The organism is Kribbella sp. NPDC049584, assembly GCF_040675555.1.
Taxonomy (GTDB): domain Bacteria; phylum Actinomycetota; class Actinomycetes; order Propionibacteriales; family Kribbellaceae; genus Kribbella.
In genome coordinates this window covers 795,231-907,094 of record NZ_JBFAPF010000003.1, presented here as the reverse complement: position 1 = coordinate 907,094, position 111,864 = coordinate 795,231, and the positions used below count along the sequence as shown (strand labels likewise).

The 111,864-nt window shown below is 68.3% G+C and carries 110 protein-coding genes (2 of these 110 running past the window's edge); 63 read left to right on the top strand and 47 right to left on the bottom strand.

Annotated features, from left to right (window positions below):
• From AB0J62_RS16045 to AB0J62_RS16035, 3 genes are all read left to right on the top strand, one after another.
• On the top strand, positions 1-282 hold the final stretch of the coding sequence (locus AB0J62_RS16045; protein ID WP_363870327.1) for an MFS transporter. 939 nt of this gene lie to the left of the window's left edge; only the last 282 of its 1,221 coding nucleotides appear in the window; its start codon lies beyond the left edge, outside the window; it ends in the stop codon at positions 280-282.
• 97 nt (positions 283-379) lie between these two features.
• Entirely contained in the window at positions 380-988 is a 609-nt protein-coding gene (locus tag AB0J62_RS16040; protein WP_363870324.1) for an HAD family phosphatase, read from the top strand.
• 18 nt (positions 989-1,006) lie between these two features.
• Positions 1,007-1,549 (top strand): DUF1707 domain-containing protein, encoded by a 543-nt coding sequence (locus AB0J62_RS16035; protein ID WP_363870321.1) that lies wholly within the window; start codon positions 1,007-1,009, stop codon positions 1,547-1,549.
• A 6-nt stretch (positions 1,550-1,555) separates the two neighbouring features.
• Here the strand turns inward: AB0J62_RS16035 and AB0J62_RS16030 are convergent, their stop codons facing one another.
• Together AB0J62_RS16030 and AB0J62_RS16025 are read right to left on the bottom strand one after the other, a co-directional pair.
• Positions 1,556-2,689 (bottom strand): hypothetical protein, encoded by a 1,134-nt coding sequence (locus AB0J62_RS16030; protein WP_363870463.1) that lies wholly within the window; start codon positions 2,687-2,689, stop codon positions 1,556-1,558.
• Entirely contained in the window at positions 2,689-3,882 is a 1,194-nt protein-coding gene (locus tag AB0J62_RS16025) for a C39 family peptidase (protein WP_363870318.1), read from the bottom strand. The genes AB0J62_RS16030 and AB0J62_RS16025 overlap by 1 nt, the downstream gene beginning before the upstream one ends.
• Positions 3,883-4,288: 406 nt before the next feature.
• Here AB0J62_RS16025 and def point away from each other — a divergent pair, with 406 nt between their 5' ends.
• From def to AB0J62_RS16005, 4 genes are read left to right on the top strand one after another with little or no spacing between them, the layout of a single operon-like run.
• Positions 4,289-4,837, top strand: a complete 549-nt coding sequence (def, locus tag AB0J62_RS16020) for a peptide deformylase (RefSeq protein ID WP_363870315.1) — start codon at positions 4,289-4,291, stop codon at positions 4,835-4,837.
• A complete protein-coding gene (gene fmt / locus AB0J62_RS16015) occupies positions 4,834-5,766 on the top strand; it encodes a methionyl-tRNA formyltransferase (RefSeq protein WP_363870312.1) in 933 nt (310 codons plus the stop codon). Before def ends, fmt begins: the two co-directional genes overlap by 4 nt.
• Positions 5,763-7,175, top strand: a complete 1,413-nt coding sequence (locus AB0J62_RS16010) for a transcription antitermination factor NusB (RefSeq protein ID WP_363870309.1) — start codon at positions 5,763-5,765, stop codon at positions 7,173-7,175. The genes fmt and AB0J62_RS16010 overlap by 4 nt, the downstream gene beginning before the upstream one ends.
• 48 nt (positions 7,176-7,223) lie before the next feature.
• Positions 7,224-8,219: a DMT family transporter gene (locus tag AB0J62_RS16005; protein WP_363870306.1), complete on the top strand. Its 996-nt coding sequence runs from the start codon at positions 7,224-7,226 to the stop codon at positions 8,217-8,219.
• On the opposite strand, the gene AB0J62_RS16000 is transcribed toward AB0J62_RS16005, so the two are convergent.
• Positions 8,220-9,176 carry a DMT family transporter gene (locus AB0J62_RS16000; RefSeq protein ID WP_363870303.1) on the bottom strand — a complete coding sequence of 319 codons (957 nt, stop codon included), beginning with the start codon at positions 9,174-9,176 and terminating at the stop codon, positions 8,220-8,222.
• 121 nt (positions 9,177-9,297) lie between these two features.
• On the opposite strand from AB0J62_RS16000, the gene AB0J62_RS15995 reads away from it, so the two are divergent.
• From AB0J62_RS15995 to AB0J62_RS15980, 4 genes are read left to right on the top strand one after another with little or no spacing between them, the layout of a single operon-like run.
• Positions 9,298-10,503, top strand: a complete 1,206-nt coding sequence (locus AB0J62_RS15995) for a cysteine desulfurase-like protein (RefSeq protein WP_363870300.1) — start codon at positions 9,298-9,300, stop codon at positions 10,501-10,503.
• 37 nt (positions 10,504-10,540) lie between these two features.
• Entirely contained in the window at positions 10,541-12,112 is a 1,572-nt protein-coding gene (locus tag AB0J62_RS15990) for a hypothetical protein (RefSeq protein ID WP_363870297.1), read from the top strand.
• A gap of 13 nt (positions 12,113-12,125) precedes the next feature.
• Positions 12,126-13,385 (top strand): ROK family transcriptional regulator, encoded by a 1,260-nt coding sequence (locus AB0J62_RS15985; protein WP_363870294.1) that lies wholly within the window; start codon positions 12,126-12,128, stop codon positions 13,383-13,385.
• A gap of 6 nt (positions 13,386-13,391) precedes the next feature.
• Entirely contained in the window at positions 13,392-14,663 is a 1,272-nt protein-coding gene (locus tag AB0J62_RS15980) for a glycoside hydrolase family 125 protein (protein ID WP_363870291.1), read from the top strand.
• A gap of 91 nt (positions 14,664-14,754) precedes the next feature.
• On the opposite strand, the gene AB0J62_RS15975 is transcribed toward AB0J62_RS15980, so the two are convergent.
• The 6 genes from AB0J62_RS15975 to AB0J62_RS15950 all read right to left on the bottom strand — a co-directional run bounded on the left by AB0J62_RS15975 (position 14,755) and on the right by AB0J62_RS15950 (position 19,502).
• On the bottom strand, positions 14,755-15,600 hold the full coding sequence (locus tag AB0J62_RS15975) for an ABC transporter permease (RefSeq protein WP_363870288.1): 846 nt from the start codon (positions 15,598-15,600) through the stop codon (positions 14,755-14,757).
• A complete protein-coding gene (locus AB0J62_RS15970; protein ID WP_363870284.1) occupies positions 15,590-16,486 on the bottom strand; it encodes an ABC transporter ATP-binding protein in 897 nt (298 codons plus the stop codon). Before AB0J62_RS15970 ends, AB0J62_RS15975 begins: the two co-directional genes overlap by 11 nt.
• A gap of 76 nt (positions 16,487-16,562) precedes the next feature.
• A complete protein-coding gene (locus AB0J62_RS15965) occupies positions 16,563-16,988 on the bottom strand; it encodes a hypothetical protein (RefSeq protein WP_363870281.1) in 426 nt (141 codons plus the stop codon).
• Between the two features lie 33 nt (positions 16,989-17,021).
• Positions 17,022-17,687, bottom strand: a complete 666-nt coding sequence (locus tag AB0J62_RS15960; RefSeq protein ID WP_363870278.1) for a response regulator transcription factor — start codon at positions 17,685-17,687, stop codon at positions 17,022-17,024.
• A gap of 10 nt (positions 17,688-17,697) precedes the next feature.
• Positions 17,698-18,363, bottom strand: coding sequence for a response regulator transcription factor (locus AB0J62_RS15955; RefSeq protein WP_363870275.1), 666 nt, complete (start codon positions 18,361-18,363; stop codon positions 17,698-17,700).
• Positions 18,360-19,502, bottom strand: a complete 1,143-nt coding sequence (locus AB0J62_RS15950; protein WP_363870272.1) for a histidine kinase — start codon at positions 19,500-19,502, stop codon at positions 18,360-18,362. The genes AB0J62_RS15955 and AB0J62_RS15950 overlap by 4 nt, the downstream gene beginning before the upstream one ends.
• A gap of 133 nt (positions 19,503-19,635) precedes the next feature.
• Between AB0J62_RS15950 and AB0J62_RS15945 the strand changes: the two genes are divergently transcribed.
• Positions 19,636-20,100 (top strand): DUF6069 family protein, encoded by a 465-nt coding sequence (locus AB0J62_RS15945; protein ID WP_363870270.1) that lies wholly within the window; start codon positions 19,636-19,638, stop codon positions 20,098-20,100.
• Here AB0J62_RS15945 and AB0J62_RS15940 read toward each other — a convergent pair.
• Positions 20,023-20,784: an FCD domain-containing protein gene (locus AB0J62_RS15940; RefSeq protein ID WP_363870267.1), complete on the bottom strand. Its 762-nt coding sequence runs from the start codon at positions 20,782-20,784 to the stop codon at positions 20,023-20,025. The two genes, AB0J62_RS15945 and AB0J62_RS15940, sit on opposite strands and share 78 nt — an antisense overlap.
• A 74-nt stretch (positions 20,785-20,858) precedes the next feature.
• Between AB0J62_RS15940 and AB0J62_RS15935 the strand changes: the two genes are divergently transcribed.
• A complete protein-coding gene (locus tag AB0J62_RS15935; protein ID WP_134102486.1) occupies positions 20,859-22,070 on the top strand; it encodes an alpha-hydroxy acid oxidase in 1,212 nt (403 codons plus the stop codon).
• Between the two features lie 91 nt (positions 22,071-22,161).
• On the opposite strand, the gene AB0J62_RS15930 is transcribed toward AB0J62_RS15935, so the two are convergent.
• From AB0J62_RS15930 to AB0J62_RS15920, 3 genes are all read right to left on the bottom strand, one after another.
• Positions 22,162-23,304, bottom strand: a complete 1,143-nt coding sequence (locus AB0J62_RS15930; RefSeq protein WP_363870263.1) for a sensor histidine kinase — start codon at positions 23,302-23,304, stop codon at positions 22,162-22,164.
• 78 nt (positions 23,305-23,382) lie between these two features.
• Complete coding sequence (locus AB0J62_RS15925; RefSeq protein ID WP_363870260.1) at positions 23,383-24,021, bottom strand: pyridoxamine 5'-phosphate oxidase family protein; 639 nt, start codon at positions 24,019-24,021, stop codon at positions 23,383-23,385.
• Positions 24,021-25,277 (bottom strand): MFS transporter, encoded by a 1,257-nt coding sequence (locus AB0J62_RS15920; protein WP_363870257.1) that lies wholly within the window; start codon positions 25,275-25,277, stop codon positions 24,021-24,023. Before AB0J62_RS15920 ends, AB0J62_RS15925 begins: the two co-directional genes overlap by 1 nt.
• 119 nt (positions 25,278-25,396) lie before the next feature.
• Here AB0J62_RS15920 and AB0J62_RS15915 point away from each other — a divergent pair, with 119 nt between their 5' ends.
• Positions 25,397-25,876 carry a hypothetical protein gene (locus tag AB0J62_RS15915; RefSeq protein ID WP_363870254.1) on the top strand — a complete coding sequence of 160 codons (480 nt, stop codon included), beginning with the start codon at positions 25,397-25,399 and terminating at the stop codon, positions 25,874-25,876.
• A gap of 936 nt (positions 25,877-26,812) precedes the next feature.
• Here the strand turns inward: AB0J62_RS15915 and AB0J62_RS15910 are convergent.
• The 3 genes from AB0J62_RS15910 to AB0J62_RS15900 all read right to left on the bottom strand — a co-directional run bounded on the left by AB0J62_RS15910 (position 26,813) and on the right by AB0J62_RS15900 (position 28,923).
• Positions 26,813-27,475, bottom strand: coding sequence for an alpha-ketoglutarate-dependent dioxygenase AlkB (locus AB0J62_RS15910; protein WP_363870251.1), 663 nt, complete (start codon positions 27,473-27,475; stop codon positions 26,813-26,815).
• Positions 27,476-27,683: 208 nt separating this feature from the next.
• Positions 27,684-28,478 (bottom strand): helix-turn-helix domain-containing protein, encoded by a 795-nt coding sequence (locus AB0J62_RS15905; protein WP_363870248.1) that lies wholly within the window; start codon positions 28,476-28,478, stop codon positions 27,684-27,686.
• 88 nt (positions 28,479-28,566) lie between these two features.
• Positions 28,567-28,923 (bottom strand): YciI family protein, encoded by a 357-nt coding sequence (locus AB0J62_RS15900; RefSeq protein ID WP_363870245.1) that lies wholly within the window; start codon positions 28,921-28,923, stop codon positions 28,567-28,569.
• 165 nt (positions 28,924-29,088) lie between these two features.
• Here AB0J62_RS15900 and AB0J62_RS15895 point away from each other — a divergent pair, with 165 nt between their 5' ends.
• The 12 genes from AB0J62_RS15895 to AB0J62_RS15840 all read left to right on the top strand — a co-directional run bounded on the left by AB0J62_RS15895 (position 29,089) and on the right by AB0J62_RS15840 (position 41,684).
• Entirely contained in the window at positions 29,089-29,493 is a 405-nt protein-coding gene (locus tag AB0J62_RS15895) for a VOC family protein (protein ID WP_363870242.1), read from the top strand.
• A 23-nt stretch (positions 29,494-29,516) separates the two neighbouring features.
• Complete coding sequence (locus AB0J62_RS15890) at positions 29,517-30,926, top strand: amidohydrolase (protein ID WP_363870239.1); 1,410 nt, start codon at positions 29,517-29,519, stop codon at positions 30,924-30,926.
• Between the two features lie 118 nt (positions 30,927-31,044).
• Positions 31,045-31,413 carry a YciI family protein gene (locus AB0J62_RS15885; protein WP_363870460.1) on the top strand — a complete coding sequence of 123 codons (369 nt, stop codon included), beginning with the start codon at positions 31,045-31,047 and terminating at the stop codon, positions 31,411-31,413.
• 9 nt (positions 31,414-31,422) lie between these two features.
• Positions 31,423-32,220, top strand: a complete 798-nt coding sequence (locus AB0J62_RS15880; protein WP_363870236.1) for a dienelactone hydrolase family protein — start codon at positions 31,423-31,425, stop codon at positions 32,218-32,220.
• A 253-nt stretch (positions 32,221-32,473) separates the two neighbouring features.
• Positions 32,474-33,241: a hypothetical protein gene (locus AB0J62_RS15875; protein ID WP_363870233.1), complete on the top strand. Its 768-nt coding sequence runs from the start codon at positions 32,474-32,476 to the stop codon at positions 33,239-33,241.
• Between the two features lie 201 nt (positions 33,242-33,442).
• Positions 33,443-34,705 carry an ROK family transcriptional regulator gene (locus tag AB0J62_RS15870; protein ID WP_363870230.1) on the top strand — a complete coding sequence of 421 codons (1,263 nt, stop codon included), beginning with the start codon at positions 33,443-33,445 and terminating at the stop codon, positions 34,703-34,705.
• On the top strand, positions 34,702-36,204 hold the full coding sequence (locus tag AB0J62_RS15865; protein WP_363870227.1) for a sugar ABC transporter ATP-binding protein: 1,503 nt from the start codon (positions 34,702-34,704) through the stop codon (positions 36,202-36,204). Before AB0J62_RS15870 ends, AB0J62_RS15865 begins: the two co-directional genes overlap by 4 nt.
• Entirely contained in the window at positions 36,204-37,268 is a 1,065-nt protein-coding gene (locus tag AB0J62_RS15860) for an ABC transporter permease (RefSeq protein ID WP_363870224.1), read from the top strand. The genes AB0J62_RS15865 and AB0J62_RS15860 overlap by 1 nt, the downstream gene beginning before the upstream one ends.
• Positions 37,269-37,278: 10 nt before the next feature.
• The gene (locus AB0J62_RS15855) at positions 37,279-38,319 is read left to right on the top strand and encodes a substrate-binding domain-containing protein (RefSeq protein WP_363870221.1); all 1,041 of its coding nucleotides are present in this window, start codon (positions 37,279-37,281) and stop codon (positions 38,317-38,319) included.
• A gap of 30 nt (positions 38,320-38,349) precedes the next feature.
• Positions 38,350-39,513: a Gfo/Idh/MocA family oxidoreductase gene (locus AB0J62_RS15850; RefSeq protein WP_363870218.1), complete on the top strand. Its 1,164-nt coding sequence runs from the start codon at positions 38,350-38,352 to the stop codon at positions 39,511-39,513.
• The gene (gene xylA / locus AB0J62_RS15845; protein ID WP_363870215.1) at positions 39,510-40,670 is read left to right on the top strand and encodes a xylose isomerase; all 1,161 of its coding nucleotides are present in this window, start codon (positions 39,510-39,512) and stop codon (positions 40,668-40,670) included. The genes AB0J62_RS15850 and xylA overlap by 4 nt, the downstream gene beginning before the upstream one ends.
• 12 nt (positions 40,671-40,682) lie before the next feature.
• A complete protein-coding gene (locus tag AB0J62_RS15840) occupies positions 40,683-41,684 on the top strand; it encodes a sugar phosphate isomerase/epimerase family protein (protein WP_363870212.1) in 1,002 nt (333 codons plus the stop codon).
• On the opposite strand, the gene AB0J62_RS15835 is transcribed toward AB0J62_RS15840, so the two are convergent.
• Positions 41,681-42,739, bottom strand: a complete 1,059-nt coding sequence (locus tag AB0J62_RS15835; protein ID WP_363870209.1) for an epoxide hydrolase family protein — start codon at positions 42,737-42,739, stop codon at positions 41,681-41,683. The two genes, AB0J62_RS15840 and AB0J62_RS15835, sit on opposite strands and share 4 nt — an antisense overlap.
• Positions 42,740-42,798: 59 nt before the next feature.
• On the opposite strand from AB0J62_RS15835, the gene AB0J62_RS15830 reads away from it, so the two are divergent.
• Both AB0J62_RS15830 and AB0J62_RS15825 read left to right on the top strand, forming a co-directional pair.
• Positions 42,799-43,119, top strand: coding sequence for a hypothetical protein (locus AB0J62_RS15830; protein WP_363870206.1), 321 nt, complete (start codon positions 42,799-42,801; stop codon positions 43,117-43,119).
• A gap of 10 nt (positions 43,120-43,129) precedes the next feature.
• Complete coding sequence (locus AB0J62_RS15825; protein WP_363870203.1) at positions 43,130-43,849, top strand: DUF2071 domain-containing protein; 720 nt, start codon at positions 43,130-43,132, stop codon at positions 43,847-43,849.
• Here the strand turns inward: AB0J62_RS15825 and AB0J62_RS15820 are convergent.
• On the bottom strand, positions 43,788-44,561 hold the full coding sequence (locus AB0J62_RS15820; RefSeq protein WP_363870200.1) for a hypothetical protein: 774 nt from the start codon (positions 44,559-44,561) through the stop codon (positions 43,788-43,790). The two genes, AB0J62_RS15825 and AB0J62_RS15820, sit on opposite strands and share 62 nt — an antisense overlap.
• A gap of 67 nt (positions 44,562-44,628) precedes the next feature.
• On the opposite strand from AB0J62_RS15820, the gene AB0J62_RS15815 reads away from it, so the two are divergent.
• From AB0J62_RS15815 to AB0J62_RS15805, 3 genes are all read left to right on the top strand, one after another.
• The gene (locus tag AB0J62_RS15815; RefSeq protein WP_363870197.1) at positions 44,629-45,123 is read left to right on the top strand and encodes a MarR family transcriptional regulator; all 495 of its coding nucleotides are present in this window, start codon (positions 44,629-44,631) and stop codon (positions 45,121-45,123) included.
• 74 nt (positions 45,124-45,197) lie between these two features.
• The gene (locus tag AB0J62_RS15810; RefSeq protein WP_363870194.1) at positions 45,198-45,371 is read left to right on the top strand and encodes a hypothetical protein; all 174 of its coding nucleotides are present in this window, start codon (positions 45,198-45,200) and stop codon (positions 45,369-45,371) included.
• Complete coding sequence (locus AB0J62_RS15805; RefSeq protein WP_363870191.1) at positions 45,368-46,156, top strand: GNAT family N-acetyltransferase; 789 nt, start codon at positions 45,368-45,370, stop codon at positions 46,154-46,156. The genes AB0J62_RS15810 and AB0J62_RS15805 overlap by 4 nt, the downstream gene beginning before the upstream one ends.
• Here the strand turns inward: AB0J62_RS15805 and AB0J62_RS15800 are convergent.
• On the bottom strand, positions 46,153-46,731 hold the full coding sequence (locus tag AB0J62_RS15800; protein ID WP_363870188.1) for a GNAT family N-acetyltransferase: 579 nt from the start codon (positions 46,729-46,731) through the stop codon (positions 46,153-46,155). The genes AB0J62_RS15805 and AB0J62_RS15800 overlap by 4 nt on opposite strands.
• Entirely contained in the window at positions 46,728-47,522 is a 795-nt protein-coding gene (locus AB0J62_RS15795) for an SGNH/GDSL hydrolase family protein (protein ID WP_363870185.1), read from the bottom strand. Before AB0J62_RS15795 ends, AB0J62_RS15800 begins: the two co-directional genes overlap by 4 nt.
• Positions 47,523-47,564: 42 nt before the next feature.
• On the opposite strand from AB0J62_RS15795, the gene AB0J62_RS15790 reads away from it, so the two are divergent.
• From AB0J62_RS15790 to AB0J62_RS15765, 6 genes are all read left to right on the top strand, one after another.
• Positions 47,565-50,564 (top strand): hypothetical protein, encoded by a 3,000-nt coding sequence (locus tag AB0J62_RS15790; RefSeq protein WP_363870182.1) that lies wholly within the window; start codon positions 47,565-47,567, stop codon positions 50,562-50,564.
• A 250-nt stretch (positions 50,565-50,814) separates the two neighbouring features.
• Positions 50,815-52,653, top strand: a complete 1,839-nt coding sequence (locus AB0J62_RS15785) for an ABC transporter substrate-binding protein (RefSeq protein ID WP_363870179.1) — start codon at positions 50,815-50,817, stop codon at positions 52,651-52,653.
• Positions 52,650-53,744, top strand: a complete 1,095-nt coding sequence (locus tag AB0J62_RS15780) for an ABC transporter permease (RefSeq protein WP_363870176.1) — start codon at positions 52,650-52,652, stop codon at positions 53,742-53,744. Before AB0J62_RS15785 ends, AB0J62_RS15780 begins: the two co-directional genes overlap by 4 nt.
• A 5-nt stretch (positions 53,745-53,749) precedes the next feature.
• Positions 53,750-54,625, top strand: a complete 876-nt coding sequence (locus AB0J62_RS15775) for an ABC transporter permease (RefSeq protein ID WP_363870173.1) — start codon at positions 53,750-53,752, stop codon at positions 54,623-54,625.
• Positions 54,618-55,427 (top strand): ABC transporter ATP-binding protein, encoded by an 810-nt coding sequence (locus tag AB0J62_RS15770; RefSeq protein WP_363870170.1) that lies wholly within the window; start codon positions 54,618-54,620, stop codon positions 55,425-55,427. Before AB0J62_RS15775 ends, AB0J62_RS15770 begins: the two co-directional genes overlap by 8 nt.
• The gene (locus AB0J62_RS15765; RefSeq protein ID WP_363870167.1) at positions 55,424-56,317 is read left to right on the top strand and encodes an ABC transporter ATP-binding protein; all 894 of its coding nucleotides are present in this window, start codon (positions 55,424-55,426) and stop codon (positions 56,315-56,317) included. The genes AB0J62_RS15770 and AB0J62_RS15765 overlap by 4 nt, the downstream gene beginning before the upstream one ends.
• Before the next feature lie 13 nt (positions 56,318-56,330).
• Here the strand turns inward: AB0J62_RS15765 and AB0J62_RS15760 are convergent, their stop codons facing one another.
• The 3 genes from AB0J62_RS15760 to AB0J62_RS15750 all read right to left on the bottom strand — a co-directional run bounded on the left by AB0J62_RS15760 (position 56,331) and on the right by AB0J62_RS15750 (position 59,846).
• Positions 56,331-57,227 (bottom strand): hypothetical protein, encoded by an 897-nt coding sequence (locus tag AB0J62_RS15760; RefSeq protein ID WP_363870164.1) that lies wholly within the window; start codon positions 57,225-57,227, stop codon positions 56,331-56,333.
• The gene (locus AB0J62_RS15755; protein ID WP_363870161.1) at positions 57,224-57,718 is read right to left on the bottom strand and encodes a SigE family RNA polymerase sigma factor; all 495 of its coding nucleotides are present in this window, start codon (positions 57,716-57,718) and stop codon (positions 57,224-57,226) included. Before AB0J62_RS15755 ends, AB0J62_RS15760 begins: the two co-directional genes overlap by 4 nt.
• Positions 57,719-57,812: 94 nt before the next feature.
• Positions 57,813-59,846 carry a phosphocholine-specific phospholipase C gene (locus AB0J62_RS15750; RefSeq protein WP_363870157.1) on the bottom strand — a complete coding sequence of 678 codons (2,034 nt, stop codon included), beginning with the start codon at positions 59,844-59,846 and terminating at the stop codon, positions 57,813-57,815.
• A 213-nt stretch (positions 59,847-60,059) separates the two neighbouring features.
• Between AB0J62_RS15750 and AB0J62_RS15745 the strand changes: the two genes are divergently transcribed.
• The 5 genes from AB0J62_RS15745 to AB0J62_RS15725 are packed head-to-tail and all read left to right on the top strand — an operon-like array spanning position 60,060 to position 65,999.
• The gene (locus tag AB0J62_RS15745) at positions 60,060-62,255 is read left to right on the top strand and encodes a GAF domain-containing protein (protein WP_363870154.1); all 2,196 of its coding nucleotides are present in this window, start codon (positions 60,060-60,062) and stop codon (positions 62,253-62,255) included.
• Positions 62,252-62,638 carry a response regulator gene (locus AB0J62_RS15740; RefSeq protein WP_363870151.1) on the top strand — a complete coding sequence of 129 codons (387 nt, stop codon included), beginning with the start codon at positions 62,252-62,254 and terminating at the stop codon, positions 62,636-62,638. The genes AB0J62_RS15745 and AB0J62_RS15740 overlap by 4 nt, the downstream gene beginning before the upstream one ends.
• A complete protein-coding gene (locus AB0J62_RS15735) occupies positions 62,635-63,765 on the top strand; it encodes a response regulator (RefSeq protein WP_363870148.1) in 1,131 nt (376 codons plus the stop codon). The genes AB0J62_RS15740 and AB0J62_RS15735 overlap by 4 nt, the downstream gene beginning before the upstream one ends.
• Positions 63,762-65,351 carry a peptide ligase PGM1-related protein gene (locus AB0J62_RS15730; protein ID WP_363870144.1) on the top strand — a complete coding sequence of 530 codons (1,590 nt, stop codon included), beginning with the start codon at positions 63,762-63,764 and terminating at the stop codon, positions 65,349-65,351. The genes AB0J62_RS15735 and AB0J62_RS15730 overlap by 4 nt, the downstream gene beginning before the upstream one ends.
• A gap of 9 nt (positions 65,352-65,360) precedes the next feature.
• Complete coding sequence (locus AB0J62_RS15725) at positions 65,361-65,999, top strand: histone deacetylase (protein WP_363870141.1); 639 nt, start codon at positions 65,361-65,363, stop codon at positions 65,997-65,999.
• Here the strand turns inward: AB0J62_RS15725 and AB0J62_RS15720 are convergent.
• Positions 65,967-68,099 carry a M6 family metalloprotease domain-containing protein gene (locus AB0J62_RS15720; RefSeq protein ID WP_363870138.1) on the bottom strand — a complete coding sequence of 711 codons (2,133 nt, stop codon included), beginning with the start codon at positions 68,097-68,099 and terminating at the stop codon, positions 65,967-65,969. The genes AB0J62_RS15725 and AB0J62_RS15720 overlap by 33 nt on opposite strands.
• Before the next feature lie 144 nt (positions 68,100-68,243).
• Between AB0J62_RS15720 and AB0J62_RS15715 the strand changes: the two genes are divergently transcribed.
• A complete protein-coding gene (locus tag AB0J62_RS15715; protein WP_363870134.1) occupies positions 68,244-69,602 on the top strand; it encodes an NAD-dependent succinate-semialdehyde dehydrogenase in 1,359 nt (452 codons plus the stop codon).
• A 90-nt stretch (positions 69,603-69,692) separates the two neighbouring features.
• Complete coding sequence (locus AB0J62_RS15710; RefSeq protein ID WP_363870131.1) at positions 69,693-70,592, top strand: hypothetical protein; 900 nt, start codon at positions 69,693-69,695, stop codon at positions 70,590-70,592.
• Here the strand turns inward: AB0J62_RS15710 and AB0J62_RS15705 are convergent.
• Positions 70,532-71,008 (bottom strand): excalibur calcium-binding domain-containing protein, encoded by a 477-nt coding sequence (locus AB0J62_RS15705; RefSeq protein ID WP_363870128.1) that lies wholly within the window; start codon positions 71,006-71,008, stop codon positions 70,532-70,534. The two genes, AB0J62_RS15710 and AB0J62_RS15705, sit on opposite strands and share 61 nt — an antisense overlap.
• A gap of 75 nt (positions 71,009-71,083) precedes the next feature.
• Positions 71,084-71,575 (bottom strand): helix-turn-helix domain-containing protein, encoded by a 492-nt coding sequence (locus AB0J62_RS15700; protein WP_363870125.1) that lies wholly within the window; start codon positions 71,573-71,575, stop codon positions 71,084-71,086.
• Between the two features lie 65 nt (positions 71,576-71,640).
• On the opposite strand from AB0J62_RS15700, the gene AB0J62_RS15695 reads away from it, so the two are divergent.
• A complete protein-coding gene (locus tag AB0J62_RS15695) occupies positions 71,641-72,177 on the top strand; it encodes a PaaI family thioesterase (protein ID WP_363870122.1) in 537 nt (178 codons plus the stop codon).
• Here AB0J62_RS15695 and AB0J62_RS15690 read toward each other — a convergent pair.
• Positions 72,167-72,880, bottom strand: a complete 714-nt coding sequence (locus AB0J62_RS15690) for a hypothetical protein (RefSeq protein WP_363870120.1) — start codon at positions 72,878-72,880, stop codon at positions 72,167-72,169. The genes AB0J62_RS15695 and AB0J62_RS15690 overlap by 11 nt on opposite strands.
• Before the next feature lie 153 nt (positions 72,881-73,033).
• Here AB0J62_RS15690 and AB0J62_RS15685 point away from each other — a divergent pair, with 153 nt between their 5' ends.
• Together AB0J62_RS15685 and AB0J62_RS15680 are read left to right on the top strand one after the other, a co-directional pair.
• Complete coding sequence (locus tag AB0J62_RS15685; RefSeq protein WP_363870117.1) at positions 73,034-74,965, top strand: sensor histidine kinase; 1,932 nt, start codon at positions 73,034-73,036, stop codon at positions 74,963-74,965.
• Positions 74,962-75,597, top strand: a complete 636-nt coding sequence (locus AB0J62_RS15680; protein WP_363870114.1) for a response regulator transcription factor — start codon at positions 74,962-74,964, stop codon at positions 75,595-75,597. Before AB0J62_RS15685 ends, AB0J62_RS15680 begins: the two co-directional genes overlap by 4 nt.
• A 4-nt stretch (positions 75,598-75,601) precedes the next feature.
• On the opposite strand, the gene AB0J62_RS15675 is transcribed toward AB0J62_RS15680, so the two are convergent.
• The 3 genes from AB0J62_RS15675 to AB0J62_RS15665 all read right to left on the bottom strand — a co-directional run bounded on the left by AB0J62_RS15675 (position 75,602) and on the right by AB0J62_RS15665 (position 80,527).
• Positions 75,602-76,867, bottom strand: coding sequence for an aminotransferase class I/II-fold pyridoxal phosphate-dependent enzyme (locus AB0J62_RS15675; protein ID WP_363870111.1), 1,266 nt, complete (start codon positions 76,865-76,867; stop codon positions 75,602-75,604).
• Between the two features lie 84 nt (positions 76,868-76,951).
• A complete protein-coding gene (locus AB0J62_RS15670; protein WP_363870108.1) occupies positions 76,952-79,360 on the bottom strand; it encodes a transglycosylase domain-containing protein in 2,409 nt (802 codons plus the stop codon).
• Between the two features lie 129 nt (positions 79,361-79,489).
• Positions 79,490-80,527, bottom strand: coding sequence for an alcohol dehydrogenase catalytic domain-containing protein (locus tag AB0J62_RS15665; protein WP_363870105.1), 1,038 nt, complete (start codon positions 80,525-80,527; stop codon positions 79,490-79,492).
• Between the two features lie 101 nt (positions 80,528-80,628).
• On the opposite strand from AB0J62_RS15665, the gene AB0J62_RS15660 reads away from it, so the two are divergent.
• The 4 genes from AB0J62_RS15660 (at position 80,629) to AB0J62_RS15645 (ending at position 84,213) form a co-directional block, all read left to right on the top strand.
• Entirely contained in the window at positions 80,629-81,492 is an 864-nt protein-coding gene (locus AB0J62_RS15660; RefSeq protein WP_363870101.1) for a helix-turn-helix transcriptional regulator, read from the top strand.
• A 118-nt stretch (positions 81,493-81,610) separates the two neighbouring features.
• A complete protein-coding gene (locus AB0J62_RS15655; RefSeq protein WP_363870098.1) occupies positions 81,611-82,993 on the top strand; it encodes a ferredoxin reductase family protein in 1,383 nt (460 codons plus the stop codon).
• Positions 82,994-82,996: 3 nt separating this feature from the next.
• Positions 82,997-83,419 carry an FMN-binding protein gene (locus AB0J62_RS15650; protein WP_363870095.1) on the top strand — a complete coding sequence of 141 codons (423 nt, stop codon included), beginning with the start codon at positions 82,997-82,999 and terminating at the stop codon, positions 83,417-83,419.
• The gene (locus AB0J62_RS15645; protein WP_363870092.1) at positions 83,416-84,213 is read left to right on the top strand and encodes an FAD:protein FMN transferase; all 798 of its coding nucleotides are present in this window, start codon (positions 83,416-83,418) and stop codon (positions 84,211-84,213) included. The genes AB0J62_RS15650 and AB0J62_RS15645 overlap by 4 nt, the downstream gene beginning before the upstream one ends.
• Here the strand turns inward: AB0J62_RS15645 and AB0J62_RS15640 are convergent.
• Entirely contained in the window at positions 84,135-84,707 is a 573-nt protein-coding gene (locus tag AB0J62_RS15640) for a TetR/AcrR family transcriptional regulator (RefSeq protein ID WP_363870089.1), read from the bottom strand. The two genes, AB0J62_RS15645 and AB0J62_RS15640, sit on opposite strands and share 79 nt — an antisense overlap.
• A 73-nt stretch (positions 84,708-84,780) precedes the next feature.
• On the opposite strand from AB0J62_RS15640, the gene AB0J62_RS15635 reads away from it, so the two are divergent.
• Positions 84,781-85,137, top strand: coding sequence for a DoxX family protein (locus tag AB0J62_RS15635; RefSeq protein WP_363870086.1), 357 nt, complete (start codon positions 84,781-84,783; stop codon positions 85,135-85,137).
• Between the two features lie 46 nt (positions 85,138-85,183).
• Here AB0J62_RS15635 and AB0J62_RS15630 read toward each other — a convergent pair whose 3' ends face one another.
• The 4 genes from AB0J62_RS15630 to AB0J62_RS15615 form a co-directional block, all read right to left on the bottom strand.
• Positions 85,184-86,401, bottom strand: a complete 1,218-nt coding sequence (locus AB0J62_RS15630) for a sialidase family protein (RefSeq protein ID WP_363870083.1) — start codon at positions 86,399-86,401, stop codon at positions 85,184-85,186.
• A gap of 200 nt (positions 86,402-86,601) precedes the next feature.
• Complete coding sequence (locus AB0J62_RS15625; protein WP_363870080.1) at positions 86,602-87,489, bottom strand: carbohydrate ABC transporter permease; 888 nt, start codon at positions 87,487-87,489, stop codon at positions 86,602-86,604.
• Position 87,490: 1 nt separating this feature from the next.
• Positions 87,491-88,432 carry a sugar ABC transporter permease gene (locus tag AB0J62_RS15620; RefSeq protein ID WP_363870077.1) on the bottom strand — a complete coding sequence of 314 codons (942 nt, stop codon included), beginning with the start codon at positions 88,430-88,432 and terminating at the stop codon, positions 87,491-87,493.
• A 31-nt stretch (positions 88,433-88,463) separates the two neighbouring features.
• Positions 88,464-89,810: an extracellular solute-binding protein gene (locus AB0J62_RS15615; protein WP_363870074.1), complete on the bottom strand. Its 1,347-nt coding sequence runs from the start codon at positions 89,808-89,810 to the stop codon at positions 88,464-88,466.
• A gap of 267 nt (positions 89,811-90,077) precedes the next feature.
• Here AB0J62_RS15615 and AB0J62_RS15610 point away from each other — a divergent pair, with 267 nt between their 5' ends.
• Together AB0J62_RS15610 and AB0J62_RS15605 are read left to right on the top strand one after the other, a co-directional pair.
• Positions 90,078-92,438 (top strand): glycoside hydrolase family 3 N-terminal domain-containing protein, encoded by a 2,361-nt coding sequence (locus AB0J62_RS15610; RefSeq protein ID WP_363870071.1) that lies wholly within the window; start codon positions 90,078-90,080, stop codon positions 92,436-92,438.
• Positions 92,439-92,442: 4 nt separating this feature from the next.
• Positions 92,443-93,489, top strand: a complete 1,047-nt coding sequence (locus tag AB0J62_RS15605; protein WP_363870068.1) for a LacI family DNA-binding transcriptional regulator — start codon at positions 92,443-92,445, stop codon at positions 93,487-93,489.
• On the opposite strand, the gene AB0J62_RS15600 is transcribed toward AB0J62_RS15605, so the two are convergent.
• The 4 genes from AB0J62_RS15600 to AB0J62_RS15585 form a co-directional block, all read right to left on the bottom strand.
• Positions 93,490-94,146 carry a hypothetical protein gene (locus AB0J62_RS15600; RefSeq protein WP_363870065.1) on the bottom strand — a complete coding sequence of 219 codons (657 nt, stop codon included), beginning with the start codon at positions 94,144-94,146 and terminating at the stop codon, positions 93,490-93,492.
• Positions 94,143-94,958, bottom strand: coding sequence for an ABC transporter ATP-binding protein (locus AB0J62_RS15595; RefSeq protein ID WP_363870060.1), 816 nt, complete (start codon positions 94,956-94,958; stop codon positions 94,143-94,145). Before AB0J62_RS15595 ends, AB0J62_RS15600 begins: the two co-directional genes overlap by 4 nt.
• Entirely contained in the window at positions 94,897-95,250 is a 354-nt protein-coding gene (locus AB0J62_RS15590; protein WP_363870057.1) for a hypothetical protein, read from the bottom strand. The genes AB0J62_RS15595 and AB0J62_RS15590 overlap by 62 nt, the downstream gene beginning before the upstream one ends.
• Positions 95,251-95,521: 271 nt before the next feature.
• Positions 95,522-96,145 (bottom strand): TetR/AcrR family transcriptional regulator, encoded by a 624-nt coding sequence (locus AB0J62_RS15585; protein WP_363870054.1) that lies wholly within the window; start codon positions 96,143-96,145, stop codon positions 95,522-95,524.
• Positions 96,146-96,283: 138 nt separating this feature from the next.
• On the opposite strand from AB0J62_RS15585, the gene AB0J62_RS15580 reads away from it, so the two are divergent.
• From AB0J62_RS15580 to AB0J62_RS15565, 4 genes are all read left to right on the top strand, one after another.
• Positions 96,284-97,312, top strand: a complete 1,029-nt coding sequence (locus tag AB0J62_RS15580; protein WP_363870050.1) for an NAD(P)/FAD-dependent oxidoreductase — start codon at positions 96,284-96,286, stop codon at positions 97,310-97,312.
• Positions 97,313-97,562: 250 nt separating this feature from the next.
• Positions 97,563-97,820: a hypothetical protein gene (locus AB0J62_RS15575; RefSeq protein WP_363870047.1), complete on the top strand. Its 258-nt coding sequence runs from the start codon at positions 97,563-97,565 to the stop codon at positions 97,818-97,820.
• Between the two features lie 229 nt (positions 97,821-98,049).
• Complete coding sequence (locus AB0J62_RS15570; protein WP_363870044.1) at positions 98,050-98,865, top strand: oxidoreductase; 816 nt, start codon at positions 98,050-98,052, stop codon at positions 98,863-98,865.
• 401 nt (positions 98,866-99,266) lie between these two features.
• Complete coding sequence (locus AB0J62_RS15565; protein ID WP_363870041.1) at positions 99,267-99,647, top strand: VOC family protein; 381 nt, start codon at positions 99,267-99,269, stop codon at positions 99,645-99,647.
• Between the two features lie 10 nt (positions 99,648-99,657).
• On the opposite strand, the gene AB0J62_RS15560 is transcribed toward AB0J62_RS15565, so the two are convergent.
• On the bottom strand, positions 99,658-100,116 hold the full coding sequence (locus AB0J62_RS15560; RefSeq protein WP_363870038.1) for a site-specific integrase: 459 nt from the start codon (positions 100,114-100,116) through the stop codon (positions 99,658-99,660).
• Here AB0J62_RS15560 and AB0J62_RS15555 point away from each other — a divergent pair.
• Positions 100,115-100,237: a hypothetical protein gene (locus AB0J62_RS15555; RefSeq protein ID WP_363870035.1), complete on the top strand. Its 123-nt coding sequence runs from the start codon at positions 100,115-100,117 to the stop codon at positions 100,235-100,237. The genes AB0J62_RS15560 and AB0J62_RS15555 overlap by 2 nt on opposite strands.
• 43 nt (positions 100,238-100,280) lie before the next feature.
• Here AB0J62_RS15555 and AB0J62_RS15550 read toward each other — a convergent pair whose 3' ends face one another.
• Positions 100,281-102,698 (bottom strand): glycoside hydrolase family 3 C-terminal domain-containing protein, encoded by a 2,418-nt coding sequence (locus AB0J62_RS15550; RefSeq protein ID WP_363870030.1) that lies wholly within the window; start codon positions 102,696-102,698, stop codon positions 100,281-100,283.
• Between the two features lie 46 nt (positions 102,699-102,744).
• Between AB0J62_RS15550 and AB0J62_RS15545 the strand changes: the two genes are divergently transcribed.
• The 4 genes from AB0J62_RS15545 (at position 102,745) to AB0J62_RS15530 (ending at position 105,181) form a co-directional block, all read left to right on the top strand.
• Complete coding sequence (locus AB0J62_RS15545) at positions 102,745-103,329, top strand: TetR/AcrR family transcriptional regulator (protein ID WP_363870027.1); 585 nt, start codon at positions 102,745-102,747, stop codon at positions 103,327-103,329.
• Between the two features lie 237 nt (positions 103,330-103,566).
• Positions 103,567-104,223: a type II CAAX endopeptidase family protein gene (locus AB0J62_RS15540; RefSeq protein ID WP_363870024.1), complete on the top strand. Its 657-nt coding sequence runs from the start codon at positions 103,567-103,569 to the stop codon at positions 104,221-104,223.
• A 55-nt stretch (positions 104,224-104,278) separates the two neighbouring features.
• Positions 104,279-104,596 (top strand): hypothetical protein, encoded by a 318-nt coding sequence (locus tag AB0J62_RS15535; RefSeq protein ID WP_363870021.1) that lies wholly within the window; start codon positions 104,279-104,281, stop codon positions 104,594-104,596.
• Positions 104,597-104,656: 60 nt separating this feature from the next.
• Positions 104,657-105,181, top strand: coding sequence for a GNAT family N-acetyltransferase (locus AB0J62_RS15530; RefSeq protein ID WP_363870018.1), 525 nt, complete (start codon positions 104,657-104,659; stop codon positions 105,179-105,181).
• On the opposite strand, the gene AB0J62_RS15525 is transcribed toward AB0J62_RS15530, so the two are convergent.
• The 6 genes from AB0J62_RS15525 to AB0J62_RS15500 form a co-directional block, all read right to left on the bottom strand.
• Positions 105,178-105,909, bottom strand: a complete 732-nt coding sequence (locus AB0J62_RS15525) for an amidohydrolase family protein (protein WP_363870015.1) — start codon at positions 105,907-105,909, stop codon at positions 105,178-105,180. The two genes, AB0J62_RS15530 and AB0J62_RS15525, sit on opposite strands and share 4 nt — an antisense overlap.
• Positions 105,903-106,631, bottom strand: coding sequence for a hypothetical protein (locus AB0J62_RS15520; RefSeq protein WP_363870012.1), 729 nt, complete (start codon positions 106,629-106,631; stop codon positions 105,903-105,905). Before AB0J62_RS15520 ends, AB0J62_RS15525 begins: the two co-directional genes overlap by 7 nt.
• A complete protein-coding gene (locus tag AB0J62_RS15515) occupies positions 106,628-107,860 on the bottom strand; it encodes a DegT/DnrJ/EryC1/StrS family aminotransferase (RefSeq protein WP_363870009.1) in 1,233 nt (410 codons plus the stop codon). Before AB0J62_RS15515 ends, AB0J62_RS15520 begins: the two co-directional genes overlap by 4 nt.
• A gap of 17 nt (positions 107,861-107,877) precedes the next feature.
• The gene (locus AB0J62_RS15510; RefSeq protein ID WP_363870005.1) at positions 107,878-109,806 is read right to left on the bottom strand and encodes a hypothetical protein; all 1,929 of its coding nucleotides are present in this window, start codon (positions 109,804-109,806) and stop codon (positions 107,878-107,880) included.
• A complete protein-coding gene (locus AB0J62_RS15505) occupies positions 109,803-111,632 on the bottom strand; it encodes a PQQ-binding-like beta-propeller repeat protein (protein WP_363870001.1) in 1,830 nt (609 codons plus the stop codon). Before AB0J62_RS15505 ends, AB0J62_RS15510 begins: the two co-directional genes overlap by 4 nt.
• 184 nt (positions 111,633-111,816) lie before the next feature.
• Positions 111,817-111,864: the 3' end of a hypothetical protein gene (locus AB0J62_RS15500; protein ID WP_363869998.1), read on the bottom strand. 1,167 nt of this gene lie beyond the right edge of the window; only the last 48 of its 1,215 coding nucleotides appear in the window; the start codon falls outside the window, past its right edge; the stop codon is at positions 111,817-111,819.

The window sequence follows — 111,864 nt, the reverse complement described above, 5'->3', positions numbered from 1 at the left end:
ATCGGGGAGATCGGGTTCGCCGCCGTGATCGGCGCAGTGTTCGCCGACCTCGCGCCGATCGACCTGCGCGGCCGCTATATGGGTCTGTCCGGGATGGCGTTCGGCGTCGGCACCGTGATCGGTCCGTTGGCAGGCACGAATGCCCTCGAGTACCTGGGCCCCACCGTCACCTGGCTCGGCTGCGCCGTACTCGGTGTGCTGATCTTCATCGGCCAGTACTGGCTGGCGCCGGCGCTTCACGCCCGCGCCGACCAGAACGCAGCAACTGAGGCGACCGCATGAGGTGAGCGGTCGCGACCGTCACGACGACGACCGCGACCCACAAAGGACGGCCGCGCCATTCTCGTCTGGTCTCGTCCGGTCTCGTAGGGTTGAGGACATGACGATCGACGCGGTGGTGTTCGACATCGGTGGGGTGCTGCTGGACTGGAGCCCCAACTACCTCTACGCCGACCTGATTCCCGACGAGGAACAGCGGTCGCACTTCCTGACCAACGTGGCCACGCCGGCCTGGAACCACAAGCAGGACGAGGGCCGCACGTGGGCCGAGGCCGTTGCGGAGCTGACGAGTCTGCACCCGGAGCACGCCGAGTGGATCGAGGCGTACGACACCGGCTGGCTGAAGATGGTCAGGGGCGTGTTCGAGGACACCGCCGCGGTGCTCACCGAGATCAGGGCGCTGGGCCTGCCGACGTACGCGCTGACGAACTTCTCCGGTGAGAAGTGGGAGATCGCGAAGGACGCGTTCCCGATCCTCACGCAGTTCGACGGGGAGGTCGTCTCGGGCATCGAGCAGACCGTGAAGCCCGACGAGAAGATCTACCGGATCCTCATCGACCGCTTCGATCTGGACCCGGCGCGCACCTTCTACACCGACGATATGGCGTACAACGTCGACGGTGCTCGCGCGGTCGGTCTCGACGCCGAAGTCTTCACCGGTGCCGCCGACCTCCGCGCGCAACTCCGGGCCCGCGGTCTGGCCGTGTAGCGGTACTACAGTGGTTTGGTGACGTCCGTACCTGGAGACCGCTCGCCCGCGATCGGGGACGTGGATCGCGACACCGCCGTGCGACGTGTGCAGGAGGCTTACACGGCCGGGATCCTCACGCATGAGGAGATGGACGCGCGGCTCGACCAGGTGCTCAGTGCCAGGACCCGGCAGGACATCCAGCGGGCTCTGGCATCGCTGCCGGCACCGGACCCGGGCCGCTCGGCGACCATCGGCGCGGCGTCCGGGCGGATCGTGCGCGCCGGCGTCTGGCGGGTGCCGCGGACGCTGAAGGTGCATTCCGCGTTCGGCCGTGTCCGGCTCGATCTGACCCGGGCGATCTTTGAGCACCCCGAGGTCGACATCGAGCTCAAGCTCGGCACCGGCGGCGCGAAGATCCGGGTGCCGCGCAATGCGATCGTCGAGCTCGAGGGTCTGCACACCACCTGGAAGGACTCGCAGTACAAGCCGCCGCGCGGGTCGACCGGCACCGGGCCACGGATCCGGATCACCGGTGCGGTCGGGTTCGGCAGGGTGCGGATCTGGCACGCGCGCTGGTAGCCGCGTTCAGACTGCTGCCGAGATTGTTTCGGTGTACGTCGGCGTGCTCGCGAGGTACGCCGCTTCGACGTACACCGTGTCGTCCTGACACGTCATCGGGGTGAGCGCGACGCCGGGTCTGGCGGCGTACATCCGTTGCGGGGTGGTGAGATCGGGACGCCAGCGGTTGATCTGGTAGGTCTCCTCGCCGGCCGGGCTGACGGTGCGGACCTCCCAGAGAATCCAGTTGCCGCAGGCAATGATCGTGTCGGTGACGACGGTGCCGAGCGAGCGGGCCGGGGAGTCGCCGGACTCGCGGACGTACGCCTTGCTCTGGTACTGGTCGGGGTCCGCGGCGGCGACCTCGGACCACACCGTTGCGCCGCCGATGGTCGCGCCGCTCCACTGGATGCAGTTGGTTGCTGCGGGCACCGGTTTCGCCAGGCCGCTGGTCAGGGGAGCGGAGAGGATGCGTTTGCAGCGGCGGGCGGTCTCCGGGGCGATGATCTCGCTGAACGTGACAGTGTCGGCGGAGACGACCGGATCGGCGACGTACCCGGGGGCGTCGACGCAGGTCACTGCGCGCGTCTTCAGGGTGGCAAGCTCGGCGACGATCAGGCAGGAGCGGTTCTTCGCGTCGGTAGAGCTGAAGGCGAACGTGCCGTTGTACGCGCCGATCTCGGGTTCGGAGACCGGTGGGAGTCCGGCGGGTGTGGTGGCCTTGCCGGTCGTGAGGTCGTAGCGGACGACTTTGATCTGCGGGTCCGGGCCGTCCGAGCGGATGTCCTCGATCAGGGCCCAGCGGTCGTCGATGACAACGGGGGACTGGGCAACGAAACCGGTCGCCGGGACGTGGCGGACGACGACCTTTCTGCTGCTGCGGTCGGTGATCGTCGTCGTACCGGCCTCGTCGCTTCCGCGTGTGACGACGTACTTGTGCTGCTGGGTGACGAGGTGCTGGCCGTCGACCGGTTGCCGCAGGACCTTCGCCCAGACCGGGATCGCCGTACCGCTGTCCGTCGGCCGGGTCGGGGTGACCGACGGCTTCGGCGTTGGGGTGGGAGCTGGCGTTTGTGTAGGCGCGGTGGTCGGCGTGGTTGACGAGCAGCCGGCCAGAGCCAGGACGAGAAGGGTGCCTGCGGCAACCGTACGGCGACGCATCACAGCCCGATGTTCTGGAAGGAGTTGGCCAGGGTGGCGTTGAACAGTGCGCTCGCCGGGATGTTCCGCGGGCCGTCGGTGACGTTGCCGCGGCTGTTGAACCGGCGCTCGTTGAACACCTCGAAGATCGCGATCGTGCCGTTCGCCTTGTCGTAGCCGCGGCCGACCTGGTAGTGCCCGCTGTGGTTGAAGGCGAGGTACGGGAAGTACCGCTTCAGCAGCTGCACGTGCTCGATCACCGGGGCCTTGTACACGCCGAGGTGCTTCTGGTGGACGGTGAAGAACGTCTGCGCGTTCCAGTCCGAGACGTTCTGCACGACGTACGTGCCCGCGGACTTCGGCCAGGCGGTCTTCACGTTGGTCTGCTTCACCATCGCGGAGATCGCCGTACCGCCCGTGGTCGACCCGAGATCCTTCGCCCAGGACGCCTGGGTGTCCTTCTGGTTGTCGTCGGCCCAGTCGATCGACTGGAACGTCGCCGGTCCACACCAGTACCCCTTCTCCTGCGAGGTCTGGAAACCCTTCATGATGTACGCCGAAGCCGGCGTCTTCACCGGAGCAGCCGGCGTCTGCGGCGGCACCGGCTTGGACGGCGCGACCGTCGGAGCAGTCCGAGTAGGAACAACAGTCGGCGTGACAGTCGGCGTCGCCGTAGGTGTCGCCGTAGGTCTCGGGGCAGTCGTCACCCCGTCCGCCGTGGGTGCTGCCTCGCGGCTCGGCCCACCGGCCGCCTCACCCACGCCTTCCTCGCTCGCCGCAGGCGAGCCGCCCGAGCCCTGGGGTGTTTGGGCGGCGACCAGTTCGCGGAGTTCGCGGGCTTTTTCGCGGCCGTTCCAGGCCGCTTGCATCTCGTCCAGCTCGGCGGCGACCCGGGTGCTCTTGGGCATCGCGGCGCGCTGGGCGACGAAATCGGCTGGGGTGAGGTCACCGGTCGGGATGTCCTGCTCGACTCCGGCCGCGTCCGCCGCGCGCAGGGTCGGCGGGCTCACGAGCGACTGCAGCTGTGCACCCGTCGGGAGTTTGTCGACGAAGCCGAGGCCGAGGCAGTAGTTCTCGGTGTCGAGCTTGAAGCACCTGAGCATGGACTCGGCCTGCTCGGTCTTGTCCGCCGACCGCACCTGCAGATCACCCGGCGACGTCTGGGTCACCTGCTTGACCACCTCGCTCCACGACCGCGCCACCGGCTCGTCCACCGGCTGACTCGCTGTCGGCGCGGCGGTCGGTGCGGCAGTCGCTGGCGTCGCGGTCGGTTCGACGGTGGGCGTCGAGGTAGGTGCAGCAATGGGCGTCGAGGTAGGGGTAGCGGTCGTGCTGGGCGGCCCGGAGTACTCGGGCTCGCGGGGTTGGTAGGCCTGGGCAGTGAGGGGTGCCTGCGCAAGCAGTGCACCCAGGAGGATCAGAGTTGCCCCCCGTGCTGCAGTGAGCATTGGGTCTCCCGAGCGGCGTGTGACGGCAGTGACTGAGGGTAAGCCTGGGACCACAGTACGTGCTTGTGGCAACAAACGGGAGGGGCCTCCCGTCCTGAAGCCACTCCACGAGCCAACTAGACTTGCGCAGTCCTGCCTCGTGCCTGCCTCGTGGAACCCGTGTGGAGAGTCTGTGTCGGTCCAACCCATCCGCCTGTTCGGCGACCCCGTGCTGATCACCAAGGCCGAGCCGGTCGTCGACTTCGACGCCGAGCTGCGCCGCCTGGTCGCGGACCTCACCGACACCATGCAGGCGGCCCCCGGATCCGGCCTGGCCGCGCCGCAGATCGGCGTCGGGCTGCGAGTGTTCACGTACCACGTCGAGGGCGAGCTCGGGCACCTGATCAACCCCGAGCTGTCGCTCTCGGCCGACGAACAGTTCGGCCCCGAGGGCTGCCTGTCGATCCCCGGTCTGACCTTCGACTGCCGCCGCGCCCAGTCGGTCATCGCCAAGGGCTTCAACATGTACGGCGACCCGGTGGTGATCGAGGGCTCGGACCTGCTCGCCCGCTGCATCCAGCACGAGACCGACCACCTGGACGGCATCCTGTTCGTCGACCGCCTCGACCGGGAGACCCGCAAACAGGCGATGAAGGCGATCCGCGAAGCCGACTGGTCCGGCCTGGGCGGCCCGCCCCAGCTCAAGCTCTCGCCCCACCCCACGAACGGATTTGGTCTGTGAGAGTCGTCTTCGCCGGTACGCCGGAACCAGCCGTCATCGCGCTCGAGGCGATCGTTGCCAGCCGCCACGAACTCGTCGGCGTCGTCACCCGCCCGGATGCACCGGCGGGCCGCGGGCGGAAGCTCGTCGCCTCGCCGGTCGCGCAGTACGCCGAAGAGCTCGGCGGGGTCGAGATCCTGAAGCCGGTCAAGCCGAGCGACCCGGACTTCCTGGCCCGGCTGCGGGAGATCGCGCCGGACGCCTGCCCGGTCGTCGCGTACGGCGGTCTGCTGCCGCAAGCCGCGCTCGACATCCCGCGGTACGGCTGGATCAACCTGCACTTCTCGGTGCTGCCCGCGTGGCGTGGCGCCGCGCCGGTGCAGCACTCGATCATCGCGGGCGACGACGTCACCGGAGCAAGCACGTTCCGGATCGTGAAGGCGCTCGATGCGGGACCGGTGTACGGCGTACTGACCGAGCCGATCGGCCCTTCGGACACCTCGGGTGATCTGTTGCACCGGCTGGCTGTGTCGGGGTCGAAGCTTTTGGTCGACACGTTGGACGGTATCGAGGCCGGCGTACTCGAGGCTCGGGAGCAGCCGGCCGACGGCGTGACGCTCGCGCCGAAGATCACGGTCGAGGACGCCGAGCTGGATCTGAACGCGCCGGCGCAGCGGGTCGACCGGCTGGTGCGCGGGTGCAACCCGGCGCCGGGCGCGTGGACGACGTTCCGGGGCGAGCGGCTGAAGGTGCTCGCCGTACGGCTGACCGACGACGAACTGAAGCCCGGCGAACTGCAGGCAACCAAGTCGAGCGTGAAGGTCGGCACCGGGAGCCGCGCGGTCGAGCTGGTCACGGTCCAGCCGCAGGGCAAGAAGCCGATGGCCGCGGCCGACTGGGCCCGCGGCATCCGTCTGACCGATGACGACCGGCTGGGTCCGTCCGCGTGACTGATCGCTCTCCCCGCAATCGTGCACCGCAGGTCCGGCCGGATCGGGTCCGGCGGGTTGCTTTCCAGGTCATCCGGCAGGTGACGGCCGAGGGCGCGTACGCGAACCTCGCCCTCAACAAGGCCCTCCGCGATGCACGCCTGTCCGGTCGGGATGCGGCGTTCGGCACCGAGCTCGTCCACGGAACGCTGCGCTGGCAGGGCACGTACGACGCATTCCTCGCGCGCAGCGTCTCCCGCCCGCTCGCGGACCTCGACCCCGAACTCCTCGACCTGCTCCGCCTCGGCACCCACCAGCTACTCAACATGCGAGTCGACTCGTACGCCGCGGTGAACGAGATGGTCACGCTGACGAGATCCGAGCTCGGCCAGAAGCGCACCGGCATCGTCAACGCCGTACTCCGCAAAATCAGCCAGCGCTCCCTCGACCAGTGGATCGACACCGTCGCCCCGTCACCGGACGAGGATCGTCTCGGCTTCCTGGCGATGGCCGAAGCCCACCCGCGGTGGGTCGTGGAGGCCTTCGACCGCGCTCTCACAGTCGGACCAGGTGCTGCCCCGCCAGGTGACGAGGCGGTCGAACTGGAGCGGTTGCTGGTCGCTGACAACGAGCCTCCTCGGGTGACGCTTGCTGTTCGGCCGGGGTTGGCGGAGGTTGACGAGCTGGTTGCGGCAGGGGCGAGTCCGGCGCGGTGGTCGCCGTACGGGGCTGTGCTGGACGGTGGCGGTGATCCGGGGCGGATCGAAGCCGTTGCTACCGGCCGGGCGGGCGTGCAGGACGAGGGGTCGCAGTTGGTGGCCATCGCGTTGGCTTCGGCGAAGGTTGATGGGGACGACGCCAACTGGCTGGACCTGTGTGCGGGACCGGGCGGCAAGTCCGCGCTGCTGGCGGCGCTCGTTCAGGAGCGCGACGGACAGTTGACCGCCGTCGAGCCGCTCAAGCACCGGGCCGAGCTGGTCCGTTCGAACCTGCGCGCGATCCCAGGCAATCACAAGGTTCTCGTGGGGGATGGCACCAAGCCGACCTGGCCGGCCGGCTCCTTCGACCGCGTGCTGGCCGACGTCCCCTGCAGCGGACTCGGCGCGCTCAGGCGTCGCCCCGAAGCCCGCTGGCGCCGTACGCCGGAAGACGTCGTCGAGCTGCGTCCGCTCCAGGAGGGGCTGCTCGACTCCGCGATCACCTCGGTCCGTCCGGGCGGCGTGGTCGCGTACGTGACCTGCTCGCCTCATCCCGACGAGACCCGCGCGGTCGTCGACGCCGTACTGGGCCGCCGCGACGACGCGTCCCTCGAAGACGCACGAGTCCTCTTCCCCGGCGTACCCGATCTGGGAGACGGCCCCGACGTCCAGCTCTGGCCGCATCTGCACGGCACCGACGCGATGTACCTGGCGCTGATCCGACGGTCGTAATGGGGACCTGCTGTCAGCAGCTATTGGCCGGACGGTCATGATGGTGAGGTGACAACAACCGCCTCGCCTCCCGCCGTCTCGACCCGGCAGCACCATCTCGTCGGCCTCGTCTCGGCGTTCGGGATCGGCATGCTCGTCGCGGTGCAGTCGCGGCTGAACGGCGAACTCGGCGGCATCCTCGGCGACGGGATCCCGGCGGCACTGATCTCGTTCGGCACCGGGCTGCTGATCCTGCTGATCGCGACCGCCGTGGTGCCGCCTGTACGTCGCGGACTCGGCAACGTCTGGCGCACGATCCGCAGGCCGATGCGCGGGTACGGCGGTCTGCGCTGGTGGCAATGCCTCGGTGGACTCGCGGGCGCCTTCCTGGTCGCGACCCAGTCGATCACTGTTTCCATCATCGGCGTCGCGGTCTTCCTGGTGGCCGGTGTGGCAGGGCAGGCGATCAGCAGCCTGGTCGTCGACCGTCTCGGCTTCGGACCCGCCGGCCCACAGCCGCTCACCCCGATCCGGATCGTCGGCGCGATGATCGCTCTCGTCGCGGTCGCCCTGGCGGTATCGGAGCAGTTGAGTCACCCCGACGGCCTGCTGCTCGCAGTACTGCCCGCGCTCGGCGGCGTCGGCACCGCCGTACAGCAGGCCATCAACGGCCGGGTCGCGCGGACCGCTTCCTCCGATGCGTACGGCGCGGTCGCCGCCGGGGTCGTCAACTTCCTGGTCGGATTCGCGGCCCTGCTGCTCGTCTTCCTCGTCGACCTCGCGTTCCGTGGCGCACCGCGGCACCTCCCGAGCGAACCGTGGCTGTATTTCGGCGGCGCCTGCGGCGTGATCTTCATCAGCGCCGCCGCCGCAGTGGTCCGGGTCGTCGGCGTCTTCGTGCTCGGCCTCGGCACGATCGCCGGTCAGCTCATCGCGAGCCTGTTCATCGACATCTTCGTCCCAGTCGCCGACAAGCCGGTCACCACCCCGGTCGTCGCCGGCACCCTGCTCGCCCTCGTCGCGGTGGCTGCCGCCGCAATCCCCAACCTCCGCCGCGCACGGTAGCTACACCGCGGGCGCCTCCGCGACGACCGGCTGCTTGCGCCGAACCGTCAGGACACCCTGGGAGACGGCTACGCCCAGCAGGACGACGAGGCCGCCGACCGGCTGGTACCAGGTGAGGTGCTCGTGCAGGACGATCACGCCGACCAGGATCGAGAAAACCGGCATCAGATACGTGACCATCGACGAGCGGCTCGCGCCGATCAGCCGGATGTTCCGCATGTTGAGCACGAACGCGAGCCCGCTGCCGAGCGCACCGAGCGCGACGACGCTCAGCACCACCTCGATCGACAACGACCACGGCGCGGGCGGCGCCTGCCGGGTCACGATCGGCGCGACGATGGCCAACTGAACAGTTGCGCAGAGCAACAAGGTCGCCGACAGCGCGGTGCCCGACAGGGTCGTCCCGGCCAGGAACTTCTTCTGGTACGGGATCGCGAGTCCGTAGAACACCGCCGCGAGCATGCACAGTCCCTGCCCGAGCAGATCGGCGCCACTGTCGACCCGCCACGCGCCGAGGACGACGAGCATGCCGGTGAATCCGATCAGCAGTCCGACACCGCGCTGCACCGAGAACACCTCGGTGCGGAAGATCAGCACTGCGATCGGCAGCACGATCAACGGGGTGATCCCGTTCCAGATGCCGGCCAGCAACGACGGGATGCGCTCCTCGCCGTACCCGAACAGTGTCCACGGGATCGCCGAGCCGATCGCACCGGCGACGAACGAGTGCGCCCACAGCCGCGGATCGCGGGGCAGCGGCTCGCGCTTCACGACCAGGATCGCGAGCAGTACGACGGACCCGGCGATCACCCGCCCGAGCGCCAGGTAGAGCGGCGGCAACTCCCGCACGCCGACCGAGATGAACAGGAAGCTGCAGCCCCAGATCGCGGCCAGGGCCAGCATCACCGGGAGCCAGGCCCGCACCGGAGCCTTGTCAGGAGTCGTAACGGTACTCACTCCTGACATCCTGCACTACGTCACCGACATTCCAGAGATTTTTATCCGTATTCGGGCAGCTGGCGGTGAGTAATGGACAGCACATAGCGGCAGGTGTCAGGGGCGAGAGAGGATGACGCTCATGAGTGCCTTCGAGGTGGTTGCGGTCCGGAAGCAGTTCCCCGCGCTCGACGAGGGAGCGGCTCATTTCGACGGCCCGGGCGGTTCGCAGACGCCGCAGGCCGTCGCCGACGCGGTGGCGAGAACGATGACGTCGGCGCTCGCGAACCGAGGTCAGCTCACGGCCGCCGAGCGCCGCGCCGACGAGATCGTCGTCGGCGCCCGGGAGGCGATGGCCGACCTGCTCGGGACGACCGCGCAGGGCATCGTCTTCGGTCGCAGCATGACCCAGTTGACGTACGACTTCTCGCGCACGCTCGCCAAGTCCTGGTCCGAGGGTGACGAGGTGATCGTCACGCGGCTCGATCACGACGCGAACGTCCGCCCCTGGGTGCAGGCCGCCGAGGCCGTGGGCGCGACGATCAAGTGGCTCGGGTTCGACCCCGAGACCTCCGAGCTCGACGACCTCGCCCCAGTCCTCACCGACCGCACCCGCCTGGTCGCGGTCACCGGCGCCTCCAACCTGCTCGGTACGCGGCCCGATACGCAGCGAATGGCCGGCCAGGCCCACGAGGCCGGCGCGCTGATTTACGTCGACGGCGTGCACCTCACCGCGCACGTGCCGGTCGACGCCGCGTACGCCGACTTCTACGTGTGCTCGCCGTACAAGTTCTTCGGGCCTCACCTCGGCACGCTGACCGCATCGCCGGAGCTGCTCGAGACGTTGAAGCCCGACAAGCTCATGCCGTCGTCGAACGTCGTACCGGAGCGTTTCGAGTTCGGCACGCTGCCGTACGAACTGCTGGCCGGCACGACCGCGGCCGTCGACTTCCTGGCCGGCCTCGGCGGGACCGGCGCGACCCGTCGCGAGCGGCTCGTCAGCTCCCTCGAGCTGGTGGAGGAGCACGAGGACAACCTCCGGGACGACCTCGAGTCCCGCCTCGCCGCGATCCCCGGCATCACGCTCTACGGTCACGCCGCCAACCGGACGCCAACCCTGCTCTTCAACCTCGAGGGCCACAGCCCGGCAGTCGTCGCCGAGCATCTCGCGAAGGCGGGAGTGAACGCTCCGGCCGGCTCGTTCTACGCGTACGAACCTGCTCGTGTCCTCGGCCTCGGTCCGGCCGGAGCGGTCCGCGCGGGCCTCGCGCCGTACACGGATCAGTCGGATGTCGACCGTCTCGTCGCCGCGGTGGCCGCCTTGACCGGCCCGAGAAGCACTAACTAAAGTCTGTGGGGAAAGTAATCCGCCCCGAGGGAGCCAGGTGAGAGAACCGACTGCTGTTTTCGTCCAGGCGGATCTCTCGGACGGGTTGACGACCGCGGTCAGCTCGGGCGCGACCTGGTCCGCGGCCGGCGCCGAGGTCAGCTGGAACGACGGGACCGTCGACGTCACCGCGACGACGATCTCCCGCGTCGCGCTCCGCTGGACCTCGAAGCTGCCGGCGGAGGCGCTGATCCTCGGCGACGCCTGGGAGCGTTCGTACGGCGACCTGCAGTGGCGTCACCTCCAACCCGAGCGTTTGCTGCCGTGGTACTTCCTCATGTACGACCCACAGACCGGCGCCACGACCGGCGCAGGCGTCGACGTGCAGCCGAGCGCGTTCTGCTCCTGGACGGTCGACGCCGACGGGTTCACGCTCTGGCTTGACCTGCGCAACGGCGGCGGTCCGGCACACTTGAGGGGCCGGACGCTGACCGCGGCGACCGTGCGACTATTCAAAGACGGCGGCACACCCTGGCAGACCCTGAACGCAGCGGTCGCCACCATGAGCACCCGACTACCGGCGCGACCTGAGCCCGCGCCGGTGGTCGGGGCCAACAACTGGTACTACGCGTACGGCGAGAACTTCGACGAGAAGGCCGTCCTCCAGGACGCGACCACGATCGTCGAGCTCGCCGACGGCCATCCGGTCAAGCCGTTCAGCGTCGTCGACGACGGCTGGTACCCGGGCGGTATCGCGTCCGGCGGCCCGTGGGACCGCGGTACGCCGGGCGTCTTCGACGACCTGGCCGGTACGGCGGCCGCGGTCAAGGCGATCGGTGCCCGCCCGGGCCTGTGGTTCCGGCCGCTCCTTGTCCGCGAGCCGAGCCGCTGGGCCAGGTCCGGGCCGCACGACAAGCCCGGTCGCGCGCTCGATCTGTCGTACCCCGAGGTCCTGGACGGCGTGCGAGCCGACCTCGAACGGTTCCGGTCCTGGGGCTTCGAACTCGTGAAGCACGACTTCAGCACGTACGACGTCTTCGGCGCGTTCGGCCCGGCGATGGGCTCGCGGCTGACCCGCGACGGCTGGCAGTTCCACGACACCTCGCGGACGACGGCCGAGATCATCCTCGCGTTCTACCGCGAGATCCGTGCCGCGGCGCAGGACGTCGTACTGATCGGGTGCAACACGGTTGGCCACCTCGCCGCCGGGCTCGTCGACGTACAGCGGACCGGTGACGACACGTCCGGGCGCGACTGGGAGCGAACCCGGAAGATGGGGGTCAACACGCTCGCGTTCCGGCTCCCGCAGCACAACCGGTTCTTCGCCGTGGACGCGGACTGCGTCCCGTGCACTCCGCAGACACCTTGGGAGCTGAACGAGCGCTTCCTCGACCTGGTCGCCCGATCCGGGACGGCGCTGTTCCTGTCGATCGATCCAGCGGCCCGGACCGAGCGGTCCGACCAAGCGTTGCGGAACGGTATACATTTGGCGCTCAGTGGTGGTGCGGCGGCTGGGATCGAGCCGACCGATTGGCTCGTCAACACCACACCCAACGCCTGGCGGGCGGATGACCAGTTGCTCCACTACGACTGGTCTCGTCCGTGGGGTGCGGACCCGACTGCCAACTGATCCGGGGGGCTCTGTGACCGTACGGCGGGGTACGAATCTCGATCGGGTCGGCGGCTTCAACGACGCCGTCGTGCTCGATGCGATCCGCCGCAGCGAGCAACTGAGCCGCGTCGAACTCGCCGAAGTCACCGGGCTGTCCGGCCAGGCCATCTCCAACATCGCCCGCCGTCTGCTGGACGCTGGGCTCGTGCGGGAGGCGGGCCGGCTGCGCGGCGCGGGACTGGGCAAACCGCGAACGTTGCTCGAGCTCGAGCCCACCGGCCAGTACGCCGTCGGTGTGCACCTCGATCCGTCCGTGGTGACCGTCGTACTGCTCGATCTCACCGGCGAGGTGGTCGCGCGGCGGCCCGTCGAGCAGGACGCGGACGATCCCGGCGTACTCATCGACGGCATCGCGAAGACGATCGAGGCAGTGATCGCGGAATCCGGTGCTTTGCGCGATCGGGTCACGGGCGTGGGCATCGCGGCGCCCGGTCCGATCGATGTCGAGCGCGGTGTGGTCGTCGATCCGCCGAACCTGTCGGCCTGGCACCTGGTCCCGCTCCGCGACGAACTGCGGGAGCGGACCGGTCTGCCGATCCTGCTGGACAAGGACGTCACGGCCGCCGCGTCGGCGGAGAAGTGGGCCGGGCAGGGCGGCAGCTTCCTGTTCTTCTATCTCGGGACCGGTGTTGGCGCCGGCCTGGTGATCGGTGACGAGCTCGTCCGGGGCTCGTCGAGCAACGTCGGCGAGATCGGTCATGTGATCGTCGATCCCGACGGGCCGGTCTGCTACTGCGGGCGGCGTGGCTGCGTTGGCGAGAGCAGTCAGCCGCGCTATCTCGTCCAACAGGCGGTGGCAGCCGGAGTACTTGCCCAAGGCATCGATATCGAGGATCGGCCGGCGGTGGATGCGGCGTTCGCCCAGTTGTGTGCGCTGGCCGCCGACGGTCCTGGTGTGGCGCGGGAGATCATCGTCGCGCTGGCCGAGCGGATCGCCAAGGCCGTCGAGGACATCGCCAATCTGCTCGATCTGGAGCGGGTTGTGTTCGGCGGTCCGCACTGGGAGCACCTCGCGCCGGTGCTCGGCGACGCGGTGCGCGATGCGCTGGACGGCCGGCTCCTGGTGCGCGCGGTCCATCGGTTCGAGGTCGCCGGTACGGCGCTCGGCATCGACGTCGGCGCGATCGGCGCCGCCAGCCTGGTCCTCGACCAGACGTTCTCGCCGAACCCTTCGTTGTTGTTACAGAGCAGTTCCGTTGTCACTGGTGTCACCGATGTCACTGAAAGGTGATTGTTGATGATCGACCCCGAGGTCCTCGCCCGAGCCGTTGCTGCTGTTCAGCAGGCCAGCGGCGACGAGGTGATCGCGGAGATGTTCCGGCGCTCGATGGCCGGCAACCTGCCCGCGGTCGCCGAGCAGTTGCCGGACGGGACGACGTTCGTGCTCACCGGCGACATCCCGGCGATGTGGCTGCGCGATTCCGCGGCCCAGATGCGCCCGTACCTGCTGCTGTGCAAGGACGATCCGGGCCTGCAGGACACGCTTATCGGCGTACTGCACCGGCAGCTTGAGTACGTCGTACTGGACCCGTATGCGAATGCCTTCAACAAGGAGGCGAACGGCTGGGGCCATGTCACCGACCAGACCGAGATGTCGCCGTGGGTGTGGGAGCGCAAGTACGAGATCGACTCGCTGTGCTTCCCCCTCGAGCTGGCGTACCGGCTGTGGCGGATCACCGGCCGGGCGGACGTGATCGACGAACGGTTCCGTGCGGCGGCGGAGGCGATCGTCGAACTGTGGACTGTGGAGCAGGATCACGAGGCGAGGTCGCCGTACCGGTTCCAGCGGCTCGACGACCGGCCGTCGGACACGCTCGTGCGCGAGGGACGTGGGCGGTTGACGCGGCCGACCGGGATGTCGTGGAGCGCGTTCCGGCCGAGCGATGACGCGACCGAGTTGGGCTTCAATGTGCCGGGCAACATGTTCGCGTCGGTGGTGCTCGGGTATCTGCAGGAAATCGCGACCGAAGTACTGCGGGACTCGGAGCTGGCTGATCGTGCGAAGGCGCTGAAGGCGGACATCGACGACGGCATCGCGCGGCACGGGGTTGTGGATCATCCCGTGCATGGGCAGGTGTACGCGTACGAGGTGGACGGGTTGGGGGAGGCGTTGCTGATGGACGACGCGAACATGCCCAGCCTGTTGTCGATCCCGCTGACCGGATACGCGGCGGCGGACGACCCGACGTACCTTGCGACGCGGAAGCTGTTGTTGAGCCCGGAGAACCCGTACTACTACAGCGGGACGCATGCGGCTGGGATCGGTAGTCCGCACACGCCGCCGCGGTACATCTGGCACATAGCGCTTGCTGTGCAAGGCATCTCGAGCACGTCGCCCGAGGAACGCCAGCGGCTATTGGAGCTGTTGCGCGACACAACCGGCGGCACCGGCCAGATGCACGAAGGCTTCGACGTCGACGACCCCTCGCAGTACACCCGAGAATGGTTCTCCTGGGCCAACGCCATGTTCTGCGAACTAGCCCTGGTCCACGCCGGCATCAAAAGCTAAACGGACACCGCTCCGCGGCGGCTGTCTTGTTGGCCGCCGCAGCGCGCTGGTTTCAGCCGGCGTTCGGCTCGCGCTCGGGTGTTTTGAGGGATTAGGTGACGTCCCGACGGCGGGTGGTCCAGAGGGCTAAGGACGCGAAGAGGGCGCAGTAGGCGAAGAGGGTTAGTAGGGCTCGGGTGCCGCCTACCGCGTCGCGGACTCCGGGTGGGGCGTCGGAGGCGGCCATGCCGGTGACTGAGAAGACCAGCGAGCCGGCGTTGGTGCCGGGGAGGGTGTTGGTCAGCCATTTCAGGCCGGGCAAGAGACTGCTGACGACTCCGGCCAGGAGCGTCTCGATGCCCAGGATCCAGACGACGCCTAGACCGATCGGTAGAGCTACGTTGCGGAAGGCAACGGCTAGTACTGCGCCGGCCAGGCACCAGGTCATGAGGACGAGCCAGCCGCCGGCTAGACCTTGGAGGAGGGCGCCGATGCTGGGCCAAGTCATCGAATCGCTCTCGGCGGCGGCGATGCCGACACTGCACAACGCACAGGCGACGAAGATGCCGAGAACCCAGAGAGCGATCATCGTGCCTAGGGCAAGGAACTGTGCGCCGAGGATCGTGCCGCGGCGTGGGCGTTGGGTGAGGACGGTCTTCAGCGTTCCCCAGGTGTACTCGCCACCGATCACGATCGCGCCAAGGACAAGCGCCAGAGCGCCGGCGAAGATCGGATAGCCGCCGATCGTGTTGTCGATGACGCGTTCGGGAAGCATGCCGCGGAGAACCTCGGCGCGCGGTACGCCGTCGGTCGACGGGGTCTCGTCGCCGGTGGTGTAGGCAAGGTAGGGCAGCAAGTAGCCGAAGATCAGACTCAGCACCAACCCGGCGCCGAACAGCACCCAGACCGCGGAGCGTTTGCGGAGTTTGAGCAGCTCCGCCCGGTAGCTACCCAACATCGGCCTTCTCCTCGGTGGTGAGCTCGAAGAAGATGTCCTCGAGCGCTCGTTCGGTCATGTGCAGTTCGGAGACGGCGATCCCGGCGCCGACCAGCACGCTGTTCACCTCGGCCGCCCGGCTCGGATCCACGGCCACCCGGAGCGTGTCGTCGTACTGGTGCACGGTGCCGAAACGGGTGAGGATCGCTTGCGCCTGGTCCTTCGGGTCGGCGCGGACGACCAGTTCCTGTTCGCCGCGGAGTTCGTTGACGTTGTGCTCGGCAACCATCCGGCCGGAGTTGATGATGCCCACCCGATCGCAGATCTGCTGCACCTCGCCGAGCAGGTGGCTGGACAGCAGTACGGTCCGGCCGCCGGTGCCGAGCTCGCGGATCAGCCGGCGCATGTCGCGCATCCCGGCCGGGTCGAGCCCGTTGGTCGGCTCGTCGAGGATCACCAGCTCCGGATCCTTCAACAGCGCGGCCGCGACCCCGAGCCGCTGCTTCATCCCCAGGGAGTACGTCGAGAACCGGTCCTTGGCGCGATCGGCCAGGTCGACGAGCTCGAGTACTTCGTCGATCCGCCGGCGCGAGACCCCGGCGTACTCGGCCAGCAGCCGCAGATTGTCCAAGCCCGACAGGTACGGATAGAACGCCGGCGACTCGATCATCGACCCGGTCCGTCCGAGTACGTCGGTCTGCCCGGGCTTCCCGCCCAGCACGCGTACGTCGCCACTCGTCGGCGCGATCAGCCCGGTCAGGATCCGGAGCGTGGTGGTCTTCCCTGCGCCGTTCGGTCCGAGGAATCCGTAGACCTCGCCCGGCAGCACTGTCAGATCGACACCATCGACCGCGAGGGTGTCGCCGTACCTCTTCGTCAGTCCACTGACCTCAACTAGCGCATCCATTCCTAGAGCGTGGCGGTCGACCCCGCCATACCGCGTCGCCTCGGGGGAGTGACCGCACCTACCCCGAACGGAGTACTCAGGTGCTCGGGCTGGACTCCAACCGGTGCACGTTTCCCGCGGCGAGTGCGTCGGCGACGTGGTCGACCCCGCTCCGGATCAGCTCACCGTAGCCGCCCTCAGGTAGACGAGAGAGCTGCTCCCGCGCGGCCTTCAGGTGCTCGTGCGCCAACGCGGGCTGAGCGAGCCGACGGTAGTCGTCGGCGAGATTGAGATGCAGCGACGACAACCACTGGTCGTCCTCGACTGCCTCCAGCGCGCGCAGGTCCCAAGCCAACTCGTCCTCGGTTTCGTCCTGGACGTCGGCCAGGTAATGCGCGATCGCGCATCGCGTCTGACGATCGTCGACCGCCTCCCACAGTGCGATGAGCTGAGTGCGGGCCGCGTCACGATCGCCGGCCTGGCCGACCGACACGGCGGCCATGATCTCCTCGAGGTGCATCATGCGAGCAGCCTCGGGCTTCGAGTAGCTCGAAGGTCAACCCAGCCAGCCGGGACGGACCAGCCCGGTCTGGTACGCGACGACAACCAGTTGCGCGCGGTCGCGGACGCCGAGCTTGATCATCGCGCGGCTGACGTGCGTCTTCGCTGTCGCCGGACTGAGTACGAGCCGCTCAGCGATCTCGTCGTTCGACAGGCCCTCGCCGACAAGTGCGACGATCTCCTTCTCGCGTTCTGTGAGTACGTCGAGTTCCTTGCTCGCATGTGGCTGCCGGCTGCGTGACGCGAACTCGGCCACCAGCCGCCGCGTGACGCCGGGGGAGAGGAGCGCGTCGCCGCGAGCGACCACCCGGACGGCCTGCAGCAGCTCGACCGGCTCGGTGTCCTTCACCAGGAACCCGCTCGCTCCGACCCGCAGCGCCTCGAAGACGTACTCGTCCAGGTCGAACGTCGTCAGGATCACCACGTGTACGTCGGCCAGCTCGGGGTCGGCGCCGATCTGCCGCGTCGCCTCAAGGCCGTCTGTCCCGGGCATCCGGATGTCCATCAGCACGACGTCTGGCTTCTCGGCGCGCGCGACCGTGACCGCCTCGGCGCCGTCGGCGACCTCACCGACCACCGTGATGTCGTCCTCGGCGTTCAGCAACGACCGGAAGCCCGCCCGCACCAAGGCCTGATCATCCGCCAGCAGCACTCTGATCATGCGCTGGAGCTTATGCGAGCCCGGCGTCATGGGCGAGGAGGGCGATCTGGGTGCGGTTGCCGAGCTCCAGCTTGGTGAGGATGTGGGAGATGTGCGCCTTGACCGTGGCAAGGCTCATGAACAGCTCGGCGCCGATCTGTGCGTTCGCCTTGCCCTGCGCGACCGCCAGCATCACGTCGTACTCACGAGGTGAGAGCAGTTGGAGTTTCTTCTGCGCGATCGTGTGGGCGTCGGCCTGCGTGGCAGCTCGGTCCATCAGCCGGCGGGTGATGGCCGGCGACAAGATGGGATCGCCGGCCGCGACCCGTCGTACGGCCTCGACGATCTGGGCGGGCGGGGTGTCCTTGAGCAGGAACCCGCTCGCCCCGGCGCGTAGCGCGTGCAGCACGTTCTCGTCGGTGTCGAAGGTTGTGAGTACGACGACCTCGGGCGGATTCGTCCGGGCCCGCAGCCGCCGGGTCGCGACGATGCCATCCACGCGGGGCATCCGCAGATCCATCAGCACGATGTCGGGGAAGTGCGCGTCGACCGCGGCCGGTACTTCGTCACCGTCGGCGGCCTGACCCACTACCGAGATCCCGTTCGTCCCGTCGAGCATCATCTCCAGGCTGGCCCGGACCAGCGCGTCGTCGTCCACGACGAGCACGCGGATCGGCGTCGCTGCGGTTTCGGTCATGTGGGCCACGGTAGCGAGGCCTCGAGCCGGAAGCCGCCACCGGGCATCTGCCCGTGGTCCAGCGTCCCGCCGGCCAGCTGCACGCGCTCGGTCAGTCCCACCAGGCCGGTCCCGCTTCCGGGTGTCACGGTAATCCCGTTCGAGGCCGGGTTGGTCAGCTGGATCCGCAAGCCGTCGCCCGGCCGCCCGTCCACCGTGACTGTCACGGGTCGCCCGGCGGCGTGTTTACGTGCGTTGGTCAGTCCCTCCTGCACGATCCGGTACGCCGTCCGACCTGTTGCCGGGGGCAACGAGGTGGGATCCGTGACGTGATCTTCGTAGGCGACTGTCGTACCTGCCTCGCGCGACTCGTCGACCAGTGCACGGACGTCGCTGAAGGTGGGTTGCGGCCGTCCCTCGTAGACATCCTCGTCGCGGAGGACGTTGATGACCTCGCGCAGCTCGTCGAGCGCCTGGTGTACGCCGGTGCGGATCACGCCGGCCGCCTTCGCGAGGCGCTCAGGTGACGAGTCGGGGCGGTACTCGAGCGCGCCGGCGTACGTCGCGAGCAGGGACAGGCGATGCGCGAGTACGTCGTGCATCTCGCGGGCCATCTTCGTGCGTTCGAGGGTGCGGGCTTCGGCGATCCGGCGGCCCTGCTCGGCCTCAGCGCGATCGGCGCGCTCACGCAGCGACTCCAGCAGTTGGCGACGGGCTTGAGCGGCTTGGCCCCAACCGAGCAGAGCCGCGTGTACGACGACGTCCAGAACGGCGAACCAGAGGTACGGGAGTCCGCTGATCGGTTGCCAGAGGCCCTGGATCAGGTGTGCGACGGTGCCCGCGGTCGCGACCAGAAGCGCCGTACGGAAGGGGCGGCGGAGGGCGACGGTCAGCGTGCCGACGGTCGACGGCGGCGTAGCGGCGGGGGATAAGACGGCGAGTACGGCGAGTGCGATCGCGCCCTGCACCGGGCGGCGGATCAGCAGCGGGATCACCGCAACGGACAGGATCCCGACCGTGATGTCGAGCACCAAGAACTTCCGGTGCTCCGGATCCGACCATCGTCCGACGATCGTCGCGGCGACCATCGCGGCGACCAACCCCAACGCCACCAGCCCGACCACCCGGCCCGACCTCCGCGGCACACACAACTCCTCCATGCCGCCGAGACTAAGCGGCCCGCCACCCTCGCCACCACCGACCAAAGTCGAACCGACCCCGGCCGCCTGACCGATGCCGCCGTCACCTCGGGTCCCGCACTGTGTTCGCACCAACCTCGCCAAGGGAGCCACAATGCCAACCTCGAAAGACCCCACCGCTCAGGCCGTACCCCTCCTAGCTGCATCGGTGCCAGGTCCGCGGCGCGTTCCCGGACGTAGCCGGCTCGCCGTGGTCGCGGTCGCTGCAGCCGCGGCTCTTGCCGGCTGGGCAATCCTGGGCCCGCTCGCCGGTCTCACCCTGACCGCACGGCAGGGCGGCATCCAGCACATCGGCGCGGCAGCGGTCCTCGCCGCCACCATCGTGGTCGCCTTCGCCGGCTGGGGCCTGCTGGCCATCCTCGAACGCCGCACCGCACGAGCCCGCGACACCTGGACCGTCATCGCGGCGATCGTCTGCGTTCTGTCCCTCGGCAGCCCGCTCACCAACGGCATCGGCCTCGGGGCCAAGCTCGGCCTGGCCTCACTCCACCTGATCGTCGGCGTGACCGTGATCCTCGGCCTGCGCCGTACCGCGGTCTCTGCCGCCGAACGGTGCTAGCTGCGCCGCCTGGTAGAACCCCCGGATGTGCGCGGTCACCAACGAGGCCGCGCGCTCCGGCTCTCCACCCCGCACGGCGGCCAGGATCCCGCGATGCTCGTCCCGTAATCCGACCGCCACCGCTTCCCAGTCCGGCAGATTGGGTACGGCGGCCAGCACGTACCCGTGAATCGCCGACCGCAACGAAGCCATCACCGCCGCGATCAACACGTTCCCGGCCAGCCCCGACAGCGCGACGTGGAACTCCGCGTCGAGCAGATGGAACTGCTCCGGCGACAACCCCGTGTCGTCCATCCGATCCAGCAGCCCCTCCGCCACCTTCAGCTCATCCGCCCCCAGTTCACGCTCCGCGGCCTCCCGCGCCGACCACGACTCGAGCAGCAGACGCGTCTGCACGACGTCTCCCATCGGCAGGTGATTCGTTGCCAGATGCAACCGAAGTACGGCGGTCAGCGGCGACACCGGCTCCGCCACGATCACCGCACCCGCCTCCGGACCGGACCCCGTCGCCGTCCGCACCACCCCCATCGCCTCGAGCACCCGGACCGCCTCGCGCACCGACGGCCGGCTGATCCCGAGCTGCTCGGCCAGCGTCCGCTCCCCGGGCAGCCGCCCGCCGATGCGCAGCCGCCCCGCGGCCAGATCGGCCTCCACCCGGTGCAGGACCAGCTCGTAGTTCTTCATGTGGACGAGCCTACCGGTGTGGTCGGACCACAGGGTAGGGTGTGGTCCGACCACAGATTGAGCCGGGAGTTGTGATGACCGATCGCCAGATGCCCAAATGGTCCGAGCTGAAGCCGCTGCTACGGCCGAAGCCGATCACGGTGAACGCCACCGAGCGGCGGCTGGAGAAGGCCCTGACGATCGCGGACCTGCGCGCGATCGCGAAACGCCGTACGCCACGCTCGGTCTTCGACTACACCGATGGCGCCGCCGAGGCCGAGATCAGCCTGCGCCGAGCCCGCCGGCTGTTCGCGGAGATGGAGCTGCAGCCGTCGATCCTGCGCGACGTCTCCGAGATCGACCTCGGTACGTCGATCCTCGGCGGCCGTTCCGAGCTGCCCTTCGCGTTCGCGCCGACCGGGTTCACCCGGATGATGAACCACGAGGGCGAGAGCGCGGTCGTGAAGGTCGCCGAGCAGATCGGCATCCCGTACGCGCTGTCGACGATGGGCACCACATCGATCGAGGACGTCGCGGCCGCCGCACCGGACGCGCGCAAGTGGTTCCAGCTGTACGTGTGGAAGGACCGCGAGGCCGGCGAGGATCTGGTGAAGCGCTCGGCCGCGGCCGGATACGAGGCGTTGATGCTGACCGTCGACGTACCGGTCGCCGGCGCTCGCCTTCGCGACGTACGCAACGGCTTCACGATCCCGCCGTCGCTTACCGCGAAGACGGTCCTGGACGCGTCGCTGCACCCCGCCTGGTGGGCCAACCTGCTCACCACGCGGCCACTCACCTTCGCCTCGCTGTCCACCTGGGACGGCACGGTCGCCGAGCTTCTCGACAAGCTCTTCGACCCGACCATGACGATCGACGACCTCAACTGGCTCCGCTCGATCTGGGACGGCCCGCTGATCGTGAAGGGCATCCAGACCGTCGCGGATGCACGCCGGGTGGTCGACGCCGGCGCGGACGCGGTCGTGCTGTCCAACCACGGCGGTCGTCAGCTCGACCGGGCGCCGACACCGCTGCGCATCCTCCCCGACGTACGCAAGGCGATCGGCACCGACGCCGAGATCTACCTGGACACCGGCATCATGTCCGGCGCGGACATCGTCGCGGCGATCGCGCTCGGCGCCGACGCCTGCCTGGTCGGTCGCGCCTACCTGTACGGCCTGATGGCCGGCGGCCAGCGCGGCGTCGCCCGCGCCGCGGAGATCCTCACCAAGGAGGTACGCCGCACGATGGCCCTACTCGGCGTCTCGAGCGTGGCCGACCTCAACCCGTCCCACGTCCGCCTCCCGTAACACCAGCCGGAACGCCGAAGCACCACCGCTCGGGAGACTGTTGCTTGCGGCAAGCGCCTGCAGCTGGTTGTACGCCGTACGCCCGCCTGACCTAGAGCGGGAGGGTCGCCGTGATGCGCAGGCCGCCGGATGGCGTTCGGCTGGTGGAGAGGGTGCCGCCGAGCGCGGTCGCCCGTTCGCGCATGCCGCCGATGCCGTTGCCTTCCTTCGGCGGTGCGCTGAGGGATTGGCCGTCGTCGTCGATCTGCAGCACGAGCGCCTGTTCGCCGTACTGGATCCGGACGGTCGCCGACGTGGCCTTCGCGTGGCGTACGACGTTCGTCAGCGACTCCTGGATGATGCGGAATGCCGCGCGATCGAGCCCGGTCGGTAGTGGACGCGGTTCGCCGTGGACGATGCGGTGCACCTCGAGGCCGGCTCGCGACGTACGAGCGATCAGGTGGTCGAGATGGTCGAGACCGGCGACCGGTTGGCGGGGCGCGGATTCGTCGGACTGCCGCAGGATGCCGACGATCGAGCGGAGTTCCACCAAGGCTTCTTTACTGGCGTCTTTGATCGCGGCGAGCGCCGGCTCGGCCCGCTCGGGCTGCCGGTCGACCAGGTGGAGTGCGGTCGACGCCTGCACGTTGATGAGCGAGATGTGGTGGGCGACGACGTCGTGGAGCTCCTGCGCGATCCGCAGCCTCTCCTCGCCGGCGCGCCGCAGTTCCTCCTCCTTGCGGGTGCGAGCTGCGGCGTTGACGCGGTCGCGGTGTGCCCGGAACAGCTCGGCGAGGAAGCCGAGGACGACGAAGCAGGTGCCGACCAGGAGAGTCTGGTACAGGCCGAGTTCGCTGAGCCCGAGGATCAAGCGTCCGCCGACATGGCCGAGGTACAGCGCGGCCAGCGCCGACCAGCCGGAGACCCGGTAGCCGAGCCGGATCGTGGTGAACACGGCGATGATGAACGCGAAGATCATCGGGCCGTACGCGTACCCCATCAGCATGTAGACGAGGGTCGACCCGACTGTTGCCCACAGCACCGGTCTCGGATGGGTCCGGAGCCAGTACAACGACAGCGATCCGATCAGGATCAGCAGCACCATGAACCAGTCCGGCCGGCGGCTGTCCGGCTCACCGTGCACCGCCGCGCCGATCGAGCCGCCGACCGCGATGATCGAGACGATCACGGGCAGGCCGATCCGCCGCGCCCAGTACCCGACGCCGGGCGCGGTGATCGGCTCAGTCGTGCTCACAGTACGAAACCGTAGAGGCCCGCGGGCCGGGTGTCATCGGCGCCACGGAGTACTTCGGCCTGCTCCTGCTGCGGTAGTTCAGTACTTGACCTTGTAGATCGATTCCTCGTACTGCGGGCCGTAGTGCCGGTCGAGCGTCTCGAGGTCGTCGTCCGGACGCTCCAGGGTCTGGGAGATGACCGCGCGGCGCGGCAGGGCGTCCGGGTTCCAGGTCTCGGGCTTCCAGAGCTTCGAACGCATGAACGACTTCGAGCAGTGATGGAAGATCTGCTCGATCTCGACCAGCAGCGCCAGCTGGGGACGGTTGCCCTTGACGATCATGTCGTCGAAGAACGGCGCTTCCCTGACGATCCGGGCGCGGCCGTTGATCCGCAGGGTGTCGGTGCGGCCGGGGACGAAGTAGATCAGGCCGACGTGCGGGTTGCTGAGGATGTTCGCGAAGCCGTCGACGCGGCGGTTGCCGGCCCGGTCCGGGATGGCGATCGTCGAACGGTCCAGCACCTTGGTGAACCCGACCGGGTCGCCCTTGGGGGACACGTCGCAATTGCCGTCGGCGTCGGAGGTGGCGATCAGGCAGAACGGGGAGGCATCGAGCCACTGCAGATCCAGGTCGTGGAGCTCCGTGCGCTCCTTGCCCGCGGCTGCTGCCAGCGGCGGCGGAACGAGCTCGCGCAGCTCGTCGTACGACGTGATCTCGACCAGTCCGGGAATCTCCATCAGGCGACGTTCTCCTCTACCAGCGACGGCGTGGCGTCCTCCTTGACGGCCCTCGTCCGCGCAGCCCATCGTACGGCGGGACCAGTTGCGCAACTGGTCCCCAGGAACAGGGCACCGATGACGATCCAGCCGATCGGACCCGAGCCGAGGATCACCGTGGTGAGCAGCGCGGGGCCGAGCATCCTGGCGATAGCGGGGCCGGTGCCGAAGAAGCCTTGGTACTGCCCCTGCTTGTCGGCAGGGGCGAGTCCGAAGCTGATTTCCCAGGCGCCGGACGCGAGCTTCATCTCGCCGACGGTCAGCAGCGCGGCGGCGATCACCAGGATTCCCGCGGTGACTGCCGGGGTCAGATGGGCGGCGGTCGTGGCGAACACGCCGCAGGCGGCCAGCATCGCCAGTCCGGCGTACCGGACGGATCGGGCGGCGGTGCGGAGGTCCTTGACGCGCTTGGCGATGTGGACCTGGAAGAACGTGACGCCGAGCGTGTTCACGATCATCAGCGAGGCGACGACCCAGCTCGGCGCGCTCGTCCGGGTGACGATCCACAGCGGGCCGACGAGGCTGATCAGCGGCATGAAGAGCAGCATGATCGCGTTGAGCAGCGCGAGGACGGCGTACGGACGGTCGTGCAGGACGGCGAGGCGGGGTTCGCCTGTGACCCGGATCGTGGTCGCGATCGACGGCACCCGGCGGATGAGAGCGGCGGCGATCAGGAAGCTGAGCGCGTCGATCGCGAAGACCGTCAGGTACGCCGGTTCGGTGTCGAAGCGGAGCGCGATACCGCCGAGGAGCGCGCCGACGGCGAGACCGGCGTTGACCGTGGACTGCAGGAAGGCGCGGATGCGGGTGCGTTCAGCCGGCTGCACCAGGCCTGCGAGGAGCGCTTGGCGAGCCGCTGTGAGTCCGGTCTGGCTGCAGGCGTACACGATGGCCGCGATCAGGAATCCGGCGAAGCTCCGGACGAACAGGAATGCTCCGACCCCGCTGGCGGTCATGAGCGCCAGGAGTACGGCGGTGCCGCGCGATCCACGCCGATCAGCGAGGTTGCCCAGCGGGACGCCGGTCAGGAAACCCACGAGCCACGCGATGGTCAGCCCGAGGCCGACCTCCGCGGTCGACAGGCCGACCACCCGGGTGAAGAACAACGCCGAGGTGACGACGAACGCGCCGTCGCCGACCGAGTTGGCCAACTGCGCCATCGCCAGGTCCCGCGGCGCTCCGGCCGGGGGAAGCATCTGCCCAAGTCTGCTGCTCATGACTTGAGCCTAGGGATTCAGCGGCCCAGCAGGCAGGTCCACTCTGACTGTGGAATGTTGGGCCACTTTGGTCTGTGGACAACCCTGATCCGGGGGTGGAATCGCGGCACTTTCTAGGTATGAGCTTCCTCGACCTGACACCCACCTGGACCGACCAACCCCTCACCGACCCACGAGTTGCCGCCGACGTCGTAGACCTGATGCTCACCCTCGGCGACCGCCACCGAGGCACCTTCGCAGTCATCCTCTGCGACCCCGACGACCACTACCGCGCCACCATCACCGTCGACCTCCCATCGGAATTCGACCGCCTGACCCCGCCCCCAGACACCCACACGCTCTGCTCGACGGCCCTCAATCCAATCGTCACAGCCATCCAAACGGCCCCCAATACACCGCTGATCCTCGCCCTAGGCCGCCCAGGCCCCACTCACTCACCCGTCGCAGACCGCGACTGGGCCACCGCCGGCAGGGCCATCTGCCAAGCCGCTAACCTCCGCCTCCTCAGCTTCCACATAGCCACCCCCGAAGGCATCTACCAGCCCCTCACCACCCACCCGCCGACCAACCTCCCCATCACCAACCCGGCCGCGGCCTGACCCGCCCACCCGCCACACCGCTCGACCACCCACCCCGCCGTACTGCGAGTGCCGCCGGGTGCCGCCGTACTACGTACGCCCGCCCCCGCCGCACTGCGTATGCCGCGCTGGCCGGTGCCGCCCTCGGCTGCCGCCTGACCCACCCTCCCGCCGCACCGCTCCACCACCCACCCCGTCGTACTGCGTGCGCCGCCGGGTGCCGTCGTACTGCGTGCGCCGCCCGGGCCGCCGCTTGCCGCGGTACCGCGTGTACCGCCGCCCTGCCGCTTGGTCGTGTCCGCTGCTGCGGTGGTGCCACGCTGCTCCCCGCCCGGGCCGCGTGTGCTGGCGTACTGCGTGTGCCTGTGCGTGCCGCCGTACTGCTGCGTCAGCGCGGCCCCGTACCGGGGTCGGCGATGATGGCGCCGACCGTACCCGGGACGACCTGCTGCGGGCTGTTCCTATGTGACGCGTGCTGCCGCTGCGCGGAGGTGTATGCGTGCCCGCCGTACCGGCGCCGGGGACGCTGACGCCGCGCGTGCCCAGGGAGTGACCTGCGGCGTCCTGCTCCGGCGTGCCGCGTGCTGCTGTACGTCGCGCGCGTTCTGCTGGGTGGAGGCCTGAGCGCCGGCGCCACGCGAATGCCGGGGATGCTGACGCCGACCGTGCCCCCGGGGACCGACCTGCTGCGGGCTGCTCTGGGTGCCGCGTGCTGCTGTACCTCGCGTGCCGCGTGCCGCGTGCCGCGTGCCGCGTTCTGGTGGGCGGATGCGGGAGAGCACGGGCGCCGTGCGAATGCCGGGGACGCGGACGTCGACCGATTCCCCGCAGGCGACCTGCTGCGTGCTCTCGCGCGGGCTTCGGCGGCTGCCGCTTGCTTCGGTGCTGCTGGGTGATGCGGCTTGCTGCGCCTGCGGGTTGCTGCTGTGGGTTGGTGTGCGCTGCCTTGGTGTGTTGTTAGCGGACGCCTCGGGGGCGGAATTGGATGCTGATGCGGGGGCCGATGCGGCCGGAGGCTTTCGGGATTGCGTGTTCCCAGGTGCGTTGGCAGGTGCCGCCCATCACGATTAGGTCGCCGTGTCCGAGGGGATATCGGACCGTCGAGCCCACTGGGCCGCTCGTCCCGGCAGACCCGCCTGGGCTGCCTGGGCGGGGGCGGAGGGCCAGTACGCGGGGTTCGCCGACTGAGAGGATCGCGACCATTGTGTTCTCGCGGTCGCCGCGGCCGATTCGGTCGCCGTGCCAGGCGACGCTGTCGCGGCCGTCGCGGTAGAAGCACAGCCCGGCCGTGCGGAACGGTTCGCCCAGTTCCTCGGCGTACCGCTCGCTCAGCGCGTCGCGCGCCTCCTCCAGTATCGGCAGCGGCAGGTCGACGTTCTCGCCGTAGAAGCAGAGCAGTCGCGGTACGTCGACCACACGGTCGTACATCTGCCGCCGCTCTGCCTGCCACGGCACATCCCGCGCCAGCCGCCCGAACACCTGGTCGGCGCCGGTCAACCACCCCGGCAGCACATCGATCCAGGCCCCGCGGCCCAGCTCGGTCCGCGTCAGCCCGTCCAACGAGCCCAAGGCCGGATCCTCGAAAGCATCCAGCAACGAGCCCTGGAGATCAGCACCCATGCCCCCACCATACCCGACATTCGAACATCTGTTCCCCTGCTGGTGTTAAATGACCAACGAGGTCTCGCTCGGCCTGCCGCCTTGGACCGGAGACCACTGGAGCGAGATCCGCTGACTGCGGCAGCTGATCACACGCCGGTCAACAGGCTCACTCACAAGCACGCGGCGCAACCAGTGGGTCGGCCGCCAACCAGGACGGCTGAGACCGTCAGTCGTCGCTGGCCTCTGCGGCGGTGGCGATCGGCTCGAGTCCGGCGATCAGGTCGTCGAGCTCGTCTGCGCTGAGTACGTCGTACGCCGGGGCGGCGAGCTGATCCGTGAGTGCCTCGATCCGCTGTTTGGTTTCGCGGCCGGCGTCGGTGAATCCGCCGGCGGCGTCCACGAGGCCGCGGTCGCGCAGCCCGTCGACGACGGCGGTCAGCTGGGCCTTGGGCAGGTGGTGGATCCGCCCGAACTGCTCAGCCCGCATTCCGAGGGCCAGAGCCATCAGGACGTGGGCTTCCGTGCCTCCGATGCCGTGGGCGACCAGAGCGATGTTGTGGCCGTCCCCGCGATGCTCCCGCAGCAGCGTCGTAGCGTGCCAGAGCCTGGCCACGGGCTCCTCCGGGATGTCGAGCGCTCGAAGCCCGGCATAGAGAACTCTGCCCTCGGTAGGCGCACTGACGGCAGCACGGGTGGCGAGATCGGCGACCTGTACCAGCCCGGGGGAGTCGGAGAGCTCCCCGATCCTTTGTCGCAGCGCGTCGGCGCTGCCGCGCTCGCGCACGGCGATCGCCTCCTCCGGGGTGGTCTTTCCCCAGACCCGTGGGATGTGCCGCGCCACCTCGCCGTCGGCGAAGTTGTAGAAGACCGCGTGCACGACCTCGGCCGGCGCCAGTCCGAGCGGCGCGGCCCGGCCCGCGAAGTACCCGTCCCAGTAGTTCCGCATGCCGATGGCAAGGAACGCCTCGTTCGTCACGTCCGAGAAAGTCACGGTGGCTATCGGCTCGATGAGCTCGGACATGCGGTGGACCTTGGCCTGTGGGTGCGGCATCGTCGGCCTCTCCTTCAGTCGTGTTGACGCCCTTGTGGGACTCGGTGCGGCGGATCGGTCAGTCGTGCGGACCTGGCTGGAAGACGCGGACGTCCTGGGCGCAGCGGCAGGCGGTGGCGATCTTCGCGGCCCATTCCAGGGCTTCCTTCCGGGTGGGTACGTCGACCACGGTGAAGCCGCCGAGGAGCTCCTTGCTCTCCGGGTACGGGCCGTCGGTGAGCATGCCCTCGGTGACTGTCCCGTCCGTGGCGACCACGGCGGGCTCCTCCTCGGGGTCCAGTCCGCCGGTGAAGACGTAGACGCCGGCCTCCATGGCCTCCTTGACCACGGCGCGGGCGGCCTTGCTGATCTCAGGCATGACCTCCTCGGGGAAGTCCATCGCGTTCATGCCGAACGAGATCAGGTACTCGGTCATCTCAGCACTCCTTGTCCGGACGGCCACCCGCCGGCCGCCTCTCATCCCTGCAACGAACCCGATACGTCGAATCCGACAGGCCGGCGGAATTCTCACGGCCCGTAGTACCCGTTCGCCGTAGTTTGGTGACTTCGGCGACCCGCTACTCGACCAGGAGGTCGTGCAATGACCAGCAAGTTCACCGAGCTGGCGATCGATTGTGCCGATCCGAGCGGCCTGGCGCGGTTCTGGTGCGCTGTCCTCGGCTACGAGGTGCAGGACGACGGGGAGGGCGAGGGGGAGGACGGCGTGGTCACGATCGGCTCGCCGCTGGTGCCCGAAGGCAGGAGCCGTCCCGGTCCGGTGCCGCCGACGCTGACGTTCGCGCGGGTGCCGGAGGGCAAGACGGTCAAGAACAGGCTGCACATGGACCTCAACCCGACGGACACAGATCAAGAAGCCGAGGTACGTCGGGTGCTCGCGTTGGGCGCCCGCCCCGCCGACGTGGGGCAGACGGGCGACGAAAGCTGGGTCACGCTCGCCGATCCCGAAGGCAACGAGTTCTGCATCCTCGCCAGCCGGCATCCCTGATCGGCTGGGCACGGATGACTCGCATGCTGATCCGAAACGTAGCTGTGCTGGTGGTGCCCGAGCAGGGGGAGTGCCGGGTCGACGAGGCACAGGACATCCACATCCACGACGACCTCATCACCGCGATCACGCCGACAACCGCCGACAGCCCGACCGACAACCTGATGGACAGCGCGACCGACGGCCCGACCGACGGCCCGACCGACAGCCCGACCGACAGCCCGCCGGACAGTCCGATCGACGGGGAGGTGATTGACGGGACGGGGCTCGTCGCGGTTCCAGGGTTGGTCAACTCCCATACGCACAGCCCGATGGTGATGATGCGCGGTGCGGCGGAGGATCTCTCGATCGAGGACTGGTTCAACCGGCGGATCTGGCCGATGGAGGTGAACCTGACGCCGGAGCGCGTGCGAGTAGGTGCGCGCCTCGCGTGCGCCGAGATGCTGCTCGCCGGCGTCACCACGTTCGTCGACCACTACTTCCACGCCGACCAGATCGCAGCCGCCGCGATCGAGTCCGGCATACGCGCCGACCTAGCGCCGACGTACTTCTCCTCTGCAGGCCTAGACGGAATCAACGCAGCGATCGACACGACCCGCGAACTCAGCCGGCTCCATCCGCGCATCACCGCGAGCCTCGGCCCACATGCGACGTACACGGTCACCGACGACGACCTGAAACGTACGGCGGAGATCGCGCGTGCGGAGGGTTTCCGCATCCACCTGCACGCCGCGGAGACCAACGACCAAACGCAAGCATCTCTCGACAACCTAGGCGTCACGCCGGTCCAAGTGCTCGAACGGACCGGCGTGCTCGACGCCGGTGCCCTGATCGCCCATGGGTGCGGCATCCGCGACGACGACCTCCCGATCCTCGAGCGGTACGCCGATCGCACGACCGTCGCGTCCTGCCCGAAGGTCTACCTCAAACTCGCGATGGGCGAGGTCACGCCGATCAAGGGGCTCCGCTCGGCCGGCGTACAAGTTGGCGTCGGCACCGACGGCGCCGCCGTACACAACACGCTCGACGTCTGGGAAGCGATCCGCATGGTCGCCCTCACCCAGAAACAACGCGAGCACGACGCCGAGTGGATGACCCTGTCCGACACCCTCCGCCTCGCCACCCGAGGCAGCGCCGCAGCAGCCGGCCTCGCCGGCCGGATAGGCGTCGTCGAACCAGGCCGGCAAGCAGACATCGCCCTGATCGACCTCAGCGCGCCCCACAACCAACCCGTCCCCGACCCGCGAGCCGCCCTCGTGTACTCCGTCCGAGCCTCCGATGTCGTCACGGTTCTCGTTGCGGGCAAGGTCGTGGTCCGCGACCGCCGACTCACCACGATGGATCTCGAAGAGGTCCTTGCCGACGCGAAGTCGCTGTCCCACACGCTCGTGGACCTCTCGAAGGGCGGTGCGATCCAGCACTACGCACCCTGAAAAACACAGCTGCAACAACCGGCCAGAATCGATGTACAAAGGTGCAATCGCGCAACGACGTCCCATTCGAGCGCCGGCAATTCGGCGCAGGAGCAACGGAGGGTGATCCGTGAAGTACATGCTGTTGATCCGGCCCGACCACGAATACCCCGACGGCGTGCCCGACGAGATGATCCGCAGGACCGAGGCCTGGGTCGCCGAGGTGAAGGCCCGCGGCGTCCATCTGACCGGCGGGGCACTTCATCCGCCGGCGGAGTCGACCGGCGTACGGCGGCAGGGTGCCAAGGTCGTCACGACCGACGGCCCGTTCGCGGAGTCGAAGGAGCAGATGGGCGGCTTCGACCTGATCGAGTGCGACACCCTGGCCGAGGCGGTCGAGATCGCTGCCGGCCATCCGGTCGCCGAGGCGGGGATGGTCGAGGTTCGTCCGATGGTCGAAGAGTTGGCATCCCTCGGACGACAGGCTGTCGCCGACCGCGCACCCTAAGCTCGGGCCATGACTGTGGACCTGGGTTCCTGGCGGAGGACGCCGTTCACCGGCGGCGGCCTGACCTACGACTGCTTCGAGAAGGGCGAGGGGCCGGGCGTCGTGCTGATCCCCGAGATCCCGGGCCTGAGCCCTGAGGTGGCCGAGTTCGGCGAGCATCTCGTCGCCGCGGGCTTCACGGTCGTGATCCCGTCACCGTTCGGTACGCCGGGACGCGCCGCCACCACCGGCTACACGCTCGGAATCGTTGCGCGGCTCTGCGTATCGAAGGAGTTCCGCAGCTTCGCGGTGAACGCCGAGCGGCCGATCACGAAGTACCTGCGTGCGGTCGCGAAGGACCTGGCCGCGCGTACGCCGGGCCGCGGCGTCGGCGTGATCGGCATGTGTTTCACCGGGGGATTCGCGCTCGCTGCCGCCGTCGAGGACGCCGTCAACGCGGCAGTGCTCAGTCAGCCCGCGGTGCCCTTCCCGGTCACCGCGAGGATGCGGCGCGATCCGGGGATGTCACAGGAGGAGCTCGAGGTCGTCAAGGAGCGCACGCGGACCGACGGGCTGTGCGCGCTGGGTCTGCGGTTCAGCGGCGACCGCGCGGTCCCGCGCGAGCGGTTCGACACGCTGCGTGCTCATCTCGGCGATGCGTTCGAGGTGATCGAGCTCGATTCGTCGCCGGGCAACCGCGACGGGTACGGCAAGGGCGCGCACGCGGTGCTCACCGCCGAGATCCGCGACAATCCACCGAATTCGGCCTTCAATGCTCGCGCCCGGGTGGTCGAATTCCTCGAAGAGCACCTCACAGCAACCGGTTGACGACGTTCAGTGCGGAAATGTCAAAACCACGTTGAGTAACTCGTCCGGTGTGATTCGGTGCCTTTCACGCTGGGGAACGTGGGGATGCCTGGGGGTTGATCGTTGCGGTCTGCATGTGAGGGGGCGCGGTGGGTGACGCCGTTGTTTTTGCTCTGGTCGTGAGTACCTGGGGCATGGCACGATCGGCAACCGAGGGCACAACAGGGGACGCATCGCGTATGGCGGGTGCCAGGCACTGGACGAGTGAGGCTGTATGAACGGGCGGACAGCGCAAGATAGCCGGATCCCGGTGAACGGGTCGGGCAACGGGACCAACGGTCACGGTCCGCAATCAACCACTCACCTGCAACCACCGGCCACGGACCCGTCCGAGGGATCCGCCGGCGAGCAGTCGAATCAGCCGAAGCAGCCGAACTGGCAGCCGGGGGAGAAGGTCGCCGAGATCCGCACCGACCAGCCCGGCCAGCCCGGCCGGCCGCCGCGCTCGGACTGGCTGTCCGAGGTCCGTGATCGGCCGCGGGAGCAGAACGGTACGGCGCTGCGCCAGTTCAACACCCCGGTCCGGGTCGACGAGATCGCGGTTGCCGCGATGACGCTGGCCGAGGACCTGCAGGCGGCGACGCAGAGCATGCCGGATTCGACCGAGCTGCGGCGGTTCCGGCACGAGCTGGACCAGGCCGCCACCACGTTCCGCGAGATGGCGACCAAGCTCGAGGCCACCGCCGGCAAGCTCGTCCGGCTGGCCGCGAACGAGGGCCAGGTCTGCGGCGTCGGCTGGGGCGTCTGCCCCGAGCACGGGCTGACGCTGATGAACATCGGCGACACCGCCACCTGCCACGTCCTCGGCTGCGGCCGGCAGAACGAGGGCGAGGTCGAGCGCTGCGAGCACCCGGTCGCCTACAAGGTCGTCGACGCTGCCGGACCGGCCCTGCTCACCTGCTCCGGCCACGCGATCGCCTGCCGGATGTACTTCGACAACCCGGTCATCACCGCGACCGCCGACAGCATGGAGCTGTTCTAGCTCCGAGGCGGTCCAGGCGGTCCATGCGGTCCATGCGGTCCATGCGGTCCATGCGGTCCACGTGGTCGGCCAGTCGTGCGCTGAGCGCACACGTCTGACAAAGCCCTGCAAGAACTTGACTGCTAGGTAGCTCTTGACGCCCTTCTGTCGTGAACTTAGTTTGTTGGATCAACAGACAAAGTCGGCAGGGGAGGCACGAGGATGACGTTGACCGACGGTCGTCGCCCGGGCAGCCGGGGTGTCGCCGCCGATCACGTCTCGCTCCGCCGCAACAACCTCTCGGTCGTACTGCGGCATGTCCGCGACCTCGGCCCGCGGTCCCGGGCCCGGATCGCCGAGGAGACCGGTCTGAACAAGGCCACCGTGAGCAGCCTCGTCGCCGAACTCGTCGAACGCGGACTGCTCCGTGAAGGCTCCGCCGACTCGTCCCGCGCGCTAGGTCGCCCCGGCCTGCTCGTCGAGCTCGACGGCACCGGCGTCTGCGGCGTCGGTGGCGAGATCAACGTCGATTACCTGGCCGTCTCGGCCCTCGACCTGACCGGCGCGGTCGTGCTCGAGAAGCGCGTCCCGGTCGACGTGGCGCACCTCGATCCCGCGACGACGCTCGACCGCTTCGCAGACTTGGTGCAGGAAGCGGTCACCGGCGTGGAGGTTCGTGGTGGGCAGCTGGCCGGGGTCACCCTGGCCGTGCCGGGCCTGGTCCAGGGCGAGACCGGGAAGCTGAAGCTCGCGCCGAACCTGGGGTGGGGCGAGCTGTCGGTCGCCCAGGAGATGCGCTCGCGGCTGGGCGAGCCGACGTACCCGTTGCATGTCGACAACGAGGCGAACCTCGCGGCGCTGGCGGCGTACGCCGATCTGCGCCAGACCGAGGACGAGCCGGTGCACGACCTCGTGCTGCTGACCGGTGCGGTCGGTGTCGGCGGTGGCGTGGTGGCCGGCGGGCAGCTGTTGCGCGGCGGGCACGGGTACAGCGGCGAGGTCGGGCACATGCCGGTCGCACCGCCGGGGCGGACCTGCGGCTGTGGCCGGACCGGCTGCTGGGAGACCGTCGTCGGGCTGACCGCACTGTTGCACAAGGCAACGGACAGGGACGACCCGGTACGGGATCCGTCGCTGGACGTGGAGCAACGGCTGGCCGGGATCACCCGGCGGGCCGAAGCGGGGGAGGCGCGGACGCTGTCCGCGTTGAAGGACGTCGGCACCTGGCTGGGGATTGGGGGAGCGATCCTGGTGAACATCCTGAACCCGGACGTGCTCGTGCTCGGTGGGTACTTCGCCGTGCTCGGGCCATGGCTGAAAGAACCACTGGAGAAGGCGATCCGCGAGCGCGTGATCGCACCGGACGGCGGCGGCTGCCGGGTGGTCCGGTCGGAGCTCGGTTTCGCGGCGGCCGTCCGCGGCGGCGCGCAGATCTCGCTCGACCAGGTCTTCGTCGACCCGACGAGGATCGGGGTGGCGCGATGACGGACCTCCTGACCATGACCGGCATCGTCAAGGAGTTTCCCGGTGTACGGGCGCTCGACGGGGTCGACCTCGACGTTCGCGCCGGCGAGGTGCACTGCCTGCTCGGACAGAACGGCGCCGGCAAGTCGACGTTGATCCGGGTGCTGACCGGTGCGCACCAACCGGATGCCGGCACGATCCACCTGAACGGCGAGCCGGTCCAGCTGAACAGTCCGACCGCGGCGATCCAGCGCGGCATCGCCGCGATCTACCAGGAACTCGACCTGGTGCCCGATCTGACCGTTGCCGAGAACATCTTTCTCGGCCACGAGCCGGCCCGCTTCGGCTTCAGCCGGACGCACGAGGCGACCGCCCGGGCGCGCGAGATCCTGGAAGGACTCGGGCACGCCGAGATCCCCACCCACCGCGCAGTCGGTTCGCTGCCGGCCGCCGGTCAGCAGGTCGTGAGCATGGCCAGGGCGCTGTCGCGTGACGCCCGCCTGATCGTGATGGACGAACCGTCGGCGGTCCTCGATCCCGAAGAGGTGGCGAACCTGTTCCGGGTGATCCGCGGCCTGACCGAACGCGGCGTCGCGGTCGTCTACATCTCGCACCGGCTCGAGGAGATCCGCCAGATCGGCAACCGGGTGACGGTCCTGAAGGACGGCGCAACGGTCGCCACCGGACTCGACGCCCGCGAGACCCCGACGAAGGAACTCATCCGGCTGATGACCGGACGCTCGATCGAGTACGTCTTCCCGCCGCGCAACGAGGTCGCGAGCACGGCGCCGGTCGTGCTCGAGGTCGACGAGCTGACCAGGCCGCGCGAGTTCGCCGGGATCAGCTTCACGGTTCGCGCCGGCGAGATCCTCGGCCTGGCGGGTCTCGTCGGCTCCGGACGTTCCGAAGTACTCGAGACCGTGTACGGCGCGCGACGCCCGGCGAGCGGATCCGTCCGCGTCGAAGGCGTCGCGCTACGGCCGGGCCGGGTGCAGGCGGCGGTCAAGGCCGGGGTCGGGCTCGCTCCGGAGGAACGCAAGAGCCAGGCGCTGCTGCTCGACCAGGCCGTGTACAAGAACATCACGGTGTCGACGCTGCAGCGGTTCGCGAGCAGGGGATTCCTGAACAACCGGGCCGAGCGGGATGCAGCGGCCGGCCTGGCCAAGTCGCTGGACCTGCGGCCGGCCGGCGTGGACCATCCGGTCCGCAACCTGTCCGGGGGCAACCAGCAGAAGGTCGTGCTGGCGCGCTGGTTGCTGCGCGACTGCCGGGTGCTGTTGCTCGACGAGCCGACACGCGGTGTCGACGTCGGCGCGCGCTCGGAGATCTACGCGCTGATCCGCACGCTGGCGGCCAACGGGGTCGCGATCGTGCTGGTCTCCAGCGAGGTCGAGGAAGTGCTCGGTCTGTCCGACCGGGTCGTCGTACTGCGGGAGGGGCGTGCCGTCCACACGGGACCCGCGCAAGCCATCGACGAACACCAGGTCCTCGACCTGGTGATGGAGGGAAGTGCGGTGTGATGAGTGAGGACATCACGACACCTGGCACGACAGGGGAGACCGAACCGGCCACGACAGCGTCGACTCAGGCCACTGTCACCCAGCCGGCGGCGCAACGATCGGCGAACCTGCTCAGATCCGGCTTCGGACGCAACCTCGGTCTGGTGGTCGCGCTGGTCGTGCTCTGCATCGTCGGCGTGATCACCGCCGGCGACACGTTCGCCACCGGCGCCAACGTGCTGACGATCCTGCGGCTGGCCGCCGTCATCGGCGTCGTCAGCGTCGGCATGACGTTCGTCATCACCGGCGGCGGGATCGACCTGAGCGTCGGCGCGATGGTCGCGCTGGCCTCGGTCTGGGCGACCACGCTGGCCACCCAGCAGTTGGCCGCCGACTATCACTGGATCCTGATGGTCACCACGGCGCTCGCAGTCGGCGCCGCGTGCGGCCTGGTCAACGGCCTGTTGGTTGCCTACGGCAAGATCGTGCCGTTCATCGCGACGCTGGCGATGCTCGCGGCGGCGCGCGGTCTGGCCGAGATCATCTCCGACCGCAAGACCCAGATCATCACGGTCAACTCGTTCGTCGACTTCTTCGGCGGCTCGCTGATCGGCGTTCCGGTCCTGGTCTGGATCTTCCTGCTGGTCGCCGCGGCCGGCTGGGTGGTGCTGAACCGGACCACCTTCGGCCGCCGTACCTTCGCCGTCGGCGGCAACGCCGAGGCCGCCCGGCTGGCGGGGATCAAGGTGCAGCGTCACACCGTGGCGCTGTACGTCGTGGCAGGGCTCTGCTGCGGGATCGCCGCGGTGATGTTGATGGCGCGGACGACGACGGGAAGCTCCACCCATGGTCAGTTGTACGAGCTCGACGCGATCGCGGCGGTGGTGATCGGCGGCACGCTGCTGTCCGGCGGCCGCGGCACGATCGTCGGAACGGTCATCGGCGTACTGATCTTCACGACGTTGAACAACGTCTTCACGCTCAACAACCTGAGCATCTCCGCCCAGTCTGTGGCCAAGGGCGCGATCATCGTGGTCGCCGTCCTGCTGCAGCAACGTCTGGCCGCCCGCACGACGAGTTCATAGGAGGACAACGATGTCCAAACGTTCCGCCCGAAGTCTGGTGGTCGCAGGTCTGGCAGCGGTCGCCCTGACTGCCTGCACCAGCAACACCCCGAAGACCGAGGACAATGCCGACAAGGCGCCGGCCAACCAGGCCGCGGTCAAGAACGACGAGCCCGGCAAGAAGGTCAAGATCGGCTTCTCCGCGCCGGCCGCCGACCACGGCTGGATGGGCGCCATCACCAAGGCGACCCAGGCCGAGGCGAAGAAGTACTCCGACGTCGAGCTGGTCGTCGCCGAGGGTACGAACGACGTGAACCTGCAGATCAGCCAGGTCGAGACGTTCATCAACCAGAAGGTCGACGCCATCGTTCTGCTTCCGTTCGACGGGGCGGCGCTCACCCCGGTCGCGACGAAGGCGATGGAGGCCGGCATCACGGTGATCAACGTCGACCGCGAGTTCGACAGCCCGTTCGCGGCCCGTACGACGGTGCTCGGCGACAACCACGGAATGGGTGTGTCGGCCGGCACGTACATCTGCGACCAGCTGAAGGGCAAGAAGGACGCGGTGGTCGCCGAGATCGCCGGCATCGACTCGCTGCCGTTGACTCAGGACCGCAGCCGGGGGTTCAAGGAAGCGCTCGCCGACTGCGGCCTGAAGGTCAGCAACCGGGTGGCCGCGGAGTTCACCGTGGAGTCCGGCGAGAAGGCCGCCGCCAACCTGCTGCAGGCGGCGCCGAAGATCGACGCGATCTGGAACCACGACGACGACCAGGGTGTCGGCGTGATGGCCGCGATCAAGAACTCCGGCCGCAAGGAGTTCTTCGTGGTCGGCGGGGCCGGTTCGGCGAACGTGATGCGGGACATCAAGTCCGGCAACTCGTTGCTGAAGGCCACCGTCATCTACCCGTCCACGCAGGGTGCCGACGGCATCCGGCTGGCCCGCCTGCTGGTGCAGAAGAAGGCCCTCGGCGACCTGGTGGAGGTCGAGGTGCCGCGCACCGTCCAGCTGTACGCGCCGGTGGTCACCAAGGAGAACGTGGACCAGTACCTGCCCACCGCCTTCGAAAGCTGATCAAACACAGCGAGAGCTAAGAGGAGAGCAATGACGAACCTGGGCATCGGCCTGATCGGCTACGCGTTCATGGGCGCGGCCCATTCGCAGGCCTGGCGGAGCGCGCCGCGCTTCTTCGACCTGCCGCTGGACCCGGCCATGAACGTGCTCTGCGGCCGCAACGCGGAGGCCGTGCGGGCCGCCGCGACGAAGCTCGGCTGGAAGGACACCGAGACCGACTGGCGCAAGCTGCTCGGCCGCGACGACGTCCAGCTGGTCGACGTGTGTACGCCGGGCGACAGCCACGCGGAGATCGCGATCGCCGCCCTGGAGGCCGGTAAGCACGTCCTGTGCGAGAAGCCGCTGGCCAACACCGTCGAGGAGGCCGAGGCGATGACCGCGGCGGCCGAGGCGGCCAAGGCCAAGGGGATCAGGTCGATGGTCGGGTTCACCTACCGCCGGGTGCCGGCGATCGCGCTGGCCCGCCAGCTTGTTGCCGAGGGCAAGCTCGGGACGATCCGGCACGTCCGCGCGCAGTACCTGCAGGACTGGATCGCCGACCCGGAGGCGCCGCTGTCGTGGCGGCTGGACAAGTCGAAGGCCGGGTCGGGTGCGCTCGGTGACATCGGCGCGCACATCATCGACATGACGCAGTACATCACCGGTGACACGATCGGCGAGGTCAGCGCCCGGCTGGAGACGTTCGTGAAGGAGCGTCCGGTCGCCGCCGAGCACTCCGGTCTCGCCGGTACGGCGGGGACCGAACGCGGACCGGTGACGGTCGACGACGCGGCGGTGTTCCTGGCCACGTTCCGCTCCGGTGCGCTCGGTGTCTTCGAAGCGACCCGCTTCGCGACCGGCCGGAAGAACGCGATCCGGATCGAGATCAACGGCAGCCTCGGCAGTCTGGCCTTCGATTTCGAGGACATGAACCTGCTGCACTACTACGACGCAACAGATGACTCGAGGACGGCAGGCTTCCGCCGCATCCTCGCCACCGAACCCGACCACCCGTACGTCGGTGCGTGGTGGCCGCCGGGCCACCTGCTCGGCTACGAGCACGGTTTTACCCACCAGGTCGTCGACCTCGTCACCGCGATTGCCGAGGGCACCGATCCGGCGCCCTCGTTCGCTGACGGACTGCAGGTCCAGCGCGTGCTGGCCGCGGTCGAGACCAGTTCTACAACCCGTCAATGGCAGGAGATCTCAGCATGAACAGCTTTACCCCGACCAAGGACGACAAGTTCTCGTTCGGTCTGTGGACGGTCGGTTGGCAGGGCGTCGACGTGTTCGGTACGGCGGTGCGCCCGGCGATGGACCCGGTCCACGCCGTCGAGAAGCTCGCGGAGCTGGGCGCCGCGGCGGTCACGTTCCACGACGACGACGTCGTACCCGATGACAGCACTCGCGGGCAGGTGCTCGAGCGCTTCACGAAGGCCCTTGCCGACACCGGCATGGGTGTCGAGATGATGACCACGAACCTGTTCAGCCACCCCGTCTTCAAGGACGGTGGCCTGACCGCCAACGACCGCCAGGTACGCCGGTACGCGTTGGCGAAGGTGCTGCGCAACGTCGATCTGGCCGCCGAGCTGGGCGCGACGACGTACGTGCTGTGGGGCGGTCGTGAGGGCGCGGAGTCCGGTGGCTCGAAGGACGTGCGGGCCGCGTTGGACCGGTACAAGGAGTCGATGGACCTGCTCTGCGCGTACGTCCGCGAGCACGGCTACAACATCCGGTTCGCGATCGAGCCGAAGCCGAACGAGCCGCGCGGCGACATCCTGCTGCCCTCGATCGGCCATGCGATTGCCTTCATCAACGATCTCGCCGACCCCGAACTTGTCGGCATCAACCCTGAGGTCGGGCACGAGCAGATGGCGTCGCTGAACTACGCGCACGGCATCGCGCAGGCGTTGTGGCACGGGAAGCTGTACCACATCGACCTCAACGGGCAGCACGGTCCGCGGTTCGACCAGGACCTGCGGTTCGGCGCCGGCAACCTGCGCGAGGCGTTCTGGACGGTCGACGTACTGCAGGGGTCCGGGCGCTACCCGGCGTACGACGGGCACATCCACTTCGACTACAAGCCGCCGCGGACCGAGGACGAGGACGGCGTCTGGGAGACCGCGCGCGGTTGTATGCGGAACTACCTGATCCTGCGCGAGAAGGTGAACGCATTCCGGGCCGACCCGGAGGTCGCCGAGGCGCTCGAGGCCGCGCGGGTCGCGGAGCTGCACGAGCCGACGCTGGCCGAGGGCGAGTCGCTGGCCGACCTCCGCGGCGCGTCGTACGACCCGGATGCCCTCGGCAACCGCGGTCTCGGGTTCGAACGTCTGGACCAGTTGGCGATGGAACACCTCCTCGGCGTCCGGTAAGGAGTAGACGACATGGCTCGACCGATCACGTTGTTCACCGGGCAGTGGGCCGACCTCCCGTTCGAGGAGGTGGCCCGGCTGGCGGCGTCGTGGGGGTACGAAGGACTCGAGATCGCCTGCTGGGGCGACCATCTCGACGTACGACGGGCTGCCGAGGATCCGGCGTATGTCCGGGATCGACTCGACATCCTGGAGAAGCACAACCTGAAGGTGTGGACGATCTCGAACCACCTGCTCGGGCAGGCGGTCTGCGACGATCCGATCGACCAGCGGCACCAGGCGATCCTGCCGGCCCACATCTGGGGCGACGGCGATCCGGAGGGTGTCCGGCAGCGGGCGGCGGAGGAGATGAAGACCACCGCCCGGGCCGCGCGTGCGCTCGGTGTCGACGTCGTGGTCGGGTTCACCGGGTCGTCGATCTGGAAGACGGTCGCGATGTTCCCGCCGGTGCCGCCGGCGATGCTCGAGGCCGGGTACCAGGACTTCGCGGACCGGTGGAACCCGATCCTCGACGTGTTCGACGAGGTGGGCGTGAAGTTTGCTCACGAGGTGCACCCGTCGGAGATCGCGTACGACTACTGGTCGACGACCCGGACGCTCGAGGCCATCGGGCACCGGCCGGCGTTCGGGCTGAACTGGGACCCGTCGCACTTCGTCTGGCAGGATCTCGACCCGGTCGGGTTCCTGTGGGACTTCAAGGACCGGATCTACCACGTCGACTGCAAGGACGCGAAGCGGCAGGTCGGCAACGGCCGCAACGGGCGGATGGGTTCGCACCTCGCCTGGGGCGACCCGCGGCGCGGTTGGGACTTCGTCTCGACCGGCCACGGGGACGTCCCGTGGGAGGCGTGCTTCCGGATGCTCAACACGATCGGGTACGACGGCCCGATCTCGGTCGAGTGGGAAGACGCCGGCATGGACCGCCTGGTCGGCGCTGCGGAAGCGGTCCAGTTCGTCCGCTCGCTCGCCTTCGACGCACCGACCGCATCGTTCGACGCGGCGTTCTCGTCCTAGAGCTTTCCGAAGAACGCCCGGAGGTCCTCGATCACCAGATCGGGGACCTCCAGCGCCGCGAAGTGGCCGCCGCGGTCGAACTCGGTGTAGTGCACGACGTCGAACTCCCGCTCGACCAGCTTGCGAACCGTGCTGTCGTTGGGAAACACCGCGAGACCCGTCCGAACCGGGCACCAGGCGACCTCGGCGCCCCACGACGACTGACTCTCGCGGTAGAGCCTGGCCTGTGACCCTGCGGTTCCGGTCAGCCAGGTCAGCGTCACGCTGTCCAGGATGTTGTCGTTGCCGATGGCACCGATCCGGTGCCCGTAGTCGTCGTACCACTCCAGATTCCAGGCCAGCTGGCCGACGGGGGAGTCGACCAAGGCGTACGCCAGGGTCTGTGGTCGCGTGGCCTGGATCGACGCGTACCCGGACCGCTCGGCCTGCCACCTGTCCAGGCCACTCAACCGCTGCTGCTCGTCCTCCGTCAGCTCCTCACCCTGCGGAAACGCCAGGTAGCCGTCCAGGTGCAACCCGATCACTTGCTCTGGCGCCAACCGCGCGAGCGCCGGCGCGATCCGCGCGCCCCAGTCGTAGCCGTGGACGCCGTACCGCTCGTACCCGAGCTGTTCCATCAACGTCGCCCACGCCCGCGCGATCCGCTCGACGCCCCAGCCGGTGGCTGTGGTCGGGCCGGAGAACCCGAAGCCGGGCATGGTCGGGATCACCAGATCGAAGTCCTCCGCGAGCGGCTCGATCAGGTCCAGGAAGTCGGAGTTCGAGCCCGGCCAGCCATGCAGCAGAAGCAGCGGGGTGCCCGACGATTTCCGGTGAATGTAGTGCACCCGCTGTCCGTCGAGCTCGGTCAGGTACTGGGGCTGCGCATTGAGCCGCTTCTCGAACCGTCGCCAGTCGTACGACGCACGCCAGTACTCCGCGACCTGGCGCAGCCGCTCGAGTTCCACGCCATACGACCAGCCGGCCTCCGGCAGCTGATCCGGCCACCGGGCCGTGTCCAGCCGCCGCTGCAACTCGTCCAGCTCTGCCTGGGGTACCGCTGTCCGAAACTCCATGGCTCCGACACTAGAAGGCGTAGCGGACACCAGCTGACCGCTACGGTTACGCTCGCCCTATGAGTGCTGGAAAGTACACCGCGCAGATCGTGGAGGTCCCGGACCACGGCATCAAGTTGGAGCCGGTGGAGGGCGCGACCGTCCCGGACGGGCCGAACGAGGTGAACCTGCTCGGGATGTCGATCGCGTTGGCGTTGGGCGCGGCGGGGTATCACCACCACGCCGAGCAACGCGACCCCGAGCTGCAGACGCTCGACGCATTGCTCGCCGGCGAAGCGGTGATGCCGTGGAAGCCGTCCGAGTCCGGGAGTACGGCGTACATCGTGTGCGAACTGAACGACGGGCGGCCGACCTGCGAGGTCCGTCCGACCGCCGGGTAACGACGGCCACATGGTCTGGCCGGCGGCGCCCGCGCTGCGGCGGCCGCGGATCCTGCGGCAGCGGTGGCTCGATCTGTCCTTCCTGCATTGGGCCGTCGAGCCGGCCGAGGTCGCGCACTTCTTCCCGCCCGGCACGCGTCCGGACACCTTCGAGGGACGCACGTACGTCGGTCTGGTGCCGTTCCGCATGGTCGACACCGGGCTGCCGCGCGGTCCGGGCGTGCCGTACTTCGGCTCGTTCCTGGAGACGAACATCCGGCTCTACTCGATCGACGAGACCGGTCGACGTGGTGTCGTGTTCCTCAGCCTCGACGCGAACCGGCTGGCGGTGGTCGCCGCGGCGCGGACTGTCTTCGGGCTGCCGTATCGGTGGGCTCGCATGAGTCACGTGCGCGACGGCAACCACCACACCTACACATCGAGATTGCGTGGGATCGGGTCAGCTGTTGGGATCTCGCTGGGGGAGCGCTTGCCGGTCGGGCCGCTCGAAGACTTCCTCACCGCGCGCTGGGGTCTGCACATCGAGCGCGCCGGCCGCACCTGGTACCTGCCCAACGAGCACCCTCCGTGGATCCTGCACTCCGCGACGCTCACCTCTCTGGACGCTGATGCCTTGCTGAAATCCGTCGGTCTGGTGCCTCCGGGTCGGCCGCCGGATCATGTCGCCTTCAGCGCGGGGGTGCCTGCTGCCTTCGGTCTGCCATTAAGGCAGCGGTCTCCTGGACGATGAACTTCAGGTCCACCTGCGTCGCCCAGCGGTTGACCTCGGCCGCCAGTGCTTGCGAGCCCGCGGTGTCGCCTTCATCGCGCAGCAGTACGGCGAGCAAGGTCTGCTGGGCCAGTGCTCCGAGCAGATGCCCGACCTTCTGTCGCAGCTCGGTCGATCGCTCCCACAGTTGTCTCGCCAGCGCCAGGTCGCCTGCGGTGTGTGCGTGGTCGCCGAGATGCCTGAGCGCGAGCGACATCAGCAGCTCGTCGCCCGCCTTCTCGCCCAGCTGGTACGCCGTTGTGTAGTGCGCGAACGCTTCCTCTGGCCGGCTGTAGAGGTTGTCCGCCATCACACCCGCGTAGAACGTGACGGCTCCTCGGCGGGCATCGTCCGGGGCGTCGGCGATCAGCTGCCGGGCCCGCTCCGCGAGCTGTCCGTCTGCACGTGAGCCGAACAGGGCGATCGAATAGTCCTTCCGGAGTCTCATCATCGCGAGATCCCACGACTGAGGTGCGAGAGCGTCAGCCGCGGCTATGGCAGCAGGGGCGTGGTTGGTCTGCTGCGCGAAGTCCTGGTCGGTGGCGACCTCGGCCCGGGCCAGGGCGAGGGCCAGGTGCTCGGCCGGGTCGTCGGGTTCGGCGGCGTTCAGGAGCTCGGTCGCGGCGGACCACTGGCCGGCGCGCATGAGGTGAGTGGCGGCGGTGACGACGTCTACAGCTGCAAGCTGGGTCATGTTGTGCAGAGTATTTCGACGTCGAAATATTTGACAACTAACCTTCAGCGGCTGAAAGGTTAGACGGGTGAAGGACTTTGTGGATGCGCATGTCGAGCTCTGGGCCGATCAGTTGCCCGGACTGGATCCTGAGGTCGAAGGGATCACGGTCCGCATGCAGGTTCTGACGCGGTACCTCGAACGCCGGCGAGAGGCCGTGCTTGCGGAGTACGGGCTGCAGCTGTGGGAGTTCAAGACGCTCCACATGCTCCGCCGCGGCGGTACGCCGTACCGCGAGACGCCGGGTGGGTTGGCCAAGCAGCTCGGGATGTCCGCGGCGGCGCTGACCAATCGCCTGGATGCGCTGGAGCGGCGTGGGTTCATCGAGCGCGCGCACGACCGCGACGACCGGCGCAAGGTCGTCGCGACGCTCACCCGGGCCGGGAGCGACCTCTGGGACCGTGCCATCGGCGATATCAGCCGGGTCGAGGAGGAGTTGGTCCACCAGCTGCCGGCCGCTGACCGCACCCGGCTCGACGACCTGCTGCGGCAGCTGGTTCTGATCACCGAGAAAGATTCCTAGCCGGGACATGTCAATCTGAGTCCGCCGGCTCCGACCTCTGGGTGTAAGCGCCGAAGATCCTGGAGGACCGACTGATGGAACCGCTGAACCTGATGGTCTCGCTGAGCCACTTCGCCAACGACAACCGCGACAACAAGCACGGCCTGAGCAAGCGCGCCGGTCGCCGTCGCCGTACGGACGACAGCGCGACTCCCGAGCCTCGTCGCAGTTGGTGGGTGATCCGATCGCGTGTCAGAGTCGCTTCGTGACTGATGCCTCGAAGCGCGAGCAGTTGCTCGCTGTGTACGACGACCAACTGCGCGGAACCAGTGAGAGCGCGGACGTGCCGACGAGCATGGACGGCCCGGTGATCCGGGTCGAGTACCCGAGCCGCGGTTTCGTCAGCTACCGCACGCTCGACGGTCTCGACAGCGCCGAGATCGACGCGCTGATCGCCCGCCAGCGCGACTACTTCGCGGCGAAGGGCCAGTCGGTCGAATGGAAGCTCCGCGGTCACGACCGGCCCGCCGACCTGCCGGACCGGCTGCGTGCCGCCGGGTTCGAGCCCGAGGAGCAGGAGACCGTGCTCGTCGCCGAGAGCGCCGACATCGCGGAGCGCCTCCGCGGCCGCGACACGGTCGACGGCATCACGATCCGGCTGGTCTCCGACCGCGCCGACTTCGAGCGGATCGCCGCGATGGAGTCGACCGTGTGGAACGACGACTGGTCCTGGCTGGCCGACGACCTGGTACGCCGGCACGCGAGCGGCACCGACATCTTCGTCGCCGAGGCCGACGGTCAGGTGGTCTCCGCCGCCTGGGCCGTGTACAAGAAGGGCACCGAGTTCACGGGGCTGTGGGGCGGGTCAACGCTCGCCGAGTGGCGCGGCAAGGGCATCTACAAGGCGCTCGTCGCAGTACGCGCCGCTCGTGCGGTCGAGCTCGGCTACAAGTACCTCCACGTCGACGCGTCCGACGACAGCTCCCCGATCCTGCAGCGCCTCGGCTTTGTCGCGGTCACCACCACCACGCCGTACGTGTACAAGCCTGCCTAACGGGCGGCGCGGTACATCGAGTAGTGGGTCGGGCCGTGGTGGGGGAGTTCTAGCTCGGCGATCGTGGTGAAGCCGAAGGACTCGTAGAAGCCCACATTTGCGGGGTCCTGGGTCTCGACGAACGCGGGGGAGTGCGCGGCGTCGGCCACGGCGAGGCCCGGTTCGATGACCGCGTGGCCGAGGCCTTGGCGTTGACGATCGGGATCGACCGCGGCGAGCGCGAGCAGCCAGACCGGGTCGCGCGGATGGAAGAGCCCGATCGCCTGGCCGTACTCCGCAGTGAGCGCGGCACGGGATCCGGTGAGCTCCTGGAACGCGGCGGCATGTGGGGCGAACGCGTCGGCCGGCATGTCCGGCGGGAACCAGACCGCGACCGCGCTCACGTCGTCGGTGACCCAGATCCGCCCGTGCGGCAGCCCGATCCCTTCGACGAACAGGCGGTGGTACTGCGTGAGTCGTTCCTCGTACCCGTCCGGGTCGAGGCAGGCTCGGGACATCGGGTAGTCGAACAACGCGCGGGTGAGCGTGCCGACCGCCGCGTCGACGTCCGACTCGGTTGCCTCGCGCACCTTCATGTCCGCAGGACCTCGATGATCAGGTCGGCGACGCCGCGCATGCCGGCCGCGTTCGGGTGGTACGGAACGAAGCCGCCGAGGTTCGGCGGCAACATCGTGAAACCCGTCGTCCACGGCTCTGCCGAACCGATCGCGTGGTCGCGACTGGCCGCCGACGCCGCGACCAGCTCGGCACCCGTTGCCGCCGCGGCCTTCGCGAACGCGCCGGCCAGACCCTCCGCCATCATCGCGACGCTCGGCAGCTGCTCCTCGTTCAGCGGTACGTCGAGACGCGGGCGTGTGGCCGGTCCGATCAGGCTGAGGTAGTCGACGAACAGGATGCGCGCGTGCGGTGAACGCTCCTGCGCCTGCTCGACGACCTTGGTCAGCGAGTCCGCGACGGCCTGGTACGACGCTTCGTCCTTGAGGTAGCTGACTCGCGCGCGGATCCGGTTCGCGACCCGGCGGCCGAGGATCGTGGCGGGCTTCGCGATCGTGTTGAGGAAGCTCCCGCGCAGGAACGTGCCGACGTACTCGAGATCGTTGCCGCCGACGGTGATCGTGACCAGCGCGGTGTCCGGGGTGAGCGCTTCGAGCTGTGGTGGCGCGTCGTCCTGTGGGGTGTCGAGCAGGTGCGCGGTGGTGGCGCCGGAGTACGTGACATCCGTGAGGTCGAGGCCGAGCTCTGCGGCGACGAGGTGCGCGTAGTTGTTGCCCGAACGGCCTGCGGGCGGGTGCACGATCGGGCTGATCCCCGGTCCGGCCGCGAACGAACTACCGAGGGCGACGTACCGGCTGCCGGATGCGATCACCGGACCACGATAGTCCTCTCGGAGGTGCGACATACTGCCTCGGTGACTGACGAAGTGTTCGGTACGGCGGGAATCCGCGAACGGGTGCTGGCCGGATGGACGGCGGCACCGGTCCGCTTCCGTGAAGACGCGAACGCCGAGGAGGAACTGGCCCTCGGCGGGTACGTCGACCGGCTGGTGATCGAACTGGCCCAGAACGCCGCCGACGCGGCCGCTCGCGCCGGAGTACCAGGCCGGGTGCTGTTCGAGTTCAAGAACAACACGCTGGTCGTGGCGAACACCGGTGCGCCCTTGACCGCGGAGGGCGTCGAGTCGCTGGCGACCCTGAGGGCATCAGCGAAGCGCGAAGAGCCTTCGGTAGGCCGGTTCGGAGTCGGTTTCTCCGCTGTGCTGGCAGTGACCGACGAGCCGGTCGTGCTGTCGCGCACCGGCGGGGTGCGGTTCTCGAAGGCCGATACCGCGGCTGCGATCGCCGGACTGGCAGCTGATCTCGACACCGAGGTACGGCGACGTGACGGGCAAGTGCCTGTCCTTCGCCTCCCCTTCGAAGCGGACGGCGAACCGCCCGCGGATTACGACACAGCCGTGATTCTGCCCCTCCGCGACGAGGCGGCCGCCGCGCTCGTCCGGCGCCTGCTCGCCGAAGCCGACGACGCACTCCTCCTCGCCCTGCCCGGCCTCCAGCGCATCGAGATCGAGACCGACGACGACCACCGGATCCTCCAGGATGTCGAGTCGCGCTGGCACATCCACCGCGCCGGCGGGGTGTTCGACACCGCCGAACGCGAGCAACTGCTGGCCGACCGCCCGACCGAGGAACGCTCCCGCCCGAACTGGTCGGTCGTGTGGGCCTTGCCCCGCAACCCGCCGCCGCAGCCTTCGGCGGCGGGGGAGGCGTGGGACGCGGCGGTGGTCGAGGTACCGAGGGTTGTTCATGCGCCAACGCCTACCGACGAGCCCGTTTCGCTCGGGGTGTTGCTGTTGGCAACGTTCCCGTTGGACTCGACCCGGCGGCACGTGGCGAAGGGGCCGTTGACTGATCGGCTGGTTCGGGAAACGGCGACCGCGTACGGAGAGCTCCTGGGCGAGCGGGCCGCCGACGGTGACGACGTACTCCGGTTGGTGCCGACCGGGCTCGCGGCCGGGGCGCTGGACCGGATGCTGCACGAAGCAATTCTGAACCAGCTCCCCACCACTCCGCTGCTGAGAGCTGTGGAGGGCGGGTCTCTGCTGCGGCCGCGGGACGCGGTCGTGGTGGAGGGGGCCGACGACGCGTTCAACGAGAAGCTGGCGCCGATCGTGCCGGGCCTGATCAGGTCGCGGCGGGAGGATCGGCTGGCGCTGGATGCCTTGCAAGTAAGGCGTTTGGAGCTGGCTGAGGTGGTGGATCAGCTCGGGGGAGAGGAGCCGCCCGGCTGGTGGCGCGCGCTCTACGCATCGCTCAGCACGATGGTCACCGATGCGCTGATTCGGGAGTCGCTCGGCACGCTGCCTGTGCCGCTTGCCGACGGCCGGCTGGTGCGAGGCGCGCGTGGGTTGCTGCTGCCCGGCCCGGAGATCCCGGTCGACACCCTGTCCGCGTTCGATGAGTACGGCGTACGTGTCGTGCATCCCGACGCGGTCGACCCAGCACTCGAACGGCTCGGCGCGATCCCCGCCACCCCGCGATCGCTCCTCGAGGACAGTGCCGTCCGCACCGCGGTCGAGCACTCCGCCGAGGCCGACGACCCCGACTCGATCGCCCACGCCGTACTCAGCCTGGTTGCCGCGGACCCAGCGCAAGCCGAGGGTCTCTGGTGGCTCAACGACCTGGTACTCCGTGATGCGGACGGCGAGCTCGTGCCCGCGAACGCCTTGGTTGTCGAGGGTTCTGACGCACAAGCCATCCTCGACCCCGACGAGGTCGCACCCATCGCCCGCGACGTCCTCGACCGCTACGGCCTGCCCGCGCTCGAAGCCGTCGGCGTGCTGGCGACGCTCGGCGTCGTCGCCGCCTCCGACGTCGCCCTCGAAAAACTCCCCGAAGCCGTCCAGGACCTCGACGCGATCGAGGACTGGGCGTACGACGTCGCACCCGAAGGCTCGCGGTACGGCGCAACCGTCGGCGAGCTCGAAGCGATCCGCGACCTGGACTGGATCACCGACGACAACTGGCCGAAAGCCCTGCAGATCATGGGTTCTGAGCCCGATCTCCGCCGGGCGCTCGTCACTCAGGTCCGCGTCGTCGGCCCGGACGACCGGCCGCTCGGCGTACCGTCGTACGCGGCCTGGTGGATCCGCGAACACGTCCTGCTCGACGACGGCGAACCACTCGCCGGACGAGCGGACCCCGAGGCCGAACCAGTGCTCGCGACCTTCCTCGACGAAGCGCCCGCCTGGACCGCCGCCCTCGACCCAGAGGTCCGTACGGCGATCGGTCTCGTCCGCGAGGTCGGCGACCTCGACGCCGACGGCATCAGTCTGGTGCTCGACCGATTGGCCGACCCCGAGCGCGAGGTCGATGCCGCCTCGATCCTCCGCTTGTGGACCCGGCTCGGCACGCTCGCGCTGTTCCCCGGCGATGCGCCGGAGCAGACCCGCGTGCTCGACGCGGACGGCGTGACCCGAGTGATCGACGCGGATCAGGCCGTCGTCATCGACGGTCCGATGTGGGTGCAGCGCGACGACCTCGGCGGGTTCGTGATCGGCTCCGGCGCCGCGGCCGACGGACTGAGCGATCTCCTCGACGTACCGATGGCCCAAGAGATTGCCGAAGGCAAGATCGACGGCGAGGGTACGGCGGCCGACGTACCGCCGATCGTCCGCGAACTGGTCCCCGGGGTGCCGGCGACCTGGTGGGAGCACGAGGAGCTCACCGTCGACGGCGTCGAGGTCTCGTGGTGGGTGGACGCCGACGGCGGCCCGCATGCGGCGACGTTCGACGGCCTCGGCAAGGCCTTGGCCTGGTCCGCGGGCCGGTGGGACCGGCGGCATGTGATCCGCGCGGTTCTCAACGAACCGGACCGCAGTACCGAACTTCTGGTCGACGCCGTCTACGACTGACCGGAACCGGCCGCGGGGGCGGATCTGCACGCCCTGTGACCGCCGTTGGAAGCGTTTCCGCCTCCGGGCGTCACTCAGAGCGAACCAACGTTGTCAGAGGTTGGTATATCGACTGATCTGCGGATATGACGTCCGGAGTTCAACGTGGCAATGAACTCTTGCCAACGTTGTCAACGCTACTTATAGTCCGTGACACCTCTCGGTCGGTGAACAGCTCGTCCGCGCAACGGAAACGGAGGTGACTTTCGTCATGAACGAAGCACCGCGCCCACAGTTCGAAGACGTCCAAGATGTCGTCCGCTATCAGCTGAGTCGGCGAAGCATGCTCGGCGGAGGTGCCGCGGCGGCAATGACCGCCTTCCTCGCCGCCTGCTCCGGCGGCGGCTCGTACTCCGACAAGCCAGCCAACAACAACAAGCCGGTCGCGACCAAGTCGATCCAGATCGGCAAGGCGAACATCCCTGTCCCGCGGGACCAGTCGGTGATCGTCGGCCAGGTCGAGTACACCGTCTTCGACAGCTTCAACGGCATGATCCCGAACGGCTCACCCTCGGGCGCCGGCGTGGAGCTGAGCACCGAGCCGTTGTTCTTCCTCAGCTTCGCCACCGGCAAGCTCACGCCGTGGCTGGCGACGGAGTACAAGTACAACGACGCTTTCACCGAGCTGACCCTGAAGTTCGATCCGAAGGCTCATTGGAACGACGGCCAGCCGCTGGGTGCGAACGACTTCAAGTTCACGGTGATGCTGCTGAAGGACCGTCCGGACCTCTTCGGCGGTGGTGGTGACCTGAAGGAGTTCGTCAAGACCGTCGATGTTCCGGACCCGCACACCGCGGTGGTGACCTTCCTGAAGCCGGCACCACGCTTCCACTACAACTTCATCGCCGCGATCGCGGGTGCGCCCAACAACATCATGCCCGAGCACATCTGGAAGTCGCAGGACCCGACGAAGTACAAGGACAACCCGCCGGTCCGCAGCGGCCCGTACAAGCTGAAGCAGGCGATCCGTAACCAGAAGATGTTCGTCTGGGAGAAGGACCCGAACTACTGGAACAAGGACAAGCTCGACGTCAAACCGCAGTACGTCGTGTTCCAGAGCACGTCGAAGCAGCTCGACCAGGCGTCGCTGGCCTTCGAGCGCGCCGAGTTCGACGTCGGCTCGGTCGACGAGCCGCATGCCAAGCAGTTGCGGAACACCGGCTACCCGAACCTCGTGACGACGCAGTTCCACGACCCGAACCCACGGGTTTTCTGGCTGAACTGCGACCCGGCGCGCGGCGTGATGGCGGAGCCGAAGATGCGCTGGGCCATCAACTACTGCATCGACCGGGAGAAGATCGGCAACTCGATCTGGCCTGTCAAGGTCCCGCCTGCCCAGTACCCGTGGGCGGACTACCCGACCAACGACAAGTGGAAGAACGACGACCTCGCGAACAAGTACAAGTTCGAGTTCAACCCTGACAAGGCGAGCCAGCTGCTGGACGAGATCGCGCCGAAGAACGCGGCCGGCAAGCGGACGTACAAGGGCAAGGAGATCAACCTCGAGATCATCACGGTCTCGCCGGTCGACGGCGGCGAGTACGCGATCGCCAACGTGCTGAAGACCGCGCTCGCCAAGGTCGGCGTCCCCGCCACACTGCGCAGCCTGGCCGGAAGCGTCCACGACGACAAGTTCCAGCGCGGCGAGTACGACATCGACTCCAACTGGGCCGGCTTCGCGATCGACCCGGTGCAGCTGTACACCGACTGGACCAGCGACAAGTACCAGCCGATCGGCAAGAACTCGGCCGGCAAGAACAAGATGCGGTTCCGCAACCCCGACTTCGACAAGATCATCGATCAGCTGGGCCAGCTCAACCCGGATTCGCCGGAGGCCAAGCCGCTGCTCGACAAGGCGCTGGAGATCTACTTCCAGCAGTTGCCGCTGCTCGCCTCGATCCAGACCGGCTACCCGTCGTACTTCAACACGGCGTTCTGGAAGGACTGGCCGACCGACGACGACCTGTACGAGGTGCCGCTGAACTGGTGGCCGCACTTCATCTTCGTGCTCGCCAAGATCAGCGCCACCGGGCAGAAGGGACCGGCGTGACGGCGGAAGCCCCGCCTGTGGTAGCCGTGGACAAGAGCCAGGACTCCGCACCTCCGTCGGCGGTGCGGGCCTGGCTGTCGCGGCATCCGCTGGCGGCGTACGCCATCCGCAGGTTCGGTCTCTACCTGGTGGAATTGTGGGGAGCGCTGACGATCGCGTTCTTCTTCTTCCGGCTGATGCCCGGAGACCCGGTCCAGACCTTGATCCAGACCCTGCAGCAGAACTACGTCTACAACGCACAGGCGAGCACCGAGCTCATCGCTCGCTACCGGCACGAGTTCGGGCTGGACGGGAACCTGCTGACCCAGTACTTCAAGTACATGGAGAAGCTGATCCTGCACGGCGATCTCGGGCCGAGCCTGATCAACTACCCGACGCCGGCCCAGACGGTGATCCTGCGATCGTTGCCCTGGACAATCGGTCTGCTCGGGATCTCGGCTGTGATGGCGTGGATCCTCGGCGTCATCATCGGCGCGATCGCCGGCTGGCGGCGCGGCAAGCTCGGCTCCGCGATCGCCACCAACCTGTCGATCGCGCTGTCGCACGTGCCGTACTTCTTCGTCGCGCTGATCCTGGTGTACGTCTTCGCGTACTCGATGGGACTGTTGCCTGCGAGATCGGCGTACGACTCCAACATCAATCCCGGGATCAGCTTCGCCTTCATCGGCAGCGTGCTGAAGTACGGGTTGCTGCCCGGCCTGTCGATCGTGATCATCGGGACGTTCAGCTGGATCCTGTCCACCCGGATGCTGATGATCCCGATCCTCGGCGAGGACTACCTGGTCTACGCCGAGGCCAAGGGCCTGAAGAACTCGCGGATCCTGACCCGGTACGCGCTGCGGAACTGCTACCTGCCGCAGATCACCGCGTTCGGTATCTCGCTGGGCTTCATCTTCAACGGCAACGTCCTGGTCGAGCAGCTGTTCAGCTATCCGGGGCTCGGCACGACGCTGGTCACGGCGATCCAGCAGCTCGACTTCAACACGATCCTCGGCGTCACCGATATCGCGATCTTCTCGGTGCTGACCGCGGTCCTCCTCCTCGACCTCCTGCTCCCGCTGCTTGACCCGCGGGTCAAGTACTGGAAGTGATGACGATGAGACTTCTGACCGCGGTACTGCGAACGATCCGGAACAGCCGGCGCCTCGCGACCGGGCTCGTCATCCTCGGGCTGCTCGTGCTTCTCGCGCTGCTGAGTCCGCTGATCGTGAAGGCGATCGGCGGTGGGCAGGACCCGATCGAGCTGGCGGCGTACGACAAGTGGCAGGTGCCCAGCCCGCAACACCTGCTCGGCACCGACCAGTTCGGCCGGGACGTGTTCGCGATGGTGGTGAAGGCGCTCGCGGTCTCGCTGCAGATCGGCGCGATCGCCGGTGTGATCTCGACCGTCGTCGGCGTCATCGTCGCGTTCGTCGCCGGCTACAAGGGCGGCTGGATCGACAATGTGCTCTCCACGTTCACCGGGATCCTGCTGGTCATCCCGACGTTCCCGTTGCTGATCGCGCTGTCGGCGTACGCGAAGAACGTCAGCCTGTTCCAGGTCGGCGTGATGATCTCGATCTTCTCCTGGCCGTTCGCGGCGAAGACGATCCGTTCGCAGGTGCTCAGTCTGCGGACACGGCCGTACGTCGATCTGGCGCGGGTCAGCAAGGCGCGGGACATCGAGATCATCGTGACCGAGCTCCTGCCGAACCTGCTGCCGTTCATCGGCGTGGGTTTCGCGTCGTCGGCGCTGGGTGCGATCTTCGGCCTGGTCGGTCTGGAGATCATCGGCCTCGGGCCGGGCGGCGTGATCGACCTGGGCCAGATCATCTTCAACGCGATCGGCACCGGCGCGCTGACACTGGGAGCCTGGCCGATGTTCGTCGTACCGATCGCCCTGCTCACGTTGCTGTTCGCGGCGCTGAACATGGTGAATATCGGCCTCGAAGAGGTCTACAACCCGCGACTGAGGGGAGTGGCCGGTGAATAACGTTCTCGAGGTCAAGGGACTCGAGGTCGTCTACTCGACCAACCGCGGTGACGTGCAAGCCGTCCGCGGGATCGACCTCGACGTCCACCGTGGTGAGATCCTCGGGATCGCGGGGGAGTCGGGCAGCGGCAAGAGCACGCTCGCGGTCGCGCTGCTGCGGCTCCTGAAGGCGCCGGGGAAGGTGACCGGCGGTTCGGTCATGTTCCACCCCGCCGGCCGGTCGCCGGTGGACCTGCTGAAGGTGCACGGCGAAGAGCTGCGGGTACTGCGGTGGAGCGCGCTTTCGTATCTCCCGCAGGGTTCGATGAGCTCGCTCAACCCGGTGATGCGGGTGGAGGATCAGTTCAAGGACGTGATCCTCGAACACGCGCCGGCACGCAAGGATTCGTTGGGCGAACTGATTCCGCGGCTGCTCGGACAGGTCGGTCTCGAGCCGCGCGTGGGCCGGATGTACCCGCACGAGCTGTCCGGCGGGATGAAGCAGCGGGTGCTGATGGCGATCGCGGTCGCACTCGAGCCCGACCTGGTGATCGCGGACGAGCCGACCACCGCGCTCGACGTGACGATCCAGCGGGTGATCCTGCAGTCGCTCGCGGATCTGCGCACCGACTTCGGCGTGACGCTGATGGTGATCTCGCACGACATGGGTGTGCACGCGCAGCTGGCCGACCGGGTCGCGGTGATGTACGAGGGCAGGCTGGTCGAGGTCGGCGACGTACGCCAGGTGTTCAAGGATCCGCAGGATCCCTACACCCGGCAGCTGATCGAGTCCATCCCGCAGGTAGGACGGAGGGCATCGTGAAGTCGGAACTAGAACTTCGTGGCGTACAGCAACGATTCCACGCCCGCGGGGTCGCCGACGGCTACGTGACCGCGGTCGACGACGTCAGCTTCAGCCTGGCCGCGTCACCGCCGCAGATCGTCAGCCTGGTCGGTCAGAGCGGCAGCGGGAAGAGCACGATCGCCCGCAACGTGCTCGGCCTGCAGAAGCCGACGGCCGGCTCGGTGCTGTACGGCGGCAAGGACATCTTCAAGCTGAGCCGGTCGGAGTACGACGCCTACCGGCGCGACGTGCAACCGGTGTTCCAGGACCCGTACGCGATCTTCAACCCCTTCTACCGCGTGGATCGCGTGCTGTGGATGGCGGTGAAGAAGTTCAAGCTGGCCTCGACCCGCGAGGCGGGGCTGAAGCTGATCGAGGAGTCCCTGCAGGCGGTCCGGCTGGAGCCGGAGAACGTGCTCGGGCGGTACCCGCACCAGCTGTCCGGTGGGCAGCGCCAGCGCATCATGCTGGCCCGGGTCCACATGCTCCGCCCGTCGTTCATCATCGCCGACGAGCCGGTGTCGATGCTGGATGCCCAGGTCCGCAAGCACTTCCTGGACATCCTGCTCGACTTCCAGCGCGAACACGGCATGACCACGCTGTTCATCACCCACGACCTGTCGACGGTGTACTACCTGGGCGGCGAGGTCATGGTCATCACCAAGGGCCAGATCGTCGAACGCGGCCCGGTCGCCACGGTCATGCACGAGCCGACCCACCCGTACACGAAACTCCTGCTCGACTCCATCCCGCAGCCCGATCCCGACCAGCGCTGGACCACCCGCATCCAGGTCGACGAACTCGAACGCCTGGACGACATCGACAACACCCCCGCCGACACCACCAAGCCGGAGGCCCCGATCCTGTAGCCCCGCGGCCTGATCAGGCGCTGATCTTGAACTTCGCCGACGTCGCCAGCTCAGCCAGCCGGCGGCTGGTGAACACCGGTTGCGTCAGCGCCGATCGGCCCGAGTCCTCGACCTTCTTGGCCTGCGCGACGAAAACGACGGTGCCGTCGTCATACCGGTAGGCGGCCCACTGGTCGAAGCCGCCGCGCCCGTCGGTCGTCAGCACGCCGACCTTCTTGCCGCCGACGTCCATGACGGTGCAAGCACCGGTTCCGCCCCAGAACTTCCGCGCGAGCGTGCAGGGGTCTGTCGCCGGTTTCCCGTCGGGCGTCGTCGACTCGACCAGCAACTTCCCGACCCGGTCGCCCTTCTGGACCGGGATAGTGGCCATGTACTCCCAATAGTCCGGCTCACCGTCGCTGGACGCGTACTGGGCCTGCGGCCATCGCATCGATCGGCCGTCCGGGAACTTCAGGTTCGGCGTGCTGAACCCCGCCGGTGCCGACGAGCTCAGGTTGTTCATCAGGCTCACGGCCCGGTCGGCGCGAGGACCCACGGTCGCCGTACGGTCCACCTGACCCTCGGGCCACGGATCGTTGGACTTCCGCGTCTTCGGCGCCACGGTGCCGACGACCGTCGGCGTAGCCGACGGCTCGGACGTTTGCGTCGGGGTCGGCACCGGCTGCGTCGTACCGACGTCGCCTGCCACCATCGGGCCTTCCGACCGGTTACCGGTGTAGTTCGCGACCAGCACCGGACCGGCCCCGGCGGCGACCACCAGCGCGGCGACACCGGCCCCGGCCACCGTCACCCTGCGCCGCTTGCGCGCCCGCCGGGCGTGGTCGAGAGCACGCGCAGGATCCATCGGCGACGGCGGACGGCTGCGCACGATCACGTCGTGGAACGCCTCGTTGAGATCCTCTTCGTTCATCGAACCTTCTCCTGTTCAAGCAACCCTCGCAGCGTCGCCAGCCCGCGCGCGGCCTGGCTCTTGACATTTCCGGTCGAGCAGTCGAGCAGCGCGGCCGTCTGCTCGACCGACTGGTCCTCCCAGTACCGCAGGACGAGTACGGCGCGTTGCCTCGGCGGTACCTGGGCGAGTGCCTTCAGCAACACGAGCCGTTCGTCGGGGAGATCGGGTGACGGCACCGCCCAGTCGGCCGGCTCCGACCCGACCGACTCGTGCCGGAACCAGCCTCGGCGCCGCTCGGACAGGAAGGTGCGCACGAGTGTCTGCCTGGTGTAGCTGTCCATCGCTCCGTGCCGCTGAATCCGGCGCCACGCCAGGTAGATCTTCGTGAACGTCTGCTGGACCAGGTCCTCCGCGCGATGCCAGTCCCCGCAGAGCAGGTAGGCCGTGCCCCGCATGGCATCGGAACGCGCCGCGAAGTACGCCTCGAAGTCGGCGTCCTGATCACTCATCTGCTCTCCCATCCTCGATCCCCGGGTTAGACACGCCTACCAGGTCGAAGTTGGTTGCATCGCAGTACGGGGGAGTTTGGTAGAGGGTCCTTTCTCAGGCGGTCTTGATGGCGGGGTCGCTCTGGCCGGGGGCGCCGGTCTCGACGTGGCCGGCGTAGCGGCGGAGGTAGGTCGTGTCGGCGGTGGTGGTGACCGAGATGTCGTACCAGTGGCTCGTGGTGGTGACCGTGTAGGTGGTTTTGCCCTTGCGGACGTCGAGCGTTTTCTTCGTGCCGTCGTACGCGTTGGCGATCGTGATCTTGCGGGCGGCGTCGGAGGTGATGGTGAGGTCGACGTTGCCGGTGCGGGCGTTCTCGCGGGCGGTGATCTCCAGACCGGTGGCGGGCTTGCCCTTGAAGGTGCGGAGGAAGCCGTTCGGGCCGTGGACGGTGAGGTCGGTGACGCCGCCGGAGTAGACCGGGTTCCAGCTGTCGGCGACGGTCTTGCCGGCCTCGGTGGTGTACGTCCACGGGCCGTCGGTACGGTTCGCGGACGTGATCAGGAACTGTGCGCCGGCCCGCGGCCCGGAGCTGAAGGTCAGCTTGTACTTGCCGTTGGCAACCGCTCCGTCGACGACCGGTGCGTAGGGCAACGGCCGGGTACGGCGGGAGCCGCGCTCCTGTACCGGGACCTTGCCGACCGCGGGCGGCGTCGGCACGTAGTCCGGGTGCCGCTTGTTGTCCGGCGGCTGGTACGCGGTCGTGTCGGGAAGGGCGGCCGGCCGCGTGGCCGTCGTACCGAAGTCGAACGCGGACGTCAGGTCACCGCAGACCGCGCGGCGCCACGGCGAGATGTTCGGCTCGTGGACGCCGAACCGCGACTCCATGAACCGGATGATCGACGTGTGGTCGAACGTCTCCGAGCACGTGTACCCACCGGTGCTCCACGGCGAGACGACGAGCATCGGCACCCGCTGGCCCAGGCCGTACGCACCATGCGCGGCCTTCGTGCCGGTGTACAGGTCCGGCCCCGGGTCGACCGTGGACAAGCCCTGGGAAGCCGACAGCGGCGGGAACGGCGGTACGACGTGGTCGAAGAAGCCGTCGTTCTCGTCGTAGGTGATGAACAGCGCGGTCTTGCTCCAGACCTCGGGGTTCGCGGTGAGCGCGTCGAGAACCTGCGAGATGTACCAGGCGCCGTAGTTGGCCGGCCAGTTCGGGTGCTCGGTGAACGCCTCCGGCGCGGCGATCCAGGAGATCTTCGGCAGCTGGTTGTTCTTCACGTCGGCGGCGAGCCGCGCGAACAGGCTCTCGCCGGCCTTCGCGTTCGTGCCGGTGCGAGCCTTGTCGTACAAGGGGTTCCCGGCCGCGGCGTTGCGGTAGTTGTTGAAGTACAGCAGCGAGTTGTCGCCGTAGTTCCCGCGGTACGCGTCGTCGATCCAGCCCCAGCCGCCGGCCGCGTCGAGGCCGTCGCCGATGTCCTGGTAGATCTTCCACGAGACACCGGCCTGCTCGAGCCGCTCGGGGTACGTCGTCCAGCCGTAGCCGGCCTCGTCGTTGCCGAGGACCGGGCCGCCGCCGGTGCCGTCGTTCCCGGTGTAGCCGGTCCACATGTAGTACCGGTTCGGGTCGGTGGAGCCCATGAACGAGCAGTGGTACGCGTCGCACAGCGTGAACTTGTCCGCGAGCGCGTAGTGGAACGGGATGTCCTCCCGGGTCAGGTACGCCATCGTGGTCGACGTCTTCGCCGGGATCCACTGGTCGTACTTGCCGCCGTTCACGGCCTGGTGCGCGTCGCCCCAGCTGTGGGCGAGGTCCTGGATGAACTGCATGCCCAGGTCGTCGGCGTCCGGGTGGAACGGCAGGATCTCCTTGCCGAGGGCATCCTGCTGGTGCCACACCGGCCGGCCGCTCGGCAGCGTCACCGGTCGCGGGTCACCGAACCCGCGGACACCGTTGAGCGTGCCGAAATAGTGGTCGAACGACCGGTTCTCCTGCATGAGCACGACGATGTGCTCGACATCCTGGATCGTGCCGAACCGGCGGTACGCCGGGATGGCGGCAGCCTGCTCGATACTGTTCGCCATCGCGGCGAACGCGGCCGAGGCTCCGGCCAGTTGGAGGAACCTCCGGCGATTGATCTCTGGCATGCAAGTCTCCTGACAGGCGGTGGGGCGGATGGAGTCTGAAACACCAGCACTGCGAACGGAGGCACCCTAATCTGAACGTTTAAACGATGGAAGATGAACTCTGTCCCGATTGCTCCTCGCGACGATCGGCGGGAGACTGGACTAGCGCGGCCTGGGGGATTGGGGGAGGCTGCGATGGGCGGGCGGGCGCTTTTCGGCGCCAGGGAAACCGGGGTGGACCGGCTCCAGGCGGAGCTGACGGCGCTGCGCGAACAGTTCACAGCGGCCAACGAGGTCCTGTCCGCGGTCGGCCGCTCGGCCGGTGATCCCGACGCCGTCCTGACCACCGTCGTCGAGAGCGCCTGCCGCCTGTGCCGCTCACAGGCCGCGCAGCTGTATCTGCTCGACAACGGCCGCTACCAGCTGATCAAGGCTGTCGGGATGTCAGCCGAAACGATCCGGTATCTCGAGGAACACGTGATCGCGGTCGATCGCTCCTCGCTGGTCGGGCGGGTCGGTCTCGATCGCACCACCCAGCAGATCCCGGACGTCCTCGCGGACCCCGATTTCGGTCGTCAGGAGCTGCAGCAGATCGCCGGGTTCCGGACCACGATGGGTGCGCCGATGCTCGTCGACGACGAAGTGGTCGGCGCGTTGACGGTCTGGCGCAACGAGGTCAATCCGTTCGGGCAGGGTGAGCAGGATCTCGTCACCGCGTTCGCGGGCCAGGCCGCGATGGCGGTGAACAGCGTCAAGCTCGTGCAGCAGCTCGAGGCGCGCGGCGCCGAGCTGGCCCGCAAGCTCGGCGAGCTGGAGGCCCTGCGCGAGGTGGGCGAGGCGGTGAACTCGAGTCTCGATGTCTCCAACGTGCTCGCGACCATCGCGAAGCACGCGGTCCGCATCTCGGCGACCGACGGCGGCTCGATCATGGAGTACGACGAGGCACAGCGCTGCTTCCTGGTCCGTAGCGTGTACCGGACCGACCCGAGCGTGATCGAACGGCTGCGGACGACCCGGATCCATCTCGACGAGACCCTGGTCGGTCGGGCCGCCAAGCTCGGCCGGCCGCTGGCGGTCCCCGACCTCGGCGCGGTCGAGCTCGATCCCCACCTGGCCGTCCTTTACGACGCCGGCTGGCGCTCACTCGTCGCCGTACCCCTCCTGCGAGAGGGACAGATCGTCGGCTCACTCGTCGTACGACGCAAGCGGCCCGGAGAGTTCTCCGCGGAAACGCTGGCGCTGCTCGAGATGTTCGCCGATCAGTCCACCCTCGCACTGCTCAACGCCCAGCTCTATCGCGAGCTCGAGCAGCAGAGCGCGGAGCTGGAGATCGCGAGCCGGCACAAGTCCGAGTTCCTGGCGAGCATGTCGCACGAGCTGCGTACGCCGCTGAACGCCGTGCTCGGATTCTCCGAGGTTCTGCTGGAGCGGATGTTCGGGGACCTGAACGAGCGGCAGGAGGAGTACCTGCGCGATATCCACGGCTCCGGCCGGCACCTGCTCGAACTGCTGAACGAGATTCTCGACCTGTCGAAGGTCGAGGCCGGCCGGATGGAGCTGGAGTACACGACGTTCCCGCTGCGCCGCCCGCTCGAGAACACCGTGGCGATGCTGCGCGAGCGGGCCGCCGCGCACGACCTCGAGCTGCGGGTCGAGATCGGACCCGGCATCGACGAGGTGTACGCCGACGAGCTCCGGCTGAAGCAGGTGGTGCTGAACCTGATGACGAACGCGGTCAAGTTCACCGACGAGGGCGGTTCGGTCGTGGTGCGCGCGACGCGGTCCGGCGCGGAGGTCCACATCACCGTGACCGACACCGGCCGCGGCATCCCCGCGGAGGACCGGGACCGGATCTTCGAGTCGTTCCAGCAGGGCGGCCGCGGTCCGTCCCGGGAGGAGGGCACCGGGCTGGGGCTGACGCTGTCTCGGCGGATCGTCGAGCTGCTCGGCGGGCGGATGTGGCTGGAGAGCGAGGTCGGTGTCGGGAGCACCTTCGGGTTCTCCTTGCGCAGCAGGGAGAACGAGGTCCGGCGGGACCCGGCCCGGACGATCACGGACGTCGTGGTGATCGAGGACGACAGGCCGTCGCTCGAGCTGATCACCGCCTACCTGTCGGGTCCGGCCGTGCGGGTCACCGTCGCGGGCGACGGTCAGTCCGGGCTGGACGCGGTCCGGCGGGTCCGGCCGGCCGCCGTACTGCTGGACATCCGGCTGCCCGGGATCGACGGATGGGCGGTGCTGCAGGCGCTGAAGGCCGAGGAGGCGACCCGCGACATCCCGGTGGTCATCGTGTCGATCGTCGACGAACGAGGTCGTGGCGCTGCCCTCGGCGCAGCCGCCTACCTGGTCAAACCGGTCAGCCGGGACGCGTTGCTGCAGGCCTTGCGGGCGGTCGGAGCGCTCGCCGACGACGAGGGGGAGAATCGATGAATCCAGGCCGGATCCTGGTGGTGGAGGACAATCCGAAGAACCTCAAGCTGGTGCGGGACGTACTCCGCTTCTCCGGCTACGAGGTGATCGAGGCGACGTCGGGGGAGGACGGGGTGCGTCTCGCGGCGTCCGAGCATCCCGACCTGATCCTGATGGACCTGCAGTTGCCGGGTATCGACGGCGCCGAGGCGTTGCGCCGGATCCGGGCGGGCGAACGCGATCACGCCGTACCTGTGGTCGCGGTGACGGCGTTCGCGATGGACAACGACCGGCATGACGCGTTCGAGTCGGGATTCAACGGGTACGTCGAGAAGCCGATCAGCATCCGCCGGCTGCCGCAGCAAGTGCGTGACTTCCTCCAGCTCGGCGGTGCGACGACATGACCGTCGACAGAACGAGGGTTCTCGTGGTCGACGACCAGCCGCCGAACGTCCGGTTGCTGGAGGCGATCCTGAGCCCGCGAGGGTACGACGTACTGACCGCGTCCTCCGGTGAGCAGGCGCTGGAACTGATCGGTGCCGAGGATATCGATCTCGTCCTGCTGGACATCCTGATGCCGGGGATCGACGGGTACGAGGTGTGCCGGCGGATCCGCGACCAGGTGGACACGGCGTACATGCCGGTGGTGATGGTGACGGCCAGCGGTGACGAGCAGAAGGTGAAGGCACTCGAGGCCGGTGCCGACGACTTCCTGACCAAGCCGATCAACCAGAGCGAGCTGCTGGCCAGGGTCGCGTCGCTCGCACGGATCAAGCGGTACCAGGACACCATCAAACGGCAGGCCACCGAGCTGGCCGGCTGGAACCGGGAGCTGGAGTCGCGGGTCGAGCACCAGGTCTCGCAACTGCAGCGGATGGGCCGGCTGCGGCGGTTCCTCAGTCCGCAACTCGCCGAGCTGATCGTCGATTCCGGCGACGAATCGTTCCTGGACAGCCACCGGCGCGAGATCGTCGTCGTGTTCTGCGACCTCCGGGGGTTCACCACGTTCGCGGAGGCGAGCGAGCCGGAGGAGGTGATGGGCGTGCTGGAGGAGTACCACCACGCGCTCGGTGACCTGATCTTCCGCTTCGAGGGAACGCTCGAGCGATTCGCGGGCGACGGCCTGATGGTGTTCTTCAACGACCCGGTCCGCTGCGAGGACGGTCCGCTGCGCGCATTGCGGATGAGCGTCGCGATGCGCACCAGGGTCCGTGGACTGGCCGAGGCCTGGAGTCGGCGCGGGCACGATCTGTCGCTGGGCATCGGGGCCGCGCAGGGATACGCGACGCTGGGCACGATCGGCTTCGACGGGCGGCTCGACTATGCGGCGATCGGCAGCGTGACCAACCTCGCCGCGCGGCTGTGCGCGGATGCCGAGCCCTGGCAGATCCTCGCGACCGAACGAGTCTTCAGCGCCGCCGGTGACGGGGTCCTGGGCGAGGACGCCGGGCTCCGGGAGGTTCGCGGCTTCAGCCGGACCGTGCATGCCTACAACATCCGTGGGCTCGACAACTCGAGGATCGCGTCATGACCGGTGATCTGTGGACGGCGCCCGACCGGACAGAGCGGGTGCTGTCGGCGTTGAGCGAGGCCGAGCGGTACGAGCGGTTCGATCTGCTGCAGGAGCGGATGGCCGGCGTGTGGGATGCGATGCGGCGCAACTATGACGACGAGTCGGTGATCGTCGTTCCGTCGCTGACGCTGGACAAGACCGAGGCCGAGACCGGGACGCTGATGCAGGCGTACGAGGAGCGGTTCCTGTTCTTGCTGATCCTGTTGCGGGAGCCGCGGTTGCGGATGGTGTATGTGACGTCGATGCCGATCGCGCCGGAGATCATCGAGTACTACCTGTCCTTGCTGCCCGGGGTGATTCCGAGTCATGCGCGGGCGCGGCTGTCGCTGATCTCGGTCGATGACGCGTCGCCGGTGTCACTGAGCGAGAAGTTGCTGGCCCGGCCGCGGCTGCTGCAACGGATCGCCGACCTGATCCCGAACCGGATGCGCTCGCACCTGATTCCTTACAACACGACCGAGCTCGAGCGCGACGTCGCGATCAGTCTCGGGATCCCGATGTACGCCGCCGATCCGCGGCTCGCGCCGTTGGGGTCGAAGTCCGGGTGCAGGCGGTTGTTCGCGGAGCTCGGCGTACCGCATCCGCTGGGGAAGGAGGACCTGCGGAGCATGGACGAGCTCGCCGACGCACTGGTGACGATGCGAGCCGAACGGCCCGCGATGGACAGCGTGATCGTGAAGCTCAACGAAGGCGTGTCGGGTGAGGGCAACGCAGTGGTTCGGCTGAAGGGGCTGCCGGCGCCCGGTACGCCGGGCGAGCGGGACGGCGTGCTGCAACGACTCCGCGAGATGGAGCTGGAGTCCGTCACGACGCCGTTCGACGTGTACATCGCGAAGTTCGCCGAGAACGGCGGCATCGTCGAGGAGCGGATCGTCGGCGACGAGCTGCGCAGTCCCAGTGTGCAGCTGCGGGTCGTGCCCGGTGGGAAGGTCGAGTTGTTGTCGACCCACGATCAGCTGCTCGGCGGGGCGAGTGGGCAGAGCTATCTGGGCTGCGTGTTCCCGGCGGCGCCGGAGTACGCGCGGTTGATCACCGAGCATGCGGCGACGATCGGGCAGCGGCTGGCCGACGAGGGTGCACTCGGGAGGTTCGCGGTCGACTTCGTCGTGGTCCGCGGCGTGGATGGCCGCTGGACGCCGTACGCGATCGAACTCAACCTGCGCAAGGGCGGTACGACGCACCCGTTCCTGACACTGCAGTTCCTGACCGACGGGCGGTACGACCCGTGGTCGGCGATGTTCCTGACGCCGACCGGACACGAGAAGCACCTGGTCGCGACGGATCACCTCGAGTCGGAGCTGCTGACCGGGCTCGGGCCGGCGGACCTGTTCGACATCGTCGCGCGCAACGGGCTGCACTTCGACCAGTCGCGGCAGGTGGGGATCGTGTTTCACATGATCAGCTGCCTGACCGAGTGCGGCCGGCTCGGACTGACCGCGGTGGGGGACAGCCCGGCGGAGGCGGATCGCCGGTACCGTGATGCCTCCCGCATCGTGCTCGCCGAGGCCGAGAAGGCTTTCGCGGAACGCCCGCTCCCGCTCTGAAGGGTTTACATGCAGCGAGTTTGGTACGTCGCCTACGGATCCAACCTCGCACTCAACCGATTCCGCTGCTACCTGTCCGGCGGGCGGCCCGAAGGCGGCGCTCGGGTGTATCCGGGCTGCCGGGACCGCAGCGACCCAGAGGCGATCGCCGGCGTCGAAGTGCCCGGCGGCCTCGTCTTCGCCGGTACGTCGAAGGTGTGGGGCGGAGGCTCCGCCTTCTACGACTCGAGCGCTGACGGGATCGTTGCCGGCCGCGCCTACCTCCTGACGCCCGACCAGCTCGGCGACGTCGCAGCGCAGGAGATGCGCCGGGAGCCCGGCGGCGAGTTCGCCGTGGATCTCGCCGGTCTGCTGCCTGTTGTCGACACACTGCACACGATGGGCCCGGGCCGCTACGAAACAGTGGCCCGCCTGGGCGAGCGCGACGGTCTACCGATGTTCACCGTCACGCACGGAACCGTCACCGACCTCGAGCCGTCCGCACCAACCGCGCCGTACCTGCAATGGATAGCCACCGGCCTGATTGAAGCGCACGGCTGGGAGATCGATCGCGTGGTCGAGTACCTGCACAAGGCGCCGGGCGTCCGGTTGGGGTGGACGCCCGGCGCGTTGCGCTCAGTGTTTGATGGCGATGCAGGTTGCGGTTGAGGATTTGGTGGGGTCGCTTTCCGAGGTGGCGGTGAGGGTGATCTTGCCGATCGGGCCGGTGCCGGGCTTGGTGTAGACGGGGACGGTTACCTGCTGGCCGGCGTCGGCGGTTGCGAGGGCGTTGGGCAGGGCGATGGGCCAGCCGTCGGCGGTTGCGAGGGCGTTGGGCAGGGCGATGGGCCAGCCGTCGGCCTTGGCGGACAGGCGGTAGACGTCGCCCTTCAGGTACTGCGTGATGTCCTCCGGCCCGGACGTCGTACCGGCCTTGCCGGTGTTCGTCAGGCTGAAGTTGCAGGTCTGTACGCCGCTGCGGTCCGGCTTGGCCACCGTGGGCAGGACGCGTACGCCGCGCTTCTGCGCGCCCGAGCCGTCGAGCGAGCGGATCGCGACCGTGTACGACAGCACGCCCTTGCGGTCGCGGTGAACGTTGGTGATGTAGAAGTGCAGCCGGTTCGCGGTGTCGGTGTACTCGTATTCGCTGCCCGAGTTCGTGCCGGCGTGGAAGAGCGCGTCCGACAGTTGGCGGTAGTCGCCGATCGTGATCGGAACCTTGGTGCCGTCGGGCAGGACGTAGTCGGTCATGTTGATGTCCTGCGGGTTCGCGTCGACGACCCACTCGAACGGCGCCCGGTCCTGGTTCTTCGTCTTCGCCAGCAGTACGCCGGAATCGGGCGTGAACGAGTCCGTGCCCATCCGATCGACGACCTCGACCGTGTAGTTCTGGTACCCGCGACCGTCGCACAACGGATCGGTCGCCGCGTTGCACGGCGCGTCGAGGTCACCGGCGCCGCCGAGCTCGATGTTGATCCCGGACAGGTCGTTCGCGCCCGGGTTCACGCTGCGCGCGGTGACGTTCGCGATCACGACTCCTGACGACGCGAGGGCTTCGCGGGACAGTCTGAGCACGTTCTGCTCGTCGACCATCTGCAGCTTGATCTTGTTGCGGAGCATGTGTTGTGCGCCCATCGAGGCGCCGCCGGTCGCGGGGATCATCCACCGGCTGTGCGGACCACCCGGGCCGTTGAAGCTGCCCCGGGACAGCATCTCCCAGATGCCCGTGTACGAGCGTCTGGGCGGTACGCCGTACGGGTTGTTGTAGTTGTCGCCGATCCCGAGGATGTGGCTGAACTCGTGCGCGAAGACCGCCATCCCCGAGCTCTCGGCCTGCGTCGACGAGCCGCCGCCCGCGTTCGGCCAGATCGATGAGCCGGCGGCCCACGACGTCCAGTCGACGTACCGGGTGTCGGACCAGTTCGGCAGTGCCGGGTCCGGCGGCCCGAAGTCGTCGGTGACGTCCTCCTTGGTCGGGAACTTCATCATCCCGAACTCCTGCCAGGTGGACGATTCGTCCTGGCCGGCGCTGAGGAAGAACACGAAGTCGAAGCCCGCCGGTACCTCGGCTCCTTGGTCCGCGACCCACGCGGCCTTCCCGTCGGTCCGGATGTCGCGGTCGCAGTTGTCCCCGGCCGGGCATTCCGCGGGGCTCTGGAACTCCATGCCGTACTCGTGCGACTTGCCCGGCATCCGGTACGGGCCGAACGCGGTGAGGTCGACGCCGTACCGGCCGCCGGAGTCCTCCATCCAGTACTCGTGCAGCGTGTGCCCGTGGTTCAGCGGCTCGGGCGTGTTGAGGAAGTTCTTGTAGAACTGCGCGACCTGATCCCGCGGTACGCCGTTCGCCGCGGCACTGGGATTGCCGAAGACGGTCGAGCCCTTGGGCTTGGTGATGACGAAGTCCTGGTTCGGGTAGTCGAGCAGCACGAGCGCACCCTTGAAGGTCCGCTGCGATCCCTTCACCGCGGGATCGGCCCAGTTCGTCCCCGGCGGTTTGGTGTAGTCGTCCCACGTCATGTGGTCCGGGTTCTCCCAGTTCTGCGGGTCGATCGGACCCGGCAGACCCTGGGACACGGTCTTCGCGACACGCTGATCCGGCCCCGACTCCTGCCACGGCTGCTTCTGCGGCCAGTGCGGGTACTGCCAGGCGTTCACGGGGTCAGGGGGAGGAGTGCTCGGTGCGGCGAGCGCCATCGAAGGCACCGAGACAGCGGCAAGCACCGCGACCAGCCGCACGACACGACGAACTTTCCGTTGCTCAGACACGGGCGGGCATCCGATCGACGAAGGGGCGGGACATCGAGTAAGTCATGAGCATGCCTGGCGAGACGCCTGACCACAACAGCTCGGCTGACTGTATACAGTATGGTGGCGATGGTGAGCGGTGTCCCGGCTTTGGATGGAGGAGCGATGTACTCAGTCACCGACCCGGCAAGTGGGCAGCTGGTGGAGGAAGTGGCCAACTCGACCGAGGAGGAGGTGCGGGTCGCGATCGGGCGGGTGTACGACGCGTACCCGGACTGGCGACGTCGATCCGTGCGGGAGCGGGCCGTGATCGTGGCGCGGGCGGCGGACCTGTTCGAGGAGCGGGCGGACGAGCTGGCCCGGATCATGACGCTGGAGATGGGGAAGCGGATCAACGAGGGCCGCGGCGAGGTCGGCATCGTCGTCGACATCTTCCGGTACTACGCCGAGCACGGACCGGCGTTGCTCGCGGACGAACCGATCGACATCAAGGGCGGGAGCGCGGTCATCACCAAAGGCCCGATCGGCGCGCTGCTCGGGATCATGCCGTGGAACTTCCCGTGCTACCAGGTGGCCCGGTTCGTCGCGCCGAACCTCGTGCTCGGCAACACGATCCTGCTCAAACATGCCTCGATCTGCCCGCGGTCGGCGCGCGCGATCGAGGAGATCCTGCACGCGGCCGGCGTACCGGCGGACGTCTACGTGAACACCTTCGCGTCGAGCCGGCAGATCCCCGGGATCCTCGCCGACGCACGGATCGCGGGCGTTTCGCTGACCGGTAGCGAGCAGGCCGGCATCTCGGTGGCCGCCGAGGCAGGCAAGAACCTCAAGAAGACCGTGCTCGAGCTCGGCGGCTCCGACCCGCTGGTCATCCTCGACACCGACGACATGGACGAGACCGTCAATGCCACCGCGACCGCGCGGATGCGGAACTGCGGCCAGTCGTGCAACGCGCCGAAGCGGATGATCGTCCTCGCCGACATCTACGACGAGTATGTCGACCGCCTGACCAAACGCGTCGCGGAGTACTACGTGCCGGGCGACCCGTCCGACCCGGACACGAAGCTCCCGCCTCTCGCGTCGACTGCGGCCGCCGACGAGGTGGCCGCGCAAGTCGCGAAGGCGATCGAACAAGGTGCCACCCTCCGCACCGGCGGCCGCCGCATCACGCCGGGCGCGTACCTCGAAGCAACAGTCCTCACCGACGTCACGCCGGAGATGGACGCGTACTACGAAGAGATCTTCGGGCCGGTCGTCATCGTCTTCAGGGCTTCGGACGAGGAGGACGCGATCCGGCTGGCGAACGACACCCCGTTCGGTCTCGGCGCATCGGTCTGGGGCACCGATGCCGAGCGCAACCGTCGGGTGGCCGACCGGATCGACGCGGGCATGGTCTACCTGAACCGCGCCGGCGGCTCGCAGGCCGACCTCCCGTTCGGCGGCATCAAACGCTCCGGGCTCGGCCGCGAACTCGGCCCGGCCGGAATCGAGGAGTTCATGAACAAGAAATCGATCCGGCTCTGACGTCAGCAACCGCGCATCAGGGCGCGGTCCGTTCCAGCCCTCGTCGACAGGCCGTGAACCGCGCATACTGCGAGTAAGCGGAGGGGGCCGATGATGACCGTACCCGGTGAATACTCCATCAAGACCTATCGCTATCTGCGGATGGCGATGGTGGCGATGATCGTGCTGCTCGGCGCCGCGGTGGTGATCGAGTGGACCAAGACCGATCCGAGCTGCCTGCAGACGTCGATCAGTGCGTACTACTACACGCCGGTGCGGGCGATCTTCGTCGGCGCGCTGATCACGATCGGCGTCTGCATGGTGGTGCTGAAGGGCAACACCGAGCCGGAGGACATCCTGCTCAACGTGGCCGGCATTCTCGCGCCCGCGGTCGCGCTGGTGCCGACGCCGGGACAGGGCACCTGCCATTCGGTGCAGGTGGCGCTCGGTGACGCCGCCGCGAACGTCGCGAACAACATGCTCGCGTTGTTCATCGTCGGCGTACCGTGCCTGATCCTGACCGCGGTGTTCATCGTCCGGGACCGGATCAAGAATCCGGGTCGCTGGACGCCGATGTACCTGGTCGGGCTCGGCGTCGCGGTGCTGATCTTCGGCGGCGGGCTGGTGTGGTTCTTCGCCGACCGCTCCGGGTTCATCGGGCACGCGCACTACGCGGCGGCGATCGTGATGTTCGTCTGCATCGTCGCGGTGGTGCTGCTGAACGCGGAGCAGTTCCGGCGCAAGCAACGCAAGCACGCCGTACCGCATTCACCGGCGAACAGGTACTCGGTGATCGCGATCGCGATGGTCGTCGCGCCGCTGCTGATGGTCCTGTGGAACAAGCTCTTCGGCTGGGACCACGCCGTGCTGTGGATCGAGGGCACGCTGATCGTGCTGTTCGCCGCCTTCTGGATCAGCCAGACGCAGGAGTTGTGGAACGACGGGATCCGTCAGGAGTCGCCGCGATCGCAGGCCAGCCCGTCGCCGTCGGGATCGAGTGCGCGGGAGTAGCCCGGTTCGCCGCGGCGCAGCGGTGCCTTGCCGGCGGCACGGACCTCGGCGCAGTTGCGGTACGTCGGCGTCCGTTCCGCGCGGGCCGGTTTCGCGGTGTGCTCGATCGGAGCATGCGTCACCGGTGCGGTCGGCCCGAGGCTGGGCGTCGTACTCTCCGAGTCGCTGCTGAAGGGGTTCAGCAATACCAACGCCATCAGTGCCGTTGGTACGACGATCATGACCGCGGTCGTGATCCGGCGCGGTCCGCCGTACCGCCCGATCGGTCCGCGAACGGCCCGGCCGTACTCGTCGACCCAGAACACCCAACGGTCCGGCGCCTTCGGCCAGGTCTTGGGTGGCTGCCACCGTCGTGGTGGTCGCCAGTCGCGCGTCGGTGGATCAGGCCATTCTGGTGGTGTGTTGAACTGCCGCACTTTCCGTCCTCCCCGCAGGCAGCCTAACCACCGGGGTGCCGGAAGAAACACCCGGTCCACCGAAAACCCTTTGTTTTATACGTTTGCCCGCCGCCGGGCCCCCGGGCCGGGACGCGGTACGGCGTCGCGCGGCGTCGTCACCCGATGACCGGACTCGCAGTACAGCTCGGTATGTACGGGCGCTCCGCAGTCGCGATGCTCGATCCTGAGTGGTGAGCCCTCGGGGCCGGCCAGGTACTTGTCGCCCCAGTCGCGCATCGCGATCAGGACCGGGTACAGGTCGAGCCCCTGCTCGGTCAGGCGGTACTCGTACCGCTGACGGGCGCCCGGTTCGCGGTACGGCGTACGGCGGAGGATGCCGTGCTCGACGAGCTTGGCGAGCCGGTTGGACAGGACCTGGCGGGGGATGTCCGTGCGCACCCGCAGATCGTCGAACCGGCGGATGCCGTTGAACACCTCGCGCAGCACGATGACCGTCCAGCGTTCGCCGAGGATCTCCATGGTGCGGCCGATCGGGCAGTTCGCCACCGACCAGTCCAGCGCGTTGTAGGTCGTCAAGCCACTCATCCGGCCATCGTAGTGAGCTCTAGGTCTCGTTGACAGACCCAGCTGGGTGGTGTGAGGCTCGAGCCATGACGGAGACTCAGCAGGTGCCCGCGGACGAAGCCGGGTCAGCGCCCGTCCGGAGCCGGACGTTCACCTGGACGGACCCGGCCGCCACGGCCGCGGAGGTCGGGAGCTCGTCCGGGCTGGAGATGCTGCGGGCGATGCGCGACGGGCTGATCCCGGCGCCGCCGATCCTGCAGTTGGTCGGGGCAACCGGGTTCGAGCCCGAGGAGGGCAAGGTCACCGTGTACATGCCGGCGGCCGAGTTCCACTACAACCCGCTCGGCTCGGTGCACGGCGGCATCATCGCCACCCTGCTCGACACCGCCGCCGGCTGCACCGTCCACTCGACCCTGCCGGCCGGCGTCGGCTACACGTCACTCGACCTGATGACCCGCTTCATCAAGCCCGTCACGGTCGACTCCGGAGTACTCCGCTGCGAGGGCGCGATCATCAGCCGCGGCCGCCGTACAGCAGTGGCCGAGTCCCACCTGTACGACGAACGCGGCAAACTCCTCGCCCACGCAACCTCAACCTGCTTGATCTTCGAGCTCACGTCCTGAGCGGGGAGACGTCCCAGTCGTCGTCGGAGGTCCGGAGTACGGCGATCGCGCAGTACGCGAAGCAGACCGTCATCAGGAACCACGCGGCCATGTCGACGACCGGCTGCTGCAGGACCATGAAGGCGACGACATGCGCCGGTGTGGTGAGCACCATCGCGAGCCAGCCGATCAGCGGAATGCTCCCGCGCAGCGCGAAGCCCATCAGGATCGCGCCGATCACGTGGCCGGCGACGAAGACGGCTGTGCTCACACCGGCGAGCCCGGACGACCAGAGCTTGTCGATCACGACGGCCGCCGTGCCGCGCTGGTCGGCCGGAAGTTGCGCGCCGACGAGGTACAGGTTGTCGATGGCGCCGACAGCCCACGAGCCGAGGTACGCGACGAGGTTCACGGCGACCGCGATCGTCGTCAGCACCGGCCGGCGTGGGCGCGACAGCCGGGCCGCCGCGAGAAAGGCCGGCACGATCGTGAGGATGCCGACGTAGCCGAGCAACGCGAAGATGAACTGGCGGTGCGGGTTCGCGGCAATCTGCTCGAGCGCGCGGCGCGTGTCGTCGTCGTTGGTCTGGAACAGCCGGGCGATCCCGATACTGGTCGCGGGCACCAGGAGGACCAGCGCGGCCGCGCAGCGACGGAACCGTCGTACGTCGTGAATCCGGACCGTCGGCTCGGAGGCCACCGGAGTCTGTCGGAATGTTGTCATTTCCCCTCCCAGAAACGTCGATGTCGTTCTGAGCGTGCTGGCCGTGGGCTGGCGGCAGCAGAGGGACACCTACTGGCCGGCCCGGGTGGTTGCCCGGGGTGACCAGGAACTGATTCCCTGTCCAGGCGCGGCAGATCGGGTGATCATGACCGTATGCGGAGGGGGACTCTCGCGTTGGCCGTGACGGCCGTTGCCCTGCTGCTCGCCGTGGTTGCGGTGGCCGGCACGCTGCTGGTCGGCCTGGACGCGGGTACGGCGGTCTCCAGCTACCTGGTCACGAACATCGCGATCGGACTGTCCGCCGTACCCGGCGGATTCCTGATCGCGAGCCGGCGGCCGTCGAGTCCGATCGGGTGGCTGCTGCTCGGCCTCGGCTGTGCGCCGCTGCTGACCGCGGCCATGGTTCCGTTGGTCGCGGCGGGCAACGAATCAGGGTGGCCCGAGCCGGTCATGCGGCTGGTCGTCACCGTCCTGAACTTCGCGTGGGGTTGGGGTCTGTTCTGCTGTCTGCCGCTCGCGCTGCAACTGTTCCCGACGGGCCGGCCGGTCACACCGGCCTGGCGCTGGCTCGTGTGGCTGACGCTCGTCGCGGCGGTCATCGCCTGTGGCTCGACCGGACCGACACCGGAGTACGGCGCCTCGTCGTACTTCGTCTCGCCGTGGTGGCAGACAGGCGAGCAGATCGCCGGAGTGCTCACGCCGATCGTCTTCCTCGCGACGGTGATCAGTCTGATCGTCCGCTACGTGAAGGCGGACGAGGTGGTCCGGCAGCAACTGTTGTGGCTGGTCGTCGCGGTGGTGCTGGTGATCCTGCTCAACAGCCCGACCTGGTTCTCGGTGCCGATCGGTGCACAGATCTTCCTGTTGCTGAGCTTCCCGCTGATCCCTGCCGCGATGACAGTCGCGGTGCTGCGGCACGGATTGTTCGATGTCCGGCTGGTGCTGTCCCGGCTGCTGCTGTACGGCGTTCTCTCGCTCGGCGTGATCGCCGTGTACTCGGCCTTGGTCGCGTTGCTGGGGCATCTGTTGAGCTCGGCCGGCGCACCGGTGTTCGCCGCGTTGGTCGTTGCGCTTGCCTTCAACCCGGTGCGGCTCCGGCTGCAGTTGCTGGTCGACCGCGCGTTCTACGGCTCGCGCCGCGACCCGGTCCGCGCGGTGTCCGCGGTCGGGCGTCAGCTGGCCGCCGACGACCTCACCGGCGTACTCGAGGCGCTGCGCGACGCTTTGCGGCTTCCGTACGCCGCGATCGAACGCGGCGCGGAGTGCTTGGCCGCGAGCGGGCAGCGACCCCACGTCGTCCACAGCATCGACCTCCGGCTCAACGACGAGGTCCGCGGTCGCCTGATCGTCGGCGTACGGCGTGGTGAACGGCAGCTGTCGAAGGCGGATCGGCCTGTCCTGGATCTGCTCGCCGGGCCGTTGGCTGTCGCGCTGCATTCGACCGCGTTGCGGATCCAGCTGCAGCAGTCGCGCGATCGGTTGCTCTCGGCAACGGCTGACGAACGCGAGCGGCTGCACCGCGACCTGCACGACAGTCTCGGGCCGGTGCTCACCGGTGCGGCCTTCACTGCCGACGGCGCCGCGCTCGCGGCCCGGTCGAACCCGGAGCGGGCCGAGCAGTTGGCGACGCAGCTCGGCGAACAGCTGCGGGCAGCGATCACCGACGTCCGGCGGATCGTCTATGCGTTGCGGCCGCCGGTGCTCGACGAGCTGGGACTGGTCGCGGCGCTGCGGAAACAGGGCGCCGGTCTCGGCCGGATCGCGTTGACCGTCGAGGCGCCGGACGAGTTGCCGCGGCTGCCTACATCCGTCGAGTTGGCGGCGTACCGGATTGCAAGTGAGGCGCTGACGAACATCGTCCGGCACTCGACCGCGCGGCGGGCCACAGTGTCGTTGAGTACCGAGCTAGGAGCGTTGACGATCACTGTGACCGACGACGGCAGGTCGGAGAGAGCCTGGCCCAGCGGAGTGGGACTGGAGTCGATTCGCGCACGGGCCGCAGAGCTCGGGGGAGCATGCGAGGTTGGTCCGACCGCGCAGGGCGGCCGGGTGGCCGCAGTACTTCCGTTGGGAGGGAGTCTGTGATCAGGGTTCTCGTCGCCGACGATCACCCGGTGGTCCGGGACGGGCTGCGGGCGTTGTTCGACCAGTTGCCGGACGTGCAACTGGTCGCCGAGGCCGCGACCGGACGGGATGCGATCCGCGGTGCGGTCACCGAGCGCCCGGACGTCGTGATCATGGATCTGGCGATGCCGGACGTCGACGGGTTCGCCGCGACGCTGGAGATCGGCAAGGTCGCGCCTGAGGTCGCAGTACTGGTACTGACGATGACCGATGACGACCGGACGTTGAGCCGGGCGGTGCAGGCCGGGGCGATGGGCTATCTGCTCAAGGGTGCGACGAAGGAGGAGATCCTCCGCGCGGTGACGGCCGTGGCTTCGGGCGAGGCGATCTTCGGACCGGGCATCGCGCGCCGGCTGCAGGCCCAGCTCAGTACGTCGTACGGCGATCCGTTTCCGGAGCTGACGCCGCGCGAGCGCGAGGTCCTGCGGTGGCTCGCGACCGGGCAGTCGAACTCGGGCATCGCCGAGCGCCTCGGCCTGTCGGTGAAGACCGTGAACAACGTGACCTCGTCCGTCTTGACCAAGCTGCGGGTGACCAGCCGGACGGAGGCCGCGCTCCTGGCCCGCGACCAAGGTCTGGGCCAGGAGCGGTGAGACGTCAGCCGGCCTGATCGGCCAGGAGCTTTTCGCCGGCGACGAGGCGGACGCAGGTGGCGAGGCCGGTGATGGCTGCCTCGACCTCGGGGAGCTCGGGGTACGTCGGGGCGATGCGGATGACCTGGTCCGTCGGGTCGTCGCCGTAAGGGTGGGTCGCCCCGGCCGGGGTGATGGCGATGCCTGCCGCCTTCGCCTTCGCGACGACCTCGCGGGCGCAGCCCTCCGGGACCTCCAGGCTGATGAAGTAGCCGCCGGCCGGAGCGGTCCACGACGCGAGTCCGGTGCCGCCGAGCTCGGCGGTGAGGATCTTGTCGACGGCGTCGAACTTCGGCCGGATCAGGTCGGCCAGCGTCCGCATGTGCTGGCGCAGCCCGTCGGCGTCGCGCAGGAACTGCACGTGCCGGAGCTGGTTGATCCTGTCCGGACCGATGCTCCGCTTGACCGTGTGGCTCAGCCACCACTCGATGTTCGCCGGCGACGACCCGAAGAACGCGACACCGGCTCCGGCGAACGTGATCTTCGAGCTCGACCCGAACACGAACGCCCGGTCGGGGTGGCCGTTCTCCGCGCACAGCGCCAGCACGTCGGCGATCTTGGCGGGGGAGTCGGTCAGGTGATGTACGGCGTACGCGTTGTCCCAGAAGATCCGGAAGTCCGGCGCAGCGGTCTCCATCGCGGCCAGCCGCCGCACCGTCTCGTCGGAGTACACGGTGCCGTCGGGGTTGCTGTACTTCGGAACGCACCAGATGCCCTTGATCGCCGCGTCCTCCGCGACCAGCCGCTCGACCACATCCATGTCCGGACCCTCGGGCGTCATCGGCACCGGGATCATCTTGATCCCGTACCGCTCACAGATCCCGAAGTGCCGGTCGTACCCCGGCACCGGGCACAGGAACGCAAGCCCCTCGACGTCGGCCCACCGCTGCTCGGCGCCCGGCACCTGCCCGAGCAGAGCGAACACGACCGCGTCGTGCATCAGTTCCAGGCTCGAGTTGCCCGCGGCGAGCAGCTGCTCGACCGGCACCTGCAGATCCTCGGCAAAGATCGCCCGCACCTCCGGCAGCCCGTGCAGACCGCCGTAGTTCCGCAGGTCGGTCCCGTCCGCGGCCACCGGCTCACCGCTCAACTGCAACACACCGTTGGCCGCATCCAACTGCTTCGGCGACGGCTTCCCCCGCGTCAGATCAAGCTTGAGCCCCTTGGCCACCAGCGCTTCGTAGTCTTTCCGCGCACGCTCAACCTGACCAACCAGCTCATCCACACTCACGGGGGAGTCCTTTCACAAGTACTAGGTGTCAGACCCAGCCTAGTGATCACCCGACGGTGTGCAGAAAGCGGGACCGGCCTGTGGTCAGCCGCCGCGGCGGGGCTTGCATTTGGGGTCCCAGGGCAGGCAGGACGGGATGTTGGGCGGGGGTTTGATGGTTGGGGGGATGACCGGTGGGGTGACGGGCGGGGTGACCGGCGGCTGGGCCTTGCTGCCGTTGGAGATGATCAGGGTGACGGTGGAGCCTGCCGGTGCGCCGTCCTCCTGGCGGGGGGTGGTCCAGGCGACGGTGCCGGCGGGGGCGTCGGAGTCGACGCGGTCGCCATGGGACATGACGACCTTGAAGCCCATCGACAGCAGCTTGGCGCCGGCCTCCGCGGGAGTCATGCCCTTCAGGTACGGCAGGTCCTTCACGTTGCCGCGGATGATCTTGTCGTCGGGCTTGACGAACTCGGTGGTCGGGATGCCGTGCAGGGCACCCTGCATCGCCGTCTCCCAGATCGGGCCCGCGGTCCCCGAACCGGACGCGTCCTTCAGCTTCTTGCCGTTGAAGACCTGCTTGATCAGGTTCGAGGCCGGCGGATCGGCGTCACCGACGACGGCCGCGGCGGCGAGCTTGGACGAGTAGCCGGAGAACCAGACTGCCTGGTTCTCGTCGATCGTTCCGGTCTTGCCGGCCAGGTCGCTCTTGCCGAAGTTCAGCTTCGCGCCGGTTCCGCCGTTGATCATCACCTGGTGCAGCACGTAGTTGACGCCGTCCGCGACACCCGGCGAGAGCACCCGGTGGCAGCCCGGGCCAGGGGTGGGGATCGGCTTCTGCGTCTTGATCACGGTGACCGATGTGACGATCTGCGGGTTGCAGTAGATGCCGCGGGCCGCGAAGGTCGCGTAGGCGTTCGACAGCATCAGCGGAGTGATCAGGCCGGCCGAGCCGAGTGTGAACGACACGACCTGCTTCAGCGGCTTCAGCAGCTGCGCGTCGTACATGCCGAGCTTCGAGGCGATCGTGGCGATCGGGCAGAGGCCGATCTGCTGGGACAGCTGCAGGAAGTAGGTGTTGGTCGAGGCCTTGGCCGCATCGACCATCGACGGGTCGGCGATGGTCTTGGTCGAGTTCTTCGGGTTGTAGCTGTCGACGGACGTCGGCCCGCTGCAGGTGCTGAATTCCTTGCCGCCGAGGCTGATCGTCTGCGGCGAGTTGATCCGGTACGTCGTCGGCACGCCCTTGGCGATCGCGGCCGCGATCGTGAAGGCCTTCATCGTCGACCCGTTCTGGAACCCGCCGAAGCCGCCGGCGTACGACTTCTCGACGTTGTAGTTGTACGCCGTCTGCCCCTTCTTCGAACCGTACGAGCGGCTCTGCGCCATCGCCTTCACCAGGCCGGTGCCGGGCTCGACCATCGTGATCGCGGCGACGGCCTGGTCGCCGGCCTTGGAGTGCGCGTTGATCGAGGCTTGCGCGGCCGCCTGGATCCGCTGGTCGAGCGAGGTCTTGATCACCAGACCGGCGGTCTCGATGTAGTTCTCCCGCTCCTCGTCGGTCTTGCCGAACGCCGCGTTGTCCTTGAGCTTGGACACCACGTACTCGCAGAAGAACGGGTACTTCGAGTTCGCGCACCCGCTCGGTGCGATCCGGACCTTCGCGGGATCGATCACCGGCGTCTTGATCGCGTCGGCCGCCTCCTTGGCGGTGATGATGTTCAGCTCCTGCATCCGGCGCAGGACGACGTCGCGGCGCGCCTTGGCCCGGGCCGGCTGGTCGATCGGGTCATAGCCGGTCGGGTTCTTCACCAGACCGGCCAGCATCGCGGCCTGCGGCAGGTTGAGCTTCGCGGCGTGGACGCCGAAGTAGTGCATGGCCGCGGCCTCGACGCCGTACGAGCGGTCGCCGAAGAAGGCCAGGTTCAGGTAGCCGTTGAGGATCTCGTTCTTGGTCAGTTCCTTCTCGACGGCGATGGCGTAGCGCAGTTCGGCGATCTTGCGCTCGTAGGTCTCGGCGGTGGCCTCCTTGACCTCCTCCGGCGTCCGGGCCTTGTTGATCAGGTTCAGCTTCACGAACTGCTGGGTGATGCTCGAACCACCCTGCTGGACCCCGCCCGACGACTGGTTGCGCAGCATGGCGCGCAGTGTGCCCTTGGCGTCGATCGCGCCGTGCTGGTAGAACCGGTCGTCCTCGATCGCGACGATCGCCTTGAGCATGACCGGGCTGATCTGCTTCAGCGTCACCGGCGTTCGGTTCTGCTGGTACAGCGTCGCGATCGTCTTGCCGTCCGCGTCCTGGATGATGGTCTTCTCGGCCAGCGGAGCGGTCTTCAGGTCCTGCGGCAGGTACTGCACGGTGTCGTGTGCGGTGGCCGTCGTCACGCCGACCAGACCGGCGAACGGGAGGGCCAGTCCGGCGCTCAGCGCTCCGGCCAGAACGCTGACCAGCAGGAACACGAACATCGACATCACGACGTTGGGCCGCTTGGCCCGCCGTTCGCCTCTGTGCATGGTTGGGCAGATTACGTCAAGTGGAGGACCTCCGGCACACTTCTCGTTACGGAATTTACACATTTGCCCAGCGATCTCACCAACAGTGACCGTGCTATCACTGCCCGGCGATGATCATGGCCGTTCGGCTCAGGGCCGGATGAGGACCTTGAGGGCCTCGCGGTCGTCCATCGCGCGGTAGCCGTCCGCGATACCGTCGAAGTCGACGGTCCGGTCGAACACTTTGCCAGGAGCAACGGCTCCGTCGAGGACGCCCGGCAGCAGCCGCTCGATGTAGGCGCGGGCCGGAGCGGGACCGCCGGTCAGGGTGATGTTCGGCAGGAACAGCGTGCCGAATCCGATCGGTGCCTCGTCGTACTGCGGGACGCCGACGCGACTGATCACACCGCCCGGGCGGACCACCCCGAGGGCCTGCTCGTACGCCGGGAAGTGGCCGACCGCCTCGAGGACCACGTGGGTGCCGTCGCCGCCGGTGAGGTCGCGGACCTTGGCGATGCCTTCGTCGCCGCGTTCGGCCACCACGTCGGTCGCGCCGAACTCGACACCGAGATCGGTGCGGTCCTTGTGCCGGCCCATCAGGACGATCCGCTCGGCGCCGAATTGCCGCGCCGCGAGGACCGCCAGCAGCCCGACCGCCCCGTCGCCGATCACGGTGACGCTGGTCTTCGCCGAGACCCCGCCTTTGAGCGCGGCGTGGTACCCGGTCCCGTAGACGTCGGACAGGGTCAACAACGAGGGAAGCAGCGCAGGGTCCTCGCCGCCGGGCACCTTGACCAGTGTGCCGTCTGCCAATGGCACGCGGACGGCCTCGGCCTGACCGCCGGCGACACCGTTCGCGTTCCAGAAGCCGCCGTGCCGGCAGGACGTCTGCAGGTCCTCGCGACAGAAGTCGCAGGTCCCGTCGGACCACGCGAACGGCGCGATGACGAAGTCGCCCTTGCGCAGCGTGGTGACGTCCCGGCCGAGGTCCTCGACGACACCCACGAACTCGTGGCCCATGGTCTTGCCGCCCGGCGTGACGGGCAGGTTGTGATACGGGTGCAGGTCGCTGCCGCAGATGCAGGACCTGACTACCCGCACGATCGCATCAGTTGGTTGCTGGATCGCCGGATCCGGTACGTCGATCACTCGGACATCGCCGGCGCCGTACATGTAAGTCGCTCGCATGGATCCAGTGAAGGTCACGCGCTGTGGGTGGGGGAGATCCTGTCGTTCCAGGTAATACCAGTGCCTCCCTCGGCGCGGCGACGGTCCGTAGTGTTGTGTGCATGGACCACCGAGCCGAGATCAAGGAGTTCCTCAGCTCCCGGCGAGCCCGCCTGACACCGGAGCAGGCGGGTCTGCCCGCGTACGGCGGGAATCGTCGCGTGAAGGGGCTGCGCCGCGAGGAGGTCGCGCTGCTGGCCGGTGTCTCGGTGGACTACTACGTGCGGATCGAGCGCGGGAATCTGGCGGGTGCGTCCGAGAGCGTTCTCGAGGGACTCAGCCGTGCGCTGCAGCTGGACGACGCCGAGCGGGACCATCTGCACGCCCTCGCCCGCGAGTCCGACGCCGCTCCGCTCCGTAGGCGTACGCCCGCGAAATCTGTCCGGCCCGCGCTCCAGCAGATCCTCGATGCGATCACCGACGTACCGGCGTGGATCCGCAACGCGAACTTCGACATCGTCGCGGCGAACGGGATGTCGCAGGCTCTGTACGCGTCGATGTTCGCCGACCCACGACGGCCGGCGAACACCGCCCGCTTCACGTTTCTCGACCCGGCCTCCCAGGAGTTCTTCGTGGACTGGGATCGCGCGGCCGACGACATCGCGGCGTCGTTGCGGCTGCAGGCCGGCAAGAGCCCGCACGACAAGGCCCTGACCCAGCTGATCGGCGAGCTGTCCACCCGCAGCGAGACGTTCCGGACCCGGTGGGCGGCCCACAACGTCCGCTTCCACCGCTCCGGCACGAAGAAGCTGCACCACCCGGTCGTCGGCGATCTCGAGATCGACTTCGAAGCGATGGATTTCCCGTCCGACCCCGGCCTGACCATGATCATCTACACCGCCCCACCCGGCTCATCCACCACCGACGCCTTCAAACTCCTCGCCAGCTGGTCCGCCACAACCGCGGAGTACGCCACACCGGAGTGAGCAGGGTCAGGTGTTTGGTCGGTCGTACCTGACTTCACAGCCGGCTCCCAGGTAAGTCGAAGGTCGTGCTCAGTCGGCGACTCGACACTGAGGTGGATTGACCACCTCAGGAGCCGCCATGATCGACGTACCTGCTGCCGTGCTGCCCGGCCGACGGGCCCGCATCGACAGCACGGTGCGGTCCGGCGCCCTCGTGGCGCTCTGGCTGAGCTTGCTGCTCGTCACGTATTGGTGGGTCGCCGGCGGCGGTGTGCAGGAGTTGGGTGGCTGGGCAACCGGGCTGACATCGGTCGGCCGACTCACCGGCCTGCTCGCGGCGGTCCTGCTGCTGGCCCAGGTTGTCCTGATGGCGCGCGTTCCGGTACTCGAGGCCGCCTTCGGGCAGGACCGCCTCGCGCAGCTCCACCGGCTGATCGGCTTCACGTCGTTCAACCTGATGATCGCGCACCTCGTCACGATCACCTGGGGCTATGCCGCTGGGGAGTGGACCAAGACCCCGGCGACGTTGTGGGACCTGACGGTCGACTACCCCGGCATGCTCCTGGCGGTCGCCGGTACTGCGTGCCTGTGCCTGAGCGTGCTGACGAGCATCAAGGCTGCACGGCGACGAATGCGCTACGAGTCCTGGCATCTCTTGCACTTGTACGCCTACCTCGGCGTCGGGCTGGCACTACCGCACCAGCTGTGGACCGGACAGGAGTTCCTGGCGTCGAGCGGCCGGACTGTGTTCTGGTGGACCGCCTGGTCGGTGGCAGCGGCAACGATCCTGGTCTACCGGATCGGCGTCCCGGTCGTACGTAACGCTCGTCATCGGCTGCGGGTGACGAACGTCGTCCGCGAGGCTGACGGCGTCGTTTCCGTGTACGTCGGAGGACGGCAACTGGACCGCCTGCGGACCGAAGCGGGCCAGTTCTTCTCCTGGCGGTTCCTGGGCCGGCCGGGCTGGACACGCGCCAACCCGTACTCGCTGTCGGCTGCTCCGGACGGCCGGAGTCTGCGGATCACCGTGCAGGAAGCAGGTGACGCCAGCGCGACACTCAGCGCCGTACGACCGGGTGCACGGGTGCTTGTCGAGGGACCCTTCGGGCGGTTGAGCGACCGAGCCCGGACTGGGCGCAAGATCGCGCTGATCGGAGCGGGTGTCGGGATCACGCCACTGCGTGCGTTGGCGGAGGGTCTCGATTACGCCCCTGGTGACGCGGTCCTCGTCCAGCGGTTCACCGACCAGCAACTGTTCAGGAGCGAACTGCAGAGGCTCCATCATCAGCGCGGTTTGTTGTTGCTGACCCTGCCCGGGCACCGCCGCAGTCCCGGATCGTGGCTCGGCGCCGGCCCGGGCGAACTCGACGACCTGCAAGCGCTGCGGTACTGGATCCCCGACATCGCCGAGCGCGACGTCTATCTGTGCGGACCGGACGCGTGGACCCAGTTGGTGCAGCGCACGCTCACCGCCGCCGGCCTACCGGCCGAACGGCTCCATCTCGAAACCTTCAAGTGGTGACCTGTGAATCGCATCGTGCTCTGGTTCCTCGGTACGGCGTCAGCCGTCGTCCTCATGTTCGGCTACCACACGTCGACCTCCGGTCCGCAGGCAACGACACCCATCCCCGCGGGCACCTTCACGCCACCGTCGGCACAGCCGTCCGCGGCGGGAACGTCGACCGTGACGGGTGACGTGGCGCAGACGCAGTGGGGACCGGTGCAGGTCCAGCTCACCCTGCAGGGCGGCAAGATCACCGCCGTCAGCGTTCCGCAGTACCCGAACGGGAATCACCGCGATGCCGAGATCAACGAGTACGCCCTGCCGATCCTGATCAACGAGACCGTCCAGGCCCAGAGCTCCCAGATCGACATGGTCAGCGGGGCGACGGTCACCAGCGACGGCTACATCCGTTCCCTGCAAAGCGCTTTGGACCAGGCCGGATGACGACACGGTACGTCGAACACGTGATGGGTATGCCGATCAGCCTCGCGCTACGCGGCCGGCACGCCGACGACGACGTCGCAGGCCAGGCGTGGGCAAAGGCCCTCGACGTACTGCATACCGCCGACCGGATGTTCAGCACGTACCGAACGGACTCGTATGTCTGCCGTCTCAACCGCGGCGAGCTGACGGTGACCGACTGCCCGCCCGAGGTCGCGGAGGTCCTCGCGCTCGGCGAGCAGGCGCGCTGCGAATCCCGAGGCGCGTTCGACGTACGGCGGGCCGCTGGGCTGGATCCGAGTGGTGTCGTGAAGGGATGGGCGGTCGAACGTGCCGCGCACGCCTTCGACCCGTTGGCCGGCACGGATTACTGCCTCTCCGCCGGTGGAGACATGGTCTGTCGCGTCGCCGGCCCGAACTCACCCGCGTGGCGGATCGGGATCGAGGACCCGCACGCCCCGGACAAGCTGGTTGCCGTCGTGCCGATCCGCAACGGGGCAATCGCCACGTCCGGACTCCATCGGCGCGGCGATCACATCACCGATGCCCGCACCGGCACTACGCCGACCGCGCTCGCGTCCGTCACCGTCGTGCACCGGTCCCTCACGCAGGCCGACATCGACGCCACAGCAGCGTTTGCGCTCGGACCCGTGGGGCTTACCTGGCTGCAGTCACGTCCGGGTCGCACCGGTCTGGTCGTCCTCGCTGACGGCACGCGTCACATCTTCGGCGACAGCACCCGGGAGATGACTTCGTCCACCAGCTCGCGCGGAATGGGGCGGTGGGCAACGAAGTGACGGTAGAAGAACGGGCTGGTGAGCAAGTCCGTGGTCAGCTCGGGGTCGGTGTCCGGGCCTAGTTCGCCCCGGTCCCGGCCGCGAGCCAGGACGGCGAGCATCGGCTCGCGGCGGCGGTTGGTGAGATCGGTGTGCAGCTTCGAGAGAGCGGGATCGTGCTCGGCGGCGTCGATGAACGCGGCGAGCAGCCGGGGGAACGGCGTACGTTCGAGCAGGGTCACGAACGCATTCAGGATCTCCGCGACATCCGAGACCACGGATCCCGTGTCCGGTGTCGGGAACGGCCGGAAGGTGTGGTCCATCGCGTCGACCAGGAGCGCACCGGTCGTCGGCCAGCGCCGGTAGAGCGTGGCCTTGCTCGCGCCGGCCCGCCGCGCGACCGCCTCCATCGTGAAGCCCGCCAGGCCGGCCTCGTCCAGCACCTCCAGGGCAGCGGTGAGCATGCGCTGTCTGGCGCCGTCCCCGCGCGTGGCACGGAAGCTGCGAGCATCCATTGATCCTCCTCCATCGAAACGCTATCGTACCGATAGATAAGAGTACGGAGCCGTTTCGATAGCAGGTGATCCGATGAGGAGCAGCGCGTACTGGGCCATCACGACGGTCGTGGTGGGGGAGTGTGCCGTCGGCGGGGCGATGGACCTGTTCCGGCTGCCGCCGTTCTACCCGATGATGATCGACCTCGGATACCCGAGCTACCTGGCCACGATCCTCGGTACGGCGAAGCTGATCGCCGCGGTGATCGTGCTCGCGCCCGGGCTGCCACGGCTGAAGGAATGGGCGTACGCCGGAGTGCTGATCAACATGATCGGCGCGGCGGCGTCGAACGCCGCCGCGCACCGGTACTCCGGGATGATCGCCCCCGCCGCGTTCGCCGTACTGGCGCTCGCGTCGTGGGCGATCAGACCCGGAAGCAGGCGTCTTTAACCAAAGCTCCGGGGAGCAGGATCTTGAGACCGGCGTAGGCCGGCCGTCAGCCGCCCAGCGAGATGATGCCCGCCTCGACGGGCCCGGACTTGCCGTACTGCGCTCCCGTGATGACGAAGACCAGGCCACGGTTCTGCGGGTCTCCGGGGCCGTCCAACGGGATGGTGAACCGGCTGTAGCCGGCCGGCATCGGCGACGAGAAACGCGTCCACGCCCCGGGGGCACCGAGCTCGCGGTTGATGAAGAAGTCCTGATCGTCGTTGCCCGTGACGATGATCGTTCCGTTCACGCCCCCCGACTGCGACCAGCTCACGACGGGGGCACCATTTGGGGCGGAGCCGTTCTGGTCCACGAGCGGGGTGTCCGGGGAGAACCGGAACGACTCCGGGTCCTTAGCGATCCGGTAGTGCACGTGGTACGAGTAGTTGTTCTGATCGGGGTTGGTGGGGTCGTCGGGCTCGCCGAATTCGTAGGTCATGATCCACAGGTCGCCCTTCAGCCGTGCCACCGTGGTCATGCCGGGCCGCTCGGCGTAGGCCGTTCCGGTCGCGTCGTCGACGACCGGACCCCACGTGAGCAGGTCCGTGCTGGTCTGGTGCGCGAGCTTCTGGCCGAAGTTGGGGTCCCGCTGGTCGGAGTAGTAACAGATCAGATTGTCGTTGTGCAGCAGGAGGAACGGCTCCCACACCGGCGTCGCGCCGTTCGTCGTGTTCGCCGGTCCACCTTGGGCCACCGTGCTCAGGAACTGCCACGTGAGGCCCGCGTCCGTGCTGGCGTAGAGCTGGATGTTCGTGCTGCCGAAGTTTGCCCCGAGCCAGTTGCACGCGAACAGAAGCGCGCCCTTGGGAAGACCCGCGAACGCGCGGGGAAGTTGATAGAGGAACGGCTGTAGATACACTCCGGTCGCCGTACCGGCGTTGGGGACGCTGCTCTGCTTGGCCCACGTGCGGCCGTCGTCATCACTGCGATAAAGCGGGAACCCCGGGCCTCCGCCTTGGTACGTCGCGAGTAGGGTCTGCGATTTGCCCGGCGCCGAGGTGCCGAGCCGGACAGCGCGGGCGTACGACGTGCGCCCACCTTGACCGGCCACGACGACGGGTCCGAACGGAACCTCCCCGCCGGGTTTGCCCGGGTTACCCGCCGGGCCCGGGTCTGCGAATGCCGGCCCTGCAAGGCCCAAGCTCACGCCCGCCGCCGCTGCTGCGCCCGCACCGAGGAACACCCGGCGGGACATCTGCGGCCTCAGGTTGGTCGAATTGCTCACAGGTCCATGGCGATCCTGCACTCTTGCCTCCCTGTTGAAGCCCCCCGCCGCGCACGTCGATGCGCGCGGCTCCGAAAGGGGGTATTCGCACGACAGTTCTGAATGGCGTCTGAACGGCGCGTTTGCCACACCGGTGCTCGCGTCCCGGGCGAGCCGGGACGCGAGCAGACGGCTCTGACCAACGCGCCGAGCAGAAGGATCTAGCGGCTGAAACCGGCGGTGAGGCCGGACAGCAGTTGCCGGCGGCCGATGGCGTACAGGATGACGATCGGCAGCGTGGTCAGGACGACCGAGGCCAGGACCGCCGGTACATTCACGCTGAACTGGCCCTGGAAGGTCCACAGCGCCAACGGCAGTGTGCGCTTGTCCGGGCTCTGGGTCAGGATCAGCGGCAGGAGGAATCCGTTCCAGACGGCCAGACCGTTGTAGATGCTCACGGTCACGAGTGCCGGCCGGGTCAGCGGGAACGCGAGGGTGCGGAGCATGCCCCACTCGCTCGCGCCGTCCACCCGCATCGACTCGAACAGTTCCTTCGGTACGTCGCGGATGAAGTTCGACAGCACCAGCACCGACAGCGGGATCGAGAACGCGACGGACGGCAGGATCAGCGCGAGCAGGCTGTCGTACAGGTGCATCTTGATGATCAGCAGGTAGACCGGGATGATCGTCGCCTGCAGCGGGATCGCGAGCCCCATCAGGAACATACCGTTGACCCCGGCAAGGAACCTGCTGCCGGCGCCGCGGATGATCGCGTACGCCGCCATGAACGAGATCCCGACCGCCGGGACGATCGTGCCGATGGTGACGATCACGCTGTTGATGAAGTACCGCGGGAAGTCGTTCTCGATCACCAGCTTGTAGTTCTCCGACGTCGGTGCGGACGGCAGGGCGAACGGGTTCTGGCTGAAGTAGTCACTTTGGTCCTTGAAGCTGGTGATCACGATCCAGTACAGCGGGATCACCACGATCGCGAGCCAGATCCAGCCGGCCAGTCCGCCGAGCCAGTTCAGCTGGAGCAGCTTGTGTGCGCGCACCGGTCCGCCGCGCGCGCGGCGGGTCGACGTACTCGAGGTGGTTGCGATCGCCATCTCAGGCACCTTCCTGCTGGCTGGCCGTCGTACTGCCGCCGAGCCGCCGGAGCAGCAGTGCGAGCGCCAGGCCGAGCAGCACGATGATGGACGCGATCACACTGGCCGGACCCATCTGGTTGGACATGAAGCCGCGCTTGTACATGTCGAGGGCGAGGACCCGGGTGGCGTCGCCCGGGCCGCCCGCGGTCAGTACGAAGATCAGGTCGAAGAAGGTCAGCGAACCGACCACCATCAGGGTCGACGACGTGATGATCGTGTACTTCAGTTGCGGCACCGTGATGCTGAAGAACTGCCGGACTCGGCCGGCGCCGTCGATCGAGGCGGCCTCGTACATCGTGGTCGGGATCTGCCGTACGCCGCCTTGGTAGATCAGCGAGTGGAACGGGATGAACTGCCAGGACACGATGAAGATCACCACGCCGATGGCGAGGTTGCTCTTGCCGAGCCAGTCCTGGGTGAGGAAGCCGATATGCAGGCCCGCGCCGAGGCCGAAGTTCGGATCGAGCAGGGCCTTGTACGTGATCGCGATCGCGGCCGAGCTGAGCAGCAGCGGGATGAAGTACAGCACGGCCAGGAACGCGCGGTACCGCTGCCGGCCGGCCAGGAACGTACCGAGCAGCAGGCTCATCGGGGTCTGCACCGCCCAGGACAGGATCATGATTTCGAACGTCACGACGACGCTGTGCCACGTCTGCGGATCCGACAGCACCGTGCGCCAGTTCGCGAGCCCGTTGGCATGGATCGGGCCGAGGCCGTCCCACTGGGTGAAGCTCAGCACGACCACGCCGATCAGCGGCACGACCCCGAACACGACGAACAGCACGAGCGCGGGCAGCACCATCCAGGCGACCGGACCGCTCCGCCCGACGCGGGACCCCCCGGCGCCGGACGAGACATTGCGGCCGGTCGCCGGGGCGACGGGCGGAGCGGTCACGGTCATGGAATCTCCTGGCCTTCGAGGTGTGACAGGTTCACTGGCCGATCACCGCGTTCATGTTGTCGGCGAACTGCTGCGGCGAGATGGACAGCTGGAACAGCTTGGCGATGTTGTCGAGCAGGGTCTCGGCCTGCGTCGGGCTGAGGGCCTGGTCCCACGACTGGGCGAAGTTCTTCGCGTTCGCCGCCGTGTCGTAGACGAAGTTCAGCCACTCGGAGTCGTTCTTGTCGGTGATCGACGAGAGCTTGTCCTTCGCGCTCTTCACGACCGGGATGTTGCCGGACTTCACCCAGGCGTCGACGGTGGCGTCGTCGAGGGTGTTGTTCGCGATGAACTTCTTCGCGTTGTCCTTGTCGGCCTGGCTCGCCTTGGAGGAGATCGACATGTACTGGCCCGGGTTGCCGACGGTGTCGGACGGGTCGCCCTTGCCGCCGTCGACCGGCGGGAAGTTCATGTAGCCGAGGTGTCCGCCGGTGACGAAGTCCTTGCCGGACGACTTCATGTTGCCGTACGTCCAGGCGCCGTGCAGCATCATCGCGGCCTTGCCGGTGTAGAGCAGCGCCTGGTCGGCGTTGGAGTCGGCGGTGATGGACGAGAAGCCCTTGATGAAGCCGTTCGCCTTGATCAGCTTCTGCATCTCGTCGAGCGCCTTCAGCGCGGACGGGTCGGACCAGCCGTCCTTCTTGCCGTCGTAGATGTTCTGGAAGACCTCGCTGCCGCCGATCCGGTCGAAGAGGAACTCCAGCCACATCATGTTGGTCCAGCGGGACTGGCCGCCGAGCGAGAACGGCGCGATGCCCTTCTCGTTGAACTTCGGCACCAGGTCCATGATGTCGCCCCACGACTGCGGCGGCTGGGCGCCGATCTTCTCGAAGGAGCGCTTGTCGTAGAACAGCACGATCGGCGTGACGGTCTCGCCAGGCACGGCGTAGAGCTTGCCGTTGACCGTCGCCGCCGTGAAGGCCGACGGGAAGATCGAGTTCTTCAGGTCGGTCTGCTGGTTGAACCAGTCGGTCAGGTCCTCGACCTGGCCGGCCTCGACGTACGCCTTCAGGCCGCCGCCGCCCCAGCCCCAGATCAGCGTCGGGCCCTGGCCGGCGCCGATGGCGGTCTTGATCTTCGCCTTGAACGCGTCGTTCTGGAACTCGGTGGTCTTGATCTTGCTGTTCGGGTTCGCGTCGTTGAACCGCTTGACCTGCGCCTCCCGGATGCCCTGCTGGGGCTGACCGGTGAGGAACCAGTACGTCGTGCCGCTGCCGGCCGCCGCTCCGGTGGTGGAACCGGGCGTACTACTCGGGCCGGAGCTGCCGCAGGCCGCGAGGCCGGCCGCCAATGCGCCGCCGCCGACCATGCCTAGGAAGGTACGACGGGATGTCGTCATCGGATCCACTGTGATCTCCGTACTCCATGCTGCCCCGCAGGTTGCGGAAGCACCTGCCGATATGACTTGTTTTCGAAACATAGGTTTCGGAGATAGTGCTGTCAAGACTTGAACTAAGGGCACTTTGGGGTCACAGTGAGGTCACGCAAACGCCTGCTGTTACAGGCGAATAACGGTCCTCAGGCCGATCGCCGGGGATGTCGGGAGAGTTTCGAAAACTTTTCGATAATTGCTCACCGAAAAGAACGTTCATCAAGGGAGATTTTCTTGTCCATCTCGACTGACCGGCCCTGGCGCGACCCGGCGCTCCCTGCCGCCGAGCGGGTCGGACTGCTGCTGCGGGCGATGACGCTGGAGGAGAAGGTCGCCCAGCTGGGCAGTCGCTGGGCCGGTAACGACATGGCCGACAGCGAGCTTCCCGAGGACGAGACGATCAACGTCGCACCGATGGAGGACGTCTTCTCGGCCGGCGGTTCGCAGTCGCTGGAGGACGCGAGCCGCGAGGGCCTCGGTCATCTCACCCGGGTCTGGGGCAGCTACCCGCTGTCGGTCGAGCAGGGCATCGCCGAGGTGGTCCGGCAGCACGAGGTGGTGCTGAAGAACTCCCGACTCGGCATCCCCGCACTGGTCCACGAGGAGTGCCTCACCGGCTTCACGACGTACGGCGCGACCGTCTACCCGACGTCGATCGCCTGGGGCGCGACGTTCGACCCGTCGCTGGTCGAGCGGATGGCAGCCGCGATCGGGCGGGACATGGCCGCGGTCGGCGTACATCAGGGACTGTCGCCGGTGCTCGACGTCGTCCGCGATTATCGCTGGGGCCGCGTCGAGGAGACGATCGGCGAAGACCCTTACCTGGTGGCGATCCTCGGCTCGGCGTACGTGCGTGGCCTGCAGAGTGCGGGCGTGCTCGCGACGCTGAAACACTTCGCCGGGTACTCCGCCTCGCGCGCCGGCCGCAACCACGGGCCGGTGTCGATGGGCAAGCGCGAGCTGCTCGACATCATCCTGCCGACGTTCGAGACCGCGATCGCGACGGCCAGCGCCGGGTCGGTGATGAGCTCGTACGCCGACATCGACGGACTGCCCGCGAGTGCGGACCCGTGGCTGTTCACCGACGTACTGCGGGGCGAGTGGGGCTTCGACGGGACCGTCGTCTCGGACTACTGGGCAGTGCCGTTCCTGGCGTCGATGCATCGGGTCGCGGCAGACAATGCGGACGCCGGCGCGCTGGCGTTGACGGCTGGGACCGACGTCGAGTTGCCGGACACGATCGGGTTCGCCGGACTGGTGGACAAGGTCAAGTCGGGCGAGGTGTCCGAGGAACTCGTGGACCGGGCAGCGCGGCGGTTGCTGCTGCAGAAGATCGAGCTCGGCCTGCTTGACGAGGACTGGACGCCGGAGGGTTCGGTGCAGGCGTCCGTTGAGCTCGACTCGGCGGAGAATCGTGCGATCGCGGCCGAGCTGGCAGAGAAGTCCGTGGTGTTGCTGGACGCGGGCACGGCGCTTCCGCTGACCAACCTCGCGAAGGTTGCCGTCGTCGGGCCGGTGGCGCACGATCCGCGCACCTTGATGGGCTGTTACGCGTTCCCGAACCATGTGCTGCCGCGGTACCCCGAGCGCGGGCTGGGGATCGAGATCGCGACGCCGCTGGATGCCTTGCGCAAAGAGCTGGCCGGCGCGGAAGTCTCGTATTCAAAGGGCTGTGAGGTCATGGGCGACGATCGCTCCGGGTTCGACGAGGCTGTTACGACGGCCCGCGAAGCCGATGCAGTGGTGGCGTTCGTGGGCGATCTGTCCGGTCTGTTCGGGCACGGGACGTCCGGTGAAGGATGCGACGCCGAGGACCTGCGGCTTCCGGGTGTGCAGGGGCAGCTGCTCGATGCGCTGCTCGGCGCCGGGAAGCCGGTTGTTCTGGTGGTGGTTTCGGGGCGGCCGTATGCGCTCGGAGAGTTTGCGGACCGGGTCGCCGGACTCGTGCAGGCGTTCATCCCGGGGCAAGAAGGTGCGGCCGCGATCGCCGGTGTGCTGAGTGGGCGGATCGTGCCGAGCGGGAAGTTGCCCGTCCAGATTCCGAGGCATGTCGGTGGGCAGCCCGGGACGTACCTCCAGCCGGCGCTCGGCAGTGTGGAGAGTGCCGGGATCAGCGGCCTCGAGGTCCGGCCGTTGTACCCGTTCGGCTACGGCGCGTCGTACACGAGCTTCGAGGTCGGCGATCTCAGGCTCAGCACGCCGGAGATCGCGAATGACGGCGAGTTCACGGCGACGGTGCGGGTGCGGAACACCGGCGAGCGTGCTGGTGACGAGGTCGTGCAGTTGTACCTGCGGGACGTTGTCGCCCAGGTCGCGCGGCCGTTGAAGCTGCTGACCGGGTTCGCGCGGGTGTCGCTCGAGCCGCGGCAGGCGGTCGATGTCACGTTCCAGGTGCACGCCGATCGCACGGCCTACACGGGCCCGGATTTGAGACGGATCGTCGAGCCCGGCGAGTTCGAAGTGATGATGGGCACGTCGTCGCTGGACCTGCCGTGTCGCGCTTCGGTGCGGATCACCGGTGATGTGAGGGTGGTCGGACACGACCGGGTCCTGACGACGCCGGTCACGATCGCAGAGGATCCAGGAGGAGGGTGACCAGATGACTCGGTTGAAGGGTCGCGTCACCCTGGCGACGGTGGCCGGGTCCGCGGGTGTCTCGGTCGCCACCGTCTCCAAGGTGCTGAACGGGCGCAGCGACGTCTCGCCGGTCACTCGTGCGCGGGTCCAGGAGATCCTCGAGAAGCACGGGTACGTCGGTCGCCGCCCGGACCCGGTGCAGCGGGACACGATCGAGCTGTTCTACCAGGGCGTGCTGAACGCGTACTCGGTCCAGGTCATCCAAGGCGTCGTCGAGGCGGGCCAGGCCGAGGGCGTCGACGTCGTTCTGAACGCCCACCCGCCGCACCCGCAGGCGTCGAGCAGCGGGCGGGCGGCGCGATGGATCCGCACGCTCATCGGCAACGGCCGGCGGGCCGCGATCGGGCTCACCAGCCAACTGGCCGATGCCGACCTGGCCGCGCTGGCGCGGGCCCGGCTGCCACTCGTGGTGATCGACCCCGCGAACATCCCGCAGCCCGACGTCACGAGTGTGGGGTCGACGAACTTCGCCGGCGGCATGGCCGCCGCCCAGCACCTGCTGTCCCTCGGCCACCGCCGGATCGGGTACGTCGGCGGCCAGCCGACCTCGGGCTGCAACCGGGCCCGGATGAGCGGCTTCCGCAGCGCGATGGACGCGGTCGGTGCGACGGTGCCACCGGAGTACATCTGGCTGAGCGACTTCCTCTACGACGACGGCGTCGCCGGCGGTTCCTTCATGCTGGATCTGCGGGACCGGCCGACCGCGATCTTCGCCGGCAGCGACGAGGTCGCGCTCGGGATCCTCGAGGCAGCGCGGGCGCGCGGTCTGCGGGTGCCCGAGGACCTCAGCCTGGTCGGCTTCGACGACACCGAGGTGGCGCGGCTCGCCTCGCCGCCGCTCACCACGGTGCGGCAGCCACTGCGCGAGATGGGCGCGGTCGCACTCCGTACGGCGTTGCAGTTGGCCGCCGGCGAGCAGGTCGCCTCGCACCACGTCGAGCTGGCGACGACCCTGATCGTGCGCGGCTCGGCCGCACCGCTCGAGTTGTCGTCCGTCGCGGCGTCCTGATCATTCCTTCCGGTCCGCGAGGGCGTTGGTCACGTAGACCGCGGCGACCAGCACGACCACGGACAGCGCAGCGAGGAGGGTGAGCGGTACCGCGTTGGCGCCTGCCGTCCTGTCGTTCGACAGCACGGTCATGATCGGGCGGATCGGGGAGACCCACCGCAGCAGCAGTACGACGAGGATCGCGGCGGCCGCGGTCAGCATCGCGATCCCGATCCGCCGGATCACCAGCCGCGAACACAGCAGCCCGATCGCCGCGCCGATCAGCGCGGCGCCGAGTTGCGCGGCCGCACCAGCCGCGAGATCGCCGGCGGTGACGACATGCTTGCCGGTGACGATCGGGTAGACCAGCCCGATGATCAGCAGCGGCACACACCATGTCACGACGACCGCGACAGTCGTCGCCAGAACCTGCAGCGAGCTCCCGACCGTCACGACCGTGATCTGCCGCTGCGTCGGGTCCTCGTGATTGACGATGCTCACGGTCAGCCACGTCGTACAGACCAGCATCGCGAGCACGCAGAACGCGTACGACGACTGCAGCGGGCCGTTGTCCGACGTCGTACCAACGGCCAGCGCGGCCAGGAAGATCAGTGTCGGCGGGAGGTAGCGCTGCGAGAGCAGGACGCTCGTGAGCAGGTAGCGGTAGAGGGCAGTCACTCGGACCTCACCTGGCGGACCGTCGTGACCGACCAGCCGTGTTGCAGGGCCGTGAGCAGCGTTGCGTCGTGGCGGCCGGTCGGCACCGTCAACGTGATGCCTGCCTCGTGCGGTCGTACTTCGACCACGTCCGGGTACCGCGACCAATCGATGGCCGCGCCCGGAACCATCGAGATCTCGGTCAGACTTGTCTGATGGGTGAGCGCTGTCAGCCGGCCGCGCTCGATCTCGCAGACCCGGGTCGCCGTCGAACGGACAACCTGGGCGGAGTGCTCGGTGAAGGCGACGGCGGCGCCGTGTGCGGCGGTCTCGGTGAGGAGTTCGCGCAACGTGCTGTGAGCGGTGGCGTCGAGACCGGCCCACGGTTCGTCGAGGACGAGGAGCTCAGGTTGTCTGAGGAGTGCTTGAGCGAGCGCGACCTTCTGCGCGTTGCCCTTCGACAGCTTCCGCATCGGTGTGTCGGCCCCGCCCGAGAGCGCGAGGCGGTCCAGTAGCTCGTCGGCGCGGGCTTGCGCCGTACGCGTGCTGAGCCCGCGGATCCGTCCCATGTGCCTCAGGTACGCCGAGGCCGAGAGCCGATCGTGCGACGCGAACACGTCCGGGACGTAGCTGACGACAGTGACGTTGCGCTGCACCGATCCGGCCGACGGCCGGGACAGGCCGATCATCAACTTGAGGACCGTGGACTTGCCGGAGCCGTTGGCGCCGACCAGTGCCAGCAGTTCACCCGCGTTCACCTGCAGGTCGACGTCAGCCAGGATCTCCCGCCGCCCGTACCGTTTCGAGACTTTCCGCAGCCGGACCACTTCCATGGTGCGAGCCTATCGAGCCGGCGGGCCGCATCACCCGGGACAGCGGGCCGGTCAGGATCGCGGAGACGACCAGGGACGCGGCCGCGAAGGCCGTCATCGCCGGAGCGGCCGAGGTCAGGTCGGCCAGAGCACCGGCCAGGATCGCGACCACGCCGAAGGTCGTACCGCGCAGTGCCGACTCCAGCCCGAGCACCTGTCCGCGCAGCTCGGCCGGAGTGAGGTCGACGAGAACCTCCTGCTGGGCAAGGGAGGCCGAGTAGCCGAAGCTGCCGACGGCAACGAGTACGCACATTCACTGAACTCGTCAAGCGCACCGGCAGCGCCCGTGCCGTTGTAGCCCGGGCCGAGCTCACTTGGCTGGTCGACGATCCGCGCCGATCATCAAGAAGAGACCGGCGGCGTCGAGTCGGACAGTGGCCTGCTGGGAGTGGTCTCGCCACGTCACACCTGTCAGCCGCGTCGCTCCGCTGACCACGCCAGCTCGTCGGCCTCATCCCGTCGGCGTCGCGACGAGTAGTGGGTCATCTCGTCGGGAACCGGGATGCTGCTCATGGGTCCCCTTCTCAGCGGTGGCGGGGGCGCGGCAGCAAGGCGAATGCGCTCTCCGCGATCGAGGTCAGGCGGGCGGGGCTGTGGCCGTAGGCGCCTACGACGTCGGTGCCGCGGACGATGGTCAGCAGAAGGTATGCGAGGTCGTCGGCGTCCGCTTCGGGGTCGAGGTCGCCGTTGCGCTGTGCCGCTCGCACGCAGTCGGCCACTGCCGTCATGAGGACGGAGAAGCAGTCGTTGGCCAGGCGTTTGACCTCGGAGTCGGAGGCGCCGACTTCCAAGGCCATCTTGGCGGCGAAGCAGGCCCCTGCCGCCCGATCGGGGGCGGGGGGTACGTCGGCGGCGAGTGGCACCCCGTGGACGGCGCGGAGCAGGTACGCGTGCAGTCGTTCCATGGCGCTCTCGTCCGGTCCGGCGAGTGCCTTCGGTGCACCTTGCGCCAGCCGGGTGAAGTACACGGACAGCGCCTCGTGCAGCACGCCGTGCTTGCCGTCGAACGTGGCGTAGAGGCTGCCGCGGCCCAGGCCGGTGGCGGCGCTGATGTCGTCCACGCTCGTGCCGTTGTAGCCAGTGGTGCGGAACTGCCGTTCGGCGGCATGGAGGACGTGGTCGCGGTCGAAACTTCGTGGTCTCGCCATGCGAAGAAGGTAGCTCCAACGCATCGTTCTTGACAACTCAGTACAGAACTGGCTACGTTTCTGACAGTTCAGTACATAACCAGTCTGTGTTTGTTTGCAGGACCGCGACGCCGCGGAGGCGGCTTGGAGGTTGAAGTCATGACCCAGGGAACGCCCGTCGGCGAGGATTCCGTGAGCGACGCACTGCCCGAGGGGACCGTCGACGTGGTGGTGATCGGCGGCGGCGCCGCGGGGCTGAACGGTGCGTTGATGCTGACCCGCTCCCGCCGCTCGGTCGTCGTGATCGACAGCGGCTCGCCGCGCAACGCGCCCGCGGAGGCCGTGCATGGCTTGCTGGCCTTGGACGGCACCCCGCCGTCGGAGATTCTTCGGCGGGGCCGGGAGCAGGTGCGCCAGTACGGCGGACGCGTCGTGCACGACGAGGTGGTCTCGGCGGAGCCGGCCGCCCCGTCGGCGGACGGGGACCTGCGATTCAGCGTCACGCTGGCCGACGGCCGCAGCATCACAGCTCGCCGCATCCTGGTGGCCACCGGCCTCAGGGATGTGCTGCCGGAGGTGCCCGGGCTCGCCGAGCACTGGGGGCACAGCGTGGTGCACTGCCCGTACTGCCACGGCTGGGAGGTGCGCGATGAGCCCATCGGCGTCCTCGCCACCGGCCCGGCCTCCATCGGCCCTGCGTTTCTGTTCCGTCAGCTGACCGAGGATCTCATCTACTTCACCCACGGCACTGACCTGGACGAGGACAGCCGCGCCCGGTTCGCCGCCCGCGGTGTCCGCGTCGTCGACACGCCGGTCACCGAGGTCGTCAACGACCAGGACAGTGCCATCGCCGGGGTGCGCCTGGCCGACGGGCAGGTCGTGGCCCGCCGCATTCTGGCCGTCGTCCCGCAGTTGCAGGCCCGCACCCAGGGCCTGGAAGGTCTGGGCCTGCCGGTCCAGGACCTGCCGAACACGGGCCGCGGTTTCGCCTCCGGCCCGGCCGGCACGACTGAGGTGCCGGGTGTGTGGGTGGCCGGCAACGTCACCGATCCGGTCGCCCAGGTCGGGGCCTCCGCAGCGGCCGGCGCACTGGCCGGCATCGACATCAACAAGGTGCTGGCCATCGCGGACACCGACGCGGCCCTCCAGGCGATGGCCGAGGTGAGCGCCAAAGCTGCCACACGATGATCTCGAAGCCCTGAGATCTCAGCCCGTCACCCTCGCCTGACCTTCATCGGTGAGGAAACCGATCAGATTCCAGATGGTTTCAGTCATGCCCACCGAGCAAGGGGAGAAATGAGTGCCAGCGTTGACCGCGGGGTGCCCGCCTCCGGAAGGAAAGACGCGGGCCTTCGCGGCTCGTCTGGCTGGAGTCCAAGGTCGCGCATCCGCTCCTGCCGCTGCGAGTCGTGCTGTCCCGGACCCGCGGTGGACCACGATGCCTTCGCTGGTGCTGCCCAAGGTGGGCCCGAAGCTCGTCGTCAGCGCCGGCTTCCTGGTCGCCGCGGCCGGTAAGGCGCTGCTGACCCGGCTCGAGCTGTACAGCACCTATGCCACCCACATCATGCCCGGCCTGATCCTGCTGGGTCTCGGCATCGGCGCGGTGATGAGCACCGCGATCCAGGGAGCGACTGCGGGCATTCACCACGAGGACGCTGGTGTCGCCTCGGCGCTGATCAACACCGGCCGGGGTTGAGGGCTACACGGCCACTCTGGCCTGGGGCTCCGGATTCTTCGTAGTCGGTGCGGTGATCGCCGCGGTCCTGATCCCGAATCGGGCTCTGGAGCCGTCCGAGGGCGAGCCCGTGATGGCCCACTAGGCCGGCCGCGGTCTCGATGCGACGCCCACAGAATCCCGTGTCGACCTGAGCACAGGCGACCCGCACAGCGCACGACAAAGTCATGTCACAACCGAAGGAACCAACATGCAGACAGCTCACCCAGTGGCCCTCGTGACCGGCGCTTCCTCCGGGATCGGGCGGGCGACGGCCCTCGCTCTCGTGGACGCCGGCTTCGCGGTGGTCGGCACGAGCCGTAACGCGGCGAACGCCGGGCCGCTCGCCGGGGTGACGTTTCTCGATCTCGACGTGGCCAGCGACGAGTCGGTCCGCGCCCTGGTCGAAGAGGCGATCGAGCTGTTCGGGCGGATCGACCTCCTGGTCAACAACGCACGCGTGGGCGCGGTCGGCGCCGGCGAGGAGAGCTCGATCGACCAGGCCAAGGAGGTCTTCGACATCAACGTCTTCGGCCTGATGCGGATGACCAACGCGGTGCTCCCCCACCTGCGTGCCCAGGGCAGTGGCCGCGTGGTCAACGTCTCCTCGGTACTCGGTCTGATCCCCGCCCCGTTCATGGCCGTGTACGCCGCCGCCAAACATGCGGTCGAGGGCTACGCCGAGTCCGTCGACCACGAGCTTCGCGAGCACGGCGTCCGGATGCTACTGGTCGAGCCGGCCTACACGAGCACGAGTTTCGAGGCGAGCAGCCAGGCACCGGACTCGCCTCTTCCGGTCTACGCCGCGCAGCGGGAGGTCGCCCGAGACGTGCTGGCCACGGCCGTGCGCAACGCCGACGACCCGGACGTTGTCGCGAAGGTGATAGTCGCGGCCGCCACCGATGCCAAGCCCAAGCTCCGGTACACCGCCGGCTCGATGGCCGCACGCGTCAGCCTCCTGCGCCGGATCGTGCCCTCGCGCGCGTTCGACAAGCAAATCCGCAAGCTCAACCGACTGGCCGGCTGATCCGCAGTACACCCGCGCCGGTCGGGCGGGCGATGCGCCGTGTGCCGGCGACGTCGCCGACGTCCCGAGATGGCACTGTGATGCGGATAGGGCTGCTCGGGGCAGAGACTGGCTGCATGGTCGCGTTGGCGCCAGACCTGCGTGGGCCGGTCGGGCTGCAGCCGGCCCGGGCGGTCGATCAGCTGCCCGGGGAGCACGGGCATGCCGGGCGGCTCGCGCTTTGAGTTGAAGTGGTACGGGTTCCTTCACTGAACCTGTGAAGCGGTTCGGCAGCCCCAACCAGGTTGGCGGCGTCGTTCTCGACGAGCGGAACATGTGCCCTGGTGGGCGAACGAGTTCCCAAACTGTCGTTGTCGGATGGGATGGTCGAAGTCTGAAGATCCGACAGGAGGTGTTGACCGATGGAGGTCAAGAACGTCCGATGGGTCGGAATCCCGACCGCCAACTACCAGGCAATGAAGTCGTTCCTGGCAGAGACTATGGGGCTTCGGTTGGGCTTCGACCACGAGACGACAGCGGAGTTCGAGACCAGCGAGGGCGACGAGATTCAGATCATGGCGCCGGGTGATCCGTACTATGGCCTGTTCACGGCTGAGGCTCGGGGGCCGGTTCCGCTGTTCGAGGTCGATGACGTGCGTCGGGCCCGGGACGAACTGATAGCTGCCGGAATCGAGATCGTCGGCGGCTTGGGTGTGGACTCGAACTGGGAGTGGATTCATTTCCGGGCACCAGACGGCAACCTGTATGAGTTGGCGAACCGGCGCCTCGATTCGGGTTGCTGACCACCATCAGCTACTGCGAGCGGAGGTGTTCCGGCGTGAGGCCCGCATGCCGGAGGACATGCAGCGCCGGGCCCCGCGCTTGCATGGCGCTGTGATCTAGTTGCGCGTGTTCGTGGACGCATGGGGTGCCGTATGGGCGGTGGCAGTCGCCAGGGGCAACCTTTCGCAGCAAGAAGTGGTTCTCGAACTCGGCCCACTCCTCCCCAGTCGCGGTACGCACCTCTCCGTCTGGACGGGTGGCTCGGCGGCGTTCGATGAAGTGCTGGTGGGCGGCGATGACTTCTTCGGGGAAGACCGCGGTGTAACCGCGGGTGGTGTCCAGGTTGCGGTGCCCGAGGAGAGTCGCCGCGATGTGCAGCGGCAGACCGGCCGACACCATCTCGGTGGTGAACAGACGCCGAAAGTCGTGCGGGGTGAAGTGGATCGGCTCGCCGGCGACGCGCAGCCCGGCCGAGACCGCGACGTCCATGATGACCCTCCGGGTGCTGACCGACCGCGGGTTGCTGGAGCGCCGCCGGTCCGGGCGGTCGGTCTTGTACTGGCAGTCCGACACCGGTCGTCGCGTGGTCGGACGGCCGGCGTCGGGCTGAAGGCGTCCGTCGAGCGGACGCCGGGGCTCGCCCAGCTGGGCAGCTAGCGCAGGATCTCCAGTTCGGCGGTGAGTGCGAGATCCGACACGGACGAGCCGGCTCGGAGGGTGAAGGTGCCCGGCTCAGCTGTCCAGCCTGCCCCTTCTTCGGCAACAGCCCAGTGTTCGAAGGTGTGGTTGTGCAGGGCGACCGTGATCTCCCGCGCCTGACCGGCGTCGAGGCGTACGACGGCGAAACCGGCCAGCCAGCGCGCCGGGCGGTCGACGGTGCTGTCGGCGCGTTCGGCGTACACCTGGACGACGTGCTTGCCGGCGCGGTCGCCCGTGTTGCGGACGGTCAGCGCGACCGATGTCGGGTCGTTGGCGCGGAGGCCGGACAGTTCCCACGTGGTGTACCCGAGGCCGTGGCCGAACTCGTACGCCGGCTCGGTGCCCGCCTTGAGCCAAGCGCGGTAGCCGATGTGGATGCCCTCGTCGTACCGCACGACGCCGTCCTTCGGGGTGACGTCGATGACCGGTACGTCCTCCTCCACGCGCGGCCAGGTGGTCGGGAGGCGACCGCCGGGCTCGGTCCGGCCGAGGAGTACGTCGGCGAGCGCGTCGCCGTACTGCTGGCCACCGAAGTACGTCACGAGCGTGGCCGCGACGTCGTCCCGCCAGGGGAGGAGGACGGGGGAGCCGGCGTTGACCACGACCACCGTACGGGGGTTGGCCGCGGCGACCGCGCGGACGAGGTCGTCCTGGCGGCCGGGGAGCGCGAGCGAGGTGCGGTCGTAGCCTTCGGACTCGACCTTCGAATTGGTGCCCACGACAACCAGTGCGACCTCCGCGGCGCGGGCCGCCGCGACCGCCTCGTCGATCAAGGCCTGCGGGTCGTCGTTGCTCGGCTCGACGCCGACGACGATGCCGAACGCGTTGCTCAGACCGCCTTCCAGCTTGGGCAGATCGAGCTCGACGCGGATGTCGACCGGCGTACCGGCGGTCACGTCCAGCGGTGTCGAGATCGACGGCGGTGAGAGCAGCGCGGCACCGAGGTCGGAGCCGACCGGGACCGCGGTGTCCTCGCGCAGAAGGTTGCCGTCGGCAAAGATCCGGCCGCGGCCGACCGAGGCGAAGCCGAGCTTGATCGCACCGGACTCGACCGGGGTCCAGCTGGTGCGGAACTCGAACACCGTGGACTCGGCGATCGGTGCGTCGCCGCCGAGGTAGACGAGTGCGCTGGAGAAGCGGTCCTCGGCGTACAGCTCGGTGCCGTCGGCGGCCAGGAAGCGTACGCGGGCGCCGCGCTCGCCGGTCTGCGGATTGGTCATGGTTGCCGGCGGCAACTCGGCGACGCCTTCCTGGACGACGGCGCCGATCGAGTAGGTGACCTCGGCGTTCGGGAGTGCGTTGCGGATCCCGTCCAGCGGGGAGACGACGGCCGACGGGATGACGGTCGCGCTGCCGCCGCCCTGGGTGCGGGCGTCGCGGGCGTTGTGGCCGATGACGGCGACGCGTTGGAGGTCGGCCCACGGCAGTTCGTTGTTGTTGGTGAGCAGGACGGTCCCCTCGGCCGCCGCCGTACGGGCGAAGGCGACGCCGTCGACCTGCGGCACGCCGGCCGGCTTCTCGTAGCCTTCGAGGGCGCCGACGCGGGCGGCGAGCGCGAGGATCCGGAGGACCTTGCGGTCGATCGCGTCCTCCTTCACCTCGCCGGACCGGACGGCTTGGAGCAGCGCGTCGCCCCAGGCGCCGATCGGGCCGGGCATCGCGAGGTCCTGGGAGTGTTTGGCGCTCTCCACGCTGCGGACGGCGGTCCAGTCGCTGACCACGACGCCGTCGAAGCCCCAGTCGGTGTTGAGCGGAGTCTCGAGCAGGTCGTTCTCGGAGGCGGTCGCGCCGTTGATCGAGTTGTACGCGCTCATGACCAGCCACGCCTTCGACTCGGTCACGGCCTTCTCGAACGCGAGCAGGTAGACCTCGCGGAGCGTGCGCTCGTCGACGACCACGTTCGCGGTGAAGCGGTCGGTCTCGAAGTCGTTCGCCACGTAGTGCTTCGGGGTGGCGCCGACGCCGAGTTCCTGGACGCCGGCGACGTACGCCGCGGCGAGCTCCGCGGTCAGGACCGGGTCCTCGCTGAACGCCTCGAAGTGCCGGCCGCCGAGCGGGGAACGGTGCAGGTTGATCGTCGGGCCGAGGACGACGTCGACGTTCTTGCGGCGCGCCTCGAGCGCCGACACCACGCCGTACCGATGCGCGATCTCGACGTCCCACGAGGACGAGAGGGCGGTGGCGGACGGGAGGTTGAGCGACGGGTCGCGCTCGTCCCAGACCGGGCCGCGGACGCCGCTCGGGCCGTCGGACAGCACCATCGAGCGGAGCCCGATCTCAGGGAGCGCGTAGGTCGACCAGAAGTCCTGGCCGGTGAGGATCCGGACCTTGTCCTCGAGGGTGAGCCGGCCGAGCAGGTCGTCGAAGTTCATGGCGAAGACTGTACGTGCGAAAACCGAGTGATGCTAGGTTTTAGTCATGGCAACTTCCAGAGGTCCGTATGCGAAGGGTGTCGCGAAGCGGGAGGAGATCCTGCGGGCCGCCCTCGAGGTGATCGCGCGGCACGGCTACCGGAAGACGTCGACGCGTGAACTGGCCGCCGCGGTCGGGCTCAGCGAGGCGGGGTTGCTGCACTACTTCGGCTCGAAGGAGAAGCTGTTCGAGGCCGTACTGCGAGCCCGCGACGAGGCGGACATGGAGCGGATCGACGCCACCGACTCGATCGACGGCCTGCAGGCGGTCATCCGCCACAACGGCACGGTCCCCGGGCTGGTCCAGCTCTACTCCACCTTCTCCGCCGAGGCCGGCGACCCCGACCACACCTCGCACGCCTTCTTCGTAGACCGCTACGCGGCCCTCCGCACTCGCCTGGCCGAAACCATCCGCACCCGCCAATCCGAAGGCACCCTCACCCCGGACGCCGACCCCGACACCATCGCCACCCTCCTGATCGCCCTGTCGGACGGCCTGCAAGTCCAATCCCAGTACGACTTCACAGCCGACCCCGCCGACGCCTTCCACCACCTCCTCGACCTACTGGCTGGCCCGACGCGCAATAGTTGACCCATGACGAAGTCCGCCGAAAACCCCACCCCACCAGCGGACCAAACCACCGCACCACCCACGCCCCCGGCGCCCACCATCTCTCCCGCGCCTGCGGCGCCCACCGCTCCTCGCGCCCCTGCCTCCTTCACTCCGCCCGCCGGCGTTAGCCGGCGGGTGCTCAGCCGGGAGATCTGGTTGGTGCTGGCGTTGTCTCTGGGGGCGTCGGGTGTTGCTGCGGTTATCTCGTTTGCGGGGGTGTTGACGTCCGGGAAGCCGTTGGGTGGGCAGACGGCGGTGATCGTCGGGTCGCGGGCGCCGGGGCGGCCTTGGCTGGATCTGAGTTGGCAGGTGTTCGCGATCGTGACCGCGCTCGTGCCGGTCGCGCTGGTCGGGCATTTTCTGGCGCGGGGCGGCGAGACCCTGCGGACGATCGGCTTCGACCTGCGCGACCGGTTGCGGGATCTCGGGCGTGGTACGGCGATCGCGGCGGTCATCGGCGGTGCCGGCCTGCTGTTCTACATCGGTGCACACGCGACCGGCGCGAACCTGACCGTCGACCCGTCGCAGCTGCCCGACTACTGGTGGCGGATCCCGATCCTGATCGCGGTGTCCGCGCAGAACGCCGTCCTCGAGGAAGTCATCGTGCTCGGCTACCTCAACCACCGGCTCGACCAACTCGGCTGGTCCGTTCGCCGGGCGACCGTGACGAGTTCGCTCATCCGCGGCTCGTACCACCTCTACCAGGGCCTCGGCGGCTTCGCCGGCAACGTGATCATGGGCGTGATCTTCACCTACCTGTACCGCCGCTGGGGCCGCGTCATGCCGCTCGTGGTCGCCCACACCCTGATCGACACCGCCGCGCTGATCGGCGCGACGTACCTGCTCGGAAAGGTTTCCTGGCTCCCCAGCTAGTCGGCCGGAAAGACTGACACGTAACCGATCACGGCTCTGACGGGTTGAGGTTGTCGTGACAGTCAACGGGGAAATCACCAGTCCGCCCGAAATCGATGCCGGTTTGGCGGCCGCGGCACTCGCCGTGTTCGCGCACCGGCACGAGGTCGTCCACCTGCTGTACGCCGCCACCGACGAGCCGGACGCGCTCGCCCGGATCGGCGACCTGCTCCGGGTCGACGAGGCAACGATCGCGCGGGTCCTGGACCAGCCGCTGCGCTGGATGCTGCCGCAATTCCGCACCGAGCTTGAGACGATCGCGTCCACACCGGATCCCATGATCACCGCGCCCGCGGTGATCCCCGCGGACCTCGAGCCGGCGCCGACCAACTGAGCGCTGCACTCTCCTGCAACCCAGTCGCAGGAAGCACCGCTCCGACGCTAGGTTGGAGCGGTGCAGACGTATGGGCGGGACGTGCTGGAGATCGCGGACGAACTGACGACGGCGTACGTCGAGGTGTTCACGGCGCCGCCGTTCGAGCACCGGGACCCCGAGCAGACCCGGAGCGCGTTCCGGAAGCGGCTCGAGTCGGACGCGGAGCGGGACGGGTTCCAGGCGTGGATCGAGCGTACGGACGACGGGCGGATCGCCGGGTTCGTGACTGGCTGGACGACGCCGGCGCCGTTCCGGACCGACCGGTCGTACGGCAGCGTCCTCGACCGGCTCGGCGCTGACCAGGTGAACGAACTGCTCGTCGGCGCGTTCGAGATCGACGAGCTCGGCGTACTCGAACACGCCCGTGGCACCGGCCTCGCGCGCCGCCTGCTCGAAACGGCCACCCGTGAGCGCTCCCACGCCTGGCTGCTCGCCTGGAACCAGAACCACGACGCGATCGCCTTCTACCGCCACCTCGGCTGGCAGGAGCCCGAAGTCCGCGGCCCGGAGCACGACATCCTCGTCTTCGTGACCTCCCGCTAGAGCCCGAAGAGCGCCTTCGCGTTCTGCCAGGTGATGGCCTCGTGCTCGGTGGCGGTCAGTTCGGCGGCCTCGAGCGCACCCAGCGCGACCGACGGGTCGATCAACGTCGCGTCGGTGCCGAACATCAGGCGGCTCGGTCCGATCCGGTCGAGGATCCAGCGGATCCGATTCGCCTCGGGAGCGGACCAGCACGGCTCGAACCAGATCCGGTCGGACCGTTCGGCCGCCTCCGGCACCCGCGGCCAGCCGTTCGCGCCCATGTGACCGGCGAGCACCCGCGCCTCGGGCACCCGCGCCGCGACGTCGGCGAGATCGACGACGGTGTCGCCCCACGTGTGCACGAGCGTGGGCAGGCCGTACTCCGTGGTGAGCTCGATGGCGGCCTGCATCGCGGGCGAGCTGATCGGCGTACGGCTGTATTCGCTGTGGATCTTCGCGCCGACCCACCGCGACCGCCCGTTCCCGGCGAGCAGGACGTCGAGGTCGGTCCGGGCCTCGTCGAGGCGGCGCGGGTCGACGACGATCATCCCGCGCAGCCGCTCGTCGACCGGGAGCTGTTCGGCCAGCGAGCGGTTGCCGAGCGGGGCGTCGTACACGATGCCCTCGATCGACGAGACCAGCTGGAGGTCGATGCCGAAGCGATCGATCAGGTCGAGGTTGACGTCGATGCTCGCGGTGTCCATCGAGAAGAACCACGGACCCCAATGGGCGTGTACGTCGATCAGCATGCGGGCTCCAGGAGGGTCGTGAGGCTGCCGCTGCCGGCCTGCGCGATCTCGTCCGGGCTGAGCTTGGACGTCAGCAGCCGGCGGACCACCGAGCGGGTCTCGTGGAACGGCGTCCGGCAGCCGAGAACGAGCCGGTCCGCGCCGACCTCCGCGGCCACGATCTCGAGCGAGTCGGGTCCGGTGAGCATCCGGGTCGAGGTGTGGAAGCCGGGCTCCGAGCGGGCCAGGATCACGAAGTCGCCGAGGTAGTAGAAGTGCGTGTCGAGGAAGACCACGCGCGCCCCGAGCCCGCGCAGCGCCGGTCCGACCTTGCGTACGTCGCCCTCGGCGAAGATCGTGACGCCCGCGTTGACCAGCAGCTGCACGATGTGGCCGAACGACGGGAAGCTCGGCTCCACACTCTGTGCGGTCGGCGCCAACCGCACCGCTCGCGGCGGAGCATCACCAGACAGCAGCCGCTCCAGCTCCTTCTCGGCGCCCAACGGATCGCGCAGATCCAACACCGGGCACGACGTCCACCCGTTGCCCTCAGCAACCTTCCGTGCCTCGTCGTTCCCCGACGGTACGTCGAAGTGCACCGCCCGCAGCGCGGACACGACCCCGCCGGAGATCCCGCTCGCGTCGAGCACCTCCCGCACCTTCTCGGGCCGGCTCCAGCGCCCGGTTGTCACCTCGTGCCCGACGAGGATGTCGCAGTCGAGCAGCAGGGGAGTGTCGGTCATGAAGCCTCCATGGCCAGGGCTTTGTGGACCTTGCGGATCGCCGTGACGATGTCGTCGACGTCGGATTCGGTGTAGTTCTCGTTCCAGGGCAGGACGAGGAGGCGGTTGTTGATCAATTCCTCCGCGTTCGGGCACAGGCCGACCGGGTAGGAGACGTCCTGCAGTGGGAACCCGGAGTCTCCGTACGTGATCCGGTCGCGGACGGCGGGCGCGGCGTACAGCGGGCTGGTCAGGTACCCGCCGTTCGCCGGGATGCCCTCGGCTGTCAGGGCGGCGGCCCATTCACGCATGTCGCCGGCCGCTTCGGAGATGATCAGCGGGTACTGCCAGTACACGTGGTCGTGTCCGTCGGGTGGCGGCGTGATGCCGGCCAGGTCTTCGATCCCGGCGGTCGCCCGGAGAGCCGCCGTACGACGGTCCTCGATGACGCCGCGGAGACGGTTCAGCTGGGCGCGCGTGACCGAGGCGACGAGCTCCGTCATGCGGTAGTTCAGCGCGAGGAACAGGTACGTCCGCTCGTCGGTATCGCGTGGCCAGCCCTTGTCCGCGAACAGCCGCATCCGCCGTGCCTTCTGCGCGTCGTCGGTGACCGTGAGCCCGCCGTCGCCGGCGCTGATGTGTTTGGTCTGCTGCAGGCTGAAGCAGCCGATGTGTCCGATCCGGCCGACGAACGAGTCGCCGACCGGCGCGAGGTACGCCTGCGCGCAGTCCTCGATCAGCAAGATCCCGTGCTGGTCGCACAGTTCGCGCAGCTCACGCACCCGTGCGGGCTTGCCGAACAGGTGGACGACGATCACCGCCTTGGTCCGCGGCGTGATCGCGGCCGCGACCGTCTCCGGCGTCAGGTTCCCGGTGATCGGGTCGACGTCCGCGAACACCGGTACCGCGTTCTGCATCATGATCGGGAAGACGGTGCCCATGTCACTGATCGGCGTGGTGATGATCTCGTCACCCGGCGCGGGGTTCACCGCGGCGACGGCCAGGTGCAGGGCCGCCGTACCCGAACTGCAAGCGACGGCGTACCCGGCACCGAGGAGCGAGGCGAACTCCAGCTCGAGCGCGGGCACCTCGGTGCCCCAGGTGGCCGAGAGCATGCCGCTGCGGAGCACCCGCTCGACCGCCTTGACCTCGTCGTCGCCGAACCGCCGGCCGCTGGCATTCATCACCGACGGCAGCGGCTGCGCCCGCACCGGCGTACCGCCGTCCTTGGCGAGCTGACTGTTCTCCATCGCAAGAAATCCTTTGCTTAGGGCAACGGTAGTCGGACGAGGTCGCGATCCGCGAGCCCCCAGACACTGTGCCGGGCGTCGCGGACCGGAGTCAGCTGCGGGACGGTGTACCAGCCGTCACCCAGGTTGTTCACCAGCAGCTTCGCCGGGCCCGGGCCGAGCTGGTACAGGTTCCCGCCGAAGTTCGTCTCACAGTAGACGCCGGTCCGGTCAGCGTGGAGCTGACCATAGCCGGACAGCTTGTTCTCACCACGTACGACGGTCCTCGTCCGCAGGTCGTACCGGAACCAGCCGCCGCTCGTGCGTTTCAGTACGCCGTACAGGATCCCGTTGTGGGCCGCGACGCTCTGGATGGAGCGTTCGCCGGCGAGTGGTTCGACGGTCCAGAGCAGCTCGCGCCGGCAGAGGTCGAAGGCGGCGATCGCGGCCGCGGTACGGGTCGGCGTGATGCCACCACCGCCCACGACGTCCCCGCCCAGGTACGCGATGCCGTCGATGATCGAGACCGTCATGACGCTCTGGTCGGGCAGGATCCCGTAGTGCACGTCGAGTTCGCCGGTCCGCACGTCCAGTAGCGTGAGGGCGCCGGTGAGCTTGCCTGTGCCCGGCGCCGACGCGATGGCGAGCAGCTTCGACTTCTCGTCGTACGCCGCCTGCCAGGGACGGATCTGCTCGTGATCGATCGTTCCGAAGCTATGGACCTCCTTGGTCCGCGGGTTGACGCGGACGACCTCGGTGCTCGGGTACAGGGCGGAGTACAGCTCGCCGCGCACCCAGGTGAGCGTCTTCGCCTCGCCCGCGACGCGGAGGCGACGGGTCGTGTCACCGGCATGCTCGGTGATCACCCAGTGACCGCCGACGTACAAGTGCGGGTCGCCGAGCACGATCGACTGCGGCTTGTCCGGCGCCGGCGTGAACCCGGCGTCGATCAGGTCGAGCAACTCGAACGAACCGGTGGTGACGTCAAGCCACCAGAGCACGCCGGACCCGGTCGCGCCGAGCAGCGTGGTCGCATCGAGGAACTCGAGCTTGCGGTGTTCGTCCTGCGGCGCCGGTGTCGCCACCGCGACGAGCCCGTCCGGCGCCCACTTCCATACAGTGCCCGAGGTCCGAGTCGTCAGGTATGCCGTGCCGTCGGCGGCGACCGTGATCGCGTCGACGCCGGTCTCGCCGTCGGGGAGCGGTGTACTGCGGACATTGGTGCCGTCGAGCGCCATGCTGAGCACCGCCTGGCTGCTGCCGACGAAGATCCGGTCGTCCGTCGCCGCGAACGGCCCGAAGTTCTGCCCGCGGGACGCCTCGGGCGTGAGATCCCGGAAGACCTTCGTACTCCGGTCGTACCCGACCAGCTGGGAGGGCGTGTAGATCCCGGCGTACACATAGTTGCCTGCGGCACCGACATATCGTCCGTACTGCGCCCCGGGCACCGGCGCTCCGAGCTGGGTCGGGGTGTTCGTCGCGGGGTCGATCTGCCAGACGGCGCCGTTCGGATAGCTGACCGCGAACACCTGACCGTCAGGCGCCGTCGTCAGGTCCCAGACGAAGCCGCCTGCGCCGGCCAGCGTCCCGACGTGGGTCACGGAGCCGCCGGCGGGATCGAAGCAGTAGACGTCGGCGACCGGGTACAGCCCGGCGTAGACCTTGCCTCCGGCAACAGTGATACCCCAGCCGCCCTCGCCGGACGGCAGCTCGACGGTCCTGGTCACCAGGCGGGTGGTCAGGTCGATCTCGGTCAGGCGGGGAGGGACGATGCCGCGGCTGATGACGTAGGCGTGGCCTTCGTGCACCGCCATCGCGACCACGGCAGCAGTCACGACCGCGGGACCGGCGCTGGGCAGCGTGGATCCGTCGATGGGGCCGTCCTCGGCGTGGGCCGTGATGGGCAAGGTGCTGAGCGCTGTGCCGGCCAGGGCGCCGGCGAGCGCCGTACGGCGGGAGATGATCATCGGAGTCCTCCGATCCGGACGAGGTCACGGCCCTTGATCGTGTAGAGCGCGTCGCCGTTGTGGGACGTGGTGATCAACGGATAGCTGTAGATCTGGGCACCGAGGTTGTCGACCACAGTGGTGATCTGCAGGGCAGGCGTGATCTTGAAGACGCGCTGGTTGTCTGTGCCGTACAGGCCGGAGCGGGCGATCGTCAGCCGGCTCTGACCGGTGCCGAGGGTGGCGTTGTTGACGAGCTTGCCGGTGCGCGGATCGAGGACCGCGAGTCGGCCGTCATCGGTCGTCGCGTACAGGCGGCCGCGGTAGACGACGATATCGCTGTAGCTTTGCGCCTTTGGCAACGGAGCGGTTTCCCAGAGCGTTTTGTCGCGGCCCAGGTCGTAGGCGACGACGGTTGCCTCGGGCAAGATCGGGTCGGTGCCGAGGCTGTTCCGGGTCGCTCCGCCGAGGTAGGCGATGCCGTCCGCTGTGGTCACCGATCGGACGGATTGCTGCGGCACGACGCCGCGGTGGACCTCACGTTGGCCGTTGCTCAGGTGCTGCTCGACCAGGGTGCCGTCGTACTTGCCGTAGTCGGGTTCGGTGGAGATCAGCCAGGTGCGGGACCCGGCGTCGTACGCCGAGTCGGTGGGGCGGGTCTGCTCGTTGCCGACCTGGCCGAGTTCGTGCAGGTCGGAGCCGTCGGGCTTCATCTGCCACAGGCGGGCGAGTGTGTAGACGCCGAGGTAGATTTCTCGGCCGATCGGCGTCAGCGTCTTCGCCTCGCCGGGGAGGAACGTCCGCGTGCTGGCTCCGGTGACGAGGTCGTGGACTTGGATGCCGGCCTTGCCGCTGACCAGCACGGAGGTCGAGGTGGCGGCGATCGCCATCGCCTGCTCGGGCGCGGGCGGGAGACCGGCCTGACCGAGATCGGTGCCGCTGAACTCGCCGGTTGCCTCGTTGAAGTCGACGACCTGGCTGGTCAGCTCGGCGCGGATCGTCGAGCCGTCGACGAAGATCCGGTTGAAGTACGCCCCGTCGTACGGCGAACCGAGTCTGGTCAGCGTGTTGTCGCGGTAGCGGTAGAGCGTGCCGGACGGACGTGTGCCGAGGTAGATGTCGGCGCCGTCGGTCGTGATCGCGGTGATGTACTGGTCGCCGCCGGGTGTTTGGACCTCGACCGGATTGATCAGGTCGGCGGTGTCATAGACGAGCATCGTCCCGGTAGGGGACAGACTTGCCGCGAGCTTCGTGCCGTCGAGTGCGAGAGTGGCGACGAAGGTGCGGCCGGCGTACTTGGCGGGGAGTACGTCGCGGCGCGCGCCGGTCGCGCGATCGATAGCGATGAGGTGCGCCTTGGTGCCGACGCCGGCGTAGATCGTGGTCGCGTCGGCGGCGATGCTGCGGACGTACTGCTCGCCGGCGACGGCAGCGCCGTACGACCTGGTGGCGCCGGTGGCCGGGTCGTACTCGTGGACGGCGCCGTCCGGGTAGGTGCCCGCGACGATCTTGCCGTCGGGCGTCGCGGCGATCGACCAGATGAACGAGCCGAACTGCGTGACCTTGGTCGCGGTGCCGGTCGTGGTGTCGACCCGGTAGACGTCGCCGGGGGTGTACAGGCCGATGTACAGGTCGGTGCCGAGGTGGGTCATCGCCCATGCGCCGGCACCGGTCGGCAGCGAGAACTTGTGGTCGACGGTCTTGCTGACCGGGTCGAACGCGCCGACCTGGACGGGCGAGACGCCGGAGGTGATGGTCCAGATCCGGTCGCCGACCTGCTCGGCGACGCTCGTCGAGGTCACGGCGGACGCCGGACCGAGGTTGGTGACCGTCGGACTTTCGGTCACGTCCGGAATAGTGGCGTCGGCCGGCGTCGAAACGAACAGCAGTCCTGCGCAGCTGACGAGTGCAGCGATCAATCCCCGTGCGATTCGCTTGTCCACAAGGCCTCCCGGGACAGTGCGCACTGAATTACGGTCATGGCTGAAATTAGCCGGACGTGCGTGAGTGCGTCAACTGCTCGGGAAATAGTCAGAGATGAACGCGGTAAACCACGAGGGGCCGGCCGCTGCCGGTGCC

Coding starts and splice junctions, on each gene's coding strand:
- AB0J62_RS15715 (WP_363870134.1), top strand. CDS start 68,244: ATGTACTCAGTCACCGACCCGGCAAGTGGGCAGCTGGTGGAGGAAGTG.
- AB0J62_RS15960 (WP_363870278.1), bottom strand. CDS start 17,687: ATGATCAGAGTGCTGCTGGCGGATGATCAGGCCTTGGTGCGGGCGGGC.
- AB0J62_RS15920 (WP_363870257.1), bottom strand. CDS start 25,277: ATGAGCAGCAGACTTGGGCAGATGCTTCCCCCGGCCGGAGCGCCGCGG.
- AB0J62_RS15620 (WP_363870077.1), bottom strand. CDS start 88,432: ATGACCGTGACCGCTCCGCCCGTCGCCCCGGCGACCGGCCGCAATGTC.
- AB0J62_RS15970 (WP_363870284.1), bottom strand. CDS start 16,486: ATGGATGCGCTAGTTGAGGTCAGTGGACTGACGAAGAGGTACGGCGAC.
- xylA (WP_363870215.1), top strand. CDS start 39,510: ATGAACAGCTTTACCCCGACCAAGGACGACAAGTTCTCGTTCGGTCTG.
- AB0J62_RS15625 (WP_363870080.1), bottom strand. CDS start 87,489: ATGGCGATCGCAACCACCTCGAGTACGTCGACCCGCCGCGCGCGCGGC.
- AB0J62_RS15755 (WP_363870161.1), bottom strand. CDS start 57,718: ATGAGTGATCAGGACGCCGACTTCGAGGCGTACTTCGCGGCGCGTTCC.
- AB0J62_RS15670 (WP_363870108.1), bottom strand. CDS start 79,360: ATGCACAGAGGCGAACGGCGGGCCAAGCGGCCCAACGTCGTGATGTCG.
- AB0J62_RS15575 (WP_363870047.1), top strand. CDS start 97,563: ATGCCTTCGCTGGTGCTGCCCAAGGTGGGCCCGAAGCTCGTCGTCAGC.
- AB0J62_RS15980 (WP_363870291.1), top strand. CDS start 13,392: ATGATCGACCCCGAGGTCCTCGCCCGAGCCGTTGCTGCTGTTCAGCAG.
- AB0J62_RS15515 (WP_363870009.1), bottom strand. CDS start 107,860: ATGGAGAACAGTCAGCTCGCCAAGGACGGCGGTACGCCGGTGCGGGCG.
- AB0J62_RS15665 (WP_363870105.1), bottom strand. CDS start 80,527: ATGCGAGCGACTTACATGTACGGCGCCGGCGATGTCCGAGTGATCGAC.
- AB0J62_RS15965 (WP_363870281.1), bottom strand. CDS start 16,988: ATGATGCACCTCGAGGAGATCATGGCCGCCGTGTCGGTCGGCCAGGCC.
- AB0J62_RS15560 (WP_363870038.1), bottom strand. CDS start 100,116: ATGGACGTCGCGGTCTCGGCCGGGCTGCGCGTCGCCGGCGAGCCGATC.
- AB0J62_RS15870 (WP_363870230.1), top strand. CDS start 33,443: ATGACGTTGACCGACGGTCGTCGCCCGGGCAGCCGGGGTGTCGCCGCC.
- AB0J62_RS15635 (WP_363870086.1), top strand. CDS start 84,781: ATGAGGAGCAGCGCGTACTGGGCCATCACGACGGTCGTGGTGGGGGAG.
- AB0J62_RS15880 (WP_363870236.1), top strand. CDS start 31,423: ATGACTGTGGACCTGGGTTCCTGGCGGAGGACGCCGTTCACCGGCGGC.
- AB0J62_RS15580 (WP_363870050.1), top strand. CDS start 96,284: ATGACCCAGGGAACGCCCGTCGGCGAGGATTCCGTGAGCGACGCACTG.
- AB0J62_RS15545 (WP_363870027.1), top strand. CDS start 102,745: ATGGCAACTTCCAGAGGTCCGTATGCGAAGGGTGTCGCGAAGCGGGAG.
- AB0J62_RS15915 (WP_363870254.1), top strand. CDS start 25,397: ATGAGCTTCCTCGACCTGACACCCACCTGGACCGACCAACCCCTCACC.
- AB0J62_RS15995 (WP_363870300.1), top strand. CDS start 9,298: ATGAGTGCCTTCGAGGTGGTTGCGGTCCGGAAGCAGTTCCCCGCGCTC.
- AB0J62_RS15695 (WP_363870122.1), top strand. CDS start 71,641: ATGACGGAGACTCAGCAGGTGCCCGCGGACGAAGCCGGGTCAGCGCCC.
- AB0J62_RS15975 (WP_363870288.1), bottom strand. CDS start 15,600: ATGTTGGGTAGCTACCGGGCGGAGCTGCTCAAACTCCGCAAACGCTCC.
- AB0J62_RS15910 (WP_363870251.1), bottom strand. CDS start 27,475: ATGGGTGCTGATCTCCAGGGCTCGTTGCTGGATGCTTTCGAGGATCCG.
- AB0J62_RS15590 (WP_363870057.1), bottom strand. CDS start 95,250: ATGTGCGTACTCGTTGCCGTCGGCAGCTTCGGCTACTCGGCCTCCCTT.
- AB0J62_RS15905 (WP_363870248.1), bottom strand. CDS start 28,478: ATGTCCGAGCTCATCGAGCCGATAGCCACCGTGACTTTCTCGGACGTG.
- AB0J62_RS15820 (WP_363870200.1), bottom strand. CDS start 44,561: ATGACCCAGCTTGCAGCTGTAGACGTCGTCACCGCCGCCACTCACCTC.
- AB0J62_RS15945 (WP_363870270.1), top strand. CDS start 19,636: ATGCCAACCTCGAAAGACCCCACCGCTCAGGCCGTACCCCTCCTAGCT.
- AB0J62_RS15565 (WP_363870041.1), top strand. CDS start 99,267: ATGGAGGTCAAGAACGTCCGATGGGTCGGAATCCCGACCGCCAACTAC.
- AB0J62_RS15660 (WP_363870101.1), top strand. CDS start 80,629: ATGGACCACCGAGCCGAGATCAAGGAGTTCCTCAGCTCCCGGCGAGCC.
- AB0J62_RS15955 (WP_363870275.1), bottom strand. CDS start 18,363: ATGACCGAAACCGCAGCGACGCCGATCCGCGTGCTCGTCGTGGACGAC.
- AB0J62_RS15760 (WP_363870164.1), bottom strand. CDS start 57,227: ATGAACGAAGAGGATCTCAACGAGGCGTTCCACGACGTGATCGTGCGC.
- AB0J62_RS15725 (WP_363870141.1), top strand. CDS start 65,361: ATGCAGCGAGTTTGGTACGTCGCCTACGGATCCAACCTCGCACTCAAC.
- AB0J62_RS15615 (WP_363870074.1), bottom strand. CDS start 89,810: ATGACGACATCCCGTCGTACCTTCCTAGGCATGGTCGGCGGCGGCGCA.
- AB0J62_RS15830 (WP_363870206.1), top strand. CDS start 42,799: ATGAGTGCTGGAAAGTACACCGCGCAGATCGTGGAGGTCCCGGACCAC.
- AB0J62_RS15895 (WP_363870242.1), top strand. CDS start 29,089: ATGACCAGCAAGTTCACCGAGCTGGCGATCGATTGTGCCGATCCGAGC.
- AB0J62_RS15570 (WP_363870044.1), top strand. CDS start 98,050: ATGCAGACAGCTCACCCAGTGGCCCTCGTGACCGGCGCTTCCTCCGGG.
- AB0J62_RS15890 (WP_363870239.1), top strand. CDS start 29,517: ATGCTGATCCGAAACGTAGCTGTGCTGGTGGTGCCCGAGCAGGGGGAG.
- AB0J62_RS15595 (WP_363870060.1), bottom strand. CDS start 94,958: ATGGAAGTGGTCCGGCTGCGGAAAGTCTCGAAACGGTACGGGCGGCGG.
- AB0J62_RS15510 (WP_363870005.1), bottom strand. CDS start 109,806: ATGATCATCTCCCGCCGTACGGCGCTCGCCGGCGCCCTGGCCGGCACA.
- AB0J62_RS15710 (WP_363870131.1), top strand. CDS start 69,693: ATGATGACCGTACCCGGTGAATACTCCATCAAGACCTATCGCTATCTG.
- AB0J62_RS15645 (WP_363870092.1), top strand. CDS start 83,416: ATGACGACACGGTACGTCGAACACGTGATGGGTATGCCGATCAGCCTC.
- AB0J62_RS16030 (WP_363870463.1), bottom strand. CDS start 2,689: ATGCGTCGCCGTACGGTTGCCGCAGGCACCCTTCTCGTCCTGGCTCTG.
- AB0J62_RS15740 (WP_363870151.1), top strand. CDS start 62,252: ATGAATCCAGGCCGGATCCTGGTGGTGGAGGACAATCCGAAGAACCTC.
- AB0J62_RS15750 (WP_363870157.1), bottom strand. CDS start 59,846: ATGCCAGAGATCAATCGCCGGAGGTTCCTCCAACTGGCCGGAGCCTCG.
- AB0J62_RS15865 (WP_363870227.1), top strand. CDS start 34,702: ATGACGGACCTCCTGACCATGACCGGCATCGTCAAGGAGTTTCCCGGT.
- AB0J62_RS15640 (WP_363870089.1), bottom strand. CDS start 84,707: ATGGATGCTCGCAGCTTCCGTGCCACGCGCGGGGACGGCGCCAGACAG.
- AB0J62_RS15685 (WP_363870117.1), top strand. CDS start 73,034: ATGCGGAGGGGGACTCTCGCGTTGGCCGTGACGGCCGTTGCCCTGCTG.
- AB0J62_RS15810 (WP_363870194.1), top strand. CDS start 45,198: ATGGAACCGCTGAACCTGATGGTCTCGCTGAGCCACTTCGCCAACGAC.
- AB0J62_RS15700 (WP_363870125.1), bottom strand. CDS start 71,575: ATGAGTGGCTTGACGACCTACAACGCGCTGGACTGGTCGGTGGCGAAC.
- AB0J62_RS15550 (WP_363870030.1), bottom strand. CDS start 102,698: ATGAACTTCGACGACCTGCTCGGCCGGCTCACCCTCGAGGACAAGGTC.
- AB0J62_RS15800 (WP_363870188.1), bottom strand. CDS start 46,731: ATGAAGGTGCGCGAGGCAACCGAGTCGGACGTCGACGCGGCGGTCGGC.
- AB0J62_RS15825 (WP_363870203.1), top strand. CDS start 43,130: ATGGTCTGGCCGGCGGCGCCCGCGCTGCGGCGGCCGCGGATCCTGCGG.
- AB0J62_RS16040 (WP_363870324.1), top strand. CDS start 380: ATGACGATCGACGCGGTGGTGTTCGACATCGGTGGGGTGCTGCTGGAC.
- AB0J62_RS15690 (WP_363870120.1), bottom strand. CDS start 72,880: ATGACAACATTCCGACAGACTCCGGTGGCCTCCGAGCCGACGGTCCGG.
- AB0J62_RS15875 (WP_363870233.1), top strand. CDS start 32,474: ATGAACGGGCGGACAGCGCAAGATAGCCGGATCCCGGTGAACGGGTCG.
- AB0J62_RS15785 (WP_363870179.1), top strand. CDS start 50,815: ATGAACGAAGCACCGCGCCCACAGTTCGAAGACGTCCAAGATGTCGTC.
- AB0J62_RS15730 (WP_363870144.1), top strand. CDS start 63,762: ATGACCGGTGATCTGTGGACGGCGCCCGACCGGACAGAGCGGGTGCTG.
- AB0J62_RS15835 (WP_363870209.1), bottom strand. CDS start 42,739: ATGGAGTTTCGGACAGCGGTACCCCAGGCAGAGCTGGACGAGTTGCAG.
- AB0J62_RS15940 (WP_363870267.1), bottom strand. CDS start 20,784: ATGAAGAACTACGAGCTGGTCCTGCACCGGGTGGAGGCCGATCTGGCC.
- AB0J62_RS15900 (WP_363870245.1), bottom strand. CDS start 28,923: ATGACCGAGTACCTGATCTCGTTCGGCATGAACGCGATGGACTTCCCC.
- AB0J62_RS15655 (WP_363870098.1), top strand. CDS start 81,611: ATGATCGACGTACCTGCTGCCGTGCTGCCCGGCCGACGGGCCCGCATC.
- AB0J62_RS15775 (WP_363870173.1), top strand. CDS start 53,750: ATGAGACTTCTGACCGCGGTACTGCGAACGATCCGGAACAGCCGGCGC.
- AB0J62_RS15525 (WP_363870015.1), bottom strand. CDS start 105,909: ATGCTGATCGACGTACACGCCCATTGGGGTCCGTGGTTCTTCTCGATG.
- AB0J62_RS15555 (WP_363870035.1), top strand. CDS start 100,115: ATGATGACCCTCCGGGTGCTGACCGACCGCGGGTTGCTGGAGCGCCGC.
- AB0J62_RS15520 (WP_363870012.1), bottom strand. CDS start 106,631: ATGACCGACACTCCCCTGCTGCTCGACTGCGACATCCTCGTCGGGCAC.
- AB0J62_RS15935 (WP_134102486.1), top strand. CDS start 20,859: ATGACCGATCGCCAGATGCCCAAATGGTCCGAGCTGAAGCCGCTGCTA.
- AB0J62_RS15925 (WP_363870260.1), bottom strand. CDS start 24,021: ATGGAGATTCCCGGACTGGTCGAGATCACGTCGTACGACGAGCTGCGC.
- AB0J62_RS15885 (WP_363870460.1), top strand. CDS start 31,045: ATGCTGTTGATCCGGCCCGACCACGAATACCCCGACGGCGTGCCCGAC.
- AB0J62_RS15735 (WP_363870148.1), top strand. CDS start 62,635: ATGACCGTCGACAGAACGAGGGTTCTCGTGGTCGACGACCAGCCGCCG.
- AB0J62_RS15605 (WP_363870068.1), top strand. CDS start 92,443: ATGACTCGGTTGAAGGGTCGCGTCACCCTGGCGACGGTGGCCGGGTCC.
- AB0J62_RS15860 (WP_363870224.1), top strand. CDS start 36,204: ATGAGTGAGGACATCACGACACCTGGCACGACAGGGGAGACCGAACCG.
- AB0J62_RS15840 (WP_363870212.1), top strand. CDS start 40,683: ATGGCTCGACCGATCACGTTGTTCACCGGGCAGTGGGCCGACCTCCCG.
- AB0J62_RS15585 (WP_363870054.1), bottom strand. CDS start 96,145: ATGGCGAGACCACGAAGTTTCGACCGCGACCACGTCCTCCATGCCGCC.
- AB0J62_RS15850 (WP_363870218.1), top strand. CDS start 38,350: ATGACGAACCTGGGCATCGGCCTGATCGGCTACGCGTTCATGGGCGCG.
- AB0J62_RS15950 (WP_363870272.1), bottom strand. CDS start 19,502: ATGGAGGAGTTGTGTGTGCCGCGGAGGTCGGGCCGGGTGGTCGGGCTG.
- AB0J62_RS15855 (WP_363870221.1), top strand. CDS start 37,279: ATGTCCAAACGTTCCGCCCGAAGTCTGGTGGTCGCAGGTCTGGCAGCG.